The sequence below is a fragment of the Streptomyces sp. NPDC107498 genome (genome assembly GCF_055582805.1).
In genome coordinates, this window is record NZ_JBVJPE010000026.1 from 1 (window position 1) to 96,730 (window position 96,730).

Genomic DNA, 96,730 nt, shown 5'->3' on the forward strand with positions numbered 1-96,730 from the left:
GAGGAGCGCGAGACGGTGGAGGAGGTCGCCGAGCCCTTCCTCGTACGGGAGGGTCTGCTGGCCCGGACGCCCCGCGGCCGGGTCGCCACACCCGCCGCATGGGCGCATCTCGGGCTCGTGCCGCCACCCGGACCGCCCCGACCGTCCTGGGCCGCGCCGTCCTGGGCCGCGCCCCCGGCACCCCACCGGAACGGCGACTCCGGGCAGGACGGTCCGCCCGGACACCACACCGGACGGAGCACCTCCCCGGCCGCCCCACCACCGCGTGCATGAACGTGGCTCCGATCCGGCCCCGGACCTGTCCGGGGCCGTCCGGGTGGCCGTGATGGCCCGTCCGGGTGGACCTGTGCGTCGGTTTCCACCGCCGCGCCCGGCTTCGGGGCCGCAGAGGCGAGGATGGACGGGACGCACGGGTAGGGATACCCGCGGCGCGGCTGCGGCCGCTCCCTCTTCTCGCGGCCGCAGCCTTTCTCACAGGACCCCCTCCACGCCCACGGCGGGACGGCCGTTCCGCCGCTTCGCCGGCCCCGGCCGCTGCGGAGGCGGCCCGGATCGACGAACGCCGCACCATCGCCGGGGCGCCGCACCGGCGTCGTGGGACACGACATCGGCGGTACCGGTCGGTGCCGGTGCGACCGGGGTGCTTCGGCGGACGTCGATCGGGTAGCGTGCGGGCCATGTCGAGTCCTGAGTCAGACAGGATGGGGGCTTTCGGTCACGCCGTCAGCCCCCTGAACCACTGAGCCCACAGCCTGTCGTCGCGCCGCGTTCTGCGGCCGGACGCGTGCGCCCCGGGGCTGGCCGCGGTGACGAGATGACCTTCTCGTGCCTCTCCTCACCTCGGAGCCCGTTCCATGCCCCTCCCGTTGTACCTGCTTGCCCTGGCGGTCTTCGCCATGGGCACCTCGGAATTCATGCTCGCCGGCCTCCTGCCGGACATCGCCTCAGGTCTCGGCGTCACCGTCGGGACAGCGGGCGCGCTCACCTCCGCATACGCGATCGGCATGACCGTCGGCGCCCCGGTCACGGCCGCGCTCGCCCGCAACCGACCCGGACGATCGAGCCTGCTCGGGTTCGTCCTCGTGTTCCTGGCAGCCCACGCCGTGGGCGCCGCCACCGCCAGCTTCCCGGTCCTGTTCGCGACCCGGGTGGTCGCAGCGCTCGCGAACGCCGGGTTCCTCGCCGTCGCCCTGACGACCGCCGCCACTCTGGTCCCCGCCGGGCGGAAGGGCCGCGCGCTCGCCGTGCTGCTGTCCGGAACCACGGTGGCCGTGGTCGTCGGCGTCCCCGGAGGGTCGGTGCTCGGCAGCCTGCTCGGCTGGCGTGCCACGTTCTGGGCCGTCGCCGCGCTCTGCCTGCCCGCGGCCGTGGGCGTCCTCACCGGCATCCCGGCGCGCCGTGCGCAGAAGGAAGCGGCTGACGGGCCGACCCTGCGCGCGGAGCTCGCGCAACTCGGCAGCCCGCGGTTGCTCCTGGTCGTGCTGCTCGGCGCGCTGGTGAACGCGGCGACCTTCGCCGGGGTCACGTTCCTCGCTCCGGTCGTGACCGGCACCGCCGGACTGGGCGAGCTGTGGATCTCCGTCGTCCTGGTGCTCTTCGGTGCAGGGTCCTTCCTCGGCGTCACCGCCGCCGGACGGCTGTCCGACCAGCGCCCCGGCCTGGTCCTCGCCACCGGCGGCCCGTCGCTGCTCATCGGCTGGCCGGCCCTGGCCGTGCTGGCCGACCGGCCGGTCGCGCTGCTCGTTCTCGTCTTCGCCCAGGGAGCGCTGTCGTTCGCGGTGGGCAGCACCCTGATCACGCGGATCCTCTACGAGGCCGCCGACGCCCCCACCATGGCGGGCTCCTACGCGACCGCCGCACTCAACACCGGCGCCGCCGCCGGACCGCTCATCGCCGCCACCACCCTCGACACCGCGGCCGGGGGCCTCGGGCCGCTGTGGGTGAGCGGACTCCTCGTCGCACTCGCACTGCTCGTCGCGTTCCCCCTGCGCACCGTGGTGGTGGCCCGCCGGGACAGTGAGGTGCTCCGGTGACGCATGCGAACGCCCCCTTGAGCGCAGAGGGACGCCGAAGGCCCGCCGAGCGCCACCGCACCCGCCCGAGCGCTCTCGACCTCGCGGACCGGGGCATGACGTCAAGGCGGCCGCCGACACTTAGACGCCGTACAGCCGGGTAGCCGAAGCCGTGGCGGTGCTCGTGGCGCCGGAGCGGCAGGGTCGGCACGAGGGATCCGCCGGCGCGGATGCCCCGGCACCGGTCGCGCCGCGCAGGGCAGGTGCGCTCCGAACCTGCGGAGGCGGGGCGCGACAGCGCCCTCCCCGAGCTGCGGCTCTCGGACCGGGGGTCCGGTGGAACCAACGGGAGACGGCACGGATGAGCAGCACATCCTTCTCACCCCACGCGCTGCACGACTACGCCCTCGTCGCCGACGGGGAGCGCGGCGGCCTGATCGGCCCTGACGGCGCTCTGAGCTGGCTCTGCGCCCCCACGTGGCACGACGAGGCGGTCTTCGCCTCGCTCATCGGCGGCAAGGGGGTGTACGCCGTGACCCCGTGCAGCCCGTGGGTGCCCGGCGGGCACTACGAGGAGGGCACGCTGATCTGGCGGAGCCGATGGGTGACCACCGAGGGGGTCGTCGGGTGCCGGGACGCCTTGGCGTTTCCCGGCGAGGCGGACCGCCTCGTCCTGCTGCGGCGGGTGCAGGCGGCCGAGGGCGCCGCCCGCGTGCGCGTGGTGCTCGCCCCGTACGCCGACTACGGCCGTACCGCATGGTCGTCGGCGCACCGGGACGAGAGGGGCGTCTGGCACCTGAGCGCCGGCCGCCACCGTGTGCGCTGGCAGGGCGCCGCATCGGCCGAGCCCCGCCCCGAGGGGCTGACCACCGACCTGGTGCTGGGGCCCGGTGAAAGCCACGACCTGGTCCTGGAGTGCTCCGCCTCCCCCCTGCCGTCCGCCCTCCCGTCGGCCGAGGACGCCTGGGCCACCACGGAACGGGCGTGGGCGCGGGCCGTGCCTCCGCTGGCGCACGTCGAGGCCGCCTCCGACGCCCGCCGCTCCTACGCGGTGCTGCGCGGGCTGACCGCCGCCGGCGGGGGCATGGTGGCCGCGGCGACCACCAGCCTGCCCGAGCGGGCCGAGGAGGGCCGGAACTACGACTACCGGTACGTCTGGATCCGCGACCAGAGCTACGCCGGACAGGCCGCCGGTGCCGCCGACGCGCCGGAGCTCCTGGACGCGGCCGTTCGGTTCGTCGGCGAGCGGCTGCTGGCCGACGGTCCCCACCTGGCGCCCGCCTACACCGTGCAGGGCGCTCCCGTACCGCGTCAGCAGCAGCTCGGCCTGCCCGGTTACCCGGGCGGCGCCAGCTTGATCGGCAATCAGGTGCAGAACCAGTTCCAGCTGGACTGCTTCGGCGAGGCCCTGCTGTTGTTCGCCGCCGCCGCACGGCGCGACCGGCTCGACGACGACGGGTGGAAGGCGGCGGAGACCGCCGTGGAGGCCATCGCCCGGCGCCGGCGCGATCCCGACGCCGGGATCTGGGAACTGGACGACCGGCTCTGGACGCACAGCAGGCTCGCCTGCGTCGCCGGGTTGCGGGGGCTGGCCGGCGTCGCGCCGGGCGGACGCCTCTCCGGCGTCTGCACCGGTCTCGCCGACACGCTCCTCACGGAGGCCTCGGCCCACGGCGTGCATCCCGACGGGCACTGGCAGCGCAGCCCCGGCGACCCCGCGGTCGACGCGGCGCTCCTGCTGCCCCCCGTACGAGGCGCCCTGCCGTCCGACGACCCGCGGACCCTCGCCACCCTCGCCGCGTGCCGCGAGCACCTGGCCGAGGACCACTTCGTCTACCGCTTCCGCCACGACGACCGGCCCCTGGCCGAGGCCGAGGGGGCCTTCCTGCTGTGCGGCTTCCTCATGGCCCTCGCCGAGCACGACCAGGGGAACGCGGTCGAGGCGCACCGCTGGTTCGAGCGCAACCGGAGCGCCTGCGGCGCGTCCGGCCTCTACGCCGAGGAGTTCGACATCGCCCAGCGGCAGCTGCGCGGCAACCTGCCGCAGGCCTTCGTGCACGCCCTGCTCCTGGAGACCGCCGCCCGTCTGGCCCGGGGCCCCGCACCGTACGACACCCGCCGTCGAGCAAGGAGTTGACATGCCTCAGACCGTCGTCATCACCGGCGCCAGTGCCGGCATCGGCCGTGCCACCGCGCGCCTGTACGCCGAGCGCGGCGCCCGGGTCGTGCTGATCGCCCGCGGCCGGGCGGGACTCGACGCGGCCGCGGAGGAGGTCGTGGCCCTCGGCGGCAGGCCTCTGGTGCGGGTCGCCGACGTGGCGGACCCGGACCAGATCGAGGCCGCGGCCGAGGCGGCGGAAGGGGAGTTCGGTCCCATCGACGTGTGGATCAACTGCGCGTTCAGCACGGTGTTCGCGCCGTTCGAGGAGGTCACGCCCGAGGAGTACCTGCGGGCGACCGAGGTGACCTACCTCGGCTTCGTCAACGGCACCCGGACGGCCCTGAAGCGGATGGTGCCCCGCGACGAGGGCACCATCGTGCAGGTCGGCTCGGCCCTGGGCGAGCGATCGGTGCCCCTGCAGTCGGTGTACTGCGGGGCCAAGCACGCCATCAACGGCTTCACCTCCTCGTTGCGCACCGAACTGCTGCACCGCGGCAGCAACGTCCGCGTGACCATCGCGCAGATGCCGGCCGTCAACACCCCTCAGTTCTCCTGGGTCGCCAACCGGCTGCCCCGGCACCCGCGGCCCGTGCCGCCCATCTACCAGCCGGAGGTCGCCGCTCGCGGCGTGCTGCACGCCGCCGACCGTCCGCGCCGCAAGCAGTACTACATCGGCGCGACCACCGTGGCGACGATCTGGGCCAATCGTCTGGCCCCGGCGCTCCTGGACCGCTACCTGGCCCGCACCGGGTTCGACTCCCAGCAGACCGATCGGTTCCCGCCGACCGGCGACAGCAACCTCTTCGAACCCGTCGACGGGCGGGAGGGCACCGACCACGGCGCCCACGGCGTCTTCGACTCGACCGCCCACGGCCGGTCGGCCCAGGCGGCCCTCGCCCGTCACCCGGCCGTCGCCGCCGCGGTCGCCGCGGTCGCCTCCGCGACGGTGGGGGTCGTCCGGGGAAGGCGACGCTCGGGGCGCCGGTGACGCGCAGGTCCTGGAAGGTCTCTTGTCCGAGGGCGGCGACAGCGCTCGCCCCCCGGTCTCCGCCCGCTCCCGGCAGGGCCCAGGACCCGGTGGTCCTCGCCCCGCCGGCTGCGGGTACCGGGTTCCGCGGGTGACTGGGCGAATCGGTTACCCGACTTCGGTGAATCTTCGGGAACGGCACCTTGTCCGTCCCGGTGCCGGGTACTCCATGCCTGGGCGGTGCCTCGCGGCCTCGCACCGCACAGTCACGGCCGGGAAGGCGGTCCCCCCAGGATGGCTCGCACAACGTTGGCGCTGGATCTGGCCGGGCTCGAGCGGGCGCTGCGGAAGGACGTGGACGCCGAGGTGACGACCGGATGAACCCCGGCAAGGTCGTCGATCCCCATCCGGTCGACGGGCAGCTCCGTCCGGGGCCGACGTGGCGGCCCGCCACGCCCACGACCCGCCTCGGCTTTCCGGAGGACGAGCACTCCTTCACCCGCGCGGTGATGCGGTGTGCGGGCGTCGGCAACTCCCGCACCCGGATCGAGCGGGGCGGTACCGGACGGCGGGCCCTGCACCTCGCGGAGGCGCTCGCCCTGGGACTCGACGGGAACCTTCCCGGCCGGCAGTCCGAACGGCTCGCCCGACGTCCCGACGCACCCTCCCATACGGCCCGCTGGACGGCCGCGGCGGGGGTCACCGGCGCCGTGGCCCTCACCGCGGCGGTCGCGGGCACCGCCGGCCGGGGCGCCCTGCGACGCCGACGCGTCCCGTGACACGCCGCCCGGAACCCCGTGGGCGTCTCACCCGCAGGGAGCGGCCCGAAGAACCCGCGGTCTCCGCAAGAGAACCTCCACCGAAAGGTCCCCACCATGTCGATCAAGGTCTCCGACCACGTCCTCCAGCGCCTGCGCGACTGGGACGTGGAGTACGTCTTCGCGTATCCCGGCGACGGCATCAACGGGCTGCTCGCCGCCTGGGGCCGGGCCGATGACACCCCCCGGTTCATCCAGGCCCGGCACGAGGAGATGGCCGCCTTCGAGGCCGTGGGGTACGCCAAGTTCTCCGGCAGGGTCGGTGTGTGCGCCGCCACCTCCGGGCCCGGTGCGATCCACCTGCTCAACGGTCTGTACGACGCGAAGCTGGACCACGTGCCGGTCGTCGCCGTCGTCGGGCAGACCAATCGCAGCGCCATGGGCGGCTCGTACCAGCAAGAGGTCGATCTGATGGCCCTCTACAAGGACGTCGCCTCCGACTTCTGCGAGACGGTCACCGTCCCCGAGCAGCTGCCCAACGTGATCGACCGGGCCATGCGCACGGCGATGGCGCGGAGGTCGGTGACGGCCGTCATCATCCCCGCCGACGTGCAGGAACTGGACTACTCGCCGCCCGAGCACGCCTTCAAGATGGTGCCGTCCAGCCTCGGCATGCCGGAGTACGCGCCGGTGCCCGGTGACGCGGACCTGGCGCGTGCGGCCGAGGTGCTCAACGCGGGCGAGAAGGTGGCGATCCTGATCGGGCAGGGGGCGCGCGGCGCCCGCCAGGAGGTCATGGCGGTGGCCGAACGTCTGGGCGCGGGCGTCGCCAAGGCGCTGCTCGGCAAGGACGCCCTGGACGACGACCTGCCGTACGTCACCGGCTCCATCGGCCTGCTCGGCACCCGGCCGTCGTACGAGTTGATGATGGACTGCGACACCCTCCTCGTGATCGGCTCCTCCTTCCCGTACACGCAGTTCCTGCCGGAGTTCGGCAAGGCGCGTGCCGTGCAGATCGACATCGACCCGCACATGGTGGGGTTGCGCTACCCCTTCGAGGTGAACCTGGTCGGCGATGCCCGGGAGACGCTGGACCGGTTGCTGCCGCTGCTGAAGGGGAGCAAGGCCAAGGGCTGGCGCAAGAAGATCGAGAAGGACACCGCCCGCTGGTGGGAGGTCATGCAGCGGCGTGCCGCCGTCGACGCCGACCCGATCAACCCCGAGTACGTGGCCCACGCCCTCAACGGCCTCCTGCCCCCGAACGTCATCCTGGCCGCGGACTCCGGCTCCGCCGCCAACTGGTACGCCCGTCATCTGAGGCTGAGCGGCGCGATGCGGGGCTCGCTCTCGGGCACGCTCGCCACCATGGGGCCGGGTGTTCCGTACGTCATCGGCGCCAAGTTCGCCCACGGCGACCGTCCGGCGATCGCGCTGGTCGGCGACGGGGCGATGCAGATGAACGGCATGAACGAGCTGATCACCGTCGCCAAGTACTGGCAGGAGTGGGAGGATCCCCGCCTGATCGTCGCCGTTCTGAACAACCGGGACCTCAACCAGGTCACCTGGGAGATGCGCGCCATGTCGGGCGCTCCGCAGTTCCTGCCCTCCCAGTCGATTCCCGACGTCCCCTACGCCGATTTCGCCCGGCTCATCGGCCTGCACGGCATCCGGGTGGAGAGGCCCGACGAGGTCCAGGGGGCCTGGGAGACCGCGTTGGCGGCCGACAGGCCCTGTGTGCTCGACTTCGTCACCGACCCGGCCGTACCGCCGATTCCGCCGCACGCGTCGCTCGACCAGATCGAGGCCGCGGCGTCCTCGATCCTCAAGGGGGACAGCGACCGGGCCGACATGATCCGCCAGGGCTTCAAGGCCAAGGTGCAGGAGCTGCTGCCCGGCGGCCACAAGCGCAAGGACCGGCCCGGCGCGGAGGACGGGAGGTGACGTCCCGACTGTGGGGCGGGTGGGCACGTCCGTGTTCACCGTGCCCACCGACGGGCCCGAGGCCGACGGCACTCTGAGCCGGGACAGCACCATGCTCGTCCTGGCCGCCGTCGCCTCCCTCGCGCCCGGCGCCGACGGTTCGCCCGGCCTCGGGCTCGCCCTCGACCACGAACGGGTCCGCGCCCACCGGGTCCGCTGACCGCCCGGCAGCGCCCGCGTGGGGCCGGGCCCTCGGAGAGCGGTGGAGTGCGGGCCGGCACCTCGGGTCGCGGGGCCCCTCCGGTGGCCGGGCCGCCGTTCAGGGTGGGCCCGTCGGGCCGGTCCGTTCGGCGGACCTTAGGGTGGGGCGCATGCCTAGAACCTCACCTGCGGTCGCTCTCGACGCCCTGCTCGCCGGGAACAAGCGTTTCGTCTCCGGCACGCCGGAACACCCCAACCAGGACGCGGCCCGCCGCTCGGAGCTCGCCCCCGGGCAGGACCCGTTCGCCGTCGTCCTCGGTTGCTCCGACTCACGACTCGCCGCCGAGATCATCTTCGACCGGGGGCTCGGCGACCTGTTCGTCGTACGCACCGCGGGCCACGTCCTGGGCCCGGAGGTCCTCGGGAGCGTCGAATACGCCACCGACATCCTCGGCGCCCGCCTGGTCGTGGTGCTCGGGCACGACTCCTGCGGCGCCGTCGCCGCGGCCCGCGACGCGGTGGAGCACGGCTCCAAGGTCGGCGGATTCGTCCGCGACGTGGTCGAACGCGTCACGCCCAGCATCCTGGCCGCCCGCGCCGCCGGCCTGACCACCGACAGCGAATTCGTGGACGAACACATACGCCACACCGTGGACCTGCTCCTCGACCGCTCCCGCCTGCTGTCGCAGCAGGTCGAGGCCGGCGAGATCGCCGTCGTCGGCATCGGCTACGCCCTGGCCGAGGGCAACGCCCGCCTCGTCACCACCCGCGGCACCGCGCGGCCCACCTCAGACGCGCTGGAAGAAGGAGCCCTGGGGTGACCGGGCGTGCGCGCTCCTGAGCGACCCCTCTCTTCGCGATCGCGCTTCTGAGCGGCGCCCGCCTCCGCGGCCGCGCGGTGGGCCGCGGGCGTCGGTTCACCGTGCCGGGCGGTAGGTCGCGATGATCACCCCGCTGCTGGTCGGCTGAGCGCCGACGAGCTCCAGCCTCTTCATGGCGGCGTCGTCGGCGAACAGCTTCTTGCGGCCCTCACCGGCCACCACCGGGTGGATCAGCAGCACCAGCTCGTCCAGCAGGTCCTGCTCCAGCAGCGAGCGGACCAGTGTCGGGCTGCCCGCGACGGTGATGTCCTTGCCCTCGCCGGCCTTGAGCTCGTGGACCGCGGTCGCCAGGTCGCCCTTGATCAGAGTGCTGTTCGCCCATTCCTCGGCGCTGTCCAGCGTCGAGGAGACGACGTACTTGGGCGACTCGTTGATCCACTTCGCGAACCCGGCGTCCCCGCCGCTGGTCACGGACGGCCAGTATCCGGCCCACTCGGTGAACGTCACCCGGCCCAGGAGGATCGTGTCGGCCGACTCCATCGTCCGGCCGAGCGCCGCACCCATCTCCTCGTCGAAGGCGAACTGCCACTGGTCCGGCGACTGGGCGACGCCGTCGAGCGAGACGAACAGACCCGAGACGACCTTGCGCATGATTCCTCCGTGATGAGTCCGGGAGCACCCGCTCGTCCGCCCCGGTTCGTCCGCTCGGGCTCGTCCGTTCCGGCTCGTCCCGCTCCGGCCGGGACGGGGGCCGCCGACGGTCCGGAGACTAGCGGTCGGAGCGATCGGGGTCCGTCACGTCACCAGCGCGTGGCGTGCCGGTACGACCGGATGGCCGATCGCGTCGGCCCGCTCCCGCGAGGGACGCGGGAGCGGGTCGAGCTCCGCAAGGCGGACGAGGCGGAGGATCCGAGGCCCTACGAGACGGGTTCAGCTGGTGAAGTAGCCCGCGTCGAGCCCGATCCAGCCGTTGAACGTGCGCTGGTCGAAGACGCGCAGCGATCCGTCGGTGAGGACTTCCCAGCGGACGGTGAGGGAACCGGTGACCCCGGAGCCGGTGGTCTGACCGATCATGCCCTGCGTTCGGTTCGGCCGGATGTGCGGCGGGAGGACGAGGATCGTCTCGCCGTTGGTCCACGGGGTGCCGTCGGTGCGGGCCAGCCGAAGGTGGACGTCTATGCGATTGCCGAGCTGGCGGTACTGGGGGACGTAGTTGTCGGAGTTGGGGGTGTAGAGGGCGGTGTTGTAGTCCAAGGCGGTCCACGGGACGTGGTCGCCGGTGCCGTCGGTGGTGCTGGTGATGCCGTAGAGGGCCATCTGGCGGGGTCCTGGTTCTTGTGTGGCGAAGCCGAAGACGAGCTGCGGTCCGTCGGGGGTCGGGCGCACGGTGATGGCTTCGGTCTCGCGGTGGGAAAGGTCGAGGGCGGTGGCGTTGAAGGTCCGCTCGATCGTCTCGCCGGTGGTGATGTCGTAGACGTTCCACCAGGAGTTGCCCGGGCGCGGGTTCGTGGCGCCGTAGGCGCTGCCCTCGTTCTGGTAGACGAGATCCCCGTACAGGCACCAGGCCTGGGTGCGGTAACGGGACGGGAAGCCGTACAGCGGGGTGAAGGCGCGGTTCTTGAAGGCGTCGAGTTCGTAGACGCGGTACTCCTCGGCGCCGGGCGGTCCGTGGCGCAGCCCCATGCGGCCGTGAGCGACGTCCAGGGAGGGGGTGACACGGGAGGATCCCGGGACGGGGTCGAAAACCTCGATCTGGCCGCTTCCCGCATCGACGACGGCGTCGGCGGTGAACGCGACGCGGCCGACGCGCTTGCCGTAGGCGAAGCCGGTCTCGACGGGATCGGCGTCGGTCTCCAACCAGAGCCAGGGACGGCCGTCGACGTGCTCGACGCCGAGTGCGCCGCCGTGGCCGACGCCCCTGAGGTACATGACGGCGCGGACGGCGCCTTCGGGGGTGACCTCGTTGACACACAGATCGCCCCGGCGCTCGCGGTCGACGCCGGATACGGCGGCGGGCTCGTCGGCCAGGCGGCGACCGTCGCTGATGAGTTGCGTCACGTAGGCGAGGCCGGTCACCGGATCGAAGGCCACCTGTTGGTGCACCCTGCCCTGCTTGAGCCGGATCTCGCCGCCGAACAGATCGACGGGCTCGGCCCGCAGGTCGAACCTGTGCCGTGCGTTCGGGCCGGTGCTGCTCGTCGGCCGGCTTTCGGCGGCGAGGGCCGGTTCGTGACCGGTCGCCCGTGGGTCTCCGGTGGAGGCGAGGACCGGTGCCGCGGCCATGGCGGTGAGGACGGTGCGGCGGGTCAACGACATGACGCGGAGCCTTCGTTGCCCGGCTGTGGCGGTGCGACGGACACGGCCCGCTCCGCGGGACCGAGGCCAACGGTCCCGGTGGCGGTGGCGGTGGCGGTGGCGGTGGTCGCCTTCGACGAACCGCGGCACGGTATTCGGACGGGACGATGATTCATGAGCGCGCAAGCCCCCCTTGCAAGATCATCTCTTGTACGGTGCCGTCATCCTTGCACAGCGCGTGAAGAGGCTCGGCGCGGAACGCCACAGGTCGCCCGGGCGGTGGGCGTGCCGATCAGTGCGGGGCCGTCTGCGGCTTGTGGCCCCAGACGGTGAGCATGCCGGCCGACAGGGCGGCGCAGTCGGGGGAGTCCAGGTACCGGGCCGCACCGTCGATCGCCGCGTCGTCGACCAGGCCGGTGGCGACCATCGCCGTTCTGCTGCGCTCCCAGGTGTCCGCCCAGAAGCGGCTGATGGGGCTGCCCGGCAGCAGCGGCGGTACGTGGATCTCGGCGCCGACGCGTTCGAGGCCGGCCCCGCGCAGCAACTGTGGGTACGACGGCACCCACGAGACGTCGGTGCCGATGGTGGCCCGCAGTCCCTGCCACATCGCGCGCATCGCCGTGGTGTAGGGGGTGGGCGGGGTGCGGTCGCTCGTCAGGTCGACGGCGTCACCGAGCACCAGCACGCCGCCGGGCTCCACCAGTCCGGCCAACGTGGTGATCAGGCGGTCGTGTTCGGCCAGGTGCATCAGGACGAAGCGGGCGTGAACGAGCCGGAACCGACCGGGGGAGAAATCCGGAGCGGTGACGTCGGCTTCGAGCAGATCCAGCCCCGGGACCTGCCGCTCGGCGAGGAAGCGCAGGTCGCGGTCCACGGCGAGCACGCTCTCGACCCCGGCCTCGTCCAGCAGCCGGCGCGAGACCGTGCCGGTGCCGGCCCCGACGTCCAGGCAGCGCCATCCAGGCCCGACCCCGAGGGCCCGCAGGCGCGCCATGGTGGTCCGGTCGTAGGCGAGGGCGCCGAAGTCGATGCGCTCGCCCTCACCCGCCTGTTCGGGTCGGAAGACGTCCCGGCCGTACCGGCCGCCGTCCGGCCCGGCGGTCACGTCGCCGCCCGCGTGTGGCGGGGGATCTCGACGAACGGTGTCATGGCCGGACCTCTTCACACGACGGGACGGAGCCGGGCGGCCCATCCCGGGGGTCGCCGTCCTCCGATCCTCCCCGGACGCCCGCCTCCGCCACCGAGGCGCGCCGCGCCTGAGCCGATCGGCCCACACGAAGCGACTGTGCCGGTCGCAGTGATCGATGAACCGCTACGACCCTGCCTCGCGCGTCATCACGTAGGTGTTCCCGATGTCGGGATCGCCGTAGAAGAAGAACAGCTTCACCTCGTCGTGCTGATCGCGGTCCACGTAGAAGGACCACGCATAGGTCGACGGGGCTTCAGGAGTCGAGGCGTGCGCGGACGTCGCGGAGGAGCGGCTCTCCACTCGGGCCCGGGCCGCCAGTGCGAGCCGGACGACCTGTCCGCCGTCGCGGTCGGCCAGTCGCCAGGTTCCCGTACCGGAGAGACGCCAGCCGTCCTCGAAGTCGAAGTCCTGCCCGTCGAGCTTGTCGAGAAGGGCCGTTCCGTCCTCGCGAAGCACCACGCGGGTCCCCTCGACGTTTTCCCAGCCCCCGGCGACTTCGGCCGCAGTGGCGTCGTGGATCCCCGTTCCCCCGTAGTACTGATAGGGACCGGCGCACCCCGTCAGGACGGCTAGGACCACCGTCGGGCCACCGAGGGCCGCTCCCCACGCACGCAGCCTGCTTCCGCCCGCCACCAGGTCCTCCCCGCCCTCGGCCCGCGTCGGCCAACCGATGGGGGTGGGCCGAGGAGGGATACCTTGCCAGATTTATTGAACGCGTTCAACTCCGTGGAGGGGAGGGGGCGCGGACCACCCCGGTGGTCAGACCTCGCCGACGGCCGCGAGGACCGTGCCGTGGTGGAAGCGCCCGTAGACGGGAGTGCCTCCGGGCCACTCGGGATGACGGCCGAACGGAATCCCCGTCGGTCCGGTGGCCCCGCGCAGGTCGGCCAGGAGGGCGCCCTCGGGCAGTCGGGAGACGACGTCCGCGAGCACCGGATCACCCGAGGCGCACGCCGCTTCGGCAGTGAGGGGCCGCGTGGTCGCCGGCCCGGCCGCGCGCGCCAGGGCCGCCGGCGAATCCTCGGGGAACCCGTCGCCGGCATCGGCGAAGTCCCCGGAGAACCAGTTGAGGAAAGCCGTGGAGAAGCCGTCGAAGTACTCCGCGTCCCTCGCGGCGTGCTTCACCAGTTCGGCCACGGTCACCAGCCAGTGCTGGAGCGACGGCGCGACCAGTTCGGCACCGTGGTCCTCCCAGAATGCGAACACCGGCCCCCAGGCGCCTGTTGCGCGATCGATGTCCACGTAGTACGTCTCCGCGCACGCGTCGGTGTGGACGACGCGGAACGAGCCGGGCCCGCCGCATCGCCGCACGGCTCCCCCGCTGACCGCTCCCGCGCGGTACGCGGCCCCGAAATCACCGTGGCCGTCGACGTGGAGCGCTCCGACCCGGCGGCAGATCTCCCGGATCGGCCCGGGCACCGGAACGCCCCACCCATCCATCTCCTCGTCGCTCACCCCTTCACCCAGGCGTACGCCCTCCTCGACGTCCGAGGCCTCCCGCAAGGCCTGCACCACGTCCTGCCACGAGGGGGTTTCGCTGCTCCACGTCATGCACGAAGCCTGACATGCCGCACTGACGCTCTCGGTGGCGCGGCGGGCCGATACGGACATCGACGTGTGCTCCTGGCCGCCGTCGGCGTGCACGTACCTCCGCAGCCCGTTCCACGTCCGGCCCCCGTCCGTGGAACGGCCGATCCACACCCCGTACTCACAGGGGGTGGTTTCGCATGAGGAGCTCCCCCTCCGTTCGCTCGACCGGCAGCCGGGCGCTCCTGTCGCGCCGCGCCTGTGGGAAGAGCGTCGCGTGCGACACCGACGAACGATCGACACGAAACCGACGAAGGGGGTTCGAGCCGGTGGGGCACCTCAGCCGTCGCAGGTCGTCTCGTCCCGGACGTCGGGTATCGGCTCGCTCGTCCGGGCGATCCAGGGGGCCGGTGCCGTCGATGCGGTCCAGGCCGCCAGCTCCGTGCCGTCGACGCAGACGATCCCGCAGGAGGCCGCGTACTCCAGGGCGGGCTCCGTGAAGGAGCTGGTGGTGACGAGGACGGCCACGTCGGCCTCGTGCACGGCGTAACAGGTGCCGCCGAACCGCTGGAGGTCGGGGGAACCGACCCGGTGGCCCTCCCCGTACTGCTTGCACTGGAGAACCACGCGCCTCCCGTCGGCGGTCGTCGCGATCACGTCCGCGCCGAGGTCGCCGGCGCCGCCGACCACTTCCACGGGGGAGCAGCCGTCCCGGGCGCACAGCGCGGCGATCGTGTGCTCGAAACCGTCCGGGTCGACGGCCAGGTGGTCCAGTGCCCCGGAGTCGACGGCAGGCGGCTCCGCGGGCGGGGCAGCGACCGGGGCGGTGTCCAGCGGGATGGTGACGGTGCCGAGGGTGGTCTCCTTCGGGCGGCCGCCCGCATCAGGCAGGTAGGCCGTACCTGCCGACCCGTTCCCGGCGTTCACCCCCGCCTCGGCCCCGAAGGGATCGGTCCGGCGGCGCGCCGGGGCCCTGCCCCACCGGTTCAGTGCCGCCCCCGCGAGCAACAACAGCACGAGGACCGCGAAGACGGTCGGCAGATGCGAGCCGGTCGAGCGGGCCGTCTTGAACATCAGGGCCGCACCGCCGACCACCACGCCCGCCAGCCCCACCACGAGCACCAGGTCTCGCGCGGACCGCACCGGGCCCTCTCGTCGCACCGAGCCCCTGCCCCTGCCTCCGTCGTCGACCGCTGCCATACGGCCCCCCTCCCTCGTTCACACCCGTCTCCCCGGAGCTCGGCCCTGCCCCCTTCACACGGGCCTTCTCGTCGCCGGACACAGCAGCTCCTGTCGAGGGTCGCCGGCCGACGAGGAAACACCTCACCCCGAACACTCCTCCGAAACGCGCTCCGGGCGATCTTCTCGTCCGAGGCGACGGCGGCGCGCGGTTCGGGCCGATCGGTGCGGGAGACTCCGGTGCACGGATCGACGCCGCCGGTCCCCACTGCGTCGATCCACTGGTCGGAACCCGGCTCCTGCCCGGAGGAAGTCACCGAAGGGGGGCTTGAGTTCGGCGGGGTCAGCCGGTCGGCTCGTACGGCAGTGGTGCGAGCTCGTCGGCCGCCCGGACCTGGTGGAGGTGGATGAGGACGTCGTAGGCCCGGCCGAGGGCCAGGGTGGGCAGGGGGTCCGGGGTGAAGGTCGAGCCGGCGTCGTAGACCGGGCGGGGGCGGGCGAGCCAGGCGCGGGCCGCGGCGGGCGCGGTGCGCAGGTCGAGGTAGAAGTCCCGGTACCGGACCCGGTCCAGGGTGTGTTCGTTCGTCCCGGGGCGGGCGGCCGGGACGGTGACCGGGCTCCAGTCTCCGTCGAGGGAGGTGTCCTTGGTGAGGAAGGAGCCGGCGGCGAAGCTGAAGCCGATCGCGGTGTAGTCGCGGCCCAGGCGGTCGCGCAGTACCGCGCCCTGGGTCCGCGGGTACATGTCCGGGTGGGTCGAGAGGTATCCGACGTGGCCGTTGTGGGCCGACAGCAGCATCTTGTGACCGGTGTGGCGTTGCCACCACAGCACGTTGTCCGCCATGGCCCGGTCACGCAGGCGCTCGGCGGCGGTGACCGAGGCCGGGTCGGTGAGGTCGACGGTGGCGAAGGCGAACGTCTCGGCGATGTTCCGGGCGTGCTGCACCGTCCACGCGTAGTCGTCCCCGCCGCTCCCCTGGTGCTCGGTGACCAGGTCGAGCGCCTCCTGGGCGCGTGCGGCGTTCTCCTCGCGTTCGGCGATCGGCTCGCGCAGGTAGGCGAACACGTCGTCGAAGGGGCGCAGTCGGCCGTACAGCTCGGTGAGCCGGGGCAACGCCTCCGGCCGGGTCGCGCGGACGGAGGACAGCACGCGCTCGAAGACGTGGTCGCCGAGCTTCGGCGCGCCGAGGTCGTCGCCCATGAAGTGGACCCGGTGGTCGGGGTGGCGACGGTTGTACTCGCGCATCCAGCCGATCAGGCTGACGAACTCCTCGCGCTCCCAGGGGGATCCGGCCAGCGTCGCCTCCGCGATCTGCCGCGGGTCGCCGGTGCCGCCCTGGAGGTACTCGTCGATCCTGAGCCCCGCCGACCAGCTCATCTCCAGGGCGAAGGTGGTGAAGCCGCGCTCCTCGACGAGGTGTCGGAAGACGCGTTCCTTCATGGCGAAGAACTCGTGCGAACCGTGCGTGGCCTCGCCCAGCCCCACCACCTTCGCGTCTCCGACCATGCTGCTCAGCGCCCGGAGGTCCGCAGTCCGGCCGCCGGGGTCCGTGGTGCGCAGCGGGTGTGCGAACCGTTCCAGGGAACGTACGACGGCCGCTTCCCGACCTGCTGTCACGAGGTCGGCTGGGGCGGCCGATGCGACGGGTGCGGCCGATGTGGCCGGTGCGGTGGGTGCGCCCGGAGCCGCTTGGGCCACCGGTGTCGCGGAAGCCGCTGCGGTGGCCAGCGCCGTGGCGACGATCACCCCCGTGAGTGCGAGCGCCCCTCGCCGACCGGCCCTCTTCCCGTACCCGTGCATGCTGATCACTCCTTGTGTGCGGCGGCTTCCCGCGCCGGTGAAGTGATCTTCGTGTGCTGGGGGTGCGCACCGCGCTGGGGCGGTCCACCGACTTCCTCCACGGGCCGCCCCCGGCTCGGGGCGGGGGCTGCCCCCCCCTCGGCGCACCACCGGCGCACCACCGGCGCACCACCGGCGCACCACCGGGGGACGTGCGGGGTGCACGACGGTGACCGGGTGTCAGTAGAGGTCCCGGTACTGCTGGAATCCGTGGCCGATCCTGACGCGGGGCTTGAACGGGGCGGAGGCCGTGCGGGTGCCCTTGTAGAGCCAGAGCACGCCCTGGGGGTCGCGAGCGAGGAGGTCGCTCCGGCCGTCCGCGTCGACGTCGCCGGTGGCGACCAGCTTGTCGAACATGTTCCAGCCGCTGCCGACCCGGATGCGAGGAGCGAACGGGTTGCTCCCCGCTCCCGTTCCCTTGTAGAGCCAGAGCACGCCTTCCTTGTCGCGGGCGACGACGTCCGGCTTCGCGTCGCCGGAGAAGTCACCGACCCCGGTGATCCGTGAGTACGTGTTCCAACCGCCGCCGACACGGATCCGCGGGGCCGGCGTGCCGTCCGCCCTGATCTGGAACCGCCACAGGACGCCCTGCTTATCACGGGCCAGCAGGTCGGGGTGGGCCGCCCCGGCCAGAGTGCCGGGCGAGAGGACACCGGTGTACTGCTGCCAGCCGGTGGCCACCTGCTTCAGGCGCCCGCCGCGCCACTGGTTGAGCACACCGCTGGACATGACGTGGTAAGCGCCGTCCTGGTATCCGGTCAGGTCGGGGTCGACGGACACGGCGTGCGTCAGCCCGGGCCAGACATACGCGCCCGACCGGGAGGCGAAGCCGCCGTTCCCGTCCCGCATGTAGACGTACATCTGCCCCGAAGGAAGGATCCCGCTCAGGAAGAACATCGGTGCGACGGGTGTCGGCTGCACGGCCGTGGCGGCGTTCGGGGCGGACGATCGCGCCGAGAGGGCCCCCGAAGGGGTTTCCGCGACGGCGGTGCCGGTGAGGGCCGACGCCAGGGCGACAGCGGTGGCCACGACGCCCAGGCTCGTGAACCCGCGTCGGTGCCGAGTGGAACGCTGCAAAACGAACTCCGGATGCTCAGGTCGAGGAGGGCATGGCCGTGTGGCTCCTCACGAGAGTCGGCAGCGGTCCGGAGCGAGCGCTCGGACGAGGCGGCATGCCGTCTTCGTGTCCCCGGCCGAAAGCATAGAGGGGCTTCTCGAACGGTTCTGCGACGGTGGGGGTTCGGGAGGGTCGTGCGAGCGCCGGCGTTTCCCCGGGGGCTGCCGCGTCCTCGGCTCGGCTCCGCACGGCCCCCGCCGACGCCCCGCCGTCGCTCCCACCGAGGATCCCGACCGAGGATCCGGCACTCTCCCGGTCGTTCCGAGTGCCGTGTTCCGTCGGGTCGGCGTGCTCCGGGGATCAGCGTTCTCGGTAGCGTGATCTTCTGTCGCGTGGAGTGGCCATGCGCCCGGCCGGTCCGTACGAGGGCTTCCGGTGGAGAGTGAATGAGGCTGCGATGAGTGAGCGGACGAAGCCCGAGGTCGACCTTCCGGAGGGGGAGGCTCCCACCGAGCTGACCATCCGCGACCTCGTCGTCGGAGACGGGCTCGAAGCGAAGCCGGGCAGGGTCGTCCAGGTTCACTACGTCGGGGTCGCCTTCGCCTCGGGCAAGGAGTTCGACGCCTCCTGGGACCGGGGCCGGCCGTTCAAGTTCGCCGTGGGCGGCGGCAGGGTCATCAAGGGCTGGGACCGGGGGATCAGGGGGATGAAGGTCGGCGGCCGGCGCGAGATCGTCGTTCCCCCGCGCCTCGGCTACGGCAACCAGTCGCCCTCCCCGCTGATCCCGGCGGGTTCGACGCTCGTCTTCGTGGTGGACCTGCTCTCGGTCTCGGTCTGAGGGCCGCTGCCGCCCGGCCTCTCCGTTCGCGTCCGAGGCCGGGCGGCCACCTGCTCGGCCTTCCAGGCGCGGCCCCGGACGAAGGCGTCCACCGGCGCAGCGCACACCACCGGTCGGATCCGGCGAGCGGCCGTCGCTCCGGGCGCGTGCCGCAGGCGGTCACCCGATCGTTCCGGGCACGGATCATCGGGTCCCGGGAGGGCGGTGGTTCCTACGGTGAAGACGTCAGAAGGAAGGACACGCACCCGTGCTGGAGCAGCTCAACCAGGCGCTCGACCACATCGAGCGCCGCCTCGGAGCGGAGGCCGGCCGAGAGGTCGACGTCGCCGAGGTCGCCCGGATCGCGATGACGTCGGAGTACCACTTCCGGCGCCTGTTCTCGGCGCTCGCCGGGATGCCGCTCTCCGTGTACGTACGGCGCCGGCGCATGACGCTCGCCGGGGCCGAGGTGCTGGGCGGGGAGCGGACGCTGCTCGACGTGGCCGTGCGGTACGGGTACGGCTCGGGCGAGGCGTTCGCCCGGGCGTTCCGGTCGGTGCACGGCATCGGGCCGGGCGAGGCCCGGCGCACGGGTGCGACGCTCACGGCGCAGCCGCGCATGTCCTTCCGCGTCGTCGTCGAAGGGAGTACGACCATGCGGTACCGGATCGTCGAGAAGGAAGCGTTTCGGGTCGTCGGCAGGAAGGCGCGGGTCCCCCTCGTGCACGAGGGGGTCAACGCGGCGGCCGCGGCCCACGTGGGGAGCCTGGACGAGCAGGCGATCGTGAGGATGAAGGAGCTGGCCGACGGGGAGCCGAAGGGGGTCCTGTCGGCGGTGGTGCACCTGACCGACAGCCGGGAGGAGGGCGCCGAACTGGACTACTGGATCGGTGTGGTCGCCGGCCCCGGGGCGGCCGCGGAGGAGCTCGACGCCCTTGACGTGCCGGCCGGTGCCTGGGCGGTCTTCGACAACCACGGGCCGTATCCGAGCGCCCTCCAGGAACTGTGGCGGGACGTGTTCACGCAGTGGTTCCCCTCGAACCCGTACGTGAGCCGGCCGGGTCCTGAGCTGCTGCGGACGCAGCCGGTGGAGATCGGCGCGGAGACGGACTCCCAGCTGTGGATCCCGGTCGAGCGGGCCGACGGGGGCAGCGGGGCGTGAAGTCGGGGGCCTGGGCGTCGCCTTCCGGACGGAAGGCGACGCCCAGGCCCCCGCGTGTGTGCGGGGCGCCCGTGCCCGTACGGTTGCCGTCATGACGATCAACCGTCCGGGACTGCCGGAGGACCTTCCGTCCGCCGAGACGTTGTGGGCCCGCTGGGCCCTGCTCGCCGCCCTCGGGGCGAAGACCGCCGACGAACGCCTGCCGAGCGTGCACCGCATCGGTCGCTGGATCGACGACGACGGGCTCCACTGGGACGACAGCGGCTGCACCTGGTGGGTGATGTCCCGCATGGGCGAGGGCCGTTACGTGTTGTACGGCGAGGACGAGTCCAGCGGGACGAAGTGGCACGAGCCGCCGGTCGACATGCTCGCGGGCGGTCCCGCGTGGCTGCCGTGGGACGAACTGCGCGACCGGCTGTCCGGCTGGGAACTCGGCTGTGTCTACTGGTACGAGGCGGGGGCCTGGGCCCGCGCGCCCTACCCGGACGACCTCGACGACGACGGCCTGGACTGCGGGATGGACGCCCTGGCCAACCGTGCGCGGGCGGTGGAGCTGCTGGCCGAGCGCCTCGCGCCGGTGGACGGCGGCCCCGACGCCGACGCCGTCCTCGCCCAGGCGGAGTCCGGCCGGATCCAGGACGTGGACATGCTGCTGGCGCGGGTGCGCGACCCGGACGACGACGAGCCGGACCCGTCCGCCGTGGCCCGCGCCCTCGCCCGCTCCGGTCTGGCCGGCGAGCCCGCCGCCGGCTGACCCGGACCGTGCCGGGAACCGCGTCCGGCGGGTGCGCCCGGAGCGTCGCGGGTCGGCCGGCACGGCTCGGCCGCAGTCGGGGCTCCGGGGCCGTCTCCCTCGGCGGGCCGCCGGGCGATCGGGGCGGGAGCGCGGCGGGGGGGCGATGCGCACGGTGTGCTCCCGACGGGATCGGCGATGCGCACGGTGTGTCCCCGTCGGAATCGCGGCCGGACGCCGAGCCGCCGGTTCCGTGTCCGCTCGCATGGTGGCGGGCTGCGGGGAAAAGCGTCCACCATGAGACCCACAGGGACACCACAGCAGGAGAACGACCGCCGGCCGCAGGACGGGGGGCGCGAGGGGACCGTAGGACCGGACCGGCAGGTCGAGGAGCGGGCGCCGGACCGGCTGTCGCAGCTGCCCGAGCGGTCTTGGAGGGCGGTGTTGCGCGGGACGGTGAAGGAGTTCAGGAACGACGAGCTGGCGGACCGGGCGGCGGCGCTGACCTACTACGGGGTGCTCGCCCTCTTCCCCGCCCTGCTGGTCCTCGTCTCGCTGCTCGGGGTCGTGGGTGAATCCGCCACCAGGCAGCTCTTGGACAACCTCCAGAAGCTCACCCCGGGCGCTGCGCGCGATGTGATCGACAACGCGGTCCGACAACTCCAGGGCAACGCGGGCGTCGGCTCGCTGCTGGCGGTCGTGGGCCTGGTGGTCGCGGTCTGGTCGGCCTCCGGGTACGTCGCGGCGTTCATCCGCTCCTCGAACGCCGTCTACGACGTGCCCGAGGGCCGACCGGTGTGGAAGGTCCTGCCGCTGCGCCTCGGCCTGACCGTGGCGCTCATGGTCCTGGCCGTCGCCAGCGCGCTGATCGTGGTGTTCACCGGCGGCCTGGCGCGGCAGGCGGGCGCGGCCCTGGGCGTGGGAGACACCGCGATGGCGGTCTGGTCGATCGCGAAGTGGCCGGTCCTGGTCCTGCTCGTGACGATCATGATCGCCCTCCTGTACTGGGCCGCGCCGAACGCGAAGGGCCGTGGCTTCATGTGGGTCACCCCGGGCAGCTTCCTGGCGCTGGCGATCTGGATGGTCGCCTCGGGCGGCTTCGCGTTCTACGTCGCGAACTTCGGCTCGTACAACAAGACGTACGGCACCCTGGCGGGCGTCATCATCTTCCTGGTGTGGTTGTGGATCACCAACCTCGCCATGCTCCTGGGGCTGGAGTTCGACGCCGAGCTGGTCCACCAGCGCGCGATCGCCGGCGGGCACCCCGAGGACGAGGAGCCGTACGTCGAACCGCGGGACACCCGGGCCTGGAGCGAGGAGGACCGCCGCCGCCTCGAGTGAGCGGAGCGGTCCGGAGGGAGGCGGGTCGAACGCGTGCATGACGGGGCCCACCACCCCTCTGACGTGGTGGCCGGCGCCGTGATCGGGGTCGCGGCCGCCGCCCTGGTCCGCACGGCGCCCGTCTTCTCCCCCACAACCGGCGATGACTACGCGTGGTCGGCGGGTGACCGGCGGATCGGCGGGTAGGCGCGCCTGGAGACACCACCCGGAAGGCGTAAGGACGTAAGAAGGTGAGGAACGAGATGAGCGCCGTTGGAAGCCGTGACCACGGTCATGGCCACGGCAGGGACGAGCCGGTGGGCGAACTCGTCACGCGGGCATCGCAGCAGATCTCGGAACTGGTCCGTGAGGAGATGCGACTGGCCCGGGCGGAAATGGCCCAGAAGGGAAGGCGTTACGGGGTCGGCGGCGGCCTGTTCGGCGGAGCCGGCCTCGTCGGCGTCCTGGCCGCGCAGGCCCTGGGCGCCGCCGGGATCGCCGCCCTCGCGCTGGTCCTGCCGGTATGGGCCTCGGCCCTGATCGTCGCCGCACTGCTCGCCGTGGTGGCCGCCGTACTGGCCGGGATCGGCAAGAAGCAGATCGCCGAGGCCGGCAGTCCCGCACCCGAGAAGACCATCGACAGCGTCAAGGCCGACGTGGACGAAATCAAGGAGAGGCTGCACCGATGAGCCATCAGTCCCAGGGCGACGAGTCCACACCGACTCCGGACCAGCTGCGCGAACAGGTCGAGCGCACCCGCGACGAACTCGGCCGGACCGTGGAGGCGCTGGCCGCCAAGGCCGACGTCAAGGAACAGGCCAGGGAGAAGGCGGCCGAGGTCAAGGAGCAGGCCGCCGAGATCAAGGAGAAGGCCGCGGAAAAGGCCGTCGAGATGAAGGAGCAGGCCGTCGAGAAGGCGGCCCTCGCCGCCGAACAGCTCCGGCACAAGGTGGTCCAGGCGGTCGAGACGGCGAAGGAGAAGACCCCCGACCCCGTGCTCGACAAGGCCGCCCGCGCCGCCGCTCACGTACGTGACAGCGCGACCCACGCCGGACACCTGGCAGCCGCCAGGACCCCGGACCCGGTCCTCGACAAGGCCACGTCGGTCGCGACCGTGGCGCGGGCCAACCGCGTGCCGCTGTTCGCCGGGGCCGCCGCCCTGGCGGTGTTCCTGCTGCTGCGTCGCGGCCGGGGGCGCAAGTGAAGGCGTCCAAGATCGCCTACAAGCCCATCGGGCTGACGCTCGGCGCCGTCAGCGGCCTGATCGCGGGCGCGGCCTTCAAGCAGGCGTGGAAGATGATCGGTCACGACGACGACGCCCCCGACGCCACCGACGAGGACCGCACCTGGTGGGAGGTCCTGCTGGCCGCAGGGCTGCAGGGGGCGATCTTCGCCGTCACCAAGGCCGCGGTCGACCGAGCGGGTGCCGCCACCACCCGGCGCCTGACCGGCACCTGGCCCGGCTGAACCCGTCACCTCGGGGGATCAGTCCCGGGGCCCCCGGGGATGATCCCCGGGGGCCCCGGGGCCGACTCAAAGCCTCGGTGCGTGGCGGGCATCGGGTGGGGGACAGCGCACGGGCGGGCCGTCGTCACGCATGAGCCATGCCGAAGGCGACTAGGAATCCGACCACGGTGACCAGGCCCGTCAGCAGATGGACCCTGCCGTACGCCTCGGGGATCATCGTGTCCGCGACCATCGCCAGGATTGCCCCGCCGGCCAGCGCGGTGATCATCGCCATCGCCGCCGGGGAGGCGTCGCCGAGCAGGGCGTACCCGGCCAGCGCAGCCAGACCGCTGATCACCGCGATGCCTCCCCACAGGACGAAGACGTACCTGCGGCTGCGGCCGGCACCACGCATGCCGGCGGCGCTGGCCAGGCCCTCGGGGAGGTTGCTGATGAACACCGCCCCCACGGTGGCCGCCCCCAGATGTCCCCCGCCCAGGAGGCTGGTGCCGATGACCACGGACTCGGGAACGCCGTCCAGCAGCGCTCCCAGCGCGATGGCGTTGCCCGAGCCGGGCTCTTCGGACTCGGACGGCTGCTGCTGACCGGAGCGCTTGCGGTGCCGAGCGCCACGGCGGGCCAGCAAGGCGTTCGCCCCCGAGTACACCAACGCTCCTCCGGCCGCTCCGGCCACCACCGGCCCCATGCCGGACCGCTCGTACGCCTCGGCCATCAGCTCGAACGACACCGCGGCGATCAGCACACCGCTGCCGAACGCCATGACCAGCGCGATCCAACGCGGCGGGACGCGCACGAACGAGCCGACCATGGCGCCCACCAACAACGCCGCCCCCGCGAACAGGCCCCATCCGCCCGCAACCAGCGCTCCCACCACAGCGATCTCCTTCCACACCGTTGACAGATGCACGACGTGTACCCGGCGAACAGAAGAACAACGGTGACGCCTGTCGCGGACGACGACGCCCTGCCCCCTCGTCGACAACGGGCCGGACGAGCCGGGCGCGGAGGCCGCCGGCTGAGCCGCCGGTCGCCGGACGCGCAGGAGCCCCGTCCCCGTACCTGTTGTCCCCGCCCCTGTCCCCGTCCGTCACCCGACCGCGAGACCGGCGGTGCGTGCCGCCTCGGCGAGGACCTGACGCAGCATTTCCGGCGTCAGCCTGCCGGTGAAGACGTTGCGCTGGCTCACGTGGTAGCAGCCGAAGACCGTGAGCGGCCCGCCCGTCCCCTCCGCGGGGGTCAGGTGGACCCGCGCACCGTGTCCGAACGCCGGCCGCGGCCGGGGCACGCTCCACCCGGCCTCGCCCAACGCCGTCAGCGCGGCCTGCCATCCGAAGCCGCCCAGCGCGACGACCGCGCGCAGGGTCGGCCGGAGCAGGCGCGCCTCACGGGTCAGCCACGGGCGGCAGGTGTCGCGTTCGCCGGGCGTGGGGCGGTTGTCCGGCGGTGCGCAGTGCACGGGGGCGGTGACCCGTACGCCGGTGAGCTCCAGCCCGTCGTCGGGGCCCGTCACGATCGCCCGGGAGGCCAGCCCCAGCTCGTACAGCGTCGCGAACAGCAGGTCACCGGCCCGGTCACCGGTGAACATCCGCCCGGTCCGGTTCCCGCCGTGCGCGGCGGGCGCGAGACCGGTGATCAGCAGGGCGGCGTGCGCGGGCCCGAACCCGGGCACGGGACGGCCCCAGTAATCCCAGTCCCGGAACGCCGCCCGCTTTTCGAGGGCGGTCTCCTCCCGCCACGCGACCAGCCGTGGGCACGCCCGGCACTCCACGAGCCGGGCGTCCATGTCGGCCAGCGTGCGTGCCTGGGCGGCGGCACGCACCGGGTACCCCTCGGCAGTCGACATCCTCGACCCACTCCCACCTTCGCCGCGGTTCCGGCGGTCGGCTTCATCGTGACAGTCGACCGTCGGTACCGCTTCCGCATCCCCCGTACGACGGCGCCCACGCCCGTGTCCACCGGCCCGACGCCGGTCCCCCGCCCTGCCGCGTCCCGTCGGCCGACTCCGACGTCCCGAGCGCCGGTGGGCACGGCACCGTCATCGCGCGGGCCGGCCGGGCGGGCCGGTACCGACGTCCGGCGGACCGGTGGCGTCATCGCCGGAGGGGGCGCGAGCTCCGGTGTGCGGGGACGGCTGTGCGCCGTACGCGTCGACGGTGCGGGCCCCGCCGACGGGCGCGTCGGCCCCGGTGTCGGCAGCACCGGCGGCGTCGGTGTCGGCATCTCCTGCGAGCCGCGCCAGGTCCGTCGTCAGTGAGGCCAGCCAGGACACCGTCGCGTAGTACACGCGCGGTGCGCCGGGCGGGTCGTCGGCGAAGGCTGCGGAGGTCATCGGGGCGTGGAGCGGCACCGGCGTCTCCACGGTGTCCCCGGTGGGGTCGATGCGGGCGGAAGCCAGCAGCATGTCCGCCGCGACCCGGTCGCCCGTGCGGATGAGGGACTCCGCGGCTCCTCTCCGCAGCGGCGGAGCCACGACCGGCTCGGGAGGCACGAGAAGCCGGTCGGCGCCCCACAGCGTGTGGTGCCCGGCGATGAGCGCGGCCTGCCAGTCCTGGCCGACCGGCGGCGGGGCGGGCCCCTCGGGTTCGCTCAGGTACTGCGCGTACGCCGACTCCGCCATGACCAGGGCGTGCTGCAGCGAACGGTGTCCCGGCGCGGTGACCACCGGCACGCGCCGCCCGCCCGCCGCGATCTGCGCCGTCGTGGCCACGACGATCTCCGCGGCGATCCGCAGGAGCAACGCGACCGACCGCCGCAACTCGTCGTGGGCACCGCGCGGCCAGGCCAGCAGCCCGAACACGGCGCCGATCGCGCTGCCCGTCAGCACGTCGAGCAGCCGGAACTCGGCGAGCTGCCAGGTGGCCGGCGCCAGCTGCGCGAAGACCAGGGCGACCACCACCGTGAACAGCGCCTGCGCCCACCCGAGGCCCTTCACCGGCCCCAGCGTGAAGGTCATCAGCATCAGCGGGGGCAGGGCCACCGCGTAGACCTCGATGTCGGTGCCGACCAGCGCCAGCAGCGCCGCCGCGACCAACGCACCGACGAGAGTGCCGGTCAGCGCCGTCCGCTCCGTCTTCCGGGTCTCCCGTGCCGTCGTACGCGTCAGCGTCAAGGTGGCCAGCAACACCCAGAAGCCGTGCGGGAGGGTGTCGACGCCCGCGATCCACCGGGCCGCCGCCAGGGCCAGACTGATCCGTACGGCGTTCTGGAAGAACACCGACCGGCCGCCGACGTGACCCGACAGGCGCCACCACCACAGCCGTGGCGCCCGCATCCGCGCGTACCAGAACCGGCCGGGCACCGGCACGTCGGCCGCTCGGCCCCGCACGGCGATGTCGGACGCGGTGGACATCGCGAGCGCCGCGTCCGCCAGCTCCAGGAGCGCCGCGTTGCGACGCAGCACGGCGGGAGTGCCTCCCCCGGCCGCCGCCAGGGTCCGACGGATCTGCCGCAGACGGGCGTGCGCCCGTCCGTCGGGGGCTCCGCCCCGCAGCCGGGCGGCGGTCTCCCCCGCCACGTCCCCGACCGCCCGCAACGGGTCCGGGTCCCCGGCCCCCGACGACGTCTCGGCCTCTCCGGCCCGGGGAGGCGGCGGCAACACCGTCAGCCGGCCGAGCAGGGTGCGCGTCGCCAGGCCCGTGTGGGCCAACGCCCTCGGTCTCAGGCCCGCTCCGGCCGGCCGCTCCGCCTCGGGCACGCGCGAGGAACGGAGCCCCGCGCTCAGGGTCCGGGCGGTGCGCAGCGTGGCCTCCGGCAGCGTGTACGGGGCGGAACGCAGCAGGTCCGCGCAGCGCGCCGCGCCGTCGGCGGCCCTGGCGGCCCGTTCGCGGTAGGGCAGGGCCGCCGGCTCGGGCAGCAGCAGCATCTCCGCGATGACGAGCAGGACGAGCCCGAAGGTCGCCCCCACCAGCCGTTCGCCCAGCGAACCGGGGTCGTAGGGCGGGAACGACGGCAGGATGTACATCAACTGCAGCCCCGTGGCCGCACCGGCGAACCGTGGTCCTCCGACGGCCATGAACGCGAGCGCGAACCCGACGACCAGCATGCCGACCACGGCGCTCCACGTCCGCACGGACAGGTACGTGCCGAGCGTGATCAGCACCCAGCACACCGGCACCACGCCCACCAGCAGCGTGGCCCGCTGGCGCCCGGAGCCGGGGAGACGAGAGAGCCCGGCCATGGCGATCGCGCCGAACAGGGCGTACGTGGCGCCGACCGCCGAGTCGAAGCCGCGGAGAAGTACGTAGAACCCGGCCGTGGCGGCGATCGTGACGCGCAGGGCCCTGCGCGCCGCCGCCCGGTAGGCGGGCGACGGCCGTCGCGGGAAGGCGCCACCCATGCCCTCAGCATCACCCGCTCCGCCGCGCCCGGCACGGCGAGGGGCCTGCCGCCCCGGCCGGCGAGAAGGCATCGCCCTTGGCAGGGGGTGCACACCTGTTTACCCTGGGGGTGAACGTATGTACACCCCCAGCCCTCGCTTGCCTCGCCCGCCTCGCCTCGCCTCGCCTCGCCTCGCCTCGCCTCGCCTCGCCTCTGGAGCATGATGACCTCCGCCGAACCCGTGCCCGACACGACGTCCGGGCCCGCCCGTTCCCGGTTCGTCGTCCCCGTCCTCGCCTTCTGCGGCGTGGTCGTCGCCGTCATGCAGACCCTCGTCGTGCCGCTCCTGCCGCACGTCCCCGAGCTGACGGGGGCGAGCGCGGGCGCGGCGGGCTGGCTCGTGACCGTCACCCTCCTCACCGGCGCGGTGTTCACTCCGGTGCTCGGCCGGGTCGGCGACATGTACGGCAAGAGGCGGGTCCTCCTCGTGTCGCTCGGGGTGCTCACCCTCGGGTCCGTGTTCTGTGCGGTCAGTTCCGACATCGGCGTGCTGATCACCGGCCGGGCCCTCCAGGGCGCGGCTCTCGCGGTGATCCCCCTCGGCATCAGCATCATCCGCGACGAGCTCCCCGCCGAACGCGTCCTGCCGTCGATCGCGCTCATGAGCTCCACCCTCGGCATCGGCGCGGCGATCGGACTCCCCCTGGCCGCCGTGGTGACGGAGAACTTCGACTGGCACACCATGTTCTGGGCGTCCGCCGCGCTCGGCCTGCTCGACCTCCTGCTCGTGCTGTGGATCGTGCCGGAGTCGGCCGTGCGCTCCCGGGGGCGCTTCGACGTGCCGGGCACGCTGGGCCTCGCGGTCCTGCTGGTCGGCGTGCTCCTGGCGATCACCCAGGGCTCCGGCTGGGGCTGGACCTCCGCGCTGACGCTCGGTCTACTCGGCGCCTCGGTGGCCGTGGGCCTGCTCTGGGGCCGGTACGAACTGCGCACCCCGTCCCCGATCATGGACCTCAGGGTGTCCGCCCGGCCCGCCGTGCTGCTGACCAACGTCGCGGCCCTGCTCATCGGCTTCTCGTTCTACGCCAACTCCCTGGTCACCGCCCAGCTCGTGCAGGAGCCCACGAGCACCGGCTACGGCCTCGGTGCCTCCATCGTCGTCAGCGGACTCTGCCTGCTGCCCGGTGGGCTCGCGATGGTGGCCCTGTCCCCGCTCTCGGCGCGGATGTCCGCCACGTACGGGCCCCGCACCGCACTCGCCGTCGCGGCGGTCGTCATGGCCCTGGGCTATGTGGTGCGCTTCTTCACCAGTCACAGCCTCTGGCTGATCGTCGGCGGCGCCACCGTGGTCGCCTGCGGCACCGCCATCGCCTACTCGGCGTTGCCCGCCCTCGTCATGCGGGCCGTGCCGGTGAGCGAGACCGCGTCGGCCAACGGCCTCAACACCCTGATGCGTTCCGTGGGACAGGCCGGTTGCAGCGCCGTGGTCACCGCCGTGCTGGCCCGTGTGACCTTCGTGGCCGACGGCCGGACCGCACCGACGCTCCACGCCTACCTGCTGATCTTCCTGATCGCCGCCGGAGCGGCCCTCGCCGCCCTCGTCGCCACCCTCCTCCTGCCGTCCGACCGGCCGGGCCGGGGCGCTCCGCGCGACGGCGACCGCTCGGGCGGTACGGTCACGGTGCCACCGCCCGCCAGCGCCGCCCGAGGAAACGCATGAGCACCGCCGAAGAACCCGTCTTCCCGGCCACGGCCGACGCGGATCGAACCGTCCGCCAGGAAGCCGGAAACCCTCCCCCGGGGGGAGGGGAAGCGGGCCCGGAGACCGGACGCGAGGCCATCGTCCGCGCCGCGCGGAGGGCCTTCACGCTCAAACCGTACGCCGAGGTCACCATGCGCGGCATCGCCGCGGCGGCCGGGGTGAGCCCGTCCCTGATCGTCAAACGCTTCGGCAGCAAGGAAGCCCTGTTCAACACGGTCGTCGACTTCCGCCCGGCCGCCGCCGAACTCTTCGCCGCCCCGCTGCCCGACCTCGGCCGGCACCTCGTCCTGACCATGGTCGACCTCCGCGACCGGCTCCGCGGGGACCCGCTCCTGCGCGTCGTGTTCTCCCTCGGCATCGAGGACGAACGCACCCTGCTGCGCGCCCGTTTCCGCGAGCAGATCACCGACCGTCTCACGGACGTCCTCACCGGCCCCCACGCCCGGCTGCGCGCCGAACTCGTCGCCGGTCAGCTCCTGGGTCTGGGCGCCACCCTGAGCCTTCACCGCCCCGACGGCGCCAGCGCCAACGCCACCGCCGAACGGCTCGCGGACCTCTACGGCCCCGCCATCCAGCACCTCGTCGACGGGGGCGCCACCCGGGTGCAGGGCGCCTGTGCTCCCACCGACAGCCCTTAGGGACCGCGGGAGAAGGCGGAGCCTCCACCGTTCGGGGGGTTACGGCGGAGGCTCCATGGACATTTCTGCCGACGCGGCGGTCCGGATGCGGCTCGATACGGCTGATGCGATTCGCTACGACTGACGCTGCTTGATCCAGCTGACGCGGCTTGATCACGCTGGTGCGGCGCGGCGGTGGCTCAGTCTCCGTGGCCCGTTCCGCCGCTGCCGAAACCGCCGCTGGAGATGCCGCGCCACTTGCGCTTCTCCTCGCTCTGCGGTTCGGTGTCGGGATCGCCCGAGTTCTTCAGGTTGTAGGGCCTGAGCCGGTGCTCACCGTCGGTCTGCGGCACCTCGGACGGCTTTCGGTACTCGGACATCTCGCCGGGCGCCCGGCCCGTGTCGGGCCGCTGGGGCTGCGACTCCGGGTCCGGCGGCGGAAGCTCGCGGTTCTTGACCCGGATGCCCAACACGAAGGCTCCGATCAGGACCGCGACCACAAGCAGCCCGCCCAGCACCTGGGCCAGACCGGACTGCCAGACACCGGCCGCAAGTACCGGCTCCTGCAAAACGTGCGTGTGCATGGACGTACCTCGCTCGTCTCTCCGCGGGCCGAACCCCGAGTCGGTGGTCCGGCCACGTCTTCTGTCCTTCTGCTCGCCCACCGGGTGCGGATGCGCGGGCGATCCGGCGTCTCGGCCGGCCCACTGATCGCGTCCGGGAGGGCGTCCCGGTTCACGGTTCGTGTTCGTGGTTCGTGCAGCGGTCTCCTTCGCCGCGTCAGGTAGGGGTCGGCTCCGCCTCGTCGCGGGCCGTGGACAAGGGCTCGGCGATGTCCTCCAGGGAGCGGCGTTCCGCCTTCACGGCGAGGAAGGCGGCCACGAGTCCGGCCGCGCACATCAGGCCTGCACCGATCTGGAAGGCGAGGACCGTCTCGGACGGGACGCCGGATTCGGTGAGGTCGGCGAAGATCAGGGGGCCGCTGATGCCTCCGGCCGCCGTACCGATCGCGTAGAAGAAGGCGATGGCCATGGCCCGGGTCTCCATCGGGAAGATCTCCGAGACGGTGAGGTACGCGCTCGACGCGCCGGCCGACGCGAAGAAGAGCACGACGCACCAGCAGGCCGTGAGGGTGGTGGCGCTGAGCACGCCGCTGCCGAACAGCCAGGCCGTGCCGAACAGCAGCAGGCCCGAGAGCAGATAGGTCGACGAGATCATGATGCGGCGACCGACGGTGTCGAAGAGCTTGCCGAGCAGCAGCGGGCCGAGGAAGTTGCCGGCGGCGATGACGGCGAAGTAGTAACCCGTGTGGCCGGTGGGCACGTCGAAGAAGGTGGTGAGGATCGTGCCGAAGCCGAAGGTGATGGCGTTGTAGAGGAACGCCTGGCCGATGAAGAGCGACAGGCCGAGGACGGCGCGGCGCGGATAACGGCGGAAGACGGTCTTCGCGATCAGGCCGAAGCCGATGCTCCGGCGCTGATGGATGGTGATCTCGCCCGCGGGCTCCGGCAGCGGGCGGCCGTGCTCCTGCTCGACCTCGCGCTCGACGGACGACACGAGTTGTTCGGCGTCCTCGCCGTGGCCGTGGATGAACTGCCATCGTGGGCTCTCCGGCACGTGCCTTCGGACCAGGAGGATCACCAGGCCGAGGACCACGCCGAGGGCGAAACTGAGTCGCCAACCCACGTTGACGGCGAAGATGTTCGTGTCCAGCATGACGATGGAGAGCAGGGCCCCGCCGATCGCGCCCAGCCAGTAGCTGCCGTTGATGATCAGGTCGACCCGGCCCCGGTACAGGGACGGGATCAGTTCGTCGATCGCCGAGTTGATGGCCGCGTACTCCCCGCCGATGCCGAAGCCGGTGAGGAAGCGGAAGAGGAAGAACCACCAGGATTCCATCGACAGGGCGGTGAGGGCCGTGGCTCCGAGGTAGACGACCAGCGTCACCATGAAGAGCTTCTTGCGGCCGTAGCGGTCGGTCAGCCACCCGAAGAACAGCGCTCCGGAACAGGCGCCCGCGACGTACAGGGCGGCGGCCGTTCCGGTGACTTGGGCGGCGGTGATGTCGAGACCGCTGCCGTCCTCGGCGAGGCGGCCCGCGATGTTTCCGACGATCGTCACCTCGAGGCCGTCCAGGATCCACACGGTTCCGAGGCCGATCACGATCATCCAATGCCAGCGTGACCACGGCAGGCGGTCCAGTCGGGCCGGTACGGCCGTGGTCACGGTTCCTGTGGTCGCGGGCACCGAGGCCCGGGTCGGTTCTCTCGTCATGACTCCCTCTCCGTCGGGACCCTTCTGCGAGTGCCCCGCTCGGGAGCGGTCATGTCTGCGCGGACCCGGACGCCGTCTCCAGCATGGGGCCCTCACGGCGGCCGCACCACGCGATCGACCGCCAACCGGGGGACCCGGCGCTCCGCGTCGGGTGCTCCCGCGCACTGCCGGGACGGCGGCCGGGCCCGATCACCGCCGTCGCCGACGCCGTACGGCCGGGGTGGAGATGAGGGTGAGGGCCGGTCATGCCGGGGACGGATCCGCCGTCAGTCCAGGATGGTGGCGAGGCCCTTGCGTCGCAGTTCGTCCAGACCCTCCCGCATGGCCTGGATCTTCTGCGGCGAGTGCCCGCACCACCCCTCCAGTTCGAACAGGACGCGTACGGGCTGACGCGTGCGGTAGGAGCGGGTGGGATTGCCCGGGAACTTCTTGTCGGTGACGTTGGGGTCGTCCTCCAGCTCACCGGTCGGTTCCACCACGTAGATCCGCCCCTGTCCGTCGCCGGCGGCGAGCTCCGCGCCCCAGGCGGCGGCGTCCAGGGTCTCGGAAACGTAGACGTGGCGGGACACGCGCCCTTCCTCGAAATTGGATGCGCGGCCCGGGACCAACAGGTCTCCCGGAGCCAGGTGCGCCTTCGTCCCGTGCAGATAGGTTCCCGCCTCGTACACCTGGAAGGGTACGGGTTCACTGGTCATGGGCACTCCGTATGTCTCGGGCGGCCCGAGGGAGGGGCCGCACTCCGCTGGTGGAATCCTGCCAGCCACGGCTCCGGGAAAACGGCTTTCCGTCGGGGTGGCCCACGGCCCGGCCCCCGGGGCAGTCTGTACGCATGAACGAGTTGCGCGGTTCGGTCGTCGTCCTGCGTCCTTCCGGTCCCGGGGACGTCCCGGCCCTGGCGGCCGTCCGCGCCACCCCGGAGGTCCGGGCACGATGGCGCGGTGGGGACGACATGGCGAAAGAGGTGACCTCCGACCTGGAGGACTCCGACACCCACTGCCTGACGGTCCTCCACCACGACCGGATCGTCGGAATGATCCAGTGGTACTCCGAGGAGGAACCGGACTACCGGCACGCCGGAATCGACCTGTTCCTCGACCCTTCCGTGCACGGCAGGGGCCTCGGCACCGATGCCGTCCGCACCCTCGCCCGCCACCTGATCGACGACCTCGGCCACCATCGGCTCGTCATCGACCCGGCGGTCGACAACGGCGCGGCGATCCGCTGCTACGAGAAGGCGGGGTTCCGCCGCGTCGGCGTGATGCGGCAGTACGAGCGGGGCGAGGACGGCACCTGGCACGACGGACTGCTCATGGACCTGCTGGCGTCCGAACTGGTGCGGTGACGTCGGCCTCTGCGAGGACCGTGCGAGGCTCCCGCCTCGGCTGGGGCGAACACAGGACGCAGCGGCCCTGGACAGCCTCGTTCACCGGGCCGAAATCCTTTGCAGCCGGGCCACCTTGAGTGTCGGCGTTTCGGCCATACCCGGCTTCCGCAAGGACCCCCGTACCGCACGGATCGATGCACACCGCACGAACGGGCTTTCGCCTGACATCAGGGTTCGAATGCCGTCCGAAACACGTGTGTTCGAGACACGGGGCGACGTCGTTGAGCCATCCGACGCCCCCGCTCGAACCATCGGAGACCGTGATGTCCCCTCTTCCCGCTCCTCTTGCCCAGGCCCATTGGCCCGGGCAAGGATTCTCGACGACCACGACCACAGCCCCGACCACGGCAGTGTCCCCGACCACAGCACGCCCGGATGCGGGGTGGGGCGCATGACGGGCAACGGCGACCCCCTGGCAGCCGCCGCGGAGAGCACGTCGGCGTCCGAACAGCTGCTGTTCGGTGGTGAACTCACCTACGACTACGGGTGGGGAGCCCACGACGGTGCCTGGCTGAAGCTGGGTCTGCGCGCGATGGCCGGCTCCCTGCCGAAGCAGGTGTCGGTGGCCGTCCGGCTGGCCCGCGAGGCCGACGCGCGGGCGTTCGCCACGGTCGCCGTGAGCGAGGTCGTCCGCGGCATCACTCAGGCGGTCTCCCTGATCGCGGTCAACACCCTGCTCGTCGAACTGCTCGCCGCGGGCGACATGACCGGCCGGCTGCACGCGGCGCTGCCGTCGCTCGCGCTGGTGGCCGTCCTCGCGGTGATCGGCTCGACGTGTCGGTCGGCCTCGTCCGCCGCGACGGGAATCCTGGAGCCGAAGGCCCAACGGGTGGCGACCGAGCGGTATCTGGGCCTGGTGGCGCGGGTGGAGCTGGAGGCGATCGAGGACGACGCCTTCCACAAGCTGATGGACTCCGCCCAGTGGGGCGCGGACTCGGCGCGGCGGATGGTCGGCTACTGCACCGCCGTGGTCACCTCCGCCATCTCGCTGATCGCCGCCGCCGGCGTGCTCACCGTCCTGCACCCCGTCCTCCTGCCGCTGCTGGTTCTCATGGCGTTGCCGAGCGCGTGGGGCTCGCTGACCATGGCCCGGCACCGGTACATCAGCTGGCACCGCTTCGTGCAGCACGTGCGGGCCGCCAAGCTGATCAGCCAGCTCCTGATCAACCAACAGGCCGCGGCCGAGATCCGCGTCCACGACGCGGCCCCGTTCCTGCTCACGCACTTCCGTCAGATGGCCGAGACCAGCGAGCGGGAGCAGACCCGGCTCGCGTGGACCGGCGCCCGCACCAACCTGGTCGCGGACTCGACGCGCGGCATCGCGACCGTCGCCACCTACGGCGCTCTGGGGCTGCTGCTGTGGCACGGGCAGACGGGCCTGGCCGTCGCGGGCACGGCGGTGCTGGCGATCCGCTCCGGTGCGGCGAGCATCACGGACCTCGTCCTGCGCGTCACCGACGTCCAGGAGGAAGCCCTGTTCGTCGCCGATCTGGAGAAGCTGTGCGAGGAGGCCGCCCGGCGCTCCATTCCCACGGGCGGGCTCGACGTGCCCGAGGACGCGTGCGAGATCCGGTTCGAGAAAGTGACCTTCGCCTATCCCGGGGCCGACGAGCCGTCGCTGCACGAGGTCGACCTCGTCATCCCCCGGGGCAGGACCGTCGCTCTGGTCGGGAGGAACGGCTCGGGCAAGTCGACCCTCGTCCGCCTGCTGAGCGGATCCCGGCTCCCCGACTCCGGCCACGTCCTGTGGGGCGGCGTGAGCACGGCCGAAGCGGACCGCGCGCAGATCTTCGACCGGGTCGCGATGGTCGCCCAGGACTTCTTCCGCTGGCCCTTCACCGCGCGGGTGAACATCGGGATCGGCCGGAGCAGCGCCGCGATGGACGACCGGAGCGTCGAGGCCGCAGCCGTCCACGCGGGTGCCGATGAGGTCGTCAAGGGCCTTCCGCGCGGCCTGGACAGCTTGCTCGTACGCGGTTACAAGGGCGGCCAGGAGATCTCCGGCGGACAGTGGCAGAAGATCGGACTCGCCCGCGCCCGGCACCGCGACGGTGCGGTCCTGATCGTGGACGAGCCGACCAGCGCGCTCGACCCCGCCGCGGAGCAGCGGGTGTTCGACCAGATCCACCGGATGGCCGGCTCGGGCCAGACCACGGTCCTCATCACCCACCGCCTCCACAGTGTCCGGGCCGCCGACCTCATCTACGTGCTCGACGAGGGCAGGGTCGTCGAGCACGGCACCTTCGCGGAGCTCATGGACCCGGCCACCGGGGCGGGCGTGTTCCGGGAGATGTACGAACTGCAGGCGCGCCAGTTCCTCGCCCCTTCGCTGCCGACGCAACCCGTACCGGCGGAAGCGGCGCCGGGCGAGCCGGCCGAGACCGTCGGCGAAGGGCAGGCGCGGTCATGACGCCGCCTGCCTCGAACCCCGGGCCTCGCCGGCGACGCCCCTGCACGCCGACCGCGTTCTCGTACCCGGCGAGTGTCCGGTACGCCCCTCGGATCCGACCCGGCGTGATGCGTGGGCCCGCGACCACTCCCTCACCCGCGAAGGACAGCCCTCATGTCCCTTGATCCCCGGTCCGCCGCGACGAGCCGTCTGCGCACCGCCATGGTCGACCGCCTCACCTCCGCGGGCGTCCTGACCGATCCCTTGCTGCGCGACGCCCTGCTCCACGTGCGCCGCGAGGTCCTTCTGCCCCACGCGTACGTGCGGGTCAGCGGTCCTGGCACCGATCCGATCGAGTGGCGCCTCCTCGACGGCTCGCATCCGGAGGACTGCCGGGAGTGGCTCGACCTGATCCACGGCGACGATTCGATTCTCCTGCAACGCGACGGCGAGCAGCTGGACGCGCTGTTGCGCGGTCCGGTGACCGGCGGGCACATGACCTCGATGTCCACGTACTTCCCTGTCACCGCCGAAGTCCTTCAGGCCCTCCGGCTGGGACCCGGGCAGCGGTATCTGGAACTCGGCCCGGGCCCGGGGGTCTCCCTCGCCCTCGCCGCCGCCGTCACCGGCCCCGGTCTCGCCGTCGGAGTCGAGCGTGACGGCCACATGGCCGCCTTCGCCCGGCGCAACCTCGACCGGCTCGGCCTGGGGGCCGCCGTCGTCGAGGGCGATGCCCTCGAAGGGCACCCGGGAGGAGGGGCGTTCGACCGGATCCACTCCGGCATCGGGGTTCCCTGCGTCCCACGGACATGGGTGGAGCAACTCGCGCCGCGCGGAAGGCTTCTGACGACGCTGGCGACCCGCACACCGAGCTGGCCCGGCCGGCTCTCTGCCATCCGCACCAGGACGGGCCGGGTCGAGGCGACCTTACGGGGCGGGCCGCGCGGGTACCGCCCCATGCTCGGCCACCGGTGGCTCGACGCGATCGACCACCGTGTTCGCATCGAGGTGGATCCCGGCACACCGCGGGCGACCCGGCTCGCGCCGCCGCCGGACGACGCGTACGGCTTCTGGGTGGCCGCCGCCTACCAGGTAGGTGCGGTGGTACGGGACTTCCAGGCGGAGACCATGACCCTCGTCGCTCCCGAGGAGGACTCATGGGCCGTGGCCGGCCCCGGCGACAGGACCGTCCGCGTCCACGGGCCGCGCGACATCTGGGCCGAGCTCGAAGAGCTCCACAGCCGCTGGCGACGGGCGGGGCGGCCGGACGCGTACCGGGTCGAGCTCGGCGACGGCACCGGTCCCCAGCACGTCGCCTCCGGCACGGGGCCGAAGGCTCTCGCCTGGACGCTGCCGCCGTTGCCCGCCGTCCCCCGTGAGGTGTTCTGATGGCATCGGACCGTGTCACCGCCATCGTGCTCGGCCCTCTCCGGGGCGGCCGGTCCGCTGGTTTCCACTCCTCCGGTCCGGGCCGGCCGTACGAGGGGGTCCTCGCCGAGGACGTCGTGCGCACGGTGCGGTCGGCCCGGCGGTCGGGGGACGGCACGTGAGCGGCGTGCGGCACACCGTGTCGGTCGACGTGCACCTGATCGCCGTCCGCGACGGGGAGCGGGGTCCTGAGGTGCTGCTGTCCCGGCGGGCCGGGGACGTGTACGCGTCCGGTCTGTGGCACGCGCCGTCGGGTCACGTGGAGCGGGAGACCGTCGTGGACGCCGTCGTCCGCGAGACGCGGGAGGAGACCGGCCTCGTCGTGGATCCGGTGGACGTGCGCGCGGCCGTGACGGTGCACCACCGGCCGCCGGGCGGCGGACCGGAGCGGGTGGGGTTCTTCTTCGAGGTCCGCCGCTGGCAGGGCACTCCGCGGGTCGTCGAGCCGGACAAGTGCGACGCCATGGGCTGGTTCGCGTTCGACGCGCTGCCGGAGCCGATGGTCGCCTACTGCCGTGCCGGACTCGACGCCTACCGGGCCGGTGCACCGGTCGCACTGCACTTCCACGCCCCCGACGATCCGATCGCCCACGACCCGCGCGTCGACCGTCTCCGTCCCGTCCCGGGGCCGGGGCCCGTCGCCTCCGGCGGGATCACAGCCGCGTGTGGCGCGTGCGCGGGGTGGCGGGTGGCGGGCGGTTCGTGAAGGTCCACCAGAACCAGAAGTTCCACCGCCGCGAGGTGGACGCGTTGAGCGGCTGGGTTCCCGGGCCGGGCGGAGGAGGCGCATCCGGTCGCGAGCGTCGCCCCGGACTCGGTCTCCGGCATCGCTTTCGGGGCCCGGGCCGGGGACCCGGAACTCGTCGAGCACGACCGACGTACGCTCGTCCGCCTGCGCACCGGCAGTGCGTGGCCTTTCCTCCGTACAGGGGGGCGTTGGAGCTGTTCGGCCGGGGCCCGGTCGCGGCCGACCAACTCACGGACCAACTCACGACCGCCCACCGGGGCCGTACCGTCCTTCGTATCCCCCGATCCCCCAAGGCCACCCGTCAGTCCGTCAGTCCGTCAGACCGTCAGACCGTCACCGAACTCACCGCCCCGCCCCTGGTAGCCGCATCCCGGAGAAGACCGAGGAATCATGACCAGCACTCCCGCCACATCACGTGCCTTCCCGAACTCGTCCGACGAGCCCCTCCTCGTCCCCGTCCGGGCCGACGCTCCGGTTCGGTCCTCGTGAACCGCGCCGCCGGCCTGCCCGAGCCGGAGGAGCAGTCCGGGCCCGCCCGGCCCCCGGTCGAGTTCCTCGATGCCCGTGTGCTGCTGTTCGCCGAGCAGGTGGCGCCCGTCCTCTCCCCCTGGGAGAAACGTGAAGTGGACCGGCTCTGGGAGGATACGACGGCCCGCAGTCCCGCCACGTTCGACGGCCCGCTGGTGGCCGCTCTCGGCATCGACCGGTCCGAAGACGGAAGCCTGGTCGTGCGCTGGGCCCCGATGACGTACCGCTACCGTGCCCTGCGCCGGCTGCGGCCACCCGAGCAGGTCCCCGGGTCTGTGTTCGTCACCGTCCTCCTGCCCACCGAGGGCGGCCTCGTGGTCGGGCGCGGGTCTCCCGCCACAGCGGCGCCCGGCCGGTGGAGCCTGCCGGGCGGCGCGGTCGAACCTCCCCTGCCCGGTGAGCCCTTGGACACGGCGGAGCTGCGTCGGCACGCCGCCCGCGAGCTGGTCGAGGAGACCGGTGTGCACGTCGTCGTCGAGGAGCTGCGGCTGTGGGCCCTCAGCCGGGGCAGCCGGTTCGGCAGTCTCGGCTTCCACTTCCTCTGCCCGCCCGTGCCCGGGGCGCTCGTACGCCGCCTGCACGCGGACCTGTCCGTCGCGCAGACCAGGTCCGGCACGGGTCCGGAGCTCGACGAGATCGGCTTCGTACCCTCGCCGACCGCGGTCGGCCGCCTCGGCTTGACGGCGGACTACCTGCCCCAGGTGTTCGACCGGTACTTCACCGCCTGATCCGGACGACACCGCGAGGTCCGCGGGCCGGTGGACTGCTGCCGGATCGCGAGGCGGGCACTGTCGGTCCGGCCGAGCACCCGGGGTTCCAGGTCGTCTGCCGCGATGCCCCTGTCCTCACGCGACGGCCGTGTCCACGGGGAGCGGCTCCGGCTCACGTTCCTTGGACCCGGGGCGCCGTCGCAGCGCGTGCGCCGGAACGCCTTCACCGGGCGCGTCCGCGCTTTCGGGAAGATGCTCACCCCGCTTCAAGGGACCGGGTCCCGCAAGGGCTCAAGACGGTCCGGACGGGCTCTGTCGGAGTCGCTTCGCGGCCTGAGCAGGGTCCGAGTCGACGGCCTCCGAGCTCAACGGCTTCGAACACGTCCCGCGCGCAGTGGATGCCGATCCCCAGTCCACTGGGCCGGAAGACGTGCCGACCCGACCGGTCGGACTCCGGGACCGCGGAGGGATCGCGGAGCGCGTCCAGCACCGCACGGGCCGATTGCCGGGTCCTGCCGATTCGCAACGGGCCGACGCCGGTCGGTGGGGCAAGGGCGAAGTCCGTGCGGGCACGTCCCCAGACAGGTCTGCCGACGGGTCACGAAGGGCCTTCGGGGCCCGAGACGTCACGGGACGTGACAGGAGCGGTCGTCGGTGCTCAGCGACGGTACGCGGCTGCCGCGATCTCGACGAAGGAACGGATCAACGGGTTGGTGTCGCCCTCGTTCCACACCGCCACCACTGGGCTCGGCGGCATGTCGATCAGCGGCACCACGGCCGACTCCGCGGGCAGGTCGTGTACGAGCGGTGCCAGGCCGACCGTGCCGTTCCACAGGACGGCCTGCAGGCATTCCTGGACGGCGCGCACCACGGGGCCCTCGCGTGGCCTGCCACCGTTCCAGTACGACTGCCAGACGGGGTCGGTGCCCTGCGGGAACCGGAACCAGCGGCGGTCGTTCAGCTCGGCCGGCCGCAGCTCGTCGCGGCGGGCCAGCGGATCGTCGGCGCGCAGGACCACGCCGACCGGATCGGTCCGCAGTACGCGTACCGTCAGGGCGGTCTCGTCGAACGGCGCCCGGGTCAGCGCGACGTCGACCAGTCCGGCGCGCAGCCCGCAGGTCGGGTCGGTCAGATCGGTGTCGCGGACGCGGATGCCGGTGCCGGGGCGGCTTCGACGGTAGGCGGCGGCCGGCCTGGCCGCTCCCGGGTCGGTGCCGTCGCCCAGGATGCCGAGGCTGATGGTCGCGGCGCCGGCCGCCGCGCTCACGCGTACCCGGACGCGGTCGGCGCGGTCGAGGAGGGCCCGCGCCTCGTCGAGCAGCACCGAACCCACCGGAGTGAGCGCGACCCCCGTGGGCGAGCGGACGAACAGCAGGGCCCCGACGTCGACCTCCAGCCGCTTGATCGCCCGGCTCAGCGGCGGCTGGCTCATGTGCAGTCGGGTGGCGGCCCGGCCGAAGTGGAGTTCCTCGGCGACCGCCACGAAGGAGCGCAAGGTCCGTAGCTCCACGCGGCAACGATACCCACGGGGTATCGGCGCCGCTGGATGGGTCTTGGACACGGGCGGGGCCCCGGCGGTGCACTCGTGGGCATGACCGAAGAAGCGAAGCGCAGCGAGCCGCAGACCCGCCCGGCCGTGTCGGTGGTGGGCCCCGGCGACGGCGAGACGATCGTTCTGGGCACCACGCACATGCGCGTCCTGGAGGACGGCAGCCACACCGGGCACCGCCTCGCGATCACCGAGTCCGTCCTCGCCCCGCACACCCCGGGACCGCCGCAGCACCGCCACGCCCGACACGACGAGGGCTTCTACGTCCTCTCCGGCACCGTGCGGTTCACCGTCGGGGACGAGGTCCACGACGCCGCCACGGGCACGCTCGTGATGGTTCCGCCCGGTGCCCCGCACACCTTCGCCCACCTGACCGACCAACCCGCCGTCATGCTCAGCACGTTCACCCCCGGGCTGTCCGTGCGGTACTTCCGGGAGCTCCGGGAAATGCTCGCCGACGACCGGCCGTTGACCCCACAGGCCACCATCGACGCGATGAGCCGCTACGCGACCGGGCCCGCAACCGACCTCGACTGAAGCCGCTCGTGGGCCGGGGCGGGGCGGGGCTGGGTCCGGGCGCACGTCCTGTCGTACGCGAGCGGGCTGCTCCTCCTCGTCGGCCCCTCGGCCGTCGGCACCCACGGCGTCAGGCCGCGGAGCCCGTGGCGCTCTCCCCAGGCGTGGCCTCAGCCCTCCCGGTCGACCGCCGTGCGGATCACCGCCGCCACGTCGGCCGCGGTGGTGGCGTCGGGGCCGCCGGTCAGGAGGCTGTGGGTGAAGGCGAAGGAGAGGCCGCGCCGGTGGTCGGCGAAGGCGATGCTGCCGCCGCTGCCGTTGTGGCCGAAGGCCGGTTCGCCGCCCATCGCCGGCAGGTCGAGGAAGTAGCCCATGCCCTTGACGACCGGCGCGCCGAGGATGCGGTCGGGCTCCGCCGTCTGGACCTCGTACAGCCGGGGCAGTGCCTGCTCCGGGAGCAGGCGGACACCGTCCACCTCGCCGAGCAGGGCCGCGTACATCCGGGCCGCCGCCCGGGCGGACACCGTCGCGGCGGCGGGGAGGTCCGCGCGCAGGTAGTCGGGGCGGTTGGCGTTTGCGGCGACGGGCCACACGCCCCGGTTCGGCAGGGCCAGGAAGAAGGGCGCCTCGGCCGGGATCGTCGCGAGGCCCGCCTCCCAGGAGCCCGCCACCAGCGGGACCACGCGGTCCGCGTGCTCCTCGGGGACGCCGTAGAGGAGCGAGTCGGCGATTCCGAGCGGCTCGGCGACGTAGGTCCGCAGGGCCTCCGCGGCGGAGAGGCCGGTGACGCGGCGCACGAGCTCGCCGAGGATCCAGCCGAAGGTCCAGCCGTGGTAGCCGGTGGCGGTGCCCGGCTCCCACAGCGGCTCCTGGCCGGCGACGAGCGCGGCCATGCCGTCGAAGTCGCACAGTTCCTCGACGGTGACGGCCGGCGGCAGTTGCGGCACGCCCGTACGGTGCGCCAGCGCGTCGCGGACGGTGGCGCGGTCCTTGCCGTGGACCCCGAACTCGGGCCAGTACGCGGCGATCGGGGTGTCGTGGTCGAGCAGGCCGCGCTCGGCGAGGACGTGGACGAGGGTCGCCGTCACCCCCTTGCCCGTGGAGAAGCTGTGGAAGAGGGAGTCGGGGCCGACGCCGTCCCCCGCGTGGACGTCGACGATCAGCTCTCCGTGCAGGTACGCGGCGGCCTGCACGCCCTTCTCCCGGCCGGAGTCGACCAGCGATCGGAGGACGTTCTCGACCTGTGCCTGCACGTCCGCCATCGGGGTTCCCCTTTGCCCTTATGCTGTCCTGAACAGCGCTCAAGTCGAACAGTGCTCAAGCTAACCTGAGCGCTGTTCAAGCGTCAAGCGCCACATGCCCGGCACCAGGCACCGAACGCCGGACGTCAAGCGCCGGGCGCCGAGCACCCAGGGAAACGGAAAGGGGCGGACACATGCCGGTACGACGGGCCGATGTGATCGACGCGGCCATGGAACTGCTCGACGAGAGCGGCCTCGACCAGCTCTCGACCCGTCGGATCGCCGACCGGCTCGGCGTCCGCGTCGGTGCCATCTACTGGCACGTGAAGGACAAGGACGAGCTCCTCGCCGAACTCGCGGACAGGATCGTCGGCTCCTGTCTGGACCGGGTCCCCGTCCCGGACGGGAGAGCGGAGCCGCCCGTCGACCCGGACGCACGGCTGACGGCCGCCGCCCATGCCGTACGGGACGCGATGCTCGCCCACCCCGACGGCGCCGCCCTCGTCGCCGGCCACGCCGTGCCGGGGCCGAACTCCCTCGTCCTCGCCGACCGCCTGTGCGGCATCGCCCACGAAGCCGGCCTGCCCCTCCCGCTCGCCGCCGTCGCCGGGGGCACCCTGCTCAACTACGTCACCGGCTTCGTGCTCCAGGAACAGCGCCGCGTGAACCCGCTCCACCACCAGGCGAACACCTCTGTCCCCGCCCCCGACTTCGACCCGGACCGACTCCCCCACCTGACATCGGTCCTGGCCGAAGGCCTCCCCGACGACGACACCGTCTTCGCCGCAGGAATCGACCTCCTCGTCACCGCCGTCACGAACCGGGCCCGGCCCCGCAGACCCAGGCGATGACGGACCCGCTCGTGAGGTGTGAGACGTGGGACGGGATATGACCGTCCCCGTAGGACCAATCCCATACGACCGTTCCCACACGGCCATTCCCGCACGGCCCTCTCCGCGGCCGCATGCCCGGCGGGGTGGCGGTCCGGCCTCGCCGGGGCGGCCTGCGGAGAGGCGTGCGGACCCGGGCGTGCAGGGCGTGTCCGCCCGGCGGCGCCGGAGCGTGGGGGCAAGGGCATCGCCGGGGAGAGCGGCGTCCACCGGGGGCCTGGCGCACACTGGAGGGGTGTTCTGGACCCCACCGTGTCTCGACGAGCTGCGGGAGCGGGCCGGCGAGGCGCTGATGCACCGGGTCGCGGGCCCCACCGCGCACGAGAAGCGGGCCCGCATCCACGGGACGCCGGGCCCGCGCTGGTTCGGTACCGAGCGTCCGGTGCGCCTCGTGCACACGGACGCCGCGATGTACGTCGGCGGGCTCGCCGCCCTGCTCCTGCAGTCGCTGCACCCCGCCGCGATGGCGGCGGTCGCCGCGCACTCCGGGTTCGAGAGCGACCCCTGGGGGCGGCTCCAGCGCACCAGCACCTTCCTGGCGACCACCACGTTCGGTACGGCGCAGGACGCGGAGCGCGCGGTGCTCCGGGTGCGCCGGGTGCACGACTCGGTGCGGGGGCGGACTCCGGAGGGCGTGCCGTACCGGGCCTCCGACCCGCATCTGCTCGCCTGGGTGCACGCGGCCGAGACCGCCTGTTTCCTCAGGGCACACCAGCGGTACGGAAGGCATCCCCTGGGTCCCCGGGCGGCGAACGGCTACGTCGCCGACATGGCACGGGTCGCGCGCCGGCTCGGTGTCGTCGACCCACCGGAGAGCACCACGGAACTGACGTCGCGGCTCGCGGAGTACCGCCCGGAGCTGCGCGCCACCGCGCAGTCCCGGGCCGCGGCGCGCTATCTGCTCTCCCGCCCTCCGCTGCCGTGGCCCGCGCGGCTGCCCTACGCGTTCCTGGCGGCCGCGGCGGTCGAGCTGCTGCCCGCGTGGGTCCGGACCCGCCTCGACCTGCCGTACGCCACGCGCCTGCTGCTTCCGCTCGCCCGTCCCGGCGGACGCGCCGTCGTGGCGGCGATCCGCTGGATCATGCCCTCGGCCCCCCGGGGGACGCGAGCTCCCGCAGCCGGCTCCTGACCGTACGAGCCCTCGGCAGCACGTCCACTGTGGTTCGCGGTCACGGCCTTCAACGCGCCGGGGCAGCGGGAGGGCCCGGGCGTCACCGTCATCATGGGCGGGGTCGGCGTGGCCGTCCTGGGGGTCGCGCTCATCGTGCTGGTGCGGCCGGCTGCCCGCACAGCACGCACGGCCCCGCCGGCTCCTGCACGACGGTTTCGGCCGGCGCGGAAGTCGCGTGCACGGAAGGCGCGGTGAGCGCGCCGGGCCGGAGGCTCTGTGCGGCGCCGCTCAGGACGTCGACCGCGTGTGTCGGCCCGGCCAGCAGGTCGAGCACGGCGAGGCCGTCGTGCGCGGTGGATCGCGGTCGGCGGGGGCGGACCGGGGCGTCGCGGGTCGCGTCGCCCACGGGGGGGCGTGCGCGGACGCCTCGGAGGCCTCTCCGACCCGGTCTCCGGCACGGCGGGGGCCGGGCCTCGGGCGGCTTCATGCGGTGGTTCGCCTCCGATGCCCTTCGGGGTGCCGTTGGCGATGGCCGTGGCCGAGTGCGGCCACGGCCAGGACGGTCAGGACGAGGACGTCGGCCGCCTCGACCGCGACGGTGGGACGGACCAGCTCCGCGTCCGCCGATTCCTCGAAGCCGAACAGGCCCGTGGTGAGGCTCAGGAAGAGCGCGCCGAGGGTGCCCGCCGTAAACAGCGCGGTGGCGGCGGCGACCGGGGCGAGCCTGCGGTACGGGGCGAGGAGCAGGGCCGCGGCGAGGAGGCAGCCGAGGACGCCGTTCAGCAGGAACAGGCTTCCGATGGTGGCCAGGTCGCGGTAGCCGTCGGCCCAGAGGGCGAGGTGGATGGCTCCCGTCGTCGCGGTCAGCCCCGCGGCGGCCGACCGCAGTACGAGCACGGCGGCACGACGGGGCGGGTCAGTAGCCATGGCCGGGAGAGGGGGGAGGGGTGGGAGAGGTCGGGGCCTTCGGGTGGTTCGGCGTGGCCGGGCGGTCGCCGGACGTGTCGGCGGGGGCGCCGGCCACCGTGATCTCGGTCTTCATCCCCAGGTCCTTGTGCCCGTCGACCGGGCAGGAGATCTCGTACCTTCCCGCCCTCAGGGTCACCGTGAGGGTCGTGGACCTGCCCGGAGCGACGGTGCCGGAACGGTTCTCGCCGCCCTGGCCCTCGACCTCCAGGGCGTGGTCGTGCTTTCCCGTGTTCGTCACGACGAAGGCGTACGCGCCGGGCGCGAAGGTCCGCCGGGACAGCGTGATCCTGAAGTCGGCCAGGTCCGCGGTCACCCGGGTCGCGCCCCCGGGTGCCGTGCTCTTCTGGGCGGGGGGTGGCGCGGTGGTGCCGCTGCTCGAACCGCCACCGCCGCTTCCGCAAGCGGCGAGGACGCCGGCCAGCGCGGTGGCCGACAGGGCGAGCAGTGCGCGCGTACGTGGTTCCGTCATCGTTCCGTCCTCCTGACGGTCCTTCCGGGGCGGTCCTTCCGGGGCGGTCCTTCCGGGTCGGCTCTTCCGGGTCGGCTCTTCCGGGTCGGCTCTTCCGGGCCGCTCCCCCACAGGGAGTACGGCGCCGGGCCCCTCCGGGATTGCGGTCCGGGCGGACAATGGGCGCAGGCGATCCCTTCGGGGACGTCGGACGTATCCATGGGTGTGGGGCGCATGGGCCTTCCGCTGGAGCGGGTTTCCGACGAGGCACTGCTCTCCGGTCTCGCCACGGGCGATCCGGAGATCGCGGTGGCGTTCGTACGCCGCTTCCAGCGCGCGGTCTACGGCGTGGCCGTCGCCGTGGTCGGCGATCCTCGGCTCGCGGAGGACGTGGCCCAGCAGACCTTCGAGCGGGCGTGGCGGCACGCCCAGGTGTACGACGGCCGGCGCGGCTCGGTACGGGCCTGGCTGACGGCCATCGCGCACAACCTGGCGATCGACGCGGTGCGGGCCCGGCGCGCGACCCCGGTGTCGCCGGAGGACCTGGAGACGCTGGTCGGGATCGTGTCGGAGACTCCGGAGCGGCGCGCGCTCGCCGACGACGCGGCCGAGCGGGTCCGGCGGGCGGTGGCGGCGCTGCCACGGGAGCAGGCGCGGGCGCTGGTGATGGCCGGGATCTACGGGATGACGGCGCGGGAGGTCGCGGCGTTCGAGGGCGTGCCGCTGGGCACGGCGAAGACCCGGATCAGGGCGGGGACGATCAAGGTGCGGGCGCTCCTGGAGAGCGAGGAGACGCGGTGAGCGGCATGGACTGCGAGCGGCTGCGCGAGGAGGGCGCCGAACTGGCGCTCGGGATCCTTCCCGCGCGCGAGCGGGCCGAAGCGGTGGCCCACCTGGACCGCTGCCCGGACTGCCGGGCGTACGTGGAGCGGCTGACGGCGGTCGGGGACGGGTTGCTCGGGCTGCTGCCCGGGGCGGAGCCCCCGGTGGGTTTCGAGAGCCGGGCCGTACGGGCGATGCTCCCCGCGCCCGGTGCTCTCCCTCCTCCTGTCCCTCCCGCGCCCGCCCCTTCCCCCCTCCCCGCTCCGGCGGCCCGTGCGGTGACCGGGCGCCGGGTGCGGGGGCACCGCTTCCGCATGGCGGCGGCAGGCGTGGCCACGGCGCTGGCCTTCGGTTTCGGCGGCTGGGCGGCGGGGACCGTGGTGGAGGGCGCGCCCCGGGTGGTGGCACCCGCGCCGCGCGTCCTGGAGGCGGCGCTGGTGTCCCCGGACCGCGCCGGGAACGGCCGGGAGGTGGGCCGGATCTACGCGCACCCGGCGGACGCCACGGGCGGGAACGGCTGGGTGTACATGTCGGTCGACCTCCGTGACGGAGCGGCGGCCGACGGCCCGGTGCGGTGCCTCCTGGTGCGCGCCGACGGGTCCGCCGTACCGCTCGGCTCCTTCCACGTGAAGGCCGGTTACGGCTACTGGGGCGCTCCGGCCCCCGTGGACCCGGCCCCCGGCGCCCTGAGCGGCGCCCGTCTGGTGGCCGCGGACGGCACGGTCCTGGCGACGGCCCGTTTCACCGGAGCCGACGGGGCGGACGGGGCCGGGGCGGGTCCGGCCGCCGCACGGTGAGTTGTGCGGGGGCGCCGCCCGGTGAGCCGTACAGAAGGCGCCGCCCGGTGAGCGTACGGGAGGCGCCGCCCGGTGAGCGTACGGGAGGCAGCGCTCAATGGGTCGTACGGGAGGCGCCGCCCGGTGAGTCGTACGGGCCCCCGGAAGCGGATGTCGGGCGGGCGTACGGCCACGGTTCGGTCCGGAAGTGCGGTCCGGGCTCCGACGACGCGGTGGTTCAGCGTGTGACGGTCACCGAACGGCCGCCGGGCCCGTTCCCGCCCCGCTCCCGCACCGCCTTCCGCCTTCCGCGACGCGCTTCAGCCCAGCAGTCCGAGCAACCGCCCCAACGCGTCCGCGGGGCGGTGGTGTCCGCGGCGGCGGTGTTCGTGGCGGCGGCGGGCCGAAGTTCCCCGTGGTGTCCATGTGCCCCCCTGCACTCGTCACACGTCCCGTGTCCCGCAGGAGGCCCATCAAGCGTCAGTCGGGCTCCGTGCGGCAGACCAGATACGGCCAATCCCCGACGGCCCCGCCGCGGGGCACCCGCCGGACGGATTCCTCAGGCCGCCACCGCACCGGCGAAGGCGTCGGGGTCGTCGAACATGACGTTGTGGCCGGCGCCGGGGACGGTCACGACGTCCACTCCGGCGGCCCGGAGGCCGTCCGCGCCGGGCAGGTCACCGCTCAGCGCGCCTTGCAGGTAGACGCGCGGGACGCGCGCGTGGACGAGCATCTCCCGCATCACGGGTTCGGTGCCGCGCACCAGGCGGACGGCGGAGCGGTGCAGGGCGAGCGGGTCGGTCAGGCGCATGGTGGCCGCCCAGGCCGGGCCGACGCGCTCCAGGACGCGGGCGAAGCCCCCGCCCCGTACGAACTCCTCCTCCGTGTACGACGCGATGCCGCTGCTGCCGGCCGTCGGCGCCGGGAACGGGTCGAGGTTGCCCTCGGTGACGACGAGCCGCCCCACCAGGTCGGGCCTGCGGTGGGCGAGGACGACGGCGACCGCGCCGCCCATGCTGTGTCCGGCGATCACCCCGCCGCGCACCCGGGCGGCGTCGAGCACGGCGGCCAGGGCGTCCGCGTGGTCCTCCAGGCCGTAGTCGAAGTCGGCTGGCCGGTCGCTGATGCCGTGTCCCGGCAGGTCGACGAAGAGGAGCCGGCGGCCGGCGAGTTCGGGGCGGGCCGCGATGTGCGCGTGGTAGACGGTCGACGCGGCGCCGAGGCCGTGCACGAACACCACCGCGGGCCCCTCGCCGGCCGCCTCGGTCCATCGGATGGCACTGCCCCGCCCGTCGAATCGTGCCTCGCGCACAGTCCGCTCCCCTCTCGAATACTTCGCCGTCATAGTACTACGCCAACGTAGTACTATGACGGCGCAATCCTGCGGGAGAATGCGGGCATGCTGGAACTGTCGATCCTGGGTTTCCTCTACGAGACCCCGCTGCACGGCTACGAACTGCGCAAGCGCATCACCGCCCTCACCGGCCACGTGCGCCCGGTGGGCGAGTCCACCCTCTACCCGGCGATCAAGCGCCTGGAGAAGGGCGGTCTGCTGGTACGGGAGACCCGGCCCGGCCCGGCCGCCGCGCCCCGCCAGGTCCTCACCCTCACCCCCGCCGGCCGGGACGAACTCCGCCGCCGCCTCGCCGGCGCCGAGGGGCCCGAAGTGACCGACGAGAACCGCTGGTTCACCCTCCTGGCCTTCCTGCGCCACCTCGACGACCCCGCCGCCCAGGCCGCGGTCCTGCGCCGTCGCCTCGCCTTCCTGGAAGAACCCGCCAGCTTCTTCTACGACGGCGACCGCCCGCTGCGCGCGGAAGAACTGGACGATCCGTTCCGCCACGGCATCCTGACCGTCGCCCGCGCCACCACCCGGGCGGAACTCACCTGGCTCCGCACCGCCCTCACCGACCTGGAGGGCGCCCGCGAGGCCTGAGAAGACCGGGCCGGTCCGGAGGAATTCCTTTGCCGTGCCGTCGCCGCGGTCGCATGCTTCGGTGCGTGACCCCTGAAGACGACTCCGCCGCGACCGCCGTCGCCCTGTCCGTCGGCGTGCGCGATCTGCTGCCCCGGGACCTGCCCGCGTGCACCTGGTCCGGCTCGGCCACCCATCTGCGCCACGTGGAGCGGGAGCTGGCGCGCGCCGCGGCGGGCGAGGTGGACTACCTGGCCGTGTGCACTCCCGTGGACCTGCCGGTGGCGATCGGCGGCATCGACTACCGGGTCTCCGAGGGGGCCGGAACCCTCTGGCAGCTCGCCGTGCTGCCCGCGCTGCGGTCCTGCGGCCTGGGAACGCTGCTCGTCCGAGCGGCCGAGCAGCGGATCCGGGACCGCGGGCTTCGCAGGGCCGAGCTCGCGGTGGAGGAGGACAACCCCCGGGCGCGGGCCCTTTACGAGCGTCTGGGCTACGTCGCCCACGGCCGTGAACCGGACGCCTGGGACGAGGAAGGACCCGACGGGTCGATCCGTCGCCACGAGACGATGTGCGTCCTCATGCACAAGGACCTCTGACCCCACCCGGGCGGCGCCCCGCGGACGCTCTCGGTCGTGCCCGGGGGCGGCGGGCGGCGCCCGGGTGGGGTCGGTCGGCGTCGCGGGGGCCGAAGGAGTCGGTGTCGACCGTCAGCGGTTCGGGAGAGCCCCGCGACCGAGCTCTCCTCCGGCTTCGCCGTGCCCTGACGGGGCGCAGCCGCGCCGTCGTCCGCCGGTGCCGCGCGAGGGCTCGGCGGGGCGCGGGTCACGCACGGATGTTCCGGGGCGGTTCGGGGTCGCGGCCCTCCACGGTTCCTCCGTCCAGGAAGGCCGTCAGCCGGTCGTCGAGTTCCTTCGGCGCGGTGAGCGGCAGGGAGTGGTGGGTGGCTCCGGGGAGCAGTGCCACCTCTCCGTGCGGGAGCGCCCGGCGGGCCCGTTCGGCGACCTGGGCGGCGTGGTGGGTGCGGCTGTTCTCCGCGAGGAGGACCAGGACGGGCATGTCGAGGTCGGCGGCGCGGGGGCGGGCGCCGGTGACCGGCTTGCGGCCGGGGACGGTGGCGGCGAGCGCGTAGAGGCGCTGCCAGGTCTCGTCCGGGTGCGTGCCCGCCGTCTCCCAGGCCAGGAAGGCGCGCGCCCGGGCCTCACTGGGGCGGATCAGGGTGGGCAGCGCGCGCAGCAGGTAACCGGGGCGGAAGCCGGCGAAGACCTGGGTGGGGTCCACGAGGGCGAGGCGGTCCACCCGCGACGGCGCGTGCGCCGCGTACCGGGCGGCCAGCCAGGCGCCGTACGAGTGCCCGCACAGGTGCGTGCGGGTGAGCCCGAGGCCGTCCAGGACCGCGTCCAGCCAGGCCGTCAGGTCGTCGGCGTTCCTCAACGGCCTGCCCCGGCGCTCGGTGCGGCCGACGTCGCCCATCAGGTCCACCGCGTGGACCCGGTACCGCTCCCCCAGCGCCGGTGCGTTGGCGAACCAGACGAGGCCGGTCGCGGAGCCGCCGGGCAGCAGGACCAGGGGGCTCCCGCCCGGCGCGCCGTACACGTGGACCCGGGTGGGGCCGTACGGGGTGGAGACGTCACGCTCCTCGGTGGACTCGGGCCAGCGGGCCCGGAGCTCGTCGTACGCCTGGTCGAACTCGGACGGGGACACGGCGTTTCCTCTCGCTGGGCGATAATCTCGCTCAGCGAGATATTAACCATGGAGCGGAGGAGTACGCATGGACGATCGAAGTCCCGTGATGGGGCTGGTGCACCTGCTGCGCGCGGTCACCGTGGAGTTCGACCTGCTCGGCGCCGAGTTTGCGGCGCGTCACGGGCTGCATCCCACCGATGTGCGCGCACTGATCCACCTGTTGGACGCGGAGCGCGCCGGTACCCGGGCCACGCCCGGATGGCTCGGCGAGCAGCTGCGGCTGAACTCCGCGGGGACCACTTCCCTGGTGGACCGGCTGGAGCGACTCGGTCTGGTCTCGCGCAGCAGGGACACGGCGGACCGGCGACGCGTGCTGCTGAAGGTGGAGGAGAGGGCCACGGAACTCGGGTGGGCCTTCTTCGGGCCGGTGATCGGCGACGTGGTGGCGGTCGCGGAGGATTTCGGGGCGGACGAGCTGGAGACGGTGCGCCGCTTCCTCACCGCCGTGCTGGAATCCACCGGGCGGGCGCGTTCGACCTGATGGGGCTTCACCCGGCGGGGCGACCGGAACCGATCGCGGTGGTCGTCCCGGGCCGTGGTGCGGCGCGGACCGGGCGAGGCGGGGCGGGACGGACGGCCGCGCGTCGGTCGTGTCCGCCCCCGGCGCCCGCGTCGCGCCCTACGCGGCGGGGACGAGTTCGGCGCGGCCGAACAGCAGTGCGTAACCGGCGGGGAGTTGACGGAGGATGCGGGTCAGGAGCTCGGGTCCGGCGTAGGCCGCGACGACGGAGAAGACCGATCCGGTGTCCCAGCGGGTGGTGGCCAGGGAGGCGCCGGTGCGGGCGGCGAGTTCCTTGACGAACGCCCAGCCCCCCAGCGGCTGGGGGTCGGGGATCTGGGCGGTGAGGATGCGCGCGGCCTCGAAGGGCAGGCGGGCGGCCAGTTCGACGCGTTCGTCGCCGGTCAGCCGGCGTCCCAGCCCCCCGAGGACGAGGCGGACGGCTTCCTCGGCCCTCGCGCGGTCGGGGTAGGCGCCGTCGTGGCGGACCTTTTCCAGCATCTGCTCGTACGCCCTTCCGTAGGGCTGCCGGAACGGTGCGCTCTGGTCGGACATCACTGCGGTGGTTGCCTTTCTGTCACCGGGGTCGTGGTGGCCGGCGCGCGGCCACCGGTGGTGGGACGGTCAGATGGGCCGGGGCCGGCCGAAGAGGAGGTCGTAGCCCTCGGGCAGTTGGAGCAGGACCTCCTTGAGGAGGTCGTCGTCGGCGGCGTCGGCGACCGTCGAGAGGACGGCGCTGACGTCCCAGGCCGCGGTCCGTTCCGTAGCGCCCTCGATCCAGGCCGCCGTCGCCCGTACGAACCGCTCGGGCGAGAGCGGCTCGGCGCTCTGGAGCGGGTTGAGCAGGATCAGGGCGAAGCCTTCCGGCAGGCGCGCGGCCAATCGGGCGCGCACCTCGCCCACCAGGTGTGCGCCCAGCAGGGCGAGCACCACGCGGGCCGCGCGTTCGGCCTCCCGCGCGGTGTCGTACGTGCCGCGTTCCTGCACCTGGCCGAGAAACGCCTCCCGTCGCACGGTCACGTCGACCACCGCCTTTCCTCGGTCCGGGGGCGCGGAGGACGGGTGAGGGGGAGATCAGGTGCCCGTCCTCCGCCGCTGTTCAGCCCTCGTGCCTCCGGCTCAGCCGGAGATCTCCCTGCGGCCGGCCCCGGCGCCGATGGCGATCTTGCGGGGCTTGGCGCGCTCGGCGATCGGGATCCGCAGGGTGAGCACACCTGCCTCGTAGTCGGCCTGGATGCGCTCGGTGTCCAGCGTGTCGGCCAGCACGATCTGGCGCGAGAAGACGCCCAGCGGTCGCTCCGAGAGCTCCATCTGCACGTCGTCGGCCTTCGTCACGGGCCGGCGCTCGGCCTTGACCGTCAGCATGTTCCGTTCGACGTCGATGTCGATCGCGTCGGGACCGACGCCGGGGACGTCGAAGGCCACCACGTACTCGTCGCCCTCGCGGTAGGCGTCCATGGGCATCGGGGACGGTCGCGTCCAGGTCCCCGGACCCATCACCTGCTGGGCCAGCCGGTCGAGCTCGCGGAAGGGATCAGTGCGCATCAACATCGAAGAACACCTCCAGAGGTTCGGGCAGTTGCTGCCAATGCGCCTCGCTGAAACCGTTGTAACATGTCGTCCGATGGATGACAAGCGAGGTCGTCATCCGAAGGACGACCACCGAGGGAGACGCCCATGACCCCGGCCGACCGACCGGAACCCTCCGGCGCCGACGCGCAGAGCCCGGCGTCGTTCCTCGCCGCCGCGGCGGCCCTCCGGGCCGTGGACGAGGCGCTGCGGGCCGCTCGGCACACGCCCCCCGGTGCCGGCGAGGCGCGTGCCGTCGGCACGGATCAGGCCCTGGCCTCGCTCCTGCTGCTGCGGCAGGTGCGCGAGGAGCTCGCCGGGTGGGAGACCGGCCTGATCGAGACCGCCCGTCACGCGGGCGCCAGCTGGGCCGAGCTCGCCCGTCCGCTCGGCGTCGCCAGCCGCCAGGCCGCCGAGCGGCGCTACCTGCGCAACCGACCGGGCCCCGTCGGGACGACCGGCGAACAGCGCGTCCAGGCCACCCGCGAGCGCCGCGCGGCCGAGCGCACCACCGCCACCTGGGCCCGCAGCAACGCGGCGGACCTGCGCAGCATCGCCGGCCGGATCAGCGCCCTCACCGACCTGCCGACGGCGGCCGACCTGCCGCTGAGCCGGCTCCACGCGGCCCTCGCCCACAGCGACCCGGCGGAGCTCGTCGACCCCCTCACCGCCACCCGCCCCCACCTCGCCGACCACCCCGAACTCGCGGCGCGGCTCGACGACCTGACGCCCCCTTGAGTCCGCCGGGGCCCACCGCGCGCGTGGACGCCGCCGAGGACCGGGAGGCGCCGGGACGGGGCCTTCTCCACAGGATCACGACAAGGTCACCGCATCTGTCCCACGAAGGCGAGGAGTAACAGGGGATCGAGGGGTCAGGAGCAGAGCACACCCGCTTCCGACGCACGAAGCCGGAGGACCCCATGTCCCAGTCGCTCCCCCCGCTGAAGACCATGACGCGCAACATGTCCATGCAACTGATCACCCCCGAGGCGATGGTCCCGATCGACACGACCCTCGGCTACACCTCCCGCTCCCCCCACGCGCTGAGCATCACCTTCCACCTCCTGGAGCCCGAACCCGTCGTCTGGCACCTGGACCGGGAGATGGTCATGATCGGCTCGCTCACGCCGACCGGTGACGGGGAGGTCCACCTGCGGCCCGCCGACGACGGCATGCTCCTGCTCCGGCTCGGACCCGCCGGGCACCGCGCCAACGTCCTGGTCGACGCGGACCGGCTGACCGCCGTGGTGCGGGAGACGTTCGCCCTGGTCCCCCAGGGCACGGAGGAGCGCCACATCGACTGGCGCCCCCTGCTCGCCGCGCTCGGACGCTGACCGCCGACCGGCGCCGATCTCCGCCCCGGCCCGGTCGACGGAGGACCCGCTAGGCCATCCAGAAGAAGACGGCCGTCATCCGCTTGTCCCGCAGGGTGGTGCCCGTGTAACCGGTCGCGGTGTGGATGAGGTTGGCCGAGTACAACAGCAGGCGGTTGTAGCGGGGCGGGACGCGCAGGTCCTCGGTGAAGGAGTCCTCCGGCACGAAGCGGGTGCCCAGCGCGTCGACCAGGTTGTCGTGCGGGGCGAGCACCTGGTTGCCGCCGAGCACACCGCCGGGCAGGTTCTGGCGGTGGAAGCTGGTGCCGCAGCCCTCGGGCAGGTCCGGGGTGAGGTACAGCACCGCCGCGTAGCGGCACAGGCTCCGGGAATCCGTGTGCGGGCGCGGCGTGCACTCGCCCTCCCCGACGACCTGGACGCAGTTGTGGTTGAAGGTGCCGGCGCCGGCGGGATCGACGGTCCAGAGCCTCTGGACCCCGACGGTCCCGCGCACCAGCTTCTCCACGTGCGCGAGCTCCGCCGGTTCGAGGCCGGGCATCGTGCGCAGCCCCGGCCACGGCTCGGGCTTGTGGGGATAGCCCTCCACCCATTCGTCCCGCTCGAACATGCGGGCGCGCACCGCGTCGGGGTCGAGCAGGACGTCGTCCAGGATCCAGTAGTCCCGACCGCGCGTGGGCTTGCGGTACGGCAGGACCTGGAGCGCGCCGGGGCGCGGGGGGTGTGACGGCATGACGGGAACGCTAGTGCGGGAGCGGCCGTCACCCGCCAAAGCGCAGCCAAGACTGCGGCAAGACATCGTCACGCGGGCAATCCGGAGGAAAAACCGGTGGGGCGCGGAGTGACGGGTTTCCGGCGGGGCGCGGAGCGATGAGTTTCCGGCGGGGCGGGGGTCCACTCTGCATGGAGAACACACCACGCACGGCGCCCGTCGACCTGGGAGCGGCGGCGGAGCGCGTCGCCCGCATCGCGGAGGGCATCCACGACGAGCGCCTCGACGATCCGACGCCCTGTCCCGAGTACGCGGTACGGGAGGTGCTCGCCCATGTCTCCGGGCTCAGCGTCGCCTTCCGCGACGCGGCCCGCAAGCGCTTCGGACCCGACACCGCCACACCGCCCGGCTCGTTCCGGCCGGTACTGAGGGAGGACTGGCGGACGGCCCTGCCGCAGGCGCTGGAAGAGCTGGCCGCCGCCTGGCGGGAGCCCGACGCCTGGGAAGGGGACACGCAGGCGGGCGGGGTCCACCTGCCGGCCGCCGTCATGGGCCGGGTCGCGCTCGACGAGCTGCTGATCCACGGCTGGGACCTGGCGCGGGCGAGCGGTCAGGCGTACGAGGTGAGCGAGGAGGAACTGAGGGTCTCCGAGGCCCTGCTGACTCCGGCCGACGGCTCCTCCGACGAAGGCTTCTTCGGTCCCGTCGTGGTGGTGCCGGACACCGCCCCCCTGTTGGACCGCGTGATCGGCCTCAGCGGCCGTCACCCCGACTGGCGGCCGGCCTGACCGGACGTTCGTCCGGCCGACCGCGCGTCGAAGGCCGTGGTGCGCGGTCGGCCGTCCCCTCGTCAATGCTCCTCCGCGGAGTCACGGTGGACTCCGTGGAGGGTTCTACGCGCGTCGGAACCGGCACCCTCATATCGGAAGACACCATTCGGAATCCGCCGGGTTGGAGATAGAGCACAACCGTCGAGTAGGGGGCGAAATAAGCTCCCTGACCGGGAGAGAATTCCGGACGCACTGTCCAAAAAATCAAGAGGGAAGATCCGTGCGACCGAGAATTTTCGGCATGACCGCATCCGTGGCCGCATTCGGACTGCTGGGCTCGCTCGTCACCGCCTGCGGTTCGTCCGGGAGCACCGGGACGACGCTGCGCCTGGTGGCCCCCGAGTACGGTGACAACCCGGCGACCGGCTCCAGGGCTTACTGGGACAAGCTCACCGCCGCCTTCACCGCCGCCCATCCCGGCAAGAAGGTCGAGGTGACGCTCTACCCGTGGGCCGACGTCGACCGCGAGGTCACCCGCATGGTCCAGCAGGACGACGCGCCGGACGTCGCCCTCATGGGCGCGTACTCCGACTTCGCCGCGCAGGGGCGCCTCTACCCCGCCGACGAACTGCTGTCGATCAGGGCGGAGGCGAACTTCCTGCGGCCCCTCGCGGCCGCGGGCTCGGTCGACAACACCCTGTACGGCCTGCCCTTCGTGGCCAGCAGCCGGCTGCTCTTCTACAACGAGGAGCTGTTCGACAAGGCCGGTGCCGAGCCGCCGAAGACCTGGTCGGACCTGAAGGAGGCGGCCGAGGCCCTGAAGAAGAAGGGCGTGCCCTATCCGTACGCCCTGCCGCTCGGCCCCGAGGAGGCGCACGCCGAAGCCCTGATCTGGGAACTGAGCAACGGCGGCGGGTACACCGACGTCAGCGGCCAGTACACCATCGCCTCCGAGCAGAACACGGAGACGTTCCGCTGGATCAAGGACAACCTGGTCGTGCCCGGCCTGACGGGCCCGGTCCCGCCGGCCAAGCTCAACCGGCAGGACGCCTTCGCCGCCTTCCTCCGCGGCGACGTCGGCATGGTCAACGGCTACCCTTCGCTCCTCCACGAGGCGAGGGCGAAGGGGATGAAGGTCGGCACCCTGAGCATGCCGGTGTCGGACACGCTGGAGGAGGGGAGGATCCCGCCCGCGGCGGGCGTCGCCGACTGGATGATGGCTTTCAAGCGGGACGGCAACCGCGAACTGGTGGGCGCGTTCCTGGACTTCGTCTACGAGGACAAGAACCTCAGCGAGTTCGCGAGGCGCTACCACCTGTTGCCGTCGACGGTGACCGCCGCCGAGGCCTCCCAGGGCCCGCAGGCCGATCCCGACACCGAGCAGTTCCTGGAGGCGCTGCACAGCGCGCAGCTCTACCCGGTCAACGAGCCGTCCTGGCTGGAGATCAGCAACACCATCAAGCGGAACATCGGCAAGGCCGTCGCGCCGTCCGCCGACCCCAAGACCGTGCTGGAGGACATCGCCCAGCAGGCCCGGGAGGCGACGCGGCAGGAGTAGCGGCTCAGGGAAGCGGTGTCCCGCCCGTGGCGTTCACGATCTCCCCGGTGATGTAGCTCGACCGGGGCGAGGCGAGGAAGACGTAGGCGGGAGCCATCTCCGCCGGCTGGGCCGGACGTCCCAGCGGCGACTGTTCGCCGAAGTGCTTCGTCTCCGGCATCGTCGCGGGGATCAGCGGGGTCCACACCGGCCCGGGGGCGACCGCGTTCACCCGGATGCCGCGTTCCGCGACCATCTGCGCGAGGCCGTGGGTGAAGGAGATGATGGCCGACTTCGTCATGGCGTAGTCGAGGAGATGGGGACTGGGCTGGTAGCCCTGGACGGACGTGGTGTTGATGACGCATCCGCCGCGCGGCATGTGGGCCAGGGCCCGGCGGGTGAGCCAGAACATGCCGTACAGGTTGGTCTTCATCACCCGGTCGAACTGCTCCGTGGTGATCGCCTCGATGCCGTCGGGCTGTGACATCTGGTAGGCGGCGTTGTTGACGAGGATGTCGACGCGGCCGAGTTCGTCGACCGCGCGGTCGATCAGGTCCGCGCACTGCCGCTCGTCCCGGATGTCGCACGGCACGGCGACCGCGGTACGGCCCGCTTCGCGGACCAGGCGGGCGGTCTCCTCGGCGTCGGCCTTCTCCTCGGGCAGGTGCGTGAACACGACGTCCGCGCCTTCCCGCGCGAACGCCAGACACACGGCCCTGCCGATCCCGGAGTCGCCGCCGGTGACGACCGCCGCCCTGTCGGTGAGCAGGTGGTGGCCCTCGTAGGAGTCCTCGCCGTGGTCGGGCCGCGGGTCCATGGCCTCGGTCGAGCCGGGGTGCTGCTGGTCCTGGTCGGGTTGGGGCGGGGTGGGGTGCTGGGTGGTGGGGTCGGGGACGGCGGGGGATTGCCGGTCGGACATCACGGGTTCCTTCGTACGGTCACGATCTCGGTGTCGGTCGTGGGCTCGGGCATCGGCGCGGTCGCGGGCTCGGGCCCGAGGTCAGGGTCAGGAGGAGGGGTACGGAGCGTCCCGGAGGAGGCGGGCGAGGTGGGCGGTGTTGGCGGCGAGGGTCGCCGTCGTGGCCGCGGTCTTCTCGGGGGTCTTGTCCAGGTCCTGGTAGTCCGTGCCCTGCATGGCTTCGCCGACCCAGTAGGTGACGGCGTTGGGGGCGAGGGAGAAGCCCACGTCGTCGAGGCCCTGGAAGAGATCGGCGCTGACCTTGTGGGCGCCGTCCTCGTTGCCGACGACGCAGACGGCGGCGACCTTCCCGTAGGTGAGCATGCGGCCCTCGTCGTCGGACTCGGAGAGCTCGGCGTTCAGACGTTCGAGGACCCGCTGGGTCAGGCTGGCCGGATGCCCGAGCCAGATCGGGGTGGACAGGATCAGGATGTCGGCGTCCAGGACGGCGGAACGGATGGCCGGCCAGTCGTCGCCCTCGCCCATGTCGGTCTTCACGCCGGGCTTCACGTCGTGGTCGGCGATCCGGATGGCCCTTCCCGTGACTCCGTGACCGGAGAGCTCCTCCAACACCTGCTCCGCGAGGAGTTGGGAGCTGGAGGAAGCGGGGGAAGGGGACAGCGTGCACACGAGTGCGACGGCACGGAGCGGGGCCTTGTCGTTGGCAGTCATATCCCCCGGCTACCCGCACGACGCGAACGAATCCTGTCTGTTCCCCGCCAATGCCCCGTACGGATGTACGCGACGCCCGCGGAAGCCGTCATCCCGGCCGTGAGGCGGTGCGCAGCAGGAGCACGGCGATGTCGTCGGTGTAGTGGGAGGTGGGCCGGGCCCGGTGCAGGAGGGTGTCGATCAGCCGGTCGAGGTCCTGGCCGCTGTGCTCGGCGAGGTGGACGGCCAGGTCTCCGGCGATCCGGTCCGGGTCCGCGCCGGGTGCCTCGACGAGGCCGTCGGTGTAGAAGGCGAGCGTCGCCCCGGGGCCGAGGGGCAGCGTGGTGGCGGGGTAGGAGAGGTCGGGGTCGACGCCCAGCAGCGGACCGGGGTCGAGTTCCACCGCGCGGGCCCGCAGGCCGGGGACGTGCAGCAGCGGGGGCGGGTGGCCCGCGCTGGCCAGGACGGCTTCCTGGCGGGCGAGGTCGATGTGCGCGTACGTGCAGGAGACGAGGAGATCGGTCTCCAGGTCGGCCAGGACGCGGTTGGTCCGCGCGAGGACCTGCCCGGGCGGTCCCCCGGCGGTGGCGTGGATGGCGGTGCGGACCTGCCCCATGAGGGCGGCGGCCGCCGCGCTGTGGCCCTGGACGTCGCCGATCACCGCCGCGGCGGTGGTGTCGTCGAGGCGGATGACGTCGTAGAAGTCGCCTCCGATGTCCATGCCGCGGCTGGCCGGGAGGTAGCGGGCCGCCGTGTCGAGGCCGGGCAGGGTGGGCAGCCGGTGCGGCAGGAGGGCCTGCTGCAGGCCGTGGGCGAGCTCCCGGGCCGCGTCGTAGAGCCGTGCGCGGTCCAGGGCCTGGGCGATCAGCCCGGCGAGGGAGGTCAGGACGGCCCGCTCGTCGGCGCCGAACCCGTGGGGCCGGTCGTAGGAGAGGATGCAGCAGCCGACGGGCCGGCCGGAGACGATCAGCGGGAGGAACGCCCAGGCCTGTTTGCCACTGAGCCGGGGCGCCCCGGGGTGGCGCCGCGCCATCTCGTCCCGGTCGGCGAAGAAGGCCGGGACCCCGTCGTTCAGGACCTGTCCGGCGGGGGTGAGGTCCGTGTCCAGGGGCAAGCCGTCCAGTCGGTCGATGGTCTCCTGGTCGTATCCGTGGTGTCCGGTGATCTTGAGTCGTCCGGCGTCGGCCGCGGACAGCACCAGGCCGTCGGCGCCGAAGGCGGGCAGCACCTGGTCGGCGACGAGCTCGACGACGTCACGGACGGCGACCGTCTCGGTCAGGGCCGCGGCCAGGTGGACCAGCTGGTAGAGGCGTCCGACCTGCGCCGTGTTCGACGGGGCGGGCCGGGCCCCGGGGGCGGTCGACGGCCGGGCGTGCGCGGCCTCGTCGGCGCGGGTGATGCGGACGCTGATGCCGCTGGAGTCCGGAAAGAGCTGGAAGCGCAGCCACGTGGACGGGGGGCGCAAGGACGTGAAGGCGACGGGGTCACGGCTGATGACGGCGGTGCGGTAGTGGTCCTCGACCACCGCGTCGTCCAGCCAGGGCAGGGACTGCCAGGGCCGGGTGTCGAGCAACCGCCCGGCGTCGAGGCCGAGCAGGGACGCCGCCTCGGCGGTCAGGAAGGTGATCCGGCCCTCCAGGTCCATGCCGAGGGCTCCCTCGGGCAGGCGCTCGGCGTAGTCCGCGGCGGCCCGGGACCGCCGGTCGTCGTGCGAGCGGCCGACCGGGTCGACCGGGACGAGGCGGGGCTGGTCGGGGACGGGGAGCGGCACGGTGACCTCGTCCAGGACACGGCCCATGCGCCGGGCGGCGGACGTGATGTGGCCGCGCTCGCGGCGGGAGGCCTCGGCGGGGTGGCTGGCGGGCCAGAGGAGGAAGATCGCTCCCCGGCAGCGGTCGCGCCCGGGCAGCGGGGCCGCGGCGAGGGCGAACCGGTACGGCAGGCTGGCGGCGGCCCGGGGATAGGTGCGGGCCATGTCGTCCTGCGAGCCGACCCACACCAGGCGGTCCTCGCGGACCGCGTCGCTCACCGGGACGGGTGCGTCCAGCGACACCCGTCGCCACGGCCACGCGACTTCCAGGGGCACTCCGCAGAGTGCCGTCATGCCAAGGGTCCGCATGGCCTCGTCGAGCAGGTAGACGGCCCCGGCGGAGGCGCCGGTCCGCCGGACCGTGTCGGCCAGCGTCTCGTCCAGCAGCCGGGTCCCGTCCGGCTCCTCGGGTCCGCCCATGCGCCGCACCTCGCCTCCTCCGCCCGTGCCCCGCGACGCCTCCGAGCGGTTGCGCGGGTGCCGACCGTCACGACCGCCGGGCGGACGGAAACGCCCCGCCACGCCCGCATACCGACCATACGCCCGATATTCTCCCCCACAGGTCGTGATTCCGCGTGGGGGACCTGCCCGGATGCGCGTCGTCCCGGCGCGCGGGCGGGGAAGTCGTGGAGGGCCTCCGCACGCGGACGAACGCGTCCCGCCGTCGGGTGCGTCACCGGCCCGGCGCCGTTTCTCGGCTTTCCCGGCCCCCTCCGGTGCTCCGCCCCGTAGCGTGGGCGTCATGACGGCGACATCCCCGCGCGAGGCCCGGCGTTGCTTCAACGCCCACCATCCGATCCACGCGGCGTACTACTTCTCGGCCGAGCACGACGAGACCTACGGGGAGCTGGGCCTCGAAAGCGGTCCCATGGCGTATCTGGCCGGGCGGGCCGCTCCGCTCGGGACGGTCGGCGCCGGCGTGGTCACGGCGGCCTTCTACACCTTCCACCCGGATCTCGTCGCACGGCACCTTCCCCGCGCCTGGGACGCGGCCTCCCCCACGACCGTCCTGGAGGCCCGGCTGCGGATCACGGACGCGTACCTCACCCGGCTGCTGGGGCGCGAGGCCCTGAGGTCCCCCGAGATGGCGGAGGCCGCCGGGCTGGCCCTCCGCGCGGCCGAGGGATGCGCTCGTCCCGGCCGGCCCCTGTACTCGGCCAATGCCGACCTGCCGGTGCCCGAGGCGCCGCACCTGGCGCTGTGGCACGCCACGACCCTGCTGCGCGAACACCGCGGGGACGGTCACGTCATCGCGCTCTCCGAGGCCGGTCTCGACGGGCTGGAGGCCCTGGTGTCCCACACGGCCACCGGCACCAACTGGCGGCCCGGACACCTGCAGTCCGCGCGGGGCTGGTCGCCGGAGGAGTGGGCGGCGGCCCGGGAGCGGCTGGTGGAGCGCGGGATCCTCGACGCGGCCGGCGAGCTGACCGAGCGGGGGGCGGAGCTGCGCCGTGCCGTCGAGGCCGACACGGACCGCCTCGCCGTGTCGCCGTACGAGCACCTGGGGGCGGCGGGCACCCGGCGGCTCACCGAGGTGGCGGGCGCCTTCTCCAAGGTGGTGCTGGCGGGCGGCGGGCTGCCGCTCGTGGACATCGGCAAGCGCTGAGGCGCCCGCCGGTGCCCACCGCCGGCACGGCCCCGTCACCGCGGGCTCACTCCTCGGGGCCCGGCTCCTTCGCCGCCCGGGCCATCGCCGCGAGCACGTCCTTCAGGGCGCCGAGCGTCTCCTCGTCGGTGACCCGGCCGTCCGCGACCTTGGCGCTCGCGAGGGGGATGGGGAGCGATTCCGGGAGGACGTCCGCGCCCATCACCTCCAGGGTCTCCTTGAGCCAGGCCTGGGCCCTGTCGCCGCCCGTCATCGAGGGCGACGCGGTGACCACGGCGACGGGCTTGCCCACGAGTTCTCCGCCGCCGACGACCCACTCCAGGCCGTTCTTCAGGACCCCGGAGGTGCCGTGCGCGTACTCGGGGCTGGAGATCAGGACCGCGTCGGCGGACTCCAGCAGGGCCCGGAAGGCCATGACCTCGGGCGGCGGACACTCGCCCTCCACGTCCTGGTCGAAGAACGGCAGCGCTCCGAGCCCCTCGTAGACCGTCACCGACACCGGCGGCCGGCACAGTTCGGCGACCGTGCGCACCACGGCGGTGTTCAGCGAGCGGGCCCGCAGGCTCCCGGAGAAGGCGACGAATCTCATCTGTTTCCTTTCCTGCTTTCACGAATGTCCCGGCGCCGCGCACGGATCGCGGGCCGGCCCCCCGTTCCCGGAAGGGCGAGTGCCGCGAACGCTCCGGCGCCGACGTCGACATCGGTCACCGTCCAGGAGCTCGGGCCCCGCCCCGTACCGCAGCGGACGTCGACGGGGCCGTCGCGGTCGGGGCTGACGTCGACGGTTCTCAGGTCCGTCGCGATGCCGACCCCGACCGCCTTGGTGACCGCCTCCTTGCGGACCCAGGCACGGTGGAAGGCCCTCAGCCGCTCTCCCGGCGGAAGGCCGAGGACGTACGCCGCCTCGGCCGGCGAGAGGCACTGGCCCGCCGTGCCCGGGACGTCGAGGGGGCGCACCGTCTCGACGTCCACCCCCAGCGGCCCGGAGGCGGACACGCCCACCAGCGCCCACCGGTCCGAGCGGGAGAAGCTGAAGGCCGGGGAGGCCGGGGGCGAGACGATGCGCGGCGGCCCGTGGTGGTCGCTGCCGCAGCCGGGGCACGGGGCGCGCCCCCAGGCGATCGTGTCGGCCCCCACGCCCAGGTGCTCTGCCAGCACGCGCCGCAGGGCGGCCCGTCCGGCCACGAAGGACGCCCTGTCCCGGGGCCGCCGGTACCGTTCGGCCCTGGCGCGTTCGGCGTCGTCGAGCAGGGCGAGGTCGTCCTCGCTCGCCGAGGCAGGGAGCCGTACCGTCCAGAGGTGGGCCTCGGGCGCCGTCACGCGGGGCGCCCCCGTGCCGTCCGGCGTGCCGCCGCCACCGCCGCGATGATGCGCCGGGCGACCGCGCGGCGGTGTTCCGACAGGTAGAAGTGCCCGCCGTCGAACATGTTCAGGCCGAGGAAGCGCTCCGTCCGGCCCGCCCAGGCGGCCAGCCGCTCCCTCCCGACCACGGGATCGCGATCGCCGCCGAACGCGGAGACGGGGAGGGGCAGCGGTTCGGCGTGCGCCGCCGGCCGCCAGGTGTCGACGAGGGCGAAGTCGTTGCGGAAGGTGGGGCCGAAGTGTCGCCAGATCTCGTCGTCGTCCAGTACCGCGTCGGGCGTGCCGCCCACCGACCGGAGCCAGTTCCTCAGCTCGTCGTCGGTGAGCAGGTGGCGTGCGCGCGGCGTCGTCGTGTCGCGGGCGGGCCGCGGCGCCGCGCCGCAGGCGGACACGCCCAGCCAGACGGGGAGGGGACGCCCCTCGGCCATCAGACGCCGGGTCAGTTCGTACGCGACCAGGGATCCCATGCTGTGGCCGAAGAAGGCGAAGGGGCGGTCCGTCCACGGCAGGATCTCCCCGGCGAAGAAGGCCGCCAGCCCGTCGCTGTTGTCGATCATGGGGGCGCCGCTCAGCCGTCCCCGGCCGGGGGCGTCCAGTACGCAGACCTCCCAGTCGGCGGGGAACTCGTGCTCCCAGCCCCGGTAGAGGAGGTGCGAGCCGCCGGCGTGGTGGAACAGGAACAGGCGGAGCGCGGCCCCCGGCACGGGCCGGGGGCGGGTGACGGCGCCATGGGCCGACGGTCGCCCGGCCGGGCGCGCGGCCGTGGGGGTCACCACGCGCGTCCTCGCTTCCCCGCCGGCGACAGGGCCCCGACGTCGGCGGCGGCCCGTGCCGTCGACGCGAGGGCGGTCATCCGGGCGAAGTCCACGACCTGCGTCGCCATGGTCTCCAGGCGGCGCCGCAGGTGCGGGTCGGTGCATTCGCCGTCCGGCCCGAAGCCTGCCGTCGTGGTGTTCACCACGACGCCGAGGGGGGTGGGCCAGCCGCGCAGCGCGTGGGTGACGTCGCGGAGCGCGGCCAGCGTGGACACGCCGCCCTGCCAGCCCTGGGCGACGGCGAGGCTGCCGACGGCCCGCCCGCTGAAGTACGGGCGGGCGTCGTCGCGCAGCTCCTCGACGTGGTCGAGGGCGTTCTTCACGAGTCCCGAGATGCTCCCGTGGTAGGCGGGGCTCGCGAGGACGAGGCCGTCCGCGGCGGCCACCTCGGACACCAGGCGCCGTGCCCGCGGCGAGCGGAGCTCGTCCCGCGGGTCGTAGAGCGGCATCACCAGCTCGGCGCCGCCGACGAGCGACACCTCGGCGCCTTGCCGCTCCGCTTCGGCCAGGACGGCGCGGAGCGCCCGTTCGGCCGTCGAGTCCGGCCGGGGCGAACCTCCGATCCCGACCACCTTCACGGTCTGTTGCACAGGGATTCGCCCCATTCCTCTCGCCGGGCTTGCGGGTGTGCGGGAGCGCCGCGGTCAGGCGGTGGCCGATTCCGGCGCGGGCGCCATGGGCTCGGCCTGCGCGCTTTCGTGCAGGTCACGGCGGCGGATGGTGAAGAAGGCGACGGCCGCGCCCAGGGCGGCGACCACGGCGCAGACGACCATCACGTCGGCGAGGGAGCCGACGAAGGCGGAGCGCGCCGCCGCCGTCACCGGGCCCAGCACGGACGGGGACACGGCGTCGGCCAGTCCGGAGGTGCCTCCGGTGGCGACCTGCTGTCCCACGGCCTCGGCCTGTCCGGCCAGCCGCGCGCCCGGGGCCGAGGAGGCGAAGTCCTCGACCACCTCGTGGTGGAAGAGCGCGCCGAAGGCGGCGACGCCGACGGCGACGCCGACCTGCTGGAAGGTCTCCCCCATGCCCGAGGCCATGCCGGCCTTCTCGGGCCGCACGACGCCGATGGTGACCGCGGCGCGCGGCGGGTTGAACAGGCCCATGCCGATGCCCGTGACGATCATGCTGGGCAGCATCGCCGTCCACGAGTCGTCCGGGCCGACGAGGACCATGAGGCCCATGCCGAGCGCGATCAGGCCGATCGACAGGCCGATCAGGATGCCGGGCGCCGCCTTGGCCAGCAGGCCGCCGGTGATCCCGGAGACGATGAAGAGGGTGATCATCATCGGCATGAAGCGCAGTCCGGTCTCCCAGGGCGAGTAGCCCAGGACGTTCTGGACGTAGGAGATCTGCAGGAAGACGGCGGCGAGGCTGGTCGCGTTGGACAGCAGCGTGGCCACGCAGACGCCGGCGAAGGTGGGCGTGCGCATCAGGGAGAGGTCGAACATGGCGCGTTCGCCGCGCGCCTTCTCGATGACGACGAAGGCCACGAGCAGCACGACGCCGCCCGCGAACGCCCCGAGGATGGGGCCGCTGGCCCAGCCGGAGGACTCTCCCCGCAGGAATCCGAGCACGAGCAGGCCGAGGCCGAGGCCGAAGCTCAGCATGCCGGGCCAGTCGACGCCGTGCGCGGCCGGCTCCCGCGACTCCCTCAGCCGCAGGGCGCCGACGATCAGGGCGACGACGCCGATCGGCACGTTGATCAGGAAGATCCAGCGCCAGCTCAACGCATCGGTGAGGAGGCCGCCGACGAGCGGTCCGAAGGCCAGGGCGAGGCCCGCGACGGCCCCGAAGACGCCGAACGCCTTGCCCCGGTCGGCGCCCCGGTACTCGTTGCCGATCAGGGCGGGCCCCACGGAGAACAGCACCGCGGCACCGGCGCCCTGGACGCCCCGGGCGATGTTGAGCGCGAGGACGTCCTGTGCCAGGCCCGCGGCGAGCGAGGAGAGGGTGAAGAGGACCAGGCCCGCGCCGAACACCCGCTTGCGGCCCAGCCGGTCGGCGAGCGAACCACCGGTGAGGAGGAAGGCCGCCAGGGTCAGGGTGTACGAATCGATCACCCACTGCAGGTCGGAGAAGTCCGCCCCGAGCGAGGTCCGCAGGTCCTGCAGTGCGACGTTGACGACGGTCACGTCGAGCATCAGCATGAACATCGCGACGCTGGCCAGCGCCAAGGTCCATGACCGGGCGCGGTCGGCCGACGGCCCGTTCCCCGCCGTGCTGCCGACTGCGGCTTCGGCTGACATCACGTTCTCCTCATTGCTTCCGCGGCACCTCGGTGCCGCTGTTGTCGGTCTCTTGCGAACGAACTGCGGTCACACGGGCTCGCCCGTGCGGCTCGGTGCCGGCCCGGAGCGCCAGCTGCGCGTCCCGGGGTCGTACGAGCCCTTCTGCGCGCCCCGCACCCCGGTCACCCGGACGAGGGCGCGGCCGTCCGGTCCGACCACGGCGCAGTGCTCCTCGCCGGACGCGGGGTCGAACCAGTGGCGGAGCCCCAGCCCGTCCGGCCGTCCGGCGGCCAGCTCCACGTCGTTGGCCGGGGTGTACAGGTCGACGGAGGCCAACCCGGTGGGCACCATGACCGGGACGTCTCCCGGCCGCCTGCCGTCGAGCACGGAGGTGCGCAGCAGGCAGTCGAGGGCGACGCTCGGCAGGAGGAACCCGGAGAACACTCCGCCGTCCGGCGGAAGGGCGAGGCACAGTTCGGCGGAGCCGCCGTCGGCCGTCCGCCGGGGCCGGCGCAGCGCTCCGAACACGCCGCTCAACTCGACGGGGGTGCCGGGGATTTCGTAGGTGTTGGGCGCGTCGTGGCCGCCGGGCGGGGCGGACGGGACCGAGGGGCCGTCGGGGAGCGCGTGGGCCAGGTGCACCACCATGCGGGAGTGCTCGCGCTCGGGCACGGGCCCCGCCGCCGGTGACGTGATCCGTACGCGTACCAGGTCGCCCTCGCGGACGGCCGACGCGCGCAGGGTCCTCGGCCAGCGGTGCCGGGCGGCCCGGATGAACTGGGAGAGGACGACATCGGTGATGCGCCTCGGGAGCATGCCCGGGGCCAGCTCGGCCGCGGCTTCGGCCGCCATCTCGAGGATGAAGGTGCCGGGCACGGTCGGCCGGCCGTCGACCAGGTGCTCCAGGAGGTACGGGTGCGCGTCGAGACCGACCTCGAACGTCCACACCGCCGTCGCGCCGTCGTACCGAGGGGCTCCGGTCAGGAAGGCGCGTCGGGCGGCCGGTGCGTGCCGGGCGGCCCGGACCGGGGAACGGCGCCGCTCCGGTGCGCTCTCGGCCGCCTCCTCGCAGGCCGCGCGGAAGCCGGGGGCCCTGCGTTCCAGGGTCGCCCAGTCCGCGTCGCCGATCCAGGTGGTCGCGAGGCCGTGGCTGCCGCGGTCCCGGAGCTCGGCGCGGAAGAACTCCCGGCCCTGGGCGTCGGTCAGCTGGCCGATCTCCCCCTGGCGGGCCAGGAAGGCGCCGTTCGGGGTGTCGGCCGACGCCATGCCCGACTCGACCCACAGGCCCGAGGCGAGCGCCACCTCGTCCGCGCCCTCGGTGGTCCGCGCGTGCGCGGCGGCGAGCAGCAGGAACTCGTTGGCCGCGCCGTAGTCGGGTTCGCCGCGCAGGCCGGTGAAGGCGGAGACGGAGCTGACGCTGCACCACAGCGCGGGGCGCCGGTCCCCGAGGGCGGCGCGCAGATGCGCGTAGCCGCGTACCTTCACGTCCCGCACCGCCCGGAAGTCGTCGAGCTTCTTGCGGGCGATGCCGGCGGAGCGGGCCAGACCGGCGCCGTGCACCAGCACGTCCACGCGGCCTTCCACGGCGAGGACCTCGTCGACGACCGTGCGCACGGCGTCCTCGTCCAGGACGTCGCACTGCCGGTAGTGGACCCGCGCGGCGCCGCAGGAGCGTTCCAGCTCCTGGAGCGTGCCCGCGCGTTCGAGCTGCTGGACGGCGCGGTCGTAGCGGCGGCTCAGCGCCGCGGGGGTCTCGCCCGGGTACCGGGCCATCAGCTGCCGCAGGGCGTCGGCGCGCGGCAGGCGCGCCAGGGCCGCCGCGGCCGGGTCGGGCGCGGGGCCCGTGCCGAGCAGCCACACGGCGCGCGGTGTCCGGTCGGCCACCAGCTCGTGCACCAGGTGGGCGGTGAGTCCGCGGGCGCCGCCGGTGGCCACGATCACCGGTTCGTCCGGCAGGCCGAGTCCCGTTTCCGTGTCGGCCGGCGGCGTCCCGACGGGCAGCAGCATCAGCTCGTGCCGCACGCCGCCCGTCTCGTAGGCGACGGGGACGGAGCGGTGCGCGGCCGACTCCCCGGCCAGCCGCGCCAGGCCGGTCCGCGCGTCCTCCTCGTCGGTGACCAGCGCGAACACCAGGGAGCCGGTCAGCTCCTGGGACAGGCTGCGCACCAGGCCGCCGAAGAGGCCCACGGCGGGGACGGGGGTCGCGCCGTCGACGGCGTCGAGCGCGAGGACGGCGAGGCAGCCGCCGTCGTCGAGCGGTCCGGCGCGGTGCTTGGCCGCCACGAAGGCCAGGTCGTGGAGGTCCAGGACGCGTTCCGGCACGTCCCAGCCCGCGGTGGCGGCGCGCGGTCCGGTGACGACGACGCGGATCTGGCCGAACGGCCGCCCGTCCGTGCCCAGCAGCCGCTCCAGCTCCTCCGGCTCGTCGAGGTGGACCACGGGGAACGGCAGGGCGGCGTCGCGCGGTGCGCTTCCGGGCGCGACGACCAGGCAGTCCGCCGGTACGTCGGCGTCCCGCAGCGCACCGGGCGCGTCGGTCAGCACCAGGCCGCCGGCGGGCAGTGCCGCCACGCGGGGGCGGACGTTCCGGGCGGGGACGGGGCGCAGGGCGAGCGCGTGCCGTGCGAGGTGACCGCCCAGGGAACCGGTCCTCTCCTCCCCGTCGGCTTCGGGCGTGTCGGCTTCGGGGGCGTGGGCTGCGGTTTCGGCCGCGGGAGCATCGGCATCCGCAGAGGGCGCGGGCCCGGGCGTCACCACGAGGGCGGGCGTGTGGTCGTCCTCCAGCGGCCGCACCACCGTCCGTCCCCGCGAGGAGTGCAGGGCGTGGAGGAGCGCCACGGCGCCCTCGGCGCCCCGGTGGTTGCGTTCCCGTGTCCGCTCGCCGTCCTCGGCCCCGGCGGGGACGTCCCCCGTCGCGAGCTCCACCCGTCCCAGGACGGGCAGGCCGTGCTTCCGGGCGACGCTCTGCCGGGTCAGGACGAAACCGACGGCGGCCTCCGCGTTCTCCTTGCTCCCCCGGGTGGGGACGTGGTCCGTCGTGGCGTTGACGCCGATGACCACGGCGAGGTCCATCTCGCCGTCCCGCAGGTAGCGGACGGCGGTGGCCAGGGCCGAGTTGGTGGAGTCCCGGCCCGCGTCGAGCGTCATGTTCGGCCCGTGCAGGTCGAGTTGCTGCACCACCCGGGCCGCGATGACGTTGGGCATCAGCCCGGGGTAGGCGTCCTCGTTGACGGGGCGGGACAGGGCCCGCACGGCCTCGTCCAGCGTCTCGGGCGGTATGCCCGCGGGCCCGGACAGCCTGTCGAGCAGGTCCTCGCGGTAGCAGCGCAGGTCGGCGCCGAGGGCGGCCCTGGTCGGCCCGCTGTGGCCGACGAGCACGCCGGTGCGCGCGGCCAGGGCCTCGTCCTTCGTCCACGGCCCGGCGAGGAGGTCCGCGCAGCGCACGGCCATCAGCTGGCTGCGGTCCATGGCCGCGATCGCGGAGGGCGCGAGGCGGACCTCCACCGGCGAGGGCAGGGGGTAGGCGTCGCCGAAGGAGGCCGGCCAGTCGGCGGCCCCTCCCGAGAGCCAGCGCGCGACGCGCTCCCCGTCCGGGTCGCCGGGGAGGTGCACGCCCTCGGCCACCACCACGACCGGGTCGTCCTGCGCGCCTGCCGGCCGCGGGGCCGCGCGGGGGGCCGGGGGCCGGTCCGTGAGGACGAGGTGGCCGTTGGTGCCGCCGAAGCCCATGGCCGACACGCCGACGGTGCGGCGGCGCCCGGAGGTCGCGGACCAGGGCACGTCGTCGACCGGCACGTGCACGGCCGCCGGGGCTCCCTCGGGGAGTTGGCCGAACTGCCGCTGCGCCGGGATGACCTCGTGCCGCATGGCGAGCAGCGCGTGGATCGCCGACACCGCTCCCGCCGCCCAGCCGGCGTGCCCGACGAGTGATTTGTTGGACGTCATGGTCCACGTCTTGTCCGGGCCCGCGCTCCGGGTGAGCGCGGTCATCTCGGTGCGGTCGCCGGTCGGCGTCCCGGTGGCGTGCGCGACGATCCAGTCCAGGTCCTCGGGCGTGACGTCGGCGGAGCGCCACGCCCGGTCGAGGGCGATCGTCTGGCCCGAGGCGTTGGGGGCGTAGATGGCCTTGCCCCGTCCGTCGGAGGATCCGCCGAACCCGGCGACGAAGCCGAGGACGGGGTCGCCGTCGGCGACCGCCCGGGCGTGGGTCTTCAGGGCGAGGACCGCGGCTCCGTCGCTGAACAGCACCCCGTCGGCCTCCCGGTCCAGGGCGCGGACCCGGCCGGACCGGGACAGGCCGCGGAGCTTGGAGAACAGCACGAGGTTCTGGGCGCTCAGCGCGAAGGCCCCGCCGCACAGGGCCACGTCCGTCTCCCCGGCGCGCAGCGCCCGGACGCCCAGGTCGACGGTGTACAGGGAGGAGGAGCAGGCGGTGTCCACCACGACGATCTCCGTGGAGGCGGGCAGGTCGTGGGCGGCCGAGCGGGCGATCCGGTAGGGCAGTACGTCCTCCGGGGACGCGGAGGCCAGCGGGTAGAGGGCGTCGAGCGCGTCCGGCGGTTCCACCCCCGCCTCGGCGAGGATCCCCCGCACCCCGGCCGAGACGAGGCTGTGCTCCAGGTGGTGGCTGCCGTCGGGGGTCAGGCCGACCGCGAACAGCTGCCGGTCGTCGGGCCGGACGGTGATCTTCTCGGTGGCGCCGAGCAGCGAGTGACGCAGCCACAGGGCGGTGTACTCGTCGCTGTCGAAGGTTCCGGATTCCCGTTCGTCCCGCAGCCGAGGGTGGGGTTCGAAGCCGGTCATGAAGCCGGAGACGCGCGAGTAGGTCTTGTCCTCGGCGGTGGCGTCCGCCGACCAGACGGCGTCCAGGTCCAGTCGGTCCCCGGGCTCGCCGAACACCGGCTCGCCGCTCGTGAGCAGCTCCCAGAACCGCTCGGGCGAGCTCGCCCCCGGAAGGGCGAGCCCCATGCCCACGACGACGACCGCGTCGTCGGCGGGTGCCGTCCCGGCCGGCGCCCCGGTGACGGCCAGCGTCCTGCCGTCGACGGAGGACGCGTCGTCGGACACCAGGAAGCCGACGAGCTGGGCGACGCCCGGGGCAGCGGACCGCTCCGCGTCCTCCGGCACCACGACGGCGTTGACGCGGAGGCCGTTCCGCGTGCCGGCGCGGGCCTCGCGCACGAGGTCGTCCACGGACTCCCGCACGGGCGGTTCCGTGACCACGTGCGCGATCGCGCCGGGTCCCCGCGGTGTCATGAGTCCGACGGCCGCGGCGGTCGCCGTGCGGGCGTCGCCCGGTCCTCCCCCGCCGGACACGACGTTCACGAGCGCGTCGATCCGGTCGGGCCGGCCGTCGGCCCGGCCGAGCGCGGCCCGGATGCCGGGTGCGTCGTACGCGTCGCAGGTCACGACGTGCGCGCCGAGCCGGGTGAGGTGTCCGGTCAGGGTCGTGCCGAGCGGCCGGCCGGCGCCGGTGACCAGGACGGTGCGGCCGGAGAGGTCGAGGGGCATGCTGGCTTCCGTTCTCCTGGGTCAGCGCGCGGAGGGGTGGGCGGCGGTGATGAGGTCGGCCAGGTCGGCGAGGGTGGGCTGGGCCACGAAACGGCCGTCCACGGCCGACTCCCCCAGACCGAAGTGCGCCGACACCTTCCCCAGCATCTCCGCCCGCTTCAGCGAATCGATCCCGAGATCCGCCTCCAGATCCGCGTCCCCCGTGATCACCTCCACCGGATAACCCAGCGCCGACGCGTACAACTCCCGCAACTCCTCCAGCACATCCACGGCGACGGGCACCGCGAGGGGCACCCCGGCCGCCGGAGCCGCGCCCCGGGCCTCGGCGACGAGGCCGGCCAGATCGGCGAGGGTGGGCTGGGCCACGAAACGGCCGTCCACGGCCGACTCCCCCAGACCGAAGTGCGCCGACACCTTCCCCAGCATCTCCGCCCGCTTCAGCGAATCGATCCCGAGATCCGCCTCCAGATCCGCGTCCCCCGTGATCACCTCCACCGGATAACCCAGCGCCGACGCGTACAACTCCCGCAACTCCTCCAGCACATCCACGGCGACGGGCACCGCGAGGGGCACCCCGGCCGCCGGAGCGGACTCCGCCGGTGCGACGACCGGCGCCGTGCCGGTGGCGCGCGACCGGCCCGTGTGGCGGGTGTCGACCTCCGGCACGGTGCGCCGCACGAGGCCGGAGAGGCCGGCCCTGCCGCACTCGACGAAGCGTCGCGCGCCCTCGGCGTGGAGTTCGCGCACGGCGGCCATGAACCGCACCGGTGCGGTGAGCTGCCGGACGAGCAGCGCCTTGAGGTCGGTGTCGTCGTCGAGGTGGCCGCCGGCCACCGGTGAGTACACCGCCGTCCGCAGCGGGTGCTGCCGGATGCCGGTGATCGCCTCGTCGAAGGCGTGGGCGGCGAGGGACAGCATCGGGCTGTGGAAGGGGAACGGCGCGTGGAGCCGGGTGGCCCGGACGCCCAGCACGCCGGCGAGCCGTGCGACGGCGTCGACCGCTTCGTCGGGCCCCGAGACCACCGTCTGGCGCGGCGCGTTGGCGACGGCCACGGCCAGTCGCCGGTCGGCGACGGCACCCACCAGGTGGGCCGCGCGGGCGGCCGGCAGTTCCAGGGCGACCATGCCGCCGTCCGCCGGGCAGTGCGCGAGGAGCGCCTCCGAGCGGTGGCACACCAGCCGTGCCCCGTCGGCCGGATCGAACGCCCCGGCCACCGTCAGCGCGGCGATCTCGCCCATGCTGTGGCCGACCACGACGTCCGGCGCCTCCTGCCGCAGTGCGACGCGGAAGCTGCCGACGGCCGCGGTGAACACGGCGAGTTGCAGGGCGAAGGAGTCCGCGTGCACCAGGTCCGCCGCGGACGGCGCGTCGGGGCGCGTCAGCAGGTGCGAGACGCCGTCGCGCCCGAACTCGGCCGCGATCCGGTCGGCCGTGTCGAGGACCTCCCGGACCTCGGACGAACCGTCGTCGGCGAAGAGTCCCGGGGTGTAACCCCCTTGTCCGGGCAGGAGGAAGACCGTTTCAACCGCCATCATGCGTCCTTTGCGTCCTTCGTGGAGTGGGTGACCTTGCGTGGGTGCGCCGGGGTCACCAGGTGACGGGCAGTCCGCGGACTCCGTAGAGCACCATGTCGTGCCGGAACGGCAGGTCCTCCAGGCGGCCGGCGAGCTTGAGCGTGGGCAGCCGGTCGAAGAGGCCGGCGAACACGGTGCTCAGCTCCACCCGGGCGAGCGTCAGTCCGATGCACTTGTGGAAGCCGTGGCCGAACGCGACGTGCGCCTGCGGGTCCTTGCGGTGGATGTCGAAGGTGTCGGGCGCCTCGAAGACCGCCGCGTCGCGGTTGGCGGCGTTGATCATCACCAGGACGCCGTCCCCCGCCCGGATCTCCTGGCCCCCGACGGCGAGGTCCTCCGTGGCGGCGCGGGGCAGTCCCGCGTGGTTGATGGAGAGGTAGCGGAGGAGTTCCTCGATGGCCTGGGGGTAGAGCGACGGGTCGGCCTTGAGGTCGTCGAGCTGCTCGGGGTGTTCGAGCAGCGTGGCGGTGCCCAGGCCGATCATCTGGGCCATGGTGTCGTAGCCGGAGAGCATCAACAGGGCGGCCAGGCCGACGAACTCGTCGTGGCTGAGCCTGCCGGCCTCCTCCTGGGCCACCAGGCGGCCGAGCATGTCGTCGGTCGGCCGCTCCTTGCGGGCCCTGACCACGCCGTCGAAGTACGCCATGAGCTCGCGGGCGGCGCCTTCGGCCTGTTCGGGCGTGCTGCTGCGGTCGAGGATCGTGTCCGTGAGGGTCACGAAGACCGTGTGGTCCTCGTAGGGGACGTCGAGCAGTTCGCACATGACGGTGGCCGCCATGGGGAGGGCGAGTCGGGTGACGAGGTCGGCGGTGTTCCCCTGCCGCACCAGGTCGTCGAGGAGCGCGTCGAGGATGGCCTTCATCCTGGGCCGCTTCGCCTCCATCTGGCTGATGAGGAACTCGCGGGTGACCAGGCGGCGCAGCCGTGTGTGGTCCGGTGCGTCCTGGTTGAGGAAGAAGCCGGGCGGGAGCGGGGTGTCGCCGGAGATGTAGGAGGGGTAGCCGGGGGTCTTCGGGTCCGAGCTGAACCGGGTGTCGGTGAGCACGGCGCGTGCGTCCGCGTGTCGGGTCACCACCCAGACGGCCTCGCCGCGGGGCGTCCGCACCCGGAAGACCGGCTGTTCGGCGCTGAGTTCGCGGTACTGGGGCGGCGGGTCCAGCGGGTGCCGGCGCGGCATCGGGAAGGCGGGTGCGGCAGGAGCGGTCATCGGGCAACTCCACTCGGGGTCTGGGGGCGGGCGGCGCCACCGGGAGGGGCGGGCAGGTAGCCCGACGAGACGAAGTAGTCGAGGTAGAGGTCGAGGAGCGCGCGGTCGACCGCTCGGCACTCGATGCCCGAACCGTCGAGCGCGGCGCGCAGGTTGTCGGTGCGGAAGTCCGGCCTGCTGCCCGGGTAGCCCACTTCCTCGGCGGGCTGGTCGGCGCCGAACAGCGGCAGGTACGGGGCGAGTTCGTTCTCCTCGCCGCGCTCGACGGCGGCGGCGAGCTCGCGGTACCAGTCCCGGTAGTCCAGCCGGCGCAGCGGATAGCCGTACGCCACGATCAGCTCGAAGATCTCGTTCATGCTGACGGACCCGGCGCCGGGGACGTTGAAGACGGCCTCGGTACGGCCTCCGGAGAGCGCGGTGTGCACGACGGCGGCCGCGCAGAAGTCCACGGGTACGAGGTCGAGGAGCAGGTCGTAGTCGAGGTGGGCGCCGAGCTGGACGCAGCCCTTGATCAGGTGGTTGATGAAGGTGTCGGAGGAGCAGGCGCCGGTGGTCTGGGATCCCGTGATGGCGCCGAGGCGGTAGACGTGGGTGGGCACGCCGCGGTCCCGGGCCTGGAGCATCAGGCTGTCCGCGACCCACTTCGACTGCCGGTAGCCGCCGACGACGTGGTCGGCCTCGGTGAGCCGGGTCTCGGCCCAGCTGCGTTCGCCCTCGTGGCCCGGGTACACGCCGATCGTGGAGACGAAGTGGACGGCCTTGACGCGCTTGCGGCAGGCGAGCCGCAGCACCTCCAGGGCGCCGAAGACGTTGACGGGCTTGATCTTGGCGTAGGGGACGATCCAGCTGGAGATCGCCGCGTTGTGGACGATCAGTTCCACCTCCGCGGCCAGCCGGTGGTGGAGCTCCTTGGTCAGCCCGAGGTAGGGCCGGCCGGTGTCCCCCGGGACGCCGACGACGCGTTCCTCGTCCCCGTCCCGCAGCAGTCCGTACTCGGCCAGGTTGCGGCGCACCCGCTCGCCGGCCTGGTCGGGGCCGTCGGCGCGCACCAGGACGTGCACCGTCGCGGCCGAGCGGTCGAGGAGCTCGCGGAGCAGGAAGGCGCCGGTGTATCCGGTGCCGCCGGTGAGCAGGACCGTGCGGTACGGGCCCGTCGACGCCGGTACGGCTCCTTCCTCGGGGACGACGTCCGCCGGGAGCACGGCGTCGGCCGTCATCGCCTCGCTCGCGACGCCCCGGGGGTTGCCGGCGCCGGTCACCGTCGGGTCGGCCTGGGAGCTGACCATCCGGGCCAGTCGGGCGACGGTGGGGTCCTCGAACATCCGCCGCAGGTCGAGGCGTACGTCGTAGGCCTCCCGTACCTGGGCGGTCATCTGGAGCACCGTCAGGGAGTCGCCGCCCAGGTCGAAGAAGCTGGTCTCGACGCCGACCTTCGACAGGCCGAGCAGGTCCTGCCAGATCCGGGCCAGTTGCGTCTCGACCGGTGTGCGGGGCGCGACGTAGGCGGCTTCGGGGGTCTCCTCGGCCGTCAGCGGGGGCAGGCTCCCCCGGTCCACCTTGCCGTTGGGCAGTTTCGGCAGTTCCGGCAGCACGACGAAGTGCGCCGGGACCATGGCGTCCGGGAGGTGCGTCCTCGCGTAGGCGCGCAGGGAGGAGCGCAGTCCGGCCGCCCAGGCCGAGGTGAGCGGGTCGTTGGCGAGTGGTCGGGTCGGGCTCATGCCTTGTCCTCAGCGTCGTCGTGGGCGGGGACCGGCTTGTCGAAGACCGCGTCGAAGGCGACGAGGCGGCCGTCCCGGGGCACCAGGACCCTGACGTGTCGTCCTCGCTCGGCGGCCAGGTCGAACAGTTCCTCCGGGTGGACGCCGGCTTCGTCGTCCAGGTCCCACAGCAGCCGTTCCAGGTCCCAGGCGGTGGCCGTGCCGTCGGTCTCCTCCAGGGCGCGCGCCGCGGCCGTGATCCGCAGCAGTCTCCGGTTGGGGATGCCGGTCACCGTCAGGCCCCCGGTGCTGTCGGTCAGCCGCCGCCTGAGGCCGCCGACGCCGCCGAGGCCGTCCCAGGGGAGGCCCGGCTCGGGTGCGGCGGGCGCGGTCCGGTCGCCGACGAGCAGGGTCACGTCGTAGCGGAAGAGGGAGAGCTCGTTGTCGGCGCGCCCCCGCTTCAGCTCGACGCGGACCTCGGCCACCCCGTCGAGTTCGGTGGCCAGTCGGTGGAAGAAGGCCGGGGACAGGCACAGTTCCCGTTCCTCCTGGAGCCGGCGGGAGACCGCGGACCGGAGCTCCTCGACCGTCTGGAGCGGTCCGGCCCGGTGCAGCGTCACGGCCGTCTGGAACTCGGGCAGCGTCTCGACCGAGCGGACGTCGCCGACGAAGACCGCGCCTCCCGGCCGTACGGCGCGCACCGCGTCGACGAGCACGGTGCGCAGGTAGTCCGTGCCGGGGAAGTACTGCGCGACCGAGTTGATCACCACCGTGTCCAGGCTTCCCGGCGCGAGGCGTGCCAGGTACTCGGGGCCGGACCGTTCCAGGTGCACGTGGCCGGGGAGCGGTCGTCCCAGGGAGCCGGCCGCGGCGGTGAGCGCGGCGGGCGAGACGTCCACGCCGTGGTACTCGGCGACCCGGTCGGCCAGGTTCCGGAGGACGAGCCCGACGCCGACGCCGATGTCGGCGACCGCGGTGGGCTCGAGCGCGCGGATCCGGTCGACCGTGTGTGCCAGCCACTCCCGCATCTCGGGGACGGGGATGGGCTCGCCGGTGTAGCTGCTGAGCCAGCCGGCGAACTCGCTCCCGTCCCGCGGGGTGGCGTCCGTCGCGGTGTAGGCGCTCTCCCAGACCTCGCCCCAGCGCCGGACGTGGGCGTCCTGGACCGAGGCGTCGGACAGGGAGTCCGCCGGGGACACGTAGGCGACGAGCTCGGTGCCGTGGGCCCCTTCGATCGCGGTGACGGCGACGGCGTCGAGCTGCGCGTGGCGCGAGAGGACGCTCTCGACCTCGTCGGGCTCGACGCGGTGGCCGAGGATCTTCACCTGTCGGTCGATGCGGCCCAGGAACTCCAGGCTGCCGTCGGCGCGCCGGCGCACGCGGTCGCCGGTCCGGTAGTACCGGCCGGTGCCCTCCGCGCCGGTGACGAACCGCTCGGCGGTGAGCTCCGGGCGGCCGAGGTACCCGGCGGCGACGCCGTCTCCGCCGATCCACAGTTCGCCGGAGACGCCGACGGGGAGCGGCCGGCCGCGGCCGTCGACCACGCGCACCTCGGTGTTGGCGATCGGCCGGCCGATGGGGATGGTGTCGGCCGTCGCGTCCTGTCGGGCGTCCAGGTCGTGGACCGTCGACCAGACGGTCGTCTCGGTGGGGCCGTACATGTTGCGGATCCGGACGTCGGGCAGGGCCTGGAGCAGTCGCCGCGCGAGGCCCGAGGGGAAGGCCTCGCCGCCGATCAGCAGGGTGCGCAGGCCCCGCAGGGCGTCCAGGGCTTCGGGTTCCGCGGCGACGGCGGTGAACAGCGAGGGGGTGCCCTGGACGAGGGTGACCCGGTGCCGTTCGCAGAGCGCGGCGAAGGAGTGGGCGCCCTCGGCGACCTCGGTGGCGTGGGCGTCGCGGAGGCGGTCGACCCAGGTGAGGCCCTCCAGGACAGCCTGCGCCTCGACGCCGAAGTCGACCAGGCAGGCGATCTCGTCGACGCCGGCGGAGGCCAGCGCACGGACGAGTTCGGCGCAGGTGTCGGGGGAGCCGAACAGGCCGGAGGTCTCGAAGTAGCGGTTGATCGCCATGTCGATCACGGCGTCGATCTGCTCCTCGGCACCCATCTCCGGGAGGTCCTGTCCGGTGGAGGCGAAGAGCGTGCGCCACAGCTCGGTCGAGCTGCGGAGGTAGTCGCGGAAGGGTTCCCGCGCCTGCTGCCTGGCCCGCTCCGTGTCGTCCGACATGAAGGTGTGCACCATCACGGTGACCTGTCCGGGGCCCTCGTGCCCGGCGGCCTCCCTGGCCTGCCGGTAGGCCTTGATCTTCTCCGCGAGGTCGTCGGGGCTCTGGCCGAAGAGGTGGGTGAGCAGGTTCGCGCCGGAGGCGCCGGCCTTCTCGAAGGTCTGCACGGTGCCGACGGAGGTGAGCCAGATCGGCGGCTCGTCCTGGACGGGCCGGGGGAAGATCCGTACGTCGACGGGTTCGCCGCTGCCGCCGACGCGCCGCACCGGCTCTCCGCGCCACAGCCGGCGGAACTCCTCCAGTTGTTCGGTCATCCGCTCCTTGCGCGGGGCGAAGTTCTCCGGCCGCAGCACGAAGTCGTTGGAGTTCCAGCCCGCGGCGAACGCCAGGCCGACCCGGCCGTCCGAGAGGTTGTCGACGAGCGACCACTCCTCGGCGATGCGCACCGCGTCGTGCAGCGGGGAGACCACGCTGCCGCAGCGCAGGGCGATCCGCTCGGTGATGGTGGCCAGCGCGGCCGACATCACGGAGGGGTTGGGGTAGAGGCCGCCGAACCGGTGGAAGTGCCGCTCGGGCGTCCACACGGCCTCGAACCCGTGGGTGTCGGCGTACCGGGCCGCGTCGAGGACCAGCTGGTAGCCCTCGCGGTGGGACTCGCCCGCGGAGGCGGCGAAGAAGAAGAGGCTGAATCCGAGGGGCCGCTCCCGTGACTCCGAGCGCGGCACCAGGTTGCCGATGACGCGTTCTCCCGCGACGACGACCTTGGCGCCGTGGGTGAGGGGCCACAGCAGTTCGAGGACCGAGATGTCGAAGGAGACGCTGGTGACGGCGAGGACGACGTCCTCGGCGCCGCAGCCGACGCGCTCGTCCATGCCGGTGAAGAAGTTGACGGCGTTGCGGTGCCGGAGGGCGGTGCCCTTGGGCTTGCCGGTCGAGCCCGAGGTGTAGATCACGTACGCCGTGTCGTCACCGGAGACCTCGACGTCCGGCGCCGTCGAGGGCGACCGCTCGATGGTCCCGGCGTCCGCGACGACGTCGACCACGTGCGGCGCGGTGATCCCGTCGGGTGTGCCGGGGCCCTTGAGCAGGCAGCCGATGCCGGCGTCGGTGGCGATGTCCGTCAGGCGTCCGCCGGGGAACGACGGGTCCATCGGCACGTACGCGGCGCCGCTCTTGAGCACCGCGAGGAGGGCGACGACGAGGTCGGCGCCCCGGCGCAGGCTCACGCCGACCAGGTCTCCGCGTCCGACGCCCCGGTCCCGCAGGTGGTGCGCGAGGCGGTTCGCCCGTGCGTCCAGCTCGGCGTAGCCCAGCTCGTCGAAGCGGTGCGCGACCGCGATCGCGTCGGGGCGGGCCAGGGCCTGCCGCTCGAACCGTCCGTGCACGGTGTCGTCGGGGTCGTACGCGACGGCGGTGTCGTTCCACGCGGCCAGCAGGGCGTGCTCGGCGGGGGCCATGAGGTCGACGGCGGTGAGCCGCTCCTCCGGCTGCCGGGCGACGGCGGCGAGGGCACGTTCGTAGTAGCCGGTCAGCCGCGAGCAGAACTCCTCGGGGAGGACGGCCAGGTCGCAGTCGAGCCAGAGCTGCAGGCTGCCCCGTTCGGGGTCGATCAGGAAGTTGACGGCCAGCGGGTAGTTGGTCTCCGCGACGCCCGCCGTGACGGTCATGAGGGCGTCCGCCGAGCGGTGCCGGTCGCGGTGGAAGTCCATGAAGTTGACGTAGCTGTCCAGCCTCAGGCCTTCGCCGACGTCGTGCTGCATCTGCGCGAAGGGGTAGCGGCGGTGGCGCGCGGAGCGCCGCTCGTGGTCGAAGACCCGGCGTGCGGTGTCGAGGAGGGTGGTGGAGGACAGGTCCAGGCGCAGCGGGAGCGTGTTGAGGAAGACGCCGATCGTCTCGTCGCCGCCCTCCTCCTCCAGCCGGGCGTTGGCGACGACGCCGGTGAGCACGTCGTCGTCGCCCCCGACCAGTCGCAGGACGGCGAGGTGCGCGGTGGTGAGGAGGGACTTCAGCGGCAGTCCTTCGCGGCCGGCGAGGGTCCGCAGCGCCCTGGCCACCTCGTCGCCCACGGGCACGTCGTACCGGTGGTTGGCGGCCGGTCGCGAGCCGTCGGGGCGGTCCTGTCCGGTGGGGCCGTGGGGCGCCAGACGGGTGGGTTCGGCTCCTCGCAGGAGTCCGGTCCAGTAGGCGCGCGCCTCCTCGTCCGCCAGCGTCCGGCGCTCGGCGGCCACGAAGTCCCGGTAGGTCGAGCGGACCGGCGGCAGGTCCAGTTCCTCGCCGGCGAGGCGCGCCCGGTAGTGGTCGACCACCTCTTCGAGCATGCGCATGTCGCTCCACCCGTCGAGGACGACGTGGTGCTCGATCACGGACAGCTCGAACCCCTCCGGGCCGCACGGATGCGTCACGAACTTGAGCAGGGGCGCGACCTCGGGGTCGAAGCGGGTGGACTTGGCCTGCTCGACCCAGTCCGCCACGGCCCGTGAGCGGGCCTCCTCGTCCAGGCCGTCGAGGTCGCGGCCGGTCTCCAGGGGGATCTCGACCCGGCTGTGCACGAGCTGGAGGGGCTCGGAGAAGCGGGCCAGGTCGAAGGAGCAGCGCAGGGACGGGTGCCGGGCGGCGGTGTCGTCGATCGCGGCCCGCAGGGCCTCGGGGTCGAGGCGGGTCGCCACCCGGACGCTGGTCACGACCCGGTACACCGAGGAGTCCTCGGCGTAGGCCGCGTGGTAGAGCATGCCCGCCTGCATGGCGCTGAGCGGGTAGGCGTCGTCGAGGCCGTCCGGCAGCAGTGACCGGTCCTCCGCGGACAGCAGCCCGAACGGCGTCCGCTCGGCGGAGTCCTCCCGTCGCGCCAGCGGCTTGACGAGACGGGCGAGTTCGCGGATCGACGGCCCCTGGAGCAGGTCGGCGACGTCGAAGGTGCGGTCGCCCCGCTCGACCTCCGCCCGGACCCGGATGGCGTGCATGGAGTCGCCGCCCAGGGCGAAGAACGAGTCGTCCACGCCGATGTCGTCGGTGTCCAGGACGGTGCGCCACGCCCGGTGGAGCAGTCGTTCCTCGGCGGTCTCCGGAGGCGTCACGGTGCGCGCGGTCCGCGTCCGCGGCACCGGAAGCGCCTTGCGGTCCAGTTTGCCGTTGGAGAGCAGGGGCAGGGCGTCGAGGGTGACGAAGTGGGCGGGGACCATGTGGGCGGGCAGGCGCTCCCGCAGCCAGGCCGGGAGTTCCGCCGGGTCCGGTGCGGCGCCGGCGGGCACGACGTGGGCGATGAGCCGGGGCTGCCCGTCGTCGCCGGGCGGCGCCGTCACCACGGCCTGCTCGACGGCCGGGTGGCCGAGCAGCACGGACTCGATCTCGCCGGGCTCGATGCGGAAGCCGTGCACCTTGACCTGGTGGTCGAGCCGGCCCCGGTAGAGGGCGACCCCGTCCTCGCGGAGGACGGCCAGGTCTCCGGTCCGGTACAGCCTGCCGGGACCGAAGGGGTTGTCGACGAAGCTCGCCGCGGTGAGTTCCGGGCGGTTGAGGTATCCGGTGGCGACCTGGACGCCGCCGATGTGCAGCTCGCCGGCGGTGCCGGGCGGCAGCGGACGTCCTTCCCGGTCCAGTACGTACAGGCTGGTGTTGGCCACCGGCCGGCCGATGGGCACGGGCCCGTGGGCGTCCTCCGGGGTACATCGCCAGTGGGTGACGTCGATGGACGCCTCGGTCGGGCCGTAGAGGTTGTGCAGTTCGACGTCCGCGCCGTACCGCTCGAAGAACCGGCCCACGGTCTCGGGGCGGAGGGCCTCGCCACTGCAGACGACACGACGCAGGGTCGGCAGGTCCCGGCTCGTGGGCTCCGCCAGGAAGAGGTCGAGCATCGAGGGGACGAAGTGCGCCGTGGTGACCCGGTGTCGACGGACGGCGTCCGCGAGGGCGCGGGGGTCGCGCTGGGCACCGGGGGCCGCGAGGTGCAGCACGGCGCCGGTGAGCAGCGGCCAGAAGAACTCCCAGACGGAGACGTCGAAGGTGAAGGGCGTCTTCTGCAGGACGCGGTCGTCCGCGCCGAGGCCGTACTCCTCCTGCATCCACAGGAGCCGGTTGACCACGCCCCGGTGCGGCACGGCGACGCCCTTGGGCCTGCCGGTCGATCCCGAGGTGTAGATGACGTACGCGGTGTCCTCGGGGGTGGCCGTGGAGCGGAGCGGGCCGGGCCCGGTCGGCGGGAGCGGGAGCCGGTCGACGGCGATGGTCTCGGCGCCGGTGCCGGCGAGCCGCCCGGCGAGGTCCGATCGGGTCAGGACGACACGCGCCCCGGAGTCCTCGATCTGGAACGCCACCCGCGAGGTGGGGAGTTCGGGGTCCAGCGGCACGTAGGCCGCTCCGGACATCAGCACCGCGAGCAGTTCCACCACCAGGTCGAGCGAGCGCTCGTCGTACACGCCCACGACCTGGCCCGCCGTCACCCCGTCGGCGCGGAGCCGGGTGGCGAGGCCGCGGGCGCGGCCGATGAGTTCGCGGTAGGTGAGCGAGCCGTCCTCGGTCTCGGCGGCGAGGGCGTCGGGGGTCCGTTCGGCCTGCTCCTCGATCAGTTCGTGGAGCGGCCGGGTCAGGTCGTACTCCCGTGCGTGGGCGTCGGATTCGGCCTCCACGCGGGACCGCTCGGCGGCGGTCAGTACGTCCGTCTCCCCCAGGGTCAGCCGTTCGTCCGCCCGGGCGAGGGCGTCCAGGAAGGCGGCGAACCGGTCGCGGTGGGCGGCCACGGTCGCGGCGTCGTGCAGTTCGGGAGCGGGGTCGAACGACAGGAGGAGGTCCGCGCCGTCGGCACCGCCGAAGAACTCGATCGAGAGGTCGCGCACGGGCCCCGAGGACACCTGGCGGACCGTTCCGTCGAGGTCGCCGAAGCGCAACCGCCCGTCGAACGACACGACGTTCACGACGACGCCCGAGGGTTCCTCGGCGGCGCCGGCCCGCCTGAGCTCCCGCTGCAGGGCCTCGCCCCGGAACCGCTGGTGCGCCAGCACCTCGCTCGCCCGGTCGGAGACGTGCCGCACGAGGTCGCGGAACGTCATGTCGGAGCGTACGGACAGCCGCAACGGCAGCACGTTGGCGAGCATGCCCGGCGTGGTCAGGGCGGTGCGCGTGGTCCGGGCCCGCACGGGCAGGCCGAGGACGATCTCGTCCTGTCGGGTGATCCGGTGGAGGTACGCCGCCGTCGCCGCCAGCACGACGACCGACCACGGCGTCCCGTACCGGGCGGCCGTCTCGTCGATCCGCGCGACCCGCACCGGGGGCTGGAAACGTTCGGCGGGCCGGGACGTTCCGGCCGCTCCGTCGCTCAGGCTGATGCGGTCGGGCCACTCGGCCGTGCCGCTCAGCCAGTGGGCGCGGTCGCTCTCGTGCTCCGGCGACGTGCGGTACGCGGCTTCCTCGTCGAGCAGGTCGCGCAGGGTGCCGGCGCTCTTCGCGCGGACCGGCGTCCCCTGGTCCAGCGCCGTGTAGATCTGCGCCAGTCGGCGCCAGTAGAGGACCTGACCGTATCCGTCCAGCACGATGTGGTGGTAGCGGAGGTGGAAGAGGAAGTGGTCCGGGGCCAGTCGGAGCAGGGTGTGGGTGAACAGCGCGTCCCGCGCGAGGTCGACCGGAGTGGCCAGGTCCGCCCGTATCCACTCCTCCGCGGTGGCGAACGGATCGCTCTCCGCGGTGAGATCCCTGACGTGCAGCGTGGCGTCGACATCGGTCGGCCACTGCCACGGGCGGCCCTTTTCATCAGCAACGAACCGGACGCGTAAGGCTTCGGTCTCGTCGACGGCCCGCCGCACCGATTCGGCCAGGTGCCGCTCGTCCAGCCGCCCCCGGATCTCGACGTATCCCCCGCAGTTGTGGCGGGCGCCGCCGGAGTCCATCTGATGGGCGATCCACACTTCGTGTTGCGCGGTGGACACGGGTAAGCGCCCGGCGAAGCTCTTCACGAGTCACTCCATCTTTCGGTCCCAAGAAGGCACGCGCGACTCCCGCCCGCCCCGGCGCGTGACGGCATGGGGCAGGACGGGCGGGAGGTGGCGCGTGCTGAGTGCTTGCAGCCTGTGTGGAGACGGTGGCGGGGCGACCGCCCTCGGCGGGCCGCGGGGGCCCGGGACGGCCGCTACATGCGACGTCGGGCGGAGGAGGCCGAACCGTGCCAGCTGCGCGTGACCATGGACATCCCCCGTATGCGCCGACCGAACGGCGCTCCCCGTTGGCCCGGAGTCCGAGACGCCGGGCGGAACAGCACGTCCGAGGGCCCCCTCTCGGGTGACCCCCGTCGCATGACCGGACCCCAGCCAGCCATAGAGCACAGACCGTGTCAAGCCGTCGCAGTCGCGAAGCGCCGTCGGCCGACCGCGGCATTTACCCATCGCTCAGGGGGAGTTGACCATTCCATGGCCGAAGGGCCGCCCGTGGCGGGAAGCGTCCTCGACGGGCGATCACCCCGTGAACACGGGATCGCACAGCGGGTGACGTTAAAGCTTGCGTCAAGCGGTGCCGGTCGTGGAGGCGTCCGGAGACACCGCGGTCGGCGGCTCGGCGTCGGGCGCGGGGTCGCCGTCGCCGTCCAGGGTGATGCGGAAGAGGCGATAGGTGCCCGTCAGCTCGAACAGCCGGCGGATCTGGCCGGGCAGCGGCCCGACGAGGACCAGCCGGGAGGGCTCGTGGTGCGCCCGGACGAGTTCGTGCAGGAACGCGCAGTCACCGAAGGCGACGTCGGCGAGGTCGAGCAGGATGCGCTCGGCGCGGGCCCCCCGGGCGTCGGACAGTGCGTCGCGCAGGCAGTCGACGGTGTCGACGTCGAATTCGCCGCTCACGGTGAGCAGCCACGTGGCCGACGAGCCGGTGTGCTCACGCCGCACCTGGGCGTGGCCGGATTTCGCCCTGTAGACCGGACGGGGGCGGCCGCCGCCCACCGTGGGGACCGCGCCCGGGTCGGGGGCGTTCCGCCCGGATCCGGTCTTCCGGTCGCCGGTCATGGAACTCACCGCCTTCGGATCGGCAGGCAGGATCGACGGGGTCGGGGGAAAGGAGAGGGAGCGTCGTCGGGAGGCGGCGGCAGACCGGCGAACAGGCCCGGGGAACCGTCCGACTCGTCCGCGGCGCACACTGCTCCGACACCCATCCATTATGGACCGTAATTCCGGTTTCGCCATGCCTGATTCCGCCTTCGCCCGCACCACTTCGGGCAGGAAGGTGCCGAATGGCCATGGAGAGCAGGAGGCTTGCTCGGAGCACCGCCCCTGCGAGGTCCTCCGGGCGGGGCTCCGCAACGCGGCTTCTGCGCGTGCTTCAGGACTCGGGGGGCGGGAGCAGGGGGCCGAGGGGGCCGAGGTCGAGGTTGAGGTCGTCCAGGCTGAAGCCGTGCTGGGCGCACAGTTCGGTCATGCGGTCGTGGAGGGCCAGCAGGGTCGCGCCGAGTTCCTCCTCCTGACCCTCGGTGAGGCCCCCGGCGTCGACCCGGCGCAGGGCTTGGCGTTCGATGAGCTGGCGGAGGAGTTCGACCACGGTCAGGACCAGTTTGACCAGGTCCTCCTCGACCGTGTCCGAGCCGGTGCGGATCCGCCGCGCGGGCGGCTGCCGGGCGGCGTCGGTGTCGGCCGGCAGGGCGGGCAGGAGTCGTACGGCGTCGGCCATCGCCTCTCCGACGGCCCGCACGTCCGGGTTCTCACGGTCCATCGGGCCCACCCCCGCCCCGCCCCACCGGGCGCGGGACGCCGATGTCGCCGACGGATTCGGTGACGGAGCTGACGAGGGCGCGGAGGGAGATCCGCACGAGGTCGATGTCCGCGATCGACAGGACGATGTCGCCGGTGATGACGACGCCTCCGGCGAGCAGCCGGTCGAGGAGGTCGACGAGTGCGACCTGCCGGCCCGGCAGGGCGGGGCCGTCGCGGTCAGCGGGGCGCATGGCCGGGACCGGGTGGCGGGGGCTCGGGGGCCGGGGACCCGGGGGCCGCCGGTTCGAAGCTCGGGGGGCCGGGCGGCGGGGGCTCGGGGGCCGGGGATTCGGGGGCCGGGGAATCGGAGGCCGGGTGTTCGGGAGCCGGGGGGAGGGCCGTGAACGAGTACGGGGCCCAGGGGCCGGTCGTTTCGAGCAGGATTCCGGGGAGGTCCTCCGCCGCGGCCTGGACCGCCCTGCGGAAGGCGTCGGCTTCGGCGTCGGGCACCAGGAAGGCGGCGTTGACCACGTTCTCCCCGACCGAGGCCGCGGCCAGCGGGCCGCTCTGCGGTGGATGGGCGACGTGCTCGGCCGCGTGCCGCCGGGCGATCTCGGTGATCCGGTCGGCCGCCGTCCTGGCCTGCCGGTAGTGGTCCTCGTGGGCGTCGCGCTGCGCTCGGCGGGCCTGCAGGTAGGCCTTGCCGGGACCGGCGGACGGCGCGGACGGCGCGGACGGCGCGGCCGTCCCGGTGTCCGGGCCGGTGGCGGGGCGTACGTAGACCTTGACGCCGTACTCGGTGTGGGCGGCGAGCCGGGCCAGCTGGGTGGCGAACTCCTGGCTCTGGGACTGCAGGGCCCGCATGGCGCGGGTGTGGTCCTGGTAGAGGGTGGCCATGCGCAGGGGCAGGACGGTGGTGCGGGCGGCGAGGGCCTCGATGACGCGGTGGTGGGCGCGCGCGGTCTCCTCCAGCCAGCGCAGGTCCTCGAAGCGGGCGGGGAGCACCTCTTCCGCGAAGTCGGCGCGGGGGACGTCGCTGACGGCGAAGGCGACCGGCCCGGTGGCATCGGGGACGGGGGCGAGGAGGGCGACCCGGCTGCCGGCCACCCCGGTCAGGGTGGGCAGGACGTCGCCGAGGGCGGGTGTCGGGGGCGTGACGGCGTAGACGTAGGTGAGCGTCGCCGTGGCGGGTCCGTTCATGTCCCGGACCTCCGCTTCGTCGCGCGGCGGGCCGGCCGTGCCCCGTCCTCGGCCCCCTCCGCCTCCTCCTCGGTGCCGACCTCGTCGGGGGCCGCACCGGACCCGGCCGTGAGACCCTCACGGCGCAGCCGCGCGATCTCCTCCCGCAGACGCCGGTTCTCGGCGGCGAGCGAGGTGTCGTCGTCCTGGCGGGAGGCGTCGAGGCGGGACGAATCCTGGCGGGAGGCGCGGGAGGAGAGCGACGGGTCGTGCTCCCACCAGTCGATGCCCATCTCCTTGGCCTTGTCCACGGAGGCGATCAGGATGCGCAGCTTGATGGTGAGGAGTTCGATGTCGAGCAGGTTGATGCGGATGTCGCCGGCGATGACGATGCCCTTGTCCAGGACCCGTTCGAGGATGTCGGCGAGACTGCTGGCGGAGCTCGGCGGATAACCGGCCATCGGCGGATCGGCGCCGAACCTGCGGGCGAGGGGGTCGGTCACGAAGGTTCGCCTCCCATTGTCTGCCGTCGCCCCGCCCCTCGGGCCGGTCCTGCCGGACGGCCGCGGTCACGGAACTCGAATCGGGGCAGCCCGGTCAGGGGCCGCCCCTGCGGTACCTGTCGATCTCCTCGAGACGGTCGATCAGCAGGTCTTCCTCACGGTCGAAGGTCTCCTCGTCGATCTCGCCCGCCGTCAGTCGGCGTTCCAGCTCGGCGAGCCGGGCCATGATCGGAGCCGGGTCGTAGTACTCGGCCTCCGCCTTCTCCGCGACGCGCTGGGCGGCCCACACCGCGGTGCGGACCGGGGCCAGCGGCAGGGTGACGAGTTTCCCCAGCAGGCCCATCGCGCTCCTTCCTCCACCCCCTCCGACCGGCCGTCGGCGGGCCCCACGACACGGAGCCCTACCGGCGGGCCCTACGACACGAAGCTGTAAGGGGGCAGCGGCCCGGTCAGCCGGACCTCGACGCCGTCGCCGCGGTCCCCCGTCCGTTCGTCGAGGGCCTTCAGTGCCTCTTCGTCGTCCCGCCCCACGAGCAGGGACAGGGCGAGGAAGTCGTCGCCCCCGACGGGGTGGACGACGTGCTCCCGCCCCAGTGGCGCCAGGGAACCGACGAGCGTCTCGGCCGCGTTCGCGCGGCGCTGCTCGACCTCTTCGGAGACCATGCGTCCCAGCTCCACGGGCAGCCGGGGGTCCTCGGAGCCCTGGCGGATCTCGTCGTTGAGCCGACGCGCCTCGGGCAGGTCCTCGAGGATCTCCCGGAGCATGAGGTCCTGCGCCCGGGAGGCCTTCACGTGGTACTCGGCGCAGTCGGCGACGCGCTCCAGCACCGCGCGGTAGAAGTCCTCCTTCTCGTCGAGCGCCCGCAGGACGGCCTCGTCGTCGGGGGCGGTGTAGCCGAACCGCAGCGGCAGCGGGGTGCCGTCCTCCATCAGACGCTCCTGGACCGCCTGGTGGGCGGCCACGTCCCGCCGCTTCGGCCGGATCTCCCCCTCGATGTCGCTCACCACGGCGCGCAGTGCCTCCGTGGACAGGACCCGTACCGCCGCTCCCTCGGATCCGACCCCCGTCATGCCCTCGATCCGGCAGGGGTGGTCGCGCGTTGTCACCGCGTAGACGTAGACGGCCATGGTCATTCCCTCTCGCGCCGCGCCGTCCGCCGCTCCGGCTTCCGGCGTCGAGGAGCCTCCTGCTCCTCCTCCTCGTCGTCCTCTCCGCCGCCGGACAGCGTCTCGGTGACGGCCTGCATCGCGCCGCTGAGAGCGCCCTTGGTCTTGCCCCGGCTGCCGCCCTCGACCATCTTGTCCATCATCTCCGGCAGCTGGGTGGGCGCCTTGCGGCCGGATTCCAGGTCGAGGCGGTTGCACGCCTCCGCGAAGCGGAGGTACGTGTCGACGCTGGCCACGACCACCCGGACGTCGATCTTGAGGATCTCGATTCCGACCAGGGAGACGCGTACGAACGCGTCGATGACCAGCCCGCGGTCGAGGATGAGCTCCAGGACGTCGTAGAGGCTGCCCGTACCGCCTTGGCCGCCGCGAGCGGGACCTCCGCTCGCTCCCTGCGGCATCACCGTCATGACGTTTCCCTTCGCGGTCCGGCCGCCTCAGCGGCCGGACCGGTCGATCGTGCCCCGGCTGTACCGCCGAGTGCGTTCGTAGGAGATCAGCTCGCCGGAGGCGTCCAGCTCGACCCGGTAGCTGCCCATGACGCTGGTGGTCTCCGGGACGCGTTCGAGCTCGACCACCTCCACCACCGCTTCCCAGCCCTCGTCCGTGGGCCTCAGGGAGGACACCGACTCCGGGCTCCTGCCGAGCAGCTCCGACAGTTGCTCGGCCGCGGCCCGCATCGCCGCCGCCGCGCCCTGCCTGCGGGAGCCGGCCGACTTGCGCGCGGGCCGGGCGGACCGCTGCGTTTCGTCGTCGTCCCGTGCGGGACGGCGTCGGCGGCGCTCTGGTTCCGGTGTGGTCATCTGATTCCTTAGTGGACCGAACTTCCCTTGCCCCACGCGTCTCCCCCCGGAGATCCTTCCCCATTCCAACCAAAGAGAACTTTCTGCACATATCCCCGCATATCCGGAGCCTCGTCGAGCACCCACCAGATGAGGCCCCGAGCGTCGGGGTCGGCCGTCACTTGACGTAGGCCACCCATCACCCGGGAAGGACGAGGCTGATGGAGGACACGACCAAGATCGCCCTGGCAGCCGCCGTTGCAGGAGGCTATGTACTAGGGCGGGCGAAGAAGGGCCGCATGGCCCTGTCGCTCGCGACCTACATCGCGGGCCGCAAACTCGATCTCCAGCCGGGGCAGCTCATGACCCAGGGGCTGCGGAAACTCGGGGAGATGCCCCAGACCGCCGAGCTCGGCCAGCAGCTCCGGGGCGAAGCCCTCCAGGCCGGCCGCAAGGCCCTCAAGGCGGCCGCCGACCGCCAGCTCTCCGGCCTGGCCGACTCCATCCATCAGCGCACGCTCGACCTCGGTCACCGCGGCAAGGAGCCCGAGGAGGAGGACGAGGGATACGACGAGGACGAGGCGGACGAGGCGTACGAGGACGAGGACCTCGGCGACGAGCCCTACGAGGACGAGGAAGAGGGCGAGGAAGAGGAGGACGAGGAAGCGGGCCCGCGCGAGGCACGGGGAGAAGAGGAGGAAGAGGAAGAGGAAGAGGAACCCTACGACGAGGAGGAGCCCGAGGAGGAGGAAGAAGAGGACCAGGGGCCCGAGGACGAGGAGGACCGGGGGCCGGAGGACGAGGCGGAGGGACCGGAGGACGAGGACGAGGAGGACGAGCAGGAGGACGAGACGCCCCCGAGGCGGTCCCGTCGCGGGAGCTCACGGACCTCCACGGCGGGCCGCAGCGCTTCCGCCCGCGGCTCCTCGCCCCGTAAGAGCGCCGCGAAGAAGCCGGAGCCGGCCGCCAAGAAGTCCACGTCGGCCGGGAGCCGGGGCACGGCGAAGAAGAGCGCGCCGGCGAAGAAGGCCACGACCGGGCGCGGAGGCTCCGCGGCCAAGAAGGCGCCGGCGAAGAAGGCACCGGCGAAGAAGACCGCCTCGTCCGGAAGCCGTGCCGCGGCGAAGAAGACCACGTCGTCCCGGCCCCCCGCCAAGAAGGCGGCGGCGAAGAAGACCCCGGCGAAGAAGACCACCGCGAGCAAGTCCGCGGGCGGCAGCGCCAGGAAGACCACGTCGGCGAAGAAGACGGCGCGCAAGCCGTCTACGCGGAGGTAGCGCCATGGCCACCGATCACGCACGCTCGGAGTCGAGTTCCTCCTCCCCCGTGGACCAGCTGTTCGGCGAAGTCGGCGATTACCTGCGGGCACAGGCGGACCGCCTGGCCGACAAGGCCGTGGACAAGGTGGGGGACCTCACCGACCAGCTCACCGACGTGGCGGAGAACGGGGGATCGCTCGCCAACATCGGCGGCCGTCTCCTCAAGGGCGACTCGCCCCTGAAGGCCGTCGCGGGCAGTACGTTCGACAACGTCAAGGACAAGGTCAAGGACCTCGGCAGCGGGCTGACCGGCAAGGGCAAGTCCCGCAAGAGCGGGTCCAAACCGACGCACATCTGCGAGTCGATCGACATCGGTGTCCCGCTGCGCACCGCGTACGACCACTGGACGCAGTACGAGGAGTTCAGCACGTTCGCCAAGGGGGTGCGCAGCGTCTCCCAGGGCGACGACATCTCCTCCGACTGGAAGGTCAAGGTCGGCCCCTCCACCCGCAGCTGGAAGGCCAGCGTCCAGGAGCAGGTGCCGGACGAACGCATCATGTGGAGCTCCGACGGCGCCAAGGGCACCACGCGTGGATGCGTCAGCTTCCACGAACTGGCCCCGTCCCTCACCCGCGTGCTCGTGATCGTCGAGTACTACCCCTCCGGGCTCTTCGAGAAGACGGGCAACATCTGGCGCGCCCAGGGAAGGCGGCTGCGCCTGGACCTCAAGCACTTCGCCCGTCACGTGACCCTCGCCAACGACGAGGCGGACGGCTGGCGGGGCGAGATCCGCGACGGCGAGGTGGTCCGCAGCCACGAGGAGGTCGTCGAGGAGGAGGAGCAGGAGCAGGAGGAGTCCTCGCAGGAACAGCCGGAAGGGAACGAGGAGGATGAGGACCAGGAGTACGACGAGGAGGAGGACGGCGAGCAGGAAGGGAACGACGGCGAGGCCGAGGACGAGGACGAGGGCGAGGGCGAGTACCAGGACGAGGACGAGGACGAAGGGGAGTACGAGGACGAAGACGAGGACGTAGACGGCGAAGAGGACGGCGACTGGGAGGAGGAGGACGAGGAGGAGGCTCGCCCCGGCCGCCGATCGAGGCGCTGAGGAAGCCGAGGAAGGGGATGAGGACAAGGACACGCAGGAGGCTATCGTCCCTCGAGGACGACAGCCTCCTGTGTGCTTCACCGGCTTCATGACTCCATGGGCCGGGCATTCAGTGCTTCAACGTGTCCTTGGCCTTCTGCCCGGCCTGTTTGGCGTCCGCGGCCGACTGCTCGGCCTTTCCCTTGGCCTCGAGGCTCTCGTTGCCGACGGCCTTGCCGGTGGTCTCCTTGACCTTGCCCTTCATTTCCTTGCCTGCGTTCTTGGCCTTCTTTCCCGTGGCCATTCCCGTTCACCTCCGCACTCTTGCGACCTCTTGTCGACTTCCCCGAGTCGGAACGCCCCGGAGGCGATCACGTCTCCGCCCCCACGAAGGTCCTCACGAATGCCTTCTGCCGACCACGAGCCGGTAGAGGAGCAGGAGGATGACGGATCCGACGATGGCGGCGATCCACGTGGAGAGCTCGAAGAAGCCGTCGAGGGAGTCGACACCGAAAATGACCTTTCCGAGCCATCCTCCCAGGAGAGCGCCGGCGATTCCGATCAGTATCGTCACGATGCAGCCGCCGGGGTCCCGGCCCGGCATCAAGGCTTTCGCGATGATTCCGGCGAGCAGGCCCAGCAGAATCCAACCGATGATTCCCATGGGGTTCCTCTTGTCAGGGCACCAATCTTCTGTAATCCATCTGCGCAGCACAGCCGACGCCAAACATGGAAGGCACATAAATCTGAAGCGTCAACGAGCGCCGAAGTGCCAGGTGGCGGCGGTGCTCGTGCGTGTATCGCGGGCGTACCGAAAATCGCATACGCCCCCGCAACCGGCCGCCGTCTCCCATGGGGGCATGAACCACGACGCGCCCCCGCCCGCACCGCCCCGCCGCACGCGCGGGGCCGTGCTCCTCGGCCTGGCGGCCCTCGGCACGGCGGGCGCCTTGTTCGTCGTGCGGAAGCCGCTCATGATGTCCGCTCCGACGTGCCTGGCCGGGCGGTGGCACGGTTGCCTGGACACGTTCAACGGCGTCGTGCTCGTCACCCTGGCCGCGCTGCCCCTGGCCGCCCTGGTGGTGTGGGCCCTGGCGCGCCGTCGGCGGGCCGCCGGTGTCGCGGGGGCGTGGCGGATGTCGCTGGCCGAGGTGGGGACGGTGCACGGGACGGCGCCGTTCCTGTGGATGACCATGATGCCGGGCGCCGGGGCCGGCACCGTCCCCGGCCGGGTGAGCCTGGTGCCGCTGCGTGACCTGGTCACGATGGGTCCGCTCGGGATCGCGGGCAACCTGCTGGTCTTCGCGTCCCTGGGGTTCTTCGCGCCGGTGCGGTCCGGGGCGGTGGCGTCCGTACCGAGGATCCTGGCGGTCGGGGCGGGCTGTTCGGTCCTGGTCGAGACCGCGCAGTACGTCCTGCGGCTCGACCGGGTGTCCTCCGTGGACGACGTCCTGGTCAACGCCGCCGGCGCCGTGCTGGCCGCACTGGCGTCGCGCCGCTGGTGGCGCGCTCCGGCGGAGCGGCCTCGTCCCGCTCCGACGCCGGCGGGCTGAGCCGCGCCCCGGGAGGGCCGCCTCCGCATGCGCGGGCGATACGGAGGCGGTCCTAGGCTTCGGCCCATGCGTGTACTGATCGTGGAGGACGAGCCCTATCTGGCCGAGGCCGTACGGGACGGTCTGCGGCTGGAGGCAATCGCCGCCGACATCGCGGGCGACGGCGACTCCGCCCTGGAGCTGCTCGGCGTCCATTCGTACGACCTCGCGGTCCTCGACCGGGACGTCCCCGGCCCCTCCGGCGACGAGGTCGCCCGGCACATCGTCGCCTCCGGCAGCGGCATCCCGATCCTCATGCTCACCGCCGCCGACCGCATCGACGACAAGGCCTCCGGTTTCGAGCTCGGCGCCGACGACTACCTCACCAAACCGTTCGAGCTGCGGGAGCTCGTCCTGCGGCTGCGGGCGCTCGACCGCAGGCGCGCGTACGCCCGGCCCCCGGTCCGCGAGATCGCGGGTCTGCGCGTCGACCCGTTCCGCCGGGAGGTCTTCCGCGACGGGCGCTACGTCGCGCTCACCCGCAAGCAGTTCGCCGTGCTGGAGGTCCTCGTCGCCGCCGAAGGCGGGGTCGTCGGCGCCGAGGAGCTGCTGGAGCGGGCCTGGGACGAGCACGCCGATCCCTTCACCAACGCCGTCCGCATCACCGTCTCCGCCCTGCGCAAGCGGCTCGGCGAACCGTGGGCCATCGCCACCGTGCCGGGCGTCGGCTACCGCATCGACGTCGGTCCCGACGCCCCCGGCCGCGGGGGCGCGCATGTCTAGACGCCCGGGGCTCAGCGTCCGGCTGAGGCTCACCCTCAGCTACGCCGGGTTCCTCGCCGTCGCGGGCGCGCTCCTGCTGGCCGTGGTGTGGGGGTTCCTGCTGCGTTACGTACCGGACAACGCCCAGGGCCTTCTCGGGGTCTCGCCCAACCGTTACCTCCTCGTGCGCACCTTCGGCCCCGCCGCGGCGGTGGCGATGGCCTTCCTGCTGGTCTTCGGTCTGGTCGGGGGGTGGGTCCTCGCCGGCCGGATGCTCGCGCCGCTCACCAGGATCACGGCCGCGACACGGGCCGCCGGGAGCGGTTCGCTGTCCCACCGGATCCGCATGGAGGGGCGCCGGGACGAGTTCCGCGAACTCGCCGACGCCTTCGACACCATGCTCGGGCGGCTGGAGTCGCACGTCGCCGAGCAGCAGAGGTTCGCCGCGAACGCCTCCCACGAACTGCGCACCCCCCTGGCCGTCTCGCAGGCGCTGCTCGACGTCGCCCGCAGGGACCCCACGCGGGACCGGGACGAGCTCCTGGCGCGGCTGCGGGCCGTCAACACCCGGGCGATCGGCCTCACCGAGGCCCTCCTCGTGCTCAGCCGCAGCGACCGGGGTGCCTTCGGCCGCGAGGGCGTCGACCTGTCCCTCGTCGCCGAGGAGGCCGTCGAAACCCTGCTCCCCCTCGCCGAACAGCGCGGGATCACGCTCGACGTCACCGGCGGAGCGGCCCGGACCGGCGGCTCCGCGGAGCTCCTGCTGCGGATGGTGACGAACCTCGTCCAGAACGCCGTCGTGCACAACCTCCCCGTCGGCGGCACCGTGACCGTCCACACCGGGACGCGGGACGGGGCGAGCGTGGTGCGGGTCGAGAACACGGGCCGCCCGCTCCCGCCGGACCTGGTGCCGACCCTCACCGAGCCCTTCCGGCGCGGGACGGAACGGGTGCGCACCGACGAGCACGCGGGCGTCGGCCTGGGCCTGGCCATCGTGCACAGCATCGTCCGCGCCCACGAGGGGACCCTCGACCTCGTCCCCCGTCCCGCCGGCGGTCTCGTCGTCACGGTCCGGCTCCGGGACACCGTCTAGGCCGTTTCCTTCGGATCATCTCGCCGACCAGATGAAGATGGCGGCGATGTGGAGTCCGGCGAGGTAGATGGTGGCGGTCTTGTCGTA

General features: G+C 73.2%; 89 protein-coding genes and 2 pseudogenes. 43 read left to right on the top strand and 48 right to left on the bottom strand.

Going from position 1 to position 96,730, the window contains the following annotated elements:
* The 8 genes and pseudogenes from ACZ66Z_RS31830 to ACZ66Z_RS31865 form a co-directional block, all read left to right on the top strand.
* The coding region (locus ACZ66Z_RS31830) for a Holliday junction DNA helicase RuvB C-terminal domain-containing protein (RefSeq protein ID WP_469939015.1) at window positions 1–273 on the top strand (273 nt) is incomplete at its 5' end.
* 581 nt (window positions 274–854) lie between these two features.
* Window positions 855–2,033, top strand: a complete 1,179-nt coding sequence (locus tag ACZ66Z_RS31835; RefSeq protein ID WP_469939016.1) for a Cmx/CmrA family chloramphenicol efflux MFS transporter — start codon at window positions 855–857, stop codon at window positions 2,031–2,033.
* A 340-nt stretch (window positions 2,034–2,373) separates the two neighbouring features.
* Window positions 2,374–4,149, top strand: a complete 1,776-nt coding sequence (locus ACZ66Z_RS31840; RefSeq protein WP_469939018.1) for a glycoside hydrolase family 15 protein — start codon at window positions 2,374–2,376, stop codon at window positions 4,147–4,149.
* A 1-nt stretch (window position 4,150) separates the two neighbouring features.
* Complete coding sequence (locus ACZ66Z_RS31845; protein WP_469939020.1) at window positions 4,151–5,161, top strand: SDR family oxidoreductase; 1,011 nt, start codon at window positions 4,151–4,153, stop codon at window positions 5,159–5,161.
* Between the two features lie 347 nt (window positions 5,162–5,508).
* Window positions 5,509–5,919 (top strand): annotated as a pseudogene (locus tag ACZ66Z_RS31850) (hypothetical protein); the annotation flags it as partial.
* Between the two features lie 96 nt (window positions 5,920–6,015).
* Window positions 6,016–7,839: a thiamine pyrophosphate-requiring protein gene (locus ACZ66Z_RS31855; RefSeq protein WP_469939021.1), complete on the top strand. Its 1,824-nt coding sequence runs from the start codon at window positions 6,016–6,018 to the stop codon at window positions 7,837–7,839.
* A gap of 19 nt (window positions 7,840–7,858) precedes the next feature.
* A complete protein-coding gene (locus ACZ66Z_RS31860) occupies window positions 7,859–8,038 on the top strand; it encodes a hypothetical protein (protein ID WP_469939022.1) in 180 nt (59 codons plus the stop codon).
* A 151-nt stretch (window positions 8,039–8,189) separates the two neighbouring features.
* A complete protein-coding gene (locus tag ACZ66Z_RS31865; protein WP_469939023.1) occupies window positions 8,190–8,840 on the top strand; it encodes a carbonic anhydrase in 651 nt (216 codons plus the stop codon).
* 96 nt (window positions 8,841–8,936) lie between these two features.
* On the opposite strand, the gene ACZ66Z_RS31870 is transcribed toward ACZ66Z_RS31865, so the two are convergent.
* The 8 genes from ACZ66Z_RS31870 to ACZ66Z_RS31905 all read right to left on the bottom strand — a co-directional run bounded on the left by ACZ66Z_RS31870 (window position 8,937) and on the right by ACZ66Z_RS31905 (window position 17,896).
* Entirely contained in the window at window positions 8,937–9,491 is a 555-nt protein-coding gene (locus ACZ66Z_RS31870) for a dihydrofolate reductase family protein (RefSeq protein ID WP_469939025.1), read from the bottom strand.
* 279 nt (window positions 9,492–9,770) lie between these two features.
* Window positions 9,771–11,156 (bottom strand): phage baseplate protein, encoded by a 1,386-nt coding sequence (locus tag ACZ66Z_RS31875; protein ID WP_469939026.1) that lies wholly within the window; start codon window positions 11,154–11,156, stop codon window positions 9,771–9,773.
* Window positions 11,157–11,427: 271 nt separating this feature from the next.
* A complete protein-coding gene (locus tag ACZ66Z_RS31880; protein WP_469939027.1) occupies window positions 11,428–12,240 on the bottom strand; it encodes a methyltransferase domain-containing protein in 813 nt (270 codons plus the stop codon).
* 207 nt (window positions 12,241–12,447) lie between these two features.
* Window positions 12,448–12,783, bottom strand: coding sequence for a hypothetical protein (locus ACZ66Z_RS31885; RefSeq protein WP_469939029.1), 336 nt, complete (start codon window positions 12,781–12,783; stop codon window positions 12,448–12,450).
* A gap of 300 nt (window positions 12,784–13,083) precedes the next feature.
* Complete coding sequence (locus tag ACZ66Z_RS31890) at window positions 13,084–13,875, bottom strand: hypothetical protein (protein ID WP_469939031.1); 792 nt, start codon at window positions 13,873–13,875, stop codon at window positions 13,084–13,086.
* 315 nt (window positions 13,876–14,190) lie between these two features.
* Window positions 14,191–14,994 carry a restriction endonuclease gene (locus ACZ66Z_RS31895; protein WP_469939033.1) on the bottom strand — a complete coding sequence of 268 codons (804 nt, stop codon included), beginning with the start codon at window positions 14,992–14,994 and terminating at the stop codon, window positions 14,191–14,193.
* A gap of 379 nt (window positions 14,995–15,373) precedes the next feature.
* Window positions 15,374–16,534: an erythromycin esterase family protein gene (locus tag ACZ66Z_RS31900; RefSeq protein ID WP_469939035.1), complete on the bottom strand. Its 1,161-nt coding sequence runs from the start codon at window positions 16,532–16,534 to the stop codon at window positions 15,374–15,376.
* A 513-nt stretch (window positions 16,535–17,047) separates the two neighbouring features.
* Window positions 17,048–17,896, bottom strand: coding sequence for an FG-GAP repeat domain-containing protein (locus tag ACZ66Z_RS31905; protein WP_469939037.1), 849 nt, complete (start codon window positions 17,894–17,896; stop codon window positions 17,048–17,050).
* Window positions 17,897–18,381: 485 nt separating this feature from the next.
* Between ACZ66Z_RS31905 and ACZ66Z_RS31910 the strand changes: the two genes are divergently transcribed.
* The 8 genes from ACZ66Z_RS31910 (at window position 18,382) to ACZ66Z_RS31945 (ending at window position 23,423) form a co-directional block, all read left to right on the top strand.
* Complete coding sequence (locus tag ACZ66Z_RS31910) at window positions 18,382–18,762, top strand: FKBP-type peptidyl-prolyl cis-trans isomerase (RefSeq protein WP_469939039.1); 381 nt, start codon at window positions 18,382–18,384, stop codon at window positions 18,760–18,762.
* A gap of 247 nt (window positions 18,763–19,009) precedes the next feature.
* The gene (locus tag ACZ66Z_RS31915) at window positions 19,010–19,903 is read left to right on the top strand and encodes an AraC family transcriptional regulator (protein WP_469939040.1); all 894 of its coding nucleotides are present in this window, start codon (window positions 19,010–19,012) and stop codon (window positions 19,901–19,903) included.
* A 91-nt stretch (window positions 19,904–19,994) separates the two neighbouring features.
* Complete coding sequence (locus tag ACZ66Z_RS31920) at window positions 19,995–20,657, top strand: hypothetical protein (protein WP_469939041.1); 663 nt, start codon at window positions 19,995–19,997, stop codon at window positions 20,655–20,657.
* A 276-nt stretch (window positions 20,658–20,933) separates the two neighbouring features.
* Complete coding sequence (locus ACZ66Z_RS31925) at window positions 20,934–21,977, top strand: YihY/virulence factor BrkB family protein (RefSeq protein WP_469939042.1); 1,044 nt, start codon at window positions 20,934–20,936, stop codon at window positions 21,975–21,977.
* A gap of 33 nt (window positions 21,978–22,010) precedes the next feature.
* A complete protein-coding gene (locus tag ACZ66Z_RS31930) occupies window positions 22,011–22,163 on the top strand; it encodes a hypothetical protein (RefSeq protein WP_469939044.1) in 153 nt (50 codons plus the stop codon).
* A gap of 56 nt (window positions 22,164–22,219) precedes the next feature.
* Window positions 22,220–22,645, top strand: coding sequence for a phage holin family protein (locus tag ACZ66Z_RS31935; RefSeq protein WP_469939045.1), 426 nt, complete (start codon window positions 22,220–22,222; stop codon window positions 22,643–22,645).
* A complete protein-coding gene (locus tag ACZ66Z_RS31940; RefSeq protein ID WP_469939046.1) occupies window positions 22,642–23,160 on the top strand; it encodes a DUF3618 domain-containing protein in 519 nt (172 codons plus the stop codon). Before ACZ66Z_RS31935 ends, ACZ66Z_RS31940 begins: the two co-directional genes overlap by 4 nt.
* A complete protein-coding gene (locus ACZ66Z_RS31945) occupies window positions 23,157–23,423 on the top strand; it encodes a DUF4235 domain-containing protein (RefSeq protein WP_469939048.1) in 267 nt (88 codons plus the stop codon). The genes ACZ66Z_RS31940 and ACZ66Z_RS31945 overlap by 4 nt, the downstream gene beginning before the upstream one ends.
* Before the next feature lie 124 nt (window positions 23,424–23,547).
* Here ACZ66Z_RS31945 and ACZ66Z_RS31950 read toward each other — a convergent pair whose 3' ends face one another.
* The 3 genes from ACZ66Z_RS31950 to ACZ66Z_RS31960 all read right to left on the bottom strand — a co-directional run bounded on the left by ACZ66Z_RS31950 (window position 23,548) and on the right by ACZ66Z_RS31960 (window position 27,759).
* Window positions 23,548–24,297, bottom strand: coding sequence for a ZIP family metal transporter (locus ACZ66Z_RS31950; protein WP_469939049.1), 750 nt, complete (start codon window positions 24,295–24,297; stop codon window positions 23,548–23,550).
* A 213-nt stretch (window positions 24,298–24,510) separates the two neighbouring features.
* Window positions 24,511–25,266: a uracil-DNA glycosylase gene (locus tag ACZ66Z_RS31955; protein WP_469939051.1), complete on the bottom strand. Its 756-nt coding sequence runs from the start codon at window positions 25,264–25,266 to the stop codon at window positions 24,511–24,513.
* Between the two features lie 192 nt (window positions 25,267–25,458).
* Entirely contained in the window at window positions 25,459–27,759 is a 2,301-nt protein-coding gene (locus tag ACZ66Z_RS31960) for an FUSC family protein (protein WP_469939052.1), read from the bottom strand.
* Window positions 27,760–27,963: 204 nt separating this feature from the next.
* Between ACZ66Z_RS31960 and ACZ66Z_RS31965 the strand changes: the two genes are divergently transcribed.
* Together ACZ66Z_RS31965 and ACZ66Z_RS31970 are read left to right on the top strand one after the other, a co-directional pair.
* Entirely contained in the window at window positions 27,964–29,460 is a 1,497-nt protein-coding gene (locus ACZ66Z_RS31965) for an MFS transporter (RefSeq protein WP_469939149.1), read from the top strand.
* Window positions 29,457–30,140: a TetR/AcrR family transcriptional regulator gene (locus ACZ66Z_RS31970; protein ID WP_469939053.1), complete on the top strand. Its 684-nt coding sequence runs from the start codon at window positions 29,457–29,459 to the stop codon at window positions 30,138–30,140. The genes ACZ66Z_RS31965 and ACZ66Z_RS31970 overlap by 4 nt, the downstream gene beginning before the upstream one ends.
* 179 nt (window positions 30,141–30,319) lie before the next feature.
* Here ACZ66Z_RS31970 and ACZ66Z_RS31975 read toward each other — a convergent pair whose 3' ends face one another.
* From ACZ66Z_RS31975 to arr, 3 genes are all read right to left on the bottom strand, one after another.
* Window positions 30,320–30,703, bottom strand: coding sequence for a DUF6479 family protein (locus ACZ66Z_RS31975; protein ID WP_469939055.1), 384 nt, complete (start codon window positions 30,701–30,703; stop codon window positions 30,320–30,322).
* Between the two features lie 196 nt (window positions 30,704–30,899).
* Window positions 30,900–32,393 (bottom strand): MFS transporter, encoded by a 1,494-nt coding sequence (locus ACZ66Z_RS31980; RefSeq protein WP_469939057.1) that lies wholly within the window; start codon window positions 32,391–32,393, stop codon window positions 30,900–30,902.
* A gap of 266 nt (window positions 32,394–32,659) precedes the next feature.
* Window positions 32,660–33,088: an NAD(+)--rifampin ADP-ribosyltransferase gene (gene arr / locus ACZ66Z_RS31985; protein ID WP_469939058.1), complete on the bottom strand. Its 429-nt coding sequence runs from the start codon at window positions 33,086–33,088 to the stop codon at window positions 32,660–32,662.
* 134 nt (window positions 33,089–33,222) lie between these two features.
* On the opposite strand from arr, the gene ACZ66Z_RS31990 reads away from it, so the two are divergent.
* From ACZ66Z_RS31990 to ACZ66Z_RS32015, 6 genes are all read left to right on the top strand, one after another.
* Window positions 33,223–33,735, top strand: coding sequence for a GNAT family N-acetyltransferase (locus ACZ66Z_RS31990; protein ID WP_469939060.1), 513 nt, complete (start codon window positions 33,223–33,225; stop codon window positions 33,733–33,735).
* Between the two features lie 433 nt (window positions 33,736–34,168).
* Entirely contained in the window at window positions 34,169–36,187 is a 2,019-nt protein-coding gene (locus tag ACZ66Z_RS31995) for an ABC transporter ATP-binding protein (RefSeq protein ID WP_469939061.1), read from the top strand.
* Between the two features lie 153 nt (window positions 36,188–36,340).
* Window positions 36,341–37,555 (top strand): protein-L-isoaspartate O-methyltransferase family protein, encoded by a 1,215-nt coding sequence (locus tag ACZ66Z_RS32000; RefSeq protein WP_469939062.1) that lies wholly within the window; start codon window positions 36,341–36,343, stop codon window positions 37,553–37,555.
* Window positions 37,555–37,716: a hypothetical protein gene (locus ACZ66Z_RS32005; RefSeq protein ID WP_469939064.1), complete on the top strand. Its 162-nt coding sequence runs from the start codon at window positions 37,555–37,557 to the stop codon at window positions 37,714–37,716. The genes ACZ66Z_RS32000 and ACZ66Z_RS32005 overlap by 1 nt, the downstream gene beginning before the upstream one ends.
* Window positions 37,713–38,300, top strand: a complete 588-nt coding sequence (locus ACZ66Z_RS32010; protein ID WP_469939066.1) for an NUDIX hydrolase — start codon at window positions 37,713–37,715, stop codon at window positions 38,298–38,300. Before ACZ66Z_RS32005 ends, ACZ66Z_RS32010 begins: the two co-directional genes overlap by 4 nt.
* A 527-nt stretch (window positions 38,301–38,827) precedes the next feature.
* Complete coding sequence (locus ACZ66Z_RS32015; protein ID WP_469939068.1) at window positions 38,828–39,598, top strand: NUDIX hydrolase; 771 nt, start codon at window positions 38,828–38,830, stop codon at window positions 39,596–39,598.
* Between the two features lie 640 nt (window positions 39,599–40,238).
* Here the strand turns inward: ACZ66Z_RS32015 and ACZ66Z_RS32020 are convergent.
* Window positions 40,239–41,090, bottom strand: a complete 852-nt coding sequence (locus ACZ66Z_RS32020) for a LysR family transcriptional regulator (protein WP_469939069.1) — start codon at window positions 41,088–41,090, stop codon at window positions 40,239–40,241.
* 81 nt (window positions 41,091–41,171) lie between these two features.
* On the opposite strand from ACZ66Z_RS32020, the gene ACZ66Z_RS32025 reads away from it, so the two are divergent.
* Entirely contained in the window at window positions 41,172–41,666 is a 495-nt protein-coding gene (locus ACZ66Z_RS32025) for a cupin domain-containing protein (protein ID WP_469939070.1), read from the top strand.
* Window positions 41,667–41,815: 149 nt separating this feature from the next.
* On the opposite strand, the gene ACZ66Z_RS32030 is transcribed toward ACZ66Z_RS32025, so the two are convergent.
* Window positions 41,816–42,907: a serine hydrolase domain-containing protein gene (locus ACZ66Z_RS32030; RefSeq protein ID WP_469939071.1), complete on the bottom strand. Its 1,092-nt coding sequence runs from the start codon at window positions 42,905–42,907 to the stop codon at window positions 41,816–41,818.
* A gap of 173 nt (window positions 42,908–43,080) precedes the next feature.
* On the opposite strand from ACZ66Z_RS32030, the gene ACZ66Z_RS32035 reads away from it, so the two are divergent.
* The 3 genes and pseudogenes from ACZ66Z_RS32035 to ACZ66Z_RS32045 form a co-directional block, all read left to right on the top strand.
* Window positions 43,081–43,737, top strand: coding sequence for a TetR/AcrR family transcriptional regulator (locus ACZ66Z_RS32035; RefSeq protein ID WP_469939073.1), 657 nt, complete (start codon window positions 43,081–43,083; stop codon window positions 43,735–43,737).
* 331 nt (window positions 43,738–44,068) lie between these two features.
* Entirely contained in the window at window positions 44,069–44,905 is an 837-nt protein-coding gene (locus ACZ66Z_RS32040) for an oxygenase MpaB family protein (protein ID WP_469939151.1), read from the top strand.
* Window positions 44,906–44,920: 15 nt separating this feature from the next.
* Window positions 44,921–45,142, top strand: a pseudogene (locus ACZ66Z_RS32045) (hypothetical protein); the annotation flags it as partial.
* A gap of 228 nt (window positions 45,143–45,370) precedes the next feature.
* On the opposite strand, the gene ACZ66Z_RS32050 reads toward ACZ66Z_RS32045, so the two are convergent.
* A complete protein-coding gene (locus ACZ66Z_RS32050) occupies window positions 45,371–45,814 on the bottom strand; it encodes a hypothetical protein (RefSeq protein ID WP_469939074.1) in 444 nt (147 codons plus the stop codon).
* Window positions 45,804–46,325 carry a cupredoxin domain-containing protein gene (locus ACZ66Z_RS32055; protein ID WP_469939076.1) on the bottom strand — a complete coding sequence of 174 codons (522 nt, stop codon included), beginning with the start codon at window positions 46,323–46,325 and terminating at the stop codon, window positions 45,804–45,806. Before ACZ66Z_RS32055 ends, ACZ66Z_RS32050 begins: the two co-directional genes overlap by 11 nt.
* 213 nt (window positions 46,326–46,538) lie before the next feature.
* Here ACZ66Z_RS32055 and ACZ66Z_RS32060 point away from each other — a divergent pair, with 213 nt between their 5' ends.
* Window positions 46,539–47,105, top strand: coding sequence for an RNA polymerase sigma factor (locus tag ACZ66Z_RS32060; RefSeq protein ID WP_469939077.1), 567 nt, complete (start codon window positions 46,539–46,541; stop codon window positions 47,103–47,105).
* Between the two features lie 5 nt (window positions 47,106–47,110).
* Window positions 47,111–47,923 (top strand): anti-sigma factor family protein, encoded by an 813-nt coding sequence (locus ACZ66Z_RS32065; RefSeq protein ID WP_469939152.1) that lies wholly within the window; start codon window positions 47,111–47,113, stop codon window positions 47,921–47,923.
* A 538-nt stretch (window positions 47,924–48,461) separates the two neighbouring features.
* Here the strand turns inward: ACZ66Z_RS32065 and ACZ66Z_RS32070 are convergent.
* Entirely contained in the window at window positions 48,462–49,214 is a 753-nt protein-coding gene (locus tag ACZ66Z_RS32070; protein ID WP_469939079.1) for an alpha/beta fold hydrolase, read from the bottom strand.
* 87 nt (window positions 49,215–49,301) lie between these two features.
* On the opposite strand from ACZ66Z_RS32070, the gene ACZ66Z_RS32075 reads away from it, so the two are divergent.
* Together ACZ66Z_RS32075 and ACZ66Z_RS32080 are read left to right on the top strand one after the other, a co-directional pair.
* On the top strand, window positions 49,302–49,838 hold the full coding sequence (locus tag ACZ66Z_RS32075) for a PadR family transcriptional regulator (RefSeq protein ID WP_469939081.1): 537 nt from the start codon (window positions 49,302–49,304) through the stop codon (window positions 49,836–49,838).
* Window positions 49,839–49,891: 53 nt separating this feature from the next.
* Window positions 49,892–50,413, top strand: coding sequence for a GNAT family N-acetyltransferase (locus ACZ66Z_RS32080; RefSeq protein ID WP_469939083.1), 522 nt, complete (start codon window positions 49,892–49,894; stop codon window positions 50,411–50,413).
* A 226-nt stretch (window positions 50,414–50,639) separates the two neighbouring features.
* Here the strand turns inward: ACZ66Z_RS32080 and ACZ66Z_RS32085 are convergent, their stop codons facing one another.
* Window positions 50,640–51,518 carry an alpha/beta fold hydrolase gene (locus ACZ66Z_RS32085; protein WP_469939085.1) on the bottom strand — a complete coding sequence of 293 codons (879 nt, stop codon included), beginning with the start codon at window positions 51,516–51,518 and terminating at the stop codon, window positions 50,640–50,642.
* 67 nt (window positions 51,519–51,585) lie between these two features.
* Here ACZ66Z_RS32085 and ACZ66Z_RS32090 point away from each other — a divergent pair, with 67 nt between their 5' ends.
* Window positions 51,586–52,041 carry a MarR family winged helix-turn-helix transcriptional regulator gene (locus ACZ66Z_RS32090; RefSeq protein ID WP_469939086.1) on the top strand — a complete coding sequence of 152 codons (456 nt, stop codon included), beginning with the start codon at window positions 51,586–51,588 and terminating at the stop codon, window positions 52,039–52,041.
* 138 nt (window positions 52,042–52,179) lie between these two features.
* Here the strand turns inward: ACZ66Z_RS32090 and ACZ66Z_RS32095 are convergent, their stop codons facing one another.
* From ACZ66Z_RS32095 to ACZ66Z_RS32105, 3 genes are all read right to left on the bottom strand, one after another.
* On the bottom strand, window positions 52,180–52,614 hold the full coding sequence (locus tag ACZ66Z_RS32095) for a DUF2267 domain-containing protein (protein WP_469939088.1): 435 nt from the start codon (window positions 52,612–52,614) through the stop codon (window positions 52,180–52,182).
* Between the two features lie 69 nt (window positions 52,615–52,683).
* The gene (locus ACZ66Z_RS32100) at window positions 52,684–53,079 is read right to left on the bottom strand and encodes a DUF2267 domain-containing protein (protein ID WP_469939154.1); all 396 of its coding nucleotides are present in this window, start codon (window positions 53,077–53,079) and stop codon (window positions 52,684–52,686) included.
* Window positions 53,080–53,178: 99 nt separating this feature from the next.
* Entirely contained in the window at window positions 53,179–53,610 is a 432-nt protein-coding gene (locus tag ACZ66Z_RS32105; RefSeq protein WP_469939090.1) for an Hsp20/alpha crystallin family protein, read from the bottom strand.
* A gap of 126 nt (window positions 53,611–53,736) precedes the next feature.
* On the opposite strand from ACZ66Z_RS32105, the gene ACZ66Z_RS32110 reads away from it, so the two are divergent.
* Window positions 53,737–54,366, top strand: a complete 630-nt coding sequence (locus ACZ66Z_RS32110; protein ID WP_469939092.1) for a type III effector protein — start codon at window positions 53,737–53,739, stop codon at window positions 54,364–54,366.
* Between the two features lie 182 nt (window positions 54,367–54,548).
* Window positions 54,549–54,962, top strand: a complete 414-nt coding sequence (locus tag ACZ66Z_RS32115) for an SsgA family sporulation/cell division regulator (protein ID WP_469939093.1) — start codon at window positions 54,549–54,551, stop codon at window positions 54,960–54,962.
* 49 nt (window positions 54,963–55,011) lie between these two features.
* Here ACZ66Z_RS32115 and ACZ66Z_RS32120 read toward each other — a convergent pair whose 3' ends face one another.
* Window positions 55,012–55,692 (bottom strand): DUF6445 family protein, encoded by a 681-nt coding sequence (locus ACZ66Z_RS32120; protein WP_469939095.1) that lies wholly within the window; start codon window positions 55,690–55,692, stop codon window positions 55,012–55,014.
* A 170-nt stretch (window positions 55,693–55,862) separates the two neighbouring features.
* Between ACZ66Z_RS32120 and ACZ66Z_RS32125 the strand changes: the two genes are divergently transcribed.
* Together ACZ66Z_RS32125 and ACZ66Z_RS32130 are read left to right on the top strand one after the other, a co-directional pair.
* Complete coding sequence (locus ACZ66Z_RS32125) at window positions 55,863–56,459, top strand: TIGR03086 family metal-binding protein (protein WP_469939097.1); 597 nt, start codon at window positions 55,863–55,865, stop codon at window positions 56,457–56,459.
* 283 nt (window positions 56,460–56,742) lie between these two features.
* Window positions 56,743–57,999 carry an extracellular solute-binding protein gene (locus tag ACZ66Z_RS32130; protein WP_469939099.1) on the top strand — a complete coding sequence of 419 codons (1,257 nt, stop codon included), beginning with the start codon at window positions 56,743–56,745 and terminating at the stop codon, window positions 57,997–57,999.
* Window positions 58,000–58,003: 4 nt separating this feature from the next.
* Here the strand turns inward: ACZ66Z_RS32130 and ACZ66Z_RS32135 are convergent, their stop codons facing one another.
* The 3 genes from ACZ66Z_RS32135 to ACZ66Z_RS32145 all read right to left on the bottom strand — a co-directional run bounded on the left by ACZ66Z_RS32135 (window position 58,004) and on the right by ACZ66Z_RS32145 (window position 61,817).
* The gene (locus ACZ66Z_RS32135; RefSeq protein ID WP_469939101.1) at window positions 58,004–58,897 is read right to left on the bottom strand and encodes an SDR family oxidoreductase; all 894 of its coding nucleotides are present in this window, start codon (window positions 58,895–58,897) and stop codon (window positions 58,004–58,006) included.
* 87 nt (window positions 58,898–58,984) lie between these two features.
* Window positions 58,985–59,608: a flavodoxin family protein gene (locus tag ACZ66Z_RS32140; RefSeq protein ID WP_469939103.1), complete on the bottom strand. Its 624-nt coding sequence runs from the start codon at window positions 59,606–59,608 to the stop codon at window positions 58,985–58,987.
* Between the two features lie 88 nt (window positions 59,609–59,696).
* Window positions 59,697–61,817, bottom strand: coding sequence for a PP2C family protein-serine/threonine phosphatase (locus ACZ66Z_RS32145; protein WP_469939105.1), 2,121 nt, complete (start codon window positions 61,815–61,817; stop codon window positions 59,697–59,699).
* Between the two features lie 322 nt (window positions 61,818–62,139).
* Here ACZ66Z_RS32145 and ACZ66Z_RS32150 point away from each other — a divergent pair, with 322 nt between their 5' ends.
* On the top strand, window positions 62,140–63,003 hold the full coding sequence (locus tag ACZ66Z_RS32150) for an SCO6745 family protein (protein ID WP_469939107.1): 864 nt from the start codon (window positions 62,140–62,142) through the stop codon (window positions 63,001–63,003).
* A 46-nt stretch (window positions 63,004–63,049) separates the two neighbouring features.
* Here the strand turns inward: ACZ66Z_RS32150 and ACZ66Z_RS32155 are convergent, their stop codons facing one another.
* The 19 genes from ACZ66Z_RS32155 to gvpO all read right to left on the bottom strand — a co-directional run bounded on the left by ACZ66Z_RS32155 (window position 63,050) and on the right by gvpO (window position 90,931).
* Window positions 63,050–63,592 carry an NADPH-dependent FMN reductase gene (locus ACZ66Z_RS32155; RefSeq protein ID WP_469939108.1) on the bottom strand — a complete coding sequence of 181 codons (543 nt, stop codon included), beginning with the start codon at window positions 63,590–63,592 and terminating at the stop codon, window positions 63,050–63,052.
* Window positions 63,589–64,323 (bottom strand): 4'-phosphopantetheinyl transferase family protein, encoded by a 735-nt coding sequence (locus ACZ66Z_RS32160; RefSeq protein ID WP_469939110.1) that lies wholly within the window; start codon window positions 64,321–64,323, stop codon window positions 63,589–63,591. The genes ACZ66Z_RS32155 and ACZ66Z_RS32160 overlap by 4 nt, the downstream gene beginning before the upstream one ends.
* Window positions 64,320–65,141: a thioesterase II family protein gene (locus ACZ66Z_RS32165; RefSeq protein ID WP_469939112.1), complete on the bottom strand. Its 822-nt coding sequence runs from the start codon at window positions 65,139–65,141 to the stop codon at window positions 64,320–64,322. The genes ACZ66Z_RS32160 and ACZ66Z_RS32165 overlap by 4 nt, the downstream gene beginning before the upstream one ends.
* Window positions 65,135–65,770 (bottom strand): NADPH-dependent FMN reductase, encoded by a 636-nt coding sequence (locus tag ACZ66Z_RS32170; RefSeq protein ID WP_469939113.1) that lies wholly within the window; start codon window positions 65,768–65,770, stop codon window positions 65,135–65,137. The genes ACZ66Z_RS32165 and ACZ66Z_RS32170 overlap by 7 nt, the downstream gene beginning before the upstream one ends.
* Before the next feature lie 54 nt (window positions 65,771–65,824).
* A complete protein-coding gene (locus tag ACZ66Z_RS32175; RefSeq protein WP_469939115.1) occupies window positions 65,825–67,426 on the bottom strand; it encodes an MFS transporter in 1,602 nt (533 codons plus the stop codon).
* 69 nt (window positions 67,427–67,495) lie between these two features.
* On the bottom strand, window positions 67,496–72,919 hold the full coding sequence (locus ACZ66Z_RS32180) for an SDR family oxidoreductase (RefSeq protein ID WP_469939117.1): 5,424 nt from the start codon (window positions 72,917–72,919) through the stop codon (window positions 67,496–67,498).
* A 21-nt stretch (window positions 72,920–72,940) separates the two neighbouring features.
* Window positions 72,941–74,455, bottom strand: coding sequence for an ACP S-malonyltransferase (locus ACZ66Z_RS32185; protein ID WP_469939119.1), 1,515 nt, complete (start codon window positions 74,453–74,455; stop codon window positions 72,941–72,943).
* 52 nt (window positions 74,456–74,507) lie between these two features.
* On the bottom strand, window positions 74,508–75,701 hold the full coding sequence (locus ACZ66Z_RS32190) for a cytochrome P450 (protein WP_469939120.1): 1,194 nt from the start codon (window positions 75,699–75,701) through the stop codon (window positions 74,508–74,510).
* On the bottom strand, window positions 75,698–77,419 hold the full coding sequence (locus ACZ66Z_RS32195; protein ID WP_469939122.1) for a thioester reductase domain-containing protein: 1,722 nt from the start codon (window positions 77,417–77,419) through the stop codon (window positions 75,698–75,700). The genes ACZ66Z_RS32190 and ACZ66Z_RS32195 overlap by 4 nt, the downstream gene beginning before the upstream one ends.
* A complete protein-coding gene (locus ACZ66Z_RS32200; protein WP_469939123.1) occupies window positions 77,416–85,536 on the bottom strand; it encodes an amino acid adenylation domain-containing protein in 8,121 nt (2,706 codons plus the stop codon). Before ACZ66Z_RS32200 ends, ACZ66Z_RS32195 begins: the two co-directional genes overlap by 4 nt.
* A 570-nt stretch (window positions 85,537–86,106) precedes the next feature.
* Complete coding sequence (locus ACZ66Z_RS32205) at window positions 86,107–86,598, bottom strand: STAS domain-containing protein (protein ID WP_469939125.1); 492 nt, start codon at window positions 86,596–86,598, stop codon at window positions 86,107–86,109.
* Between the two features lie 313 nt (window positions 86,599–86,911).
* Window positions 86,912–87,298: a gas vesicle protein K gene (locus ACZ66Z_RS32210; RefSeq protein ID WP_469939127.1), complete on the bottom strand. Its 387-nt coding sequence runs from the start codon at window positions 87,296–87,298 to the stop codon at window positions 86,912–86,914.
* Complete coding sequence (locus ACZ66Z_RS32215) at window positions 87,288–87,530, bottom strand: gas vesicle protein (protein ID WP_469939128.1); 243 nt, start codon at window positions 87,528–87,530, stop codon at window positions 87,288–87,290. The genes ACZ66Z_RS32210 and ACZ66Z_RS32215 overlap by 11 nt, the downstream gene beginning before the upstream one ends.
* Window positions 87,517–88,479 (bottom strand): GvpL/GvpF family gas vesicle protein, encoded by a 963-nt coding sequence (locus ACZ66Z_RS32220; RefSeq protein WP_469939130.1) that lies wholly within the window; start codon window positions 88,477–88,479, stop codon window positions 87,517–87,519. Before ACZ66Z_RS32220 ends, ACZ66Z_RS32215 begins: the two co-directional genes overlap by 14 nt.
* The gene (locus ACZ66Z_RS32225; RefSeq protein WP_469939131.1) at window positions 88,476–88,961 is read right to left on the bottom strand and encodes a gas vesicle protein; all 486 of its coding nucleotides are present in this window, start codon (window positions 88,959–88,961) and stop codon (window positions 88,476–88,478) included. The genes ACZ66Z_RS32220 and ACZ66Z_RS32225 overlap by 4 nt, the downstream gene beginning before the upstream one ends.
* A 94-nt stretch (window positions 88,962–89,055) precedes the next feature.
* Window positions 89,056–89,304, bottom strand: a complete 249-nt coding sequence (locus tag ACZ66Z_RS32230) for a gas vesicle protein GvpG (protein ID WP_469939132.1) — start codon at window positions 89,302–89,304, stop codon at window positions 89,056–89,058.
* A 71-nt stretch (window positions 89,305–89,375) separates the two neighbouring features.
* Window positions 89,376–90,089, bottom strand: coding sequence for a GvpL/GvpF family gas vesicle protein (locus tag ACZ66Z_RS32235; RefSeq protein ID WP_469939134.1), 714 nt, complete (start codon window positions 90,087–90,089; stop codon window positions 89,376–89,378).
* A 2-nt stretch (window positions 90,090–90,091) separates the two neighbouring features.
* Window positions 90,092–90,538 (bottom strand): gas vesicle protein GvpJ, encoded by a 447-nt coding sequence (gene gvpJ, locus ACZ66Z_RS32240; RefSeq protein ID WP_469939135.1) that lies wholly within the window; start codon window positions 90,536–90,538, stop codon window positions 90,092–90,094.
* 27 nt (window positions 90,539–90,565) lie between these two features.
* Window positions 90,566–90,931 carry a gas vesicle protein GvpO gene (gene gvpO / locus ACZ66Z_RS32245; protein WP_469939137.1) on the bottom strand — a complete coding sequence of 122 codons (366 nt, stop codon included), beginning with the start codon at window positions 90,929–90,931 and terminating at the stop codon, window positions 90,566–90,568.
* 200 nt (window positions 90,932–91,131) lie between these two features.
* Here gvpO and ACZ66Z_RS32250 point away from each other — a divergent pair, with 200 nt between their 5' ends.
* The gene (locus ACZ66Z_RS32250) at window positions 91,132–92,187 is read left to right on the top strand and encodes a histone protein (protein ID WP_469939138.1); all 1,056 of its coding nucleotides are present in this window, start codon (window positions 91,132–91,134) and stop codon (window positions 92,185–92,187) included.
* Between the two features lie 4 nt (window positions 92,188–92,191).
* Window positions 92,192–93,277 carry an SRPBCC family protein gene (locus ACZ66Z_RS32255; protein WP_469939139.1) on the top strand — a complete coding sequence of 362 codons (1,086 nt, stop codon included), beginning with the start codon at window positions 92,192–92,194 and terminating at the stop codon, window positions 93,275–93,277.
* A gap of 109 nt (window positions 93,278–93,386) precedes the next feature.
* Here the strand turns inward: ACZ66Z_RS32255 and ACZ66Z_RS32260 are convergent, their stop codons facing one another.
* A complete protein-coding gene (locus ACZ66Z_RS32260) occupies window positions 93,387–93,560 on the bottom strand; it encodes a CsbD family protein (protein ID WP_469939141.1) in 174 nt (57 codons plus the stop codon).
* Window positions 93,561–93,653: 93 nt separating this feature from the next.
* The gene (locus tag ACZ66Z_RS32265; RefSeq protein WP_469939142.1) at window positions 93,654–93,920 is read right to left on the bottom strand and encodes a GlsB/YeaQ/YmgE family stress response membrane protein; all 267 of its coding nucleotides are present in this window, start codon (window positions 93,918–93,920) and stop codon (window positions 93,654–93,656) included.
* Window positions 93,921–94,116: 196 nt separating this feature from the next.
* Between ACZ66Z_RS32265 and ACZ66Z_RS32270 the strand changes: the two genes are divergently transcribed.
* The 3 genes from ACZ66Z_RS32270 to ACZ66Z_RS32280 all read left to right on the top strand — a co-directional run bounded on the left by ACZ66Z_RS32270 (window position 94,117) and on the right by ACZ66Z_RS32280 (window position 96,643).
* The gene (locus ACZ66Z_RS32270; RefSeq protein ID WP_469939144.1) at window positions 94,117–94,809 is read left to right on the top strand and encodes a VanZ family protein; all 693 of its coding nucleotides are present in this window, start codon (window positions 94,117–94,119) and stop codon (window positions 94,807–94,809) included.
* A 66-nt stretch (window positions 94,810–94,875) separates the two neighbouring features.
* Window positions 94,876–95,571 carry a response regulator transcription factor gene (locus ACZ66Z_RS32275; protein WP_469939145.1) on the top strand — a complete coding sequence of 232 codons (696 nt, stop codon included), beginning with the start codon at window positions 94,876–94,878 and terminating at the stop codon, window positions 95,569–95,571.
* The gene (locus ACZ66Z_RS32280) at window positions 95,564–96,643 is read left to right on the top strand and encodes a sensor histidine kinase (protein WP_469939147.1); all 1,080 of its coding nucleotides are present in this window, start codon (window positions 95,564–95,566) and stop codon (window positions 96,641–96,643) included. The genes ACZ66Z_RS32275 and ACZ66Z_RS32280 overlap by 8 nt, the downstream gene beginning before the upstream one ends.
* The last annotated feature ends 87 nt before the right edge of the window (window positions 96,644–96,730 follow it).

Bases quoted from the DNA above. Each gene is read 5' to 3' on its own strand.
- arr (WP_469939058.1), bottom strand. From the start codon at position 33,088: ATGACCAGTGAACCCGTACCCTTCCAGGTGTACGAGGCGGGAACCTAT.
- ACZ66Z_RS31865 (WP_469939023.1), top strand. From the start codon at position 8,190: ATGCCTAGAACCTCACCTGCGGTCGCTCTCGACGCCCTGCTCGCCGGG.
- ACZ66Z_RS31935 (WP_469939045.1), top strand. From the start codon at position 22,220: ATGAGCGCCGTTGGAAGCCGTGACCACGGTCATGGCCACGGCAGGGAC.
- ACZ66Z_RS31925 (WP_469939042.1), top strand. From the start codon at position 20,934: ATGAGACCCACAGGGACACCACAGCAGGAGAACGACCGCCGGCCGCAG.
- ACZ66Z_RS32125 (WP_469939097.1), top strand. From the start codon at position 55,863: ATGGAGAACACACCACGCACGGCGCCCGTCGACCTGGGAGCGGCGGCG.
- ACZ66Z_RS31965 (WP_469939149.1), top strand. From the start codon at position 27,964: ATGACCTCCGCCGAACCCGTGCCCGACACGACGTCCGGGCCCGCCCGT.
- ACZ66Z_RS32265 (WP_469939142.1), bottom strand. From the start codon at position 93,920: ATGGGAATCATCGGTTGGATTCTGCTGGGCCTGCTCGCCGGAATCATC.
- ACZ66Z_RS32175 (WP_469939115.1), bottom strand. From the start codon at position 67,426: ATGTCAGCCGAAGCCGCAGTCGGCAGCACGGCGGGGAACGGGCCGTCG.
- ACZ66Z_RS32095 (WP_469939088.1), bottom strand. From the start codon at position 52,614: ATGTCCGACCAGAGCGCACCGTTCCGGCAGCCCTACGGAAGGGCGTAC.
- ACZ66Z_RS31920 (WP_469939041.1), top strand. From the start codon at position 19,995: ATGACGATCAACCGTCCGGGACTGCCGGAGGACCTTCCGTCCGCCGAG.
- ACZ66Z_RS32110 (WP_469939092.1), top strand. From the start codon at position 53,737: ATGACCCCGGCCGACCGACCGGAACCCTCCGGCGCCGACGCGCAGAGC.
- ACZ66Z_RS32205 (WP_469939125.1), bottom strand. From the start codon at position 86,598: ATGACCGGCGACCGGAAGACCGGATCCGGGCGGAACGCCCCCGACCCG.
- ACZ66Z_RS31990 (WP_469939060.1), top strand. From the start codon at position 33,223: ATGAACGAGTTGCGCGGTTCGGTCGTCGTCCTGCGTCCTTCCGGTCCC.
- ACZ66Z_RS31890 (WP_469939031.1), bottom strand. From the start codon at position 13,875: ATGACGTGGAGCAGCGAAACCCCCTCGTGGCAGGACGTGGTGCAGGCC.
- ACZ66Z_RS32140 (WP_469939103.1), bottom strand. From the start codon at position 59,608: ATGACTGCCAACGACAAGGCCCCGCTCCGTGCCGTCGCACTCGTGTGC.
- ACZ66Z_RS32190 (WP_469939120.1), bottom strand. From the start codon at position 75,701: ATGACCGCTCCTGCCGCACCCGCCTTCCCGATGCCGCGCCGGCACCCG.
- ACZ66Z_RS32120 (WP_469939095.1), bottom strand. From the start codon at position 55,692: ATGCCGTCACACCCCCCGCGCCCCGGCGCGCTCCAGGTCCTGCCGTAC.
- ACZ66Z_RS32115 (WP_469939093.1), top strand. From the start codon at position 54,549: ATGTCCCAGTCGCTCCCCCCGCTGAAGACCATGACGCGCAACATGTCC.
- ACZ66Z_RS32255 (WP_469939139.1), top strand. From the start codon at position 92,192: ATGGCCACCGATCACGCACGCTCGGAGTCGAGTTCCTCCTCCCCCGTG.
- ACZ66Z_RS32210 (WP_469939127.1), bottom strand. From the start codon at position 87,298: ATGGACCGTGAGAACCCGGACGTGCGGGCCGTCGGAGAGGCGATGGCC.
- ACZ66Z_RS32270 (WP_469939144.1), top strand. From the start codon at position 94,117: ATGAACCACGACGCGCCCCCGCCCGCACCGCCCCGCCGCACGCGCGGG.
- ACZ66Z_RS31940 (WP_469939046.1), top strand. From the start codon at position 22,642: ATGAGCCATCAGTCCCAGGGCGACGAGTCCACACCGACTCCGGACCAG.
- ACZ66Z_RS32195 (WP_469939122.1), bottom strand. From the start codon at position 77,419: ATGAGCCCGACCCGACCACTCGCCAACGACCCGCTCACCTCGGCCTGG.
- ACZ66Z_RS32150 (WP_469939107.1), top strand. From the start codon at position 62,140: ATGACGGCGACATCCCCGCGCGAGGCCCGGCGTTGCTTCAACGCCCAC.
- ACZ66Z_RS31975 (WP_469939055.1), bottom strand. From the start codon at position 30,703: ATGCACACGCACGTTTTGCAGGAGCCGGTACTTGCGGCCGGTGTCTGG.
- ACZ66Z_RS32145 (WP_469939105.1), bottom strand. From the start codon at position 61,817: ATGGGCGGACCCGAGGAGCCGGACGGGACCCGGCTGCTGGACGAGACG.
- ACZ66Z_RS32035 (WP_469939073.1), top strand. From the start codon at position 43,081: ATGCCGGTACGACGGGCCGATGTGATCGACGCGGCCATGGAACTGCTC.
- ACZ66Z_RS31875 (WP_469939026.1), bottom strand. From the start codon at position 11,156: ATGTCGTTGACCCGCCGCACCGTCCTCACCGCCATGGCCGCGGCACCG.
- ACZ66Z_RS32185 (WP_469939119.1), bottom strand. From the start codon at position 74,455: ATGATGGCGGTTGAAACGGTCTTCCTCCTGCCCGGACAAGGGGGTTAC.
- gvpO (WP_469939137.1), bottom strand. From the start codon at position 90,931: ATGACCACACCGGAACCAGAGCGCCGCCGACGCCGTCCCGCACGGGAC.
- ACZ66Z_RS31835 (WP_469939016.1), top strand. From the start codon at position 855: ATGCCCCTCCCGTTGTACCTGCTTGCCCTGGCGGTCTTCGCCATGGGC.
- ACZ66Z_RS31840 (WP_469939018.1), top strand. From the start codon at position 2,374: ATGAGCAGCACATCCTTCTCACCCCACGCGCTGCACGACTACGCCCTC.
- ACZ66Z_RS32130 (WP_469939099.1), top strand. From the start codon at position 56,743: ATGACCGCATCCGTGGCCGCATTCGGACTGCTGGGCTCGCTCGTCACC.
- ACZ66Z_RS32065 (WP_469939152.1), top strand. From the start codon at position 47,111: ATGGACTGCGAGCGGCTGCGCGAGGAGGGCGCCGAACTGGCGCTCGGG.
- ACZ66Z_RS32180 (WP_469939117.1), bottom strand. From the start codon at position 72,919: ATGCCCCTCGACCTCTCCGGCCGCACCGTCCTGGTCACCGGCGCCGGC.
- ACZ66Z_RS32025 (WP_469939070.1), top strand. From the start codon at position 41,172: ATGACCGAAGAAGCGAAGCGCAGCGAGCCGCAGACCCGCCCGGCCGTG.
- ACZ66Z_RS32230 (WP_469939132.1), bottom strand. From the start codon at position 89,304: ATGGGCCTGCTGGGGAAACTCGTCACCCTGCCGCTGGCCCCGGTCCGC.
- ACZ66Z_RS31955 (WP_469939051.1), bottom strand. From the start codon at position 25,266: ATGTCGACTGCCGAGGGGTACCCGGTGCGTGCCGCCGCCCAGGCACGC.
- ACZ66Z_RS32275 (WP_469939145.1), top strand. From the start codon at position 94,876: ATGCGTGTACTGATCGTGGAGGACGAGCCCTATCTGGCCGAGGCCGTA.
- ACZ66Z_RS32040 (WP_469939151.1), top strand. From the start codon at position 44,069: ATGCACCGGGTCGCGGGCCCCACCGCGCACGAGAAGCGGGCCCGCATC.
- ACZ66Z_RS32260 (WP_469939141.1), bottom strand. From the start codon at position 93,560: ATGGCCACGGGAAAGAAGGCCAAGAACGCAGGCAAGGAAATGAAGGGC.
- ACZ66Z_RS32250 (WP_469939138.1), top strand. From the start codon at position 91,132: ATGGAGGACACGACCAAGATCGCCCTGGCAGCCGCCGTTGCAGGAGGC.
- ACZ66Z_RS32080 (WP_469939083.1), top strand. From the start codon at position 49,892: ATGCTTCGGTGCGTGACCCCTGAAGACGACTCCGCCGCGACCGCCGTC.
- ACZ66Z_RS31970 (WP_469939053.1), top strand. From the start codon at position 29,457: ATGAGCACCGCCGAAGAACCCGTCTTCCCGGCCACGGCCGACGCGGAT.
- ACZ66Z_RS31855 (WP_469939021.1), top strand. From the start codon at position 6,016: ATGTCGATCAAGGTCTCCGACCACGTCCTCCAGCGCCTGCGCGACTGG.
- ACZ66Z_RS31900 (WP_469939035.1), bottom strand. From the start codon at position 16,534: ATGGTCGGAGACGCGAAGGTGGTGGGGCTGGGCGAGGCCACGCACGGT.
- ACZ66Z_RS32235 (WP_469939134.1), bottom strand. From the start codon at position 90,089: ATGGCCGTCTACGTCTACGCGGTGACAACGCGCGACCACCCCTGCCGG.
- ACZ66Z_RS31910 (WP_469939039.1), top strand. From the start codon at position 18,382: ATGAGTGAGCGGACGAAGCCCGAGGTCGACCTTCCGGAGGGGGAGGCT.
- ACZ66Z_RS32090 (WP_469939086.1), top strand. From the start codon at position 51,586: ATGGACGATCGAAGTCCCGTGATGGGGCTGGTGCACCTGCTGCGCGCG.
- ACZ66Z_RS32030 (WP_469939071.1), bottom strand. From the start codon at position 42,907: ATGGCGGACGTGCAGGCACAGGTCGAGAACGTCCTCCGATCGCTGGTC.
- ACZ66Z_RS32050 (WP_469939074.1), bottom strand. From the start codon at position 45,814: ATGGCTACTGACCCGCCCCGTCGTGCCGCCGTGCTCGTACTGCGGTCG.
- ACZ66Z_RS32060 (WP_469939077.1), top strand. From the start codon at position 46,539: ATGGGCCTTCCGCTGGAGCGGGTTTCCGACGAGGCACTGCTCTCCGGT.
- ACZ66Z_RS32055 (WP_469939076.1), bottom strand. From the start codon at position 46,325: ATGACGGAACCACGTACGCGCGCACTGCTCGCCCTGTCGGCCACCGCG.
- ACZ66Z_RS31995 (WP_469939061.1), top strand. From the start codon at position 34,169: ATGACGGGCAACGGCGACCCCCTGGCAGCCGCCGCGGAGAGCACGTCG.
- gvpJ (WP_469939135.1), bottom strand. From the start codon at position 90,538: ATGACGGTGATGCCGCAGGGAGCGAGCGGAGGTCCCGCTCGCGGCGGC.
- ACZ66Z_RS32105 (WP_469939090.1), bottom strand. From the start codon at position 53,610: ATGTTGATGCGCACTGATCCCTTCCGCGAGCTCGACCGGCTGGCCCAG.
- ACZ66Z_RS31960 (WP_469939052.1), bottom strand. From the start codon at position 27,759: ATGGGTGGCGCCTTCCCGCGACGGCCGTCGCCCGCCTACCGGGCGGCG.
- ACZ66Z_RS32000 (WP_469939062.1), top strand. From the start codon at position 36,341: ATGTCCCTTGATCCCCGGTCCGCCGCGACGAGCCGTCTGCGCACCGCC.
- ACZ66Z_RS31870 (WP_469939025.1), bottom strand. From the start codon at position 9,491: ATGCGCAAGGTCGTCTCGGGTCTGTTCGTCTCGCTCGACGGCGTCGCC.
- ACZ66Z_RS32280 (WP_469939147.1), top strand. From the start codon at position 95,564: ATGTCTAGACGCCCGGGGCTCAGCGTCCGGCTGAGGCTCACCCTCAGC.
- ACZ66Z_RS32220 (WP_469939130.1), bottom strand. From the start codon at position 88,479: ATGAACGGACCCGCCACGGCGACGCTCACCTACGTCTACGCCGTCACG.
- ACZ66Z_RS32075 (WP_469939081.1), top strand. From the start codon at position 49,302: ATGCTGGAACTGTCGATCCTGGGTTTCCTCTACGAGACCCCGCTGCAC.
- ACZ66Z_RS32155 (WP_469939108.1), bottom strand. From the start codon at position 63,592: ATGAGATTCGTCGCCTTCTCCGGGAGCCTGCGGGCCCGCTCGCTGAAC.
- ACZ66Z_RS32135 (WP_469939101.1), bottom strand. From the start codon at position 58,897: ATGTCCGACCGGCAATCCCCCGCCGTCCCCGACCCCACCACCCAGCAC.
- ACZ66Z_RS31845 (WP_469939020.1), top strand. From the start codon at position 4,151: ATGCCTCAGACCGTCGTCATCACCGGCGCCAGTGCCGGCATCGGCCGT.
- ACZ66Z_RS32005 (WP_469939064.1), top strand. From the start codon at position 37,555: ATGGCATCGGACCGTGTCACCGCCATCGTGCTCGGCCCTCTCCGGGGC.
- ACZ66Z_RS31980 (WP_469939057.1), bottom strand. From the start codon at position 32,393: ATGACGAGAGAACCGACCCGGGCCTCGGTGCCCGCGACCACAGGAACC.
- ACZ66Z_RS32215 (WP_469939128.1), bottom strand. From the start codon at position 87,530: ATGCGCCCCGCTGACCGCGACGGCCCCGCCCTGCCGGGCCGGCAGGTC.